Here is a 113,791-nt window from a genome sequence, read left to right as displayed (position 1 = left end):
CAGGTCCGGCTCGGCGGCGGCCAGGGTCTCCAGGTTGGGGGCGGAGCGGGTGCCCGCGTCGGTCATGCCGGCCAGCCGTTCCTTGTGACGCGGGAAGGCGTCGGCCAGGTAGCCGGGCACGAGGCCGGCGTTGTCGGCGCGGGTGGTCGCCGTCGGGACGATCCCCAGCGACAGCAGGTCGTCGAGCTGCCCGGTGCTGAGGACGGCGATCTTCCGCGGCCGGGCCTTGATCGCCGTACTGCCCTCGAAGTGCTTGACGGTGCGCGGGAAGACCCCGTCCTCGTCGGTGTCGGCGCCCATGCCCTTCGCGAGGGCGCTCGGCGCGGCGGAGGGGCCCGCGGAGCCCTCGGCGGCGCCGATGACCTGGCTGCGCGAGTCGTCCCCCCGCTTGCCGTCCCCGCTGCCGCCGCCCGGCGACGAGCAACCGGCCAGCAGCCCTCCGGCGACGGCCAGGGCCAGGGCGGCCCTCAGTCCCACTGCGCGCACCACGTACTCCGATCAATGAAATAAGGTGAGGCTTACCTTAATATGTGCCGGAGTATGGTGGGTCGGGAGGGGAGGCCCACCATGACCGTGCAGCTGAACCACACCATCGTCGTCGCGCACGACAAGCGCGCCTCGGCCCGGTTCCTCGCCGACCTCCTGGGACTCGAAGTGAGCCCGCCCTACGGCCCGTTCCTCCCGGTCGAGATCCCCAACGGCGTGACGCTCGACTACATGGACAGCCCCGGCGCCATCACGCCGCAGCACTACGCCTTCCTCGTCTCGGAGGACGAGTTCGATGTGATCTTCGGCCGGATCCAGGCGGCCGGCCTGACGTACTGGGCGGACCCGTTCCACAGCCGTCCCGGCGAGATCAACCACAACGACGGCGGTCGCGGCACGTACTTCGACGACCCCGACGGCCACCGGCTGGAGATCATCACGAGGCCGTACGGCAGCGGCGGCTGATCTTCCTTTCTTCGCCCCGCGTCTGTCACATCTCCCCGGCGCCCTCCGTCATACCGGCGAAGGCGAAGCGGAAGTCGACATCGGGGAGTGGTCATGACGTCATCCATCCTGGTCACCGGCGGTACGGGCACCCTGGGCGGCCATGTCGTCCCGCTGCTGCGAGAGGCCGGACACGACGTGCGGATCCTCAGCAGGAACGCCCGCCCCGCCGCGGACGGCATCGAGTACGTCACCGGCGATCTGCTCAAGGGCGAGGGCGTCGAGGCCGCCCTCGACGGCGCGGGGACCGTGCTGCACCTGGCGGGCGGCCCCAAGGGCGACGACGAGGCGACCCGCAATCTGGTGCGCGCCGCGTCCCGGGCCGGTGTACGGCACCTGGTCTACATCTCGGTCATCGGTGCGGACCGGGTGCCGCTGGCCTGGATGCGGACGAAGCTGGAGTCGGAGCGGGCCGTCGCCGACTCGGGCATCCCGTGGACGACCCTGCGCGCGGCCCAGTTCCACGACCTCGCGCTGACCATGGTCGAGAAGATGGCGAAGCTGCCGGTGTTCCCGGTCCCCGGCGGCCTGCGGCTCCAGCCGGTCGACTCCCGCGAAGTCGCCGCCCGCCTGGTGGAACTGACCCTCGGCGCCCCGTCCGGCCTCGTCCCGGACCTGACCGGCCCGCACGTCCACGGCCTCGCCGACCTCGCCCGCCCCTACCTCCGCCTCCGGGGACGGCGCCGCCCGATGCTGCCGGTGCGCATCCCCGGCAAGGCGGGGCGGGCGTACCGGGCCGGGGCGAACCTCACCTTGCGGGGCGCGGAGAAGGGGAAGCGGACCTGGGAGGAGTTCCTGGCGGAGCGGCTGGGCCAGGCCGTGTCCTAGCGGGCTTCCGGGGGCCGTCCCTACCGGGAAGCCGGCCGGTCCTGGTCGCCGAAGGCGAGGTCGCGCGCGGTCACCGCGAGCCGGATGCCGGTCACGTCCCGCATCAGGTGGTCGCGGTAGGCGTCGGACAGCTAGCGCTCCCGGCCCAGCTCCAGGTAGGACCTGGAAGTGGGCGAAGTCGCGCAGATAGGCGGAGTGCTCGATGGCGTCGGCGGTCTCCCGGTCCAGGACGCCGTAGGCGTGGTTGTAGAACAGCAACTGCGGGGAGTGGTCAGGGGCTCTTTGACGGGGATTCCTGGCCGCCCAAGTCGAGCCGGAACGGCGGGTACTGGTCGGTCATCAGGGCGGCGTAGGCGGTCACCCGCGCGCACCAGCGGGCGAGGCCCAGCAGGAAGTCGAAGAGGTGCCGTGGGTAGCGGGCGGTGAACAGGAGGATGACCACCGCGACCAGGGAGAGCCAGGGCATCAGCCCGCCGCCCAGCCAACTGTCCTCGCCCCAGCCGCCCCCGACGAACATCGCGACCACGATGTACTGCGGGATCGCCAGCAGCCACCACTTCACCAGGACCAGTCCGCGCGACAGCCGCTCGGGGTAGACGACGTCGAAGTGCGCCGGATAGCCGGGCACGTCGGCGAGGGTGAACGGCGGGTACCGGTCGGTGCCGAGGGCGGTGTGGGCGTAGTAACCGACCCGCCAGTTCCAGCGCAGCACGCCGACGTTGAAGTCGAAGAGGGACCGGGGATAGCGGGCGGTGAACAGGATGGCGAAGAACGCGATGACCGTCACGACCACGAACGCGATCCACAGGAAGAACAGCACGATGTAGTGCGGGATGGCGAGCAGCCACTTCACCAGCCACAGCCATCGGGACAGCCGGACGTCGACAGACGCCTCGATACGCACGGGCGACGCGGTGACAGGAAGCATGTGGCGCGACTCCTTTCGCCTGCAGATTCGCAAGCGAGGAGGAGTCCCGCGACCTGGGAAGGGCCGTTCGCGCGTCCGGAACCGGGGGGAGCGGGCCGTGGGCCGTTACGACGGCACGGGGGCGGCGGTGTCCGGCTCGTCGCTGCCGTCCGGTTCCCGCGGAGGGTCGCTGAGCTGCTCGCGCACGTAGTTCCACACCACCGCGATCAGCGCGGCGATCGGGACGGCGAGCAGACTGCCCACGATGCCGGCCAGACTGCCGCCCAGCGTCACCGCCAGCAGCACCACGGCCGCGTGGAGGCCGAGCCCACGACTCTGGATCATGGGCTGGAAGACGTTCCCCTCGAGCTGCTGCACCACCACGATGATGGCCAGCACCATCAGCGCGTCCGTCACACCGTTGGAGACCAGCGCGATCAGGACCGCGACGAAACCGGCGAACAGGGCGCCGATGATCGGCACGAACGCGGAGACGAAGGTCAGCACCGCCAGCGGGAGCACCAGCGGCACGCCCAGGATCCACAGGCCCAGGCCGATCAGGACCGCGTCGAGCAGCCCGACGGCCGCCTGGGACCGTACGAAGGACCCCAGGGTGGCCCAGCCGCGCGCGAACACGATCGGGACGTCGTCGGCGAACCGGCCCGGGAGCTGCCGGGACAGCCACGGGAGGAACTTCGGCCCGTCCTTGAGGAAGAAGAACATCAGGAACAGCGCGAGGACGGCGGTGACCACTCCGCTCACCACGGTGCTGACGCCGGTGACGACCGTGCCGACCATGCTGCCGACGCCCTCCTGGGCGCGGGCGACCGCCGTGTCGAACGCCTTGTTGATCTGGGCGTCACCGATGTTCAACGGCGGCCCCGCGGCCCACTCGCGCAGCCGCTGGATGCCCTCGACCACGCCGTCGGTCAGCTCACCGGACTGCGACGCCACCGGCACCGCGATCAGCGCCACGACGCCCGCGGCGACCAGCAGGAACAGCACGGTCACGAGCGAGGCGGCGAGCGCGGGCGGCCACCCGCGACAACGCAGGAAGCGGGCAGCGGGCCAGGTCAGCGTGGTCAGCAGCAGCCCGACGACGAGCGGCCACACCACCGACCACATCCGGCCCAGCAGCCACAGAGAAACGGCCAGCATCACGAAGACCAGCAGCAGCTCCGCGGACACCCGCGCGGACAGACGCAGCGCGTCACGGGCTTTCGCCGCACTCATGGTCGAACTCAAGGGGGCAGTCACGGGGGCACCCTATTGCCAGGGAGCCCCCGCGTATTCAGCGGTCCCGTTCCTCGCTCGCTCCGTGCGGCCGGGGTTCAGCCCTCGGCCTTGGCCACACCGATCGGGCAGGACAGGCCCGTGCCGCCGATGCCGCAGTATCCCGCCGGGTTCTTGTCCAGGTACTGCTGGTGGTAGCCCTCGGCCGGATAGAAGGGGCGCCCCTGCGCCGGGGCGATCTCCGTGGTGATCTCGCCGAACCCGGAGGAGGCCAGAACCTTCTGGTACGAGTCGCGGGAGGACTGGGCGGTGGCCGCCTGCCCGGGGGTGTGGGTGTAGACCGCCGAGCGGTACTGCGTGCCCACGTCGTTGCCCTGGCGGAAGCCCTGCGTGGGGTCGTGGGACTCCCAGAACGTCTTGAGCAGGCGCTCGTACGAGATCAGCGTCGGGTCGAAGACCACGCGCACGACCTCCGTGTGGCCGGTCAGGCCCGAGCAGACCTCCTCGTACGTGGGGTTCTCGGTCTGGCCGCCCTGGTAGCCGGCCAGGGTCGTCCACACCCCCGCCGGGAGCTGCCAGAACTTGCGCTCGGCGCCCCAGAAGCAGCCCAGGCCGAAGTCGGCGACCTCGAGGCCCTCCGGGTAGGGGCCGAGCAGCGGGTTGCCGAGGACGGTGTGGCGGTCGGGGACCGTGAAGGCCGGGACCGGGCGGCCGGGCAGCGCCTGCTCGGGGGACGGCAGCTGGGGCTTGCGGCTGTGCAGGAACATGCGGTCTCCAATCGGGGCGACGCCGCGCCGGGCGACGCTCCTTACAACGTGCGGCGGCCGGGGGGAATTCCGGCCGGAGCCCGTGCCTCAGTGCGGCAGGCTCGCCGGGCTGCCGCCGTTCGCCTCGTAGCCCGCCACCGCCAGCGCCCGGTACACCGCGAACTCCGCCGCCGGGTCCTGAGACAGCGTCCACGGCAGGGCGCCGACATGGCCGTCGATGTGTATCAGCTGGCCCATGGCCTCCGCCCAGCGCTCGCTGCGGACCAGGAAGAAGACCAGCAGGTGCCGCGCGTGCGCCAGCATCGGGTCGTCGGGGCGCGCCGAGTGCACCGCGTGCAGCGCGCCGTGCATCGCCTTCGTGACGACCTCGGACTGCCAGAAGCTGCTGACCAGGGTCACCTCGGGGAGGTGCTCGAACACCGCGAAGAGGGGCATCGCCGCCAGCAGGGAGCCCTGGGGCGCGCGGGCCGCCGCGGCCTCGGCGAACGAGTACGCCAGCTCACGCGAGCCGTGCCACTTCTCGCACCAGTAGTGCAGCGCGGCCAGATGCGCTCCCATGTGCGCCGGGTCGCGGTCCAGGATCTTCAGCCAGAGCTGCTCGAAGTCCTTCCGCTCGTAGCCGAGCCCGCGGGCCACCGACAGCTCGACGATGTACGGGACCGGATCGCCGGGGGACAGCAGCGCCGCGTCGGCGCACGCCGACCTGGCCTCCTCCATGATGATCCGGAACTCGTCCGTCCCCGGCGTCGCCGTCCGCCACGCCTGCTGCACCAGGAACTCGGCCTGCACCGCCGCGCCGCCCGCGTCCTTGGGCGCTTCCGTCCGCCACACCCGCAGCCACTGCCCGCCCGGTGCCTCGCCGACCCCGCCGGGCCGCCGCGCGAGCTCCAGCGAGGCGGCACCCGCGAAGGCCTGCACCCGCTGCCAGCGCCGCTCGCCCTCCGTCTCGGTGCCCGCGAGGAGCTGCTGCGCCGCGTGGTAGTCCTGCGAGCGCTGCACCACGTCCAGGACGTCCAGCAGATCCTGGTCGGGGCCGGGCATGCGGATGTCGAGCTCCTCCTCGCGGACGAAGCCGTAGTTCGCCGGGTCCGCGGCGTCCGGGTGGTCGGGCGAGACCAGTCCGATCGCACCCTTCCTGCGCCGCAGGAAGGGGAGCAGCACGAAGCCCAGCATGACCAGTGCGATCAGGACCCAGAGAATCTCCATGCGACAAGCGAACCAGACCGCGCCGACAATTGGCCAACCTGCTCCGTGAACCTGTGGAAAACGCGGCCGAGCAGCCCCCGTGGCCCTGTGGAAAACCCCGCGCCGGGCCCGCTTCGCCTCGTACCCCGGCACTCCGCGCGTCGGCGCACTACCCTCGGTTCTCATGAGCGACAGGCACATCAGTCAGCACTTCGAGACGCTCGCGATCCACGCGGGCAACACCGCCGACCCCCTGACGGGCGCGGTCGTCCCGCCGATCTACCAGGTCTCGACCTACAAGCAGGACGGCGTCGGCGGTCTGCGCGGCGGCTACGAGTACAGCCGCAGCGCCAATCCCACCAGGACCGCGCTGGAGGAGAACCTCGCCGCCCTGGAGGGCGGCCGCCGCGGCCTCGCGTTCGCGTCCGGGCTGGCGGCCGAGGACTGCCTGCTGCGTACGCTGCTCAGCCCCGGCGACCACGTGGTCATCCCCAACGACGCCTACGGCGGCACGTTCCGGCTGTTCGCCAAGGTCGTCGCCCGCTGGGGCGTGGAGTGGTCGGTCGCCGACACGAGCGACCCGGCGGCCGTACGGGCCGCCCTCACCCCGAAGACCAAGGTGGTGTGGGTGGAGACCCCCTCCAACCCGCTGCTCGGCATCACCGACATCGCCGCCGTCGCTCAGATCGCCCGGGAGGCGGGCGCCCGCCTCGTCGTCGACAACACCTTCGCCACGCCCTACCTCCAGCAGCCGCTGGCGCTGGGCGCGGACGTCGTCGTGCACTCGCTGACCAAGTACATGGGCGGCCACTCGGACGTCGTCGGCGGCGCGCTGATCACCAGCGACGCCGACCTGGGCGAGGAACTGGCCTTCCACCAGAACGCGATGGGCGCCGTCGCCGGGCCCTTCGACTCCTGGCTGGTGCTGCGCGGCACCAAGACGCTCTCGGTCCGTATGGACCGGCACAGCGAGAACGCCGTCAAGGTCACCGACATGCTCACCCGGCACGCGCGCGTGACGAGCGTGCTGTACCCGGGCCTGCCGGAGCACCCCGGCCACGAGGTCGCAGCCAAGCAGATGAAGTCGTTCGGCGGCATGGTCTCGTTCCGTGTCGAGGGCGGCGAGGAGGCGGCCGTCGAGGTCTGCAACCGCGCCAAGGTGTTCACGCTGGGCGAGTCCCTGGGCGGCGTCGAGTCGCTCATCGAGCACCCCGGCCGCATGACGCACGCGTCCGTCGCCGGTTCGGCCCTCGAGGTTCCGGCCGACCTGGTGCGTCTGTCCGTCGGCATCGAGAACGCCGACGACCTGGTGGAGGACCTTCAGCAGGCGCTCGGCTAGGAAAGCCCCGGCCCTCCTGGGGTCACCAGCCGGTGAGGGGTGGAGTCGTGTCCGACGGCGGCTCCACCCACGGGCGCGCCGTCAGCGCCCACACCGTGAACGCCACGGCCGTCGCGAGCAGCAGCAGCCACAGCAGCCGGCGGGCCAGCGTCCTGCGCCGCAGCATGCGGGCGCCCCGGCGCACCGCCTCCGTGTGGATCTCGGGCGGCACGGGCCGCGGCGCCCGCTCCATCAGCCGCCGCACGGTCGCCTCCCGGTCGTTCCCTCTCATGACGGTCTCCGGTCGCCGAAAGGGCTCATGCCGGTACCGTCCTCGGCTGCCGTACGGCAGCCTCCGCGTCGTTGCCGTTGTTGTCGGCCTCGGTCGGCGGAGGGGCTCATGCCGGTACCGTCCTTGGGTGCCGCCGGGTCGCCTCCCGGTTGTTGCCGTTGTTGCCGTTGTTGCCGTTGTTGTCGGCCTCGGTCGGCGGAGGGGCTCACGCCGGCACCGCCTTCGGCTGCCGTACAGCAGCCTCCCCGTCGTTGCCGCTCATGGCGGCCCCCGGGCGCCGGAAGGCTCATGACGGCACCGCCTTCGCGGCCGTCACCGCCGGTGCCGGTCCGCGCGGTCGGTGCAGCAGGGTCGACGTCGCCCGGTGGCAGATGGCCCGTACGCGCTCCGCGGACAGGCCGAGCAGGGCCGCCGTCTGCTCCTCGGCGACGCCCTCGTAGAGCCTGAGGACCAGGATCAGCCGTTCCTGCGGGGTGAGCGGCGCAAGGGGGCTGTCGGGGTGCGGGCGGGCGCGGCCGAGGCCGCCGTACTGATGCCAGGTGCCGCGCGCGAAGCGGGTGGCGAGGTACTGCCGGGTGCGGTCGTAGGGATCCTCGCCGCGCAGCCGGTCCCAGCACGCGTACGTGTGTGCCAGGGACAGGGTCAGCAGGCGCCGCGCGCGGGGATTGTCGTCCGGGGCCTCGGCGGTGAGCAGGGTGGCGGCATGCAGCAGCCGCCCGGCCGCGCCCGCGACGAACGCCTCGAACTCCCGGGCCCGAAGGGTCGCCTGGGACGCATGCCGTTGTCGCATCGCGCCTCCCGCCCGCCGGCGACCCCGAGGATGCGGGCCCGGCCGCGTACGGACGCGACGGCCGCGTACGACAGGACCCGGTCTCATATCAGGCCAGGGTCGGCCCCGAGGTCAAGAGCCGCGCACGGTCGGCGCTCAGGACGGCGACTGCGTCTCCGGCCCCGGCACCCCCGGCACCGCCATCCGGGCGGACAGCGCGCTGTTGAAGCGCGTGAGGAGCGTGCAGAACGCCTCGCGCTCCTCCGGATCCCACTCCTCGGTCAGCTCGGCCATCAACTGCCGCCGCGACGAGCGCACTTCCTCCAGCCGGGCCTGCCCGCGCGGGGACAGCTGGAGCACCACCGCGCGTCCGTCCTCGGGGTGCGAGGTGCGCTTGACCAGGCCGGTGTCGACCAGCGGAGCCACCTGCCGGGTGACGGTCGACGAGTCGATCCCCATGCTCGCGGCGAGCGCCTTGACGCCCATCGGGCCTTCCTTGTCGAGACGGTTGAGCAGCAGGTACGCGGCGCGGTCCATGGAGTTGCGCACCTGTCCGACTCCGCCGAGACGGGTCTGTTCGGCACGGCGGGCGAACAGCGCGACCTCGTGCTGCAGCGTGTCGAGAAGACCGGTGTCACCGACGGTCGTCATGTCCATCGACATTTCAGGTGTTGTGGGCATCGCCGGGGGCTCACTTCGTGGAGGGCTGGCTGATTGGGGGACAGGGTACGCGGCCGGGGGGCGGGTCGTACCGGCGCTTCACAAAGCGGGTCTCGGAGGTTGGTCACAACCGTCGTTCCCGCCTGTGAACTGCGATGCTGGTGTCATGAGCTACAGCACGGCTGACTCCTTGCGACCCGTCACCCTCGACGATGTGCGCGGCGCCCAGAAGATGCTCTCGGGTGTGGCGCGGGTGACCGCGATGGAAGGCAGCAGGCACCTCTCCCAGATGGTCGGCGCGCCGGTGCACCTCAAGTGCGAGAACCTCCAGCGGACCGGTTCGTTCAAGCTGCGCGGCGCGTACGTCCGGATCGCCGGTCTGCTGCCCGAGGAGCGCGCCGCCGGTGTCGTCGCCGCGAGCGCCGGAAACCACGCGCAGGGTGTCGCCCTGGCGTCATCGCTGCTCGGTGTGCGCTCCACGGTGTTCATGCCGAACGGCGCCCCGCTGCCCAAGGTCAGCGCCACCCGGGACTACGGGGCCGAGGTGCGGCTGCACGGCCAGGTGGTCGACGAGACGCTGGCCGCCGCGCAGGAGTACGCGGCCGAGACGGGCGCGGTGTTCATCCACCCCTTCGACCACCCCGACATCATCGCGGGCCAGGGCACGGTGGGCCTGGAGATCCTCGAGCAGTGCCCCGAAGCGCGCACGATCGTCGTCGGCATCGGCGGGGGCGGTCTCGCCGCCGGGATCGCGGTGGCGGTGAAGGCCCTGCGGCCCGACCTCAGGATCGTGGGCGTCCAGGCGGAGGGCGCCGCGGCCTACCCGCCCTCACTGGCGGCCGGACGGCCCGTGACCGTCGAGAACCCGGCGACGATGGCCGACGGCATCAAGGTCGGGCGGCCCGGCGACGTGCCGTTCGGACTGGTCGGCGAGCTGGTCGACGAGGTGCGCACGGTCAGCGAGGACGAGCTGTCCGCCGCGCTGCTGCTGTGCCTGGAGCGGGCCAAGCTGGTCGTGGAGCCGGCCGGGGCGAGCCCGGTCGCGGCGCTGCTGAGCGAGCCCGGCTCCTTCGAGGGGCCGGTCGTCGCGGTGCTGTCGGGCGGCAACGTCGACCCGGTGCTGATGGAGCGGGTGCTGCGGCACGGCATGGCCGCGCAGGGCCGCTACCTGGCCGTACGGCTGCGGCTGACGGACCGTCCCGGCGCTCTCGCCACACTTCTGGGCGTGTTGTCAGTGGTGGACGCTAACGTCCTCGATGTGAGTCATGTACGGACCGACCCTCGGCTCGGGCTCACGGAGGCGGAGGTCGAGCTGCACCTGGAGACGAAGGGCCCGGCGCACTGCGCCGAGGTCGGCCAGGCGCTCCGCGAGGCGGGCTACACGGTCATGAGCTGAGCCCGTCCCCGGGGGCCGGTCAAGATCCCTTCTTCTCACGGAACGCGACACCGATCAAACCTATTGTGAGACGCGATACATCGCGTTATGGTGTGTTCGTGCGAAGCATCAGATATCTGTCCGGTGATCCCCGAAGACGTGGAGACTCATATGCCAGGCGCCATCTATGCCGAAGGTCTGGTCAAGACCTTCGGTGACGTCAAAGCCCTGGACGGCGTCGACCTCGATGTACCCGAGGGCACGGTCCTCGGCCTGCTCGGGCCGAACGGCGCGGGCAAGACGACCACCGTCCGCTGCCTGACCACCCTGCTGCGACCCGACAGCGGACGGGCGGTCGTCGCGGGCATCGACGTGCTCAGGCAGCCCGACGCCGTCCGCCGCTCGATCGGCCTGTCCGGCCAGTTCGCGGCCGTCGACGAATACCTGACCGGCCGCGAGAACCTCCAGATGGTCGGCCAGCTCTACCAGATGAGGACGAAGGCGGCGAAGGAGCGCGCGGTCGAGCTGCTGGAGCAGTTCCACCTCACGGACGCCGCCGACCGGCCCACCAAGACCTACTCCGGAGGCATGCGCCGCCGGCTCGACCTCGCGGCGGCCCTGGTCGTCTCGCCGCCCGTGATGTTCATGGACGAGCCGACGACCGGCCTCGACCCCCGCAACCGCCAGCAGCTGTGGGAGGTCATCAAGCAACTGGTCTCCGGCGGTACGACGCTGCTGCTGACCACCCAGTACCTGGAAGAGGCCGACCACCTGGCGCACGACATCGCGGTGGTCGACCAGGGCCGGGTCATTGCCCAGGGGACCTCCGACCAGCTCAAGGCCCGCACCGGCGGTGAGCGCGTCGAGGTCGTGGTGCACGAGCGCGAGCACATCCAGGCCGCCGCCGAGGTCCTCGCCGGCTTCGGCAAGGGCGAGACCACGGTCGAGGAGCACATGCGCAAGCTGACCGCACCCGTCACCGGCGGCGCCAAGCTCCTCGCCGAGGTCATCCGCGAACTGGACACCCGCGGCATCGAGATCGACGACATCGGCCTGCGCCGGCCGACCCTCGACGACGTCTTCCTCTCTCTGACGGGACATGTGGCCGAGGCCAAGGACGAGGAGCTCGACGAAGAGATGGACAAGGCGATCGACAAGGGGATCGACAAGCGGATCGACAAGGAGGCCGCCAAGTGAGCGCCGTCACCGACACCGTGCGGGTCGCACCGGCCGCGAACCCGATCGGCCAGTCGATCCGGGACTCGATGGTCGTTGCGAAACGCAATCTGATCAGAATGTCCCGCATTCCCGAGATGATCATCTATGGGCTGATCCAGCCCATCATGTTCGTGGTGCTGTTCACCTATGTCTTCGGCGGTTCCATGCAGATCGGCAGCAGCACCAGCGCCGTCGACTACACGAACTTCCTGATGGCCGGCATCTTCGCGCAGACCGTCACGTTCGCCACGGCCAGCTCCGGCGCGGGCATCGCCGACGACATGCACAAGGGCCTCATCGACCGCTTCCGCTCCCTGCCCATGGCACGCGGCGCGGTGCTCACCGGACGCACCCTCGCCGACTCGGTGCAGACGGCCCTGACCCTGGTGGTGCTCGCGGTGGTCGCCCTCGTGGTGGGCTGGCGCGTCGGGTCGGACGGCAGCACGAACGCGGGCAAGGTGCTCGGGGCCTTCGGCCTGCTGCTCCTGCTGGGGTACGCGTTCACCTGGATCGGCGCCCTGATCGGCATGTCCGTCAAGACCCCCGAGGCGGCCACGTCCAGCGGGCTCATCTGGCTCTTCCCGGTCACGTTCATCTCGAACGCGTTCGTGGACACCAGCCACATGACCCCATGGCTGCGCCACATCGCCGAGTGGAACCCCTTCAGCGCCACGGTCCAGGCCTGCCGCGTGCTGTTCGCCAACCCGGGCCAGTCGCCGTCGGACGCCTGGCCCATGCAGTACCCCGTCTGGGCCTCGCTGATCTACTCGGTCCTCATCCTGGTCGTCTTCCGGACGCTGGCGGTGCGCAAGTACCGCTCCGCGACGGCATGACAAATGCCCCCGGCGCCGCAGCGACGCCGGGGGCAGGTCAAGGCTCGTTTGGTTCAGCCGTCGTACGGATCGGCCTTGATGATCTTCACCGAGGCCTTCTTGCCGTTCGGCAGCTCGTACTCGGCGTCCTCGCCGACCTTGTGGCCGATCACGCCGGAGCCCAGCGGGGACTGCGGCGAGTACGTCTCGATGTCGGAGCTCGCGTATTCGCGTGAGGCGAGCAGGAACGTCAGCGTGTCGTCCTCGTCGCCGTCGAACGCGATCGTGACCACCATGCCCGGCGCCACCGCACCGTCCGCTGCGGGCGCCTCGCCGACCTTCGCGCTCTCGAGGAGCTGGGTGAGCTGGCGCACACGGAGTTCCTGCTTGCCCTGTTCCTCCTTGGCCGCGTGGTACCCGCCGTTCTCACGCAGGTCGCCCTCCTCGCGCGCGGCGGCGATCTTCGCGGAGATCTCCGCCCGCGCGGGACCAGTAAGGTGCGCAAGCTCAGCCTTGAGCTTGTTGTACGCCTCCTGGGTCAGCCAGGTGACGTTCTCGCTGGTCTGGGTCACAGGTGCTCCTCGTAGGTACTGGGAATACAAAGCATCGCCCTACCCAGAAGAATGTTCCTTCACGGATGGGCGAAACCACGAGCCTAACAATTCAGGGACAGAAGGGGGAGGACATAAGCCATCAGAATCACGTCAACGCAGGTCAGGCGCTACGTATTGCAGGTGACGTCCGTGGGGCCTCAGTCGGCCTGGCAGCCCTGGAGCTCGGCCGTCGTCCCGGGCGCCGTCGTGCGCAGCGTGAAGACCTTGTCGATGACGGTGTCGTCCCCGGTGAAGCGCAATTCGGCCCGGCCCACCACGGAGCCGTCCTCGGCCTGTGAGCGCACGGTGCAGTAGCCGGAGGCACCGGCGTCCTTGCGGACCTCCAGATGCACCTTCACGGATTCCTTGCCGGCCTCGAAGCTGATCACTTCGGCGCTGATCTCGTTCTTGACGACGTAGTGGTAGCCGAACCAGCCGACCAGGCCCAGCAGGGCCACCGCGAGGACACTGCCGATGATCTTGAGCTTGCGGTCGGCGCGCTCGTCCGAGGTACGGCCGTAACGGCCCTCGGGCAGTCGCGTGCTCGCCGTACTCATGATCGTCCTCCAGGCAGGGCCGGGGCGAAGGTCCCGGAAGAGGCCCTGTGGCCCGGCCCCGGAATTATTCGCCCCCCGGTTCGGTCACTATAGAAGCCGCTGATTGCGCCGACGCACCGAGGGCGCCGACTTACTGAGGATTGAGTCTTGACTGACCAGTTGCGACTGATGGCCGTGCACGCCCACCCCGACGACGAGTCGAGCAAGGGCGCGGCGACCATGGCGAAGTACGTGTCCGAGGGGGTGGACGTGCTGGTCGTGACCTGCACGGGCGGGGAGCGCGGCTCCATCCTCAATCCGAAGCTCCAGGGGGACGCGTACATCGAGGAGCACATCCACGAGGTACGCAAGAAGGAGATGGACGAGGCCCGGGAGATCCTCGGGGTCAAGCAGGAGTGGCTCGGCTTCGTCGACTCGGGGCTGCCCGAGGGCGACCCGCTGCCGCCGCTGCCGGAGGGCTGCTTCGCCCTGGAGGACGTGGATGTGGCGGCCGGGGAGCTGGTGCGGAAGATCCGCGCCTTCCGCCCCCAGGTGATCACCACCTACGACGAGAACGGCGGCTATCCGCACCCCGACCACATCATGACCCACAAGATCTCGATGGTCGCGTTCGAGGGGGCGGCGGACACCGAGAAGTACCCGGAGGGCGAGTACGGCCCGGCGTACCAGCCGCTGAAGATGTACTACAACCAGGGCTTCAACCGTCCCCGCACCGAGGCGCTGCACCAGGCGATGCTGGACCGGGGCCTGGAGTCGCCGTACGGGGACTGGCTCAAGCGCTGGGACGAGTTCGGTATGAAGCAGCGCACACTCACCACGCATGTCCCGTGCGCCGACTTCTACGAGATCCGCGACAAGGCGCTGATCGCGCACGCCACGCAGATCGATCCGGACGGGGGCTGGTTCCGGGTGCCGATGGACATCCAGAAGGAGGTCTGGCCGACGGAGGAGTACGAGTTGGCGAAGTCTCTCGCCGATACCTCCCTCCCCGAGGACGACCTCTTCGCGGGCGTCCGCGACAATGCCTGACATGAGCGCAAGCGCAAGCCTGGCAATGACGCACCTCGTCTCCTTCGCCAAGGAGGTCGACGAGGACAAGGTCACCCCCGGCGTCCTCGGCTTCATCGTCTTCGCGGCGATGGCCCTGGCGGTGTGGGCCCTGATGAAGTCCATGAGCCGGCACATGAACCGGGTCGACTTCACCCAGGTCCCGGACCCCGAGGTCGAGCAGGCCGAGCAGGCCGCGCAGTCCGAGGCGGCTGCGGGGCCGGACTCGGAGTCCGAGTCGAAGGAGTCCGCCGAGAGCGCCGCCGGGTCCGCCAAGAAGCCGTCCGCGGACGGCTGACCTCCCGGCTGCCACCCGTCGGCAGCGCGCTGTCACCGGCTGTGGGCGGCCAGTGACAGCAACAGGTGCGCCGTCTCCGGCCGCAGATGGTCGGAGTGGGCGCCCGCCGGGCCGCGCCCCCGGACGAAGACGTCGCTCGCGTCCACGCTCACGAAGCGGTGGTCGAGCGCGCTGAGCGGATAGGGCTCGGCGGGCGGCAGCATCCGGATCGCCGAGACGGGGACGGGCGCGGTCCCGATGCCCGCGTGGCCGACCCCCACCCGCTTCTCGGCCCGCAGATGCCAGAAGCCGGTGGCACGGTCGTGCCGGGAGTACGTCGCGACCACCGGGCCGCGCAGCGGCGCCTCGGAGAGGGCCGGGAATCCGGTCGCGAACACGTCGCGCGGAGCCGCCATCTGCAACAGCAGCATCGAGTCCACGGTGAAGGGCCGGCCGGGCGGCTCCGGTGTGCTCCAGCCCAGGGTGAGCGGCTCGTCGGCGGCCCACTGCACGGCCTCGCACAGGAAGCGGGAGCCGAAGGAGTGGCCGATCAGGTGCAGATACTGGCCCTCGCGGTTGGCGAGGACCGGCGGGGCCGTCGGGTCCCCGCGCAGGCCGTCCAGATAGCCGAGCAGCCGGCCGATGACATGGGCCGCATGACCCTGGGTGCTCATGGCGTGCGCCCGGTCCCGGATACGCCGGTAGCCCCCGAGCGAGGGCCGCGAGCCGGAGGGCCAGCGGACCAGGACCGTCCACGGCTGCCACGGCCGCAGCCCCCGGTACAGGGCCTGGCGGCGCTCGTAGTGGGCCGAGGTGAGGGCCAGCAGGCGGCGGACCGCCACCAGGGCCGAGTCGGGGTCGGTCCGCCAGCCGTGGACGTAGACGAGGAGGTCCGTCGCCCAGGCGGGCGGGCACAGCTCCTCGTGGAAGTGGTCGGCCAGCCGGTCGGCGGGGACCGGGCGCGGACCGCGCCGTGTCTCCTCCAGCAGCCAGCCGTCCGGCCCCAGGTCGACGGTGCGCACCGGCAGGTCCGGAGAGCTCATACGGGCACCTCCCGTCCGGCGTCCGCGTCGGGCGCCGCGGCCCGTTCCAGGCGGGTGTCCATGCCGTGGTGGAGGGCGTAGGCCAGGCCCAGGGGATTGCGCAGTTCGTCGGCGAAGTGCCGGGTCACCGCGAGGGCGATGCTGCCCGCGGTCTGTGTCCCGTCCAGATAGCGGGTCAGGAACTCCAGCGCGTACTCGGCCGCGAAGACCTGGGGTATCTCTATCTGCGGGCCCAGCACACCCCGCGCCCCCGCGTCGACGAACGCCCGGCTCAGGAACTTGGCGTCCGTGCTTCCCTCGGGCAGCCCCGCGTAGCAGGCGTTGAGGACGACGAACGGCTGGAACGGGTGGTCGACGCCGAAGCGGCGCCGGCGTTCGCGGATCGTGTGCGCGTCGATGCTCTTGTGGTCGGTCAGGCTGAGCACCAGCGAGGACGGCTGTGCCCCGTCGGCGGTGAAGCGGCCGTGGCACCAGAAGTACATCAACTGCTCGCACAGATCGGACCGGGCCAGCGCGCTCACCAGTTCCTGCCAGGTGGACCGCTCGACGAACCGGGTGCCCTTGGCGAGGAGGGCCGCCACGTCGGCGGCCCGGGTGCGGCCCGCCCGGTCGACGCGGGTGTCGTGGTTCAGGCTCACGGCCGGCACCTCGGGGGCGTCACGGAGGCCGGCGAGCCAGGGATAGGCACCGCCGGTCTGCTCGATCTGATGGCGGTGGCCGAGGAAACGGCGGAAGAGCGCCGGGAGTGCCTCAGCGGCTGGCTCGGGGGCGGGCGGCAGGTCCTCCGCCGCCAGGCACACCATCGGCCAGGGCAGATGCAGGTCCGAGTCGAAGCGGACCCGCAGGCCCTCGCCCCGGGCCAGTGCCTCCGTCAGATAGCCGCGGAACCGGGCGATCCGCGGGTCGGTGCCGCCCAGCAGGGTGCCGTACAGCAACTCCGAGCCGACCAGGGCGAGTTCCTCCAGGAGGGCGGTCAGTTCGTCCAGGGGGCGGGAGCGCAGGTCCACCAGGGAGGCGTACGGGGTCTCCGGCTCGCCCGCGGCGGGGCGGCCGTCGGCCGTCAGGGGACGGTGGTCGACCAGGACCTCCTTCCACATCCGGCACAGCCGCGCCGCGGCGGACCGCACCTCGGCCGGATGCACCGCCAGATCCACCCGGTGCTCCGTGCCGTAGAGCGACGGCACGGCCGGGCCGTACAGCCGCGCCCTGAGACGGTCCTCGCCCAGGACGTCCAGGGACACGGTGATGTCCGGCCCCTCGGCCAGCGCGTCGGGCAGGGCGGTGAAGCCGCGGCTGGGGTCCTGGATGATGCGTACGTGAAGCTCTCTTGGCATGCGCGGGGCGTTCCTAGCGGCCTCGGTGCGTGACGGCTTCGGGCGAGGACAGCCCGCCGTGCTCGTCGTGATCCAGGATGTCGAGTTCTGTTTCCACTTGCTGCAGGACCGTCCCGGTGCGTTCGAGGGCGATGGTGAAGCGGATGCGGTGGGTGCCGGTGCGGTGCGCGGTGAAGGTGAACTCGACGCCCTGTGTGGCCTGTTCTGAGGGCTGCAGCAGGCCGCTGGCGGGGTCGACGGACGCGGGGGTGAGGGGCATGGCCGTCACCATCAGCCAGGGCCGGTCCGCCCCCGGAGCTCCCCAGGGGTGACCGTCCTCGGGGGAGATCCGAAGCAGGAGACGGGCGGTGGTGTCCTCGGCGGGGGTGTCGTCGAGCAGGGTGACGCGGACGCGGCAGTGGGGGCCGGTCCGGCCGGGCACGTCCAGGAACCAGGGGCCGGTGTGGCGGACGGCGACGGTGTCACGGGCGTGGGAGGGGATGGTCCCGCCTCCCAGCACGCCCCCGGCCACCCAGAACCGCGTGATGTCCCGCACCAGTCGCTCCGGGTCCGGGATCGGGATGTCGCGCGGGAGGGAGGCGACGAGGGCCTCGATCGTGCGCGGACCGTCCCCTTGCACGTGGTTCCGGTGTACGACCCTGACGGTGGCCGTCCACGCCAGGCCGTACGCGTCTCCCAGGGCCCGGAAGCGTGCCTCCGCCGAGTTCAGAAGAGACAGGTTGAGGTCGCCGGGCCTGCGGCGGGCCACCATCTCCAGCGCGGTCCACGCCCTCCCGAGCGGGCATCCGATCTCCCCGAACCGCGCCCAGACGGGCCCCAGCGACACCAGCACGGGTGCCGAGTGAGCGCCGTCGCCGGCGGAGGGCAGAAGGACGGACCGGTGCTCCGTCCAGGCGCTGCCGAGGTCGTCTCCGCACTCCCGGAAGAGCCGCGCGGCTCTCGCCAGCGCCCCACGGGCATGGGAGAGGTCGCCCTGCTCCAGACTCGGGAGGGCCCGGTACAGAGTCGTCCAGGCCACCCCGCGGACGTCCTCGGCGCGCCGGTGCAGCGCATGTGCCTCCCGGCCCAGCTCATCGGCGATCTCCGGCTCCCCGTACCGCAGCGCGAGCCGCAGCCGCTGCGTGATGACCCAGTTCCCGCCGCGGGTGTCCGCTACGGACTGCAGCAGCTCGTCGGCCTCGTCGAGCAGGCGGCCGGCTTCGGTGTCCCGGCCGCTCAGCAGGCACACCCGGGCACTGTGCAGCAGCGTCCAGCCGAGCCCGCGCCGGCACCCCGTGGCCCGGTGCAGGGCGGCCGCCCGCAGGAGCGCCCGCTCGGCCTCCGTGACCTCGCCCCGGTCGCACCGGACGGCCCCGAGGACCAATAGTGCCCAGGCCGTGTGCCGGTCGTCGGGGCGGGCTTCGTCGCCGAGCAGCCCGTCCAGCACGCGCAGCGCGCCGGACAGCTGCCCCGACCGGTGGCACAGGGCGGCGGCGTGATGGATGGCGTCCGGGTTGCTCCACTTGTCGGTGTCGTACAGCGCTCTGGCCTGCGCCGGCAGGCCCAGATCGGCGGCGAGCGAGCTGAGCGCCCGGCGTACGGAGAGGAGGGGCCACAGCCGGTGCAGCGCCACGAGCCGGTGCGCGTCGCCGAGGACGGCCAGCAGCGGGGCCAGGCCGTCCGCGATCGCGTCCTCCCGTCGCCCCCGGTGCGCGCAGTTGGTGAGCAGGGACAGGAACTCGTCGAGGTGGGGGAGGAGTTCCCGAGCGTCGAGTCCTTCGGGTGAAGGGCCGACGTGGTGCTCGGGCAGGGCCCGGCCGTCCAGTGCGGCGGCGGCGGCCTGCAGGGCGCTCTCCGCCCACCGGGCCGTGACCGTCTCCCCCTCTGCCGAGGACACCGGCTCCGCCGCCCGTACGACGTCCGCCACCGGCTGGGGAAGGCAGAAGGTCCCGCCGTCGCTCCACCGCTGCACCAGCCCTTTGGCGTGCAGGCCGCCCAGCACGGAGCGCACGTCGCCCGGGCCGCCGTCCAGCGAGCAGAGCAACTCCGCCGTGCGCTGGGTGAACGGTGCCCCGGAGCTCCGCGCTGCCAGACGTCTCAGCAGCGCCCGCTGGTCGGTCGTACAGTCCTCCAGGGCCAGTCGCACGAGCAGGCCGGGCCCTGATTCGCCCGGCCGCGGCGCCGTCCCGCGAGCGATGAGGAAGCTCGCGATCCGGGCGAGCGCGGGCAGCCCTCGCGCCGCGCTGACCAGCGAGCCCGGCCCGGACGCGAGTGCGTACCAGGTGTCGAGGTCTCCCCAGGGCGCTCCGGCCGCCGTCAGGACGACGAGATCCCTGCTCTCCTTGAGGCCCAGGGGATCGACGGCGAGCGGCCGGGCCCCGATGCGCCGCCAGCCGGCCGCCTTCCGCGAGGTGACGAGCAGCGCCAGGCCGCGGCAGTCACGCAGGAAGGGCAGCAGTGCCCGCACCATCGGGGGCGTGGCTCCGTCCAGGACGACGAGGCGGTCGCGAAGCTGCCGGGTGAGTTCGCCGCGCAGGGCGCGCCGGAAGGCGCGGTCGTCGCCCAGGGCCGCCTCCACGATGGCGGCGCGTGACCCGCCGCTCTCGCCGAGCAGCCGTAACAGCGTGGGTTCCACGTCCGCGGGAGTGGCGTCGTAGAGGGAGATCCAGTGCGTGCGCACGGCGAGCCCGTGGACGGCCTGGGCGGCCAGGGCGGACTTGCCGACGCCTGCCGGTCCGTGCAGCACCATCAGGGTGGGGAGGCTGCGGCCGGACGGCGGTGGCGGGGCTGTGCGCAGCTCCAGCCACGTCCCGATGCGGCGGAGTTCGTCCGCCCGCCCGAAGAACTCCCCGAACGTCGGAGGCGGTGTCGGATCGCGAGGGTCCTGTCCCAATGGCTTCCCCCCGTCGGCCCGCCCCCATCGGCACTGTCCCTCAACCGTTGCAGCCCCGAGGCCGCCGCGCCAGCGAATCGTCCGACAACGACCCGTGCGGGGGCCTCACTCCCTTACTTCCCTGCCGCCGGGACCGCCACCCCCATGACCTCCCGCGCATGCCGGCTCGGCGTCATCCCCAGCCCCCACGCCTGCCACCCCGCCTCCAGGCTCACACCCCGCTCCAGCAACAGCCCCCAGGCGTCGATGTACTCGTCGAGCTTCTCGTCCCGCAGGGGATGGCCCGCGCGGGACAGCTGGGCCAGCTCCTCCTGGGCGACGGCCGTGCCTACCTCCGCGCCGCCCGGGGCCGCGTACGGCAGCAGGGTGCAGCGCAGGAAGCGGGCCCAGTCCTCGCCCCGGCGGTCGTCGTACGACGTGAAGAGGTCCTTCGCTTCCTCGCACAGGGCGAGTGCCTGCTGGGTGCGGGCGTTGCCCGCGTCCACGACGGCCAGTTCCAGGCAGGTCCACGCCTCGCCGTGGGCGACGCCGATGCGCTGGAAGTCGGCGCGGGCGTCGACGAGGAGCTGGCGGGCGAAGCCGGAGTTGCGCAGGGAGCCCGTCTGGGCGGCGCGCTGGTCGCGGGTGACGCGGGCCGAGTGGTGGCGGGCGCAGGCCAGGCCGTACACGTCGCGCATCCGGGAGAACATCGTGCGGGAGCGTTCGAGTTCGCGGACCGCCTGGTCGAGGTTGCCCGTCTCCTCCAGGGCCTGGCCCAGGTAGTAGAGGGTCCAGGCCTCGCCCCGCGCGTCCTCGTTGTCGCGGTGCCGGGCCGCCGCGCCGCGCAGTTCCTCCACGGCCGGGGACGCGTCGCCGGCGACCAGCAGGGCCCGGGCCAGCTGGGTGAGGGCCCAGGCCTCGCCGCGGGCGTCGCGGGTACGGCCGTAGAGGTCGAGGGCCGCGCGCAGTTCGGACTCGGCGCGCGGGACGTCGCCCATGCGCAGGCCCAGTTGGCCGAGCTGGAAGTGGGCCCATGCCTGGCCGTGCACGGACTCGCCGGCGCGGTGCAGCACCAGGGACTCGGTCAGCAGCTCCAGGGCCTCCGCGACCCGGGCCCGGTCCCGCTCCACCGCCGCCAGGGCGTGCATCGTCCACGCCCGGTCCGTCGCCAGCTCGGTGGAGGACTGCAGGGCCAGGGCCTCGCGGAGCTTCGCCGACGCCTCCGTCAGATTGCCCTGGTGGTGCAGGGTGATGCCGAGGGAGCACAGGGCCCGGGCGGCACCCGCGTCGTGGTGCGCCTCCCGGTAGAGGTCGACGACCGAGGCGAGGGTGGTGCGGGCCTTGTCGAGTTCGCCGAGCTGCCGTGCCGCGATGCCGGTGCGCCACTGCACCGAGCGGACCAGCAGTCCCTCGTCCACCGCCTGCGCCAGTTCGCTGATCTCGCCCAGGCGGTAGAGGTCGCCGCGCAGCAGGCAGTAGTCGCACAGGGCGCCCAGGAGGTTCAGCACCGCCGCCTGGTTCACGCCCTCGGCGTGCCGCAGCGCCGCCGTGATGAAGCTCGACTCGTCGTCCAGCCAGCGCAGCGCCTCGTCGAGGGAGGTGAAGCCGTACGGGCTGAAGCGGTTGGTGCGGGTCGACATGTTGCCGTCGACCATGCGCAGCACCGAGTCGGCCAGCTCGGCGTAGTTCACGATCAGCCGCTCCTGCGCCGCCGTGCGCTCGGCGGGTTCCTCCTCGTCGAGGAGGCGGGCCTGGGCGAAGGCGCGGACCAGGTCGTGCAGCCGGTAGCGGTCGCCCCGGACGTGGTCGATCAGGCCCGCGCGGGTCAGGGCCTGCAGATGGCGCTTGGCCTCCGCCTCGTCGGTGGCCAGCAGCGCGGCGGCCGCGGCGGCGCCGAGCGAGGCCCGGCCGGCCAGGGCCAGCCGGCGCAGCAGCCGCCGTACGGTGTCGGACTGGTCGGTGTAGCGCAGCCACAGGGCGCGCTCCACCGGCTCGACCGGGCCGTACGCGCCGAGGTCGGTGGCCAGCGCGCGCGGGGAGCGCGGGCCGAGGCACGACCCCACGATGCGCAGCGCCAGCGGCAGCCCACCGCACAGCTCCCGGACCCGGTCGGCGGACTCGGCGTCGTACGGCCCGGAACGGTCCTGTGCCGCCGCGCCCAGCAGTTCCTCCGCCCCGGCCGCGTCGAGCGGCTCCACCGCCAGCTGATGCACCCGCGCGGGCAGTTCGGCCGGTTCCAGCGGGCCCCGCGCGGTCACCAGCACCAGGCTGTCGGACCGCTCCGGGACCAGGGCGCGGATCTGCTCGGCGTCCGAGGCGTCGTCCAGGACGATGGTGACCGGCAGGCCCGTCAGATGCTGGTGGTACAGCTCGCTCAGCCGCTTGACCTGCTGGTCGGGGGAGGAGCGCTCACGGAACAGCAGTTGCTCACGGGGCGCCCCGAGCCGGTTGAGCAGATGCAGCAGGGCGTCGCGGACGGACAGCGGGGACCCGCCCGGGCCCTCGGAGCGCAGATCGACGACGCAGGCGCCGCGGAAGTAGTCCCGCAACTCGTGCGTGGCCTGCACCGCGAGCGTCGTACGGCCGCTGCCGGGCGTGCCGTGCAGGACGACCACCGTCGGCTGCGTCTCGGTGCTCGCGCGGGCCGCCTGCACCCACTGCCGGATCTGTGCCAGCTCCGGCCGCCGCCCCGCGAACGGCTCCGCCGGATCCGGGAGTTGGGCGAAGGACTGCTCCAGCACATTGCGCCCGCGCGCCGCCGCGCTCTTGTCGGCGCCCCGCAGCCGCGGCCCGGTCTTCTTCGGCCCGGTGGAGGCGGCGAGCACCCGCTGCTGGTCCAGGAACGGCCGGATGCCCCGCACTTCCAGTGCCGTCAGCCACTGCAGCCGCAGCTGTTCAGGACCGCCCGGCTGGCTCACGGCCCCGGCGCGGCGGCTCGCGGCCGGCAGATGGGAGCCGACGACCTTGACGACCGTCGCAGCGGCGCCCACGACCCCGACGGCCACGCCCGCGCCCAGCGCCGTCCCGGTGCTGGTGCCGAGGGACATGTCGGCGACGACGGCCGCGACCGCCGCGACCCCGGCCACCAGCAGCGGAGTCCCGGCGCCGTCACGGGCGTACCGCTGCCCGAAGGTGAGCTGTCCGGCCGCCGCCTCGTCCAGGGCGCGCGTGTAGGCCTCGTACTCCTCGGCCGCGCTCCGCGCCATCCCGTCGAGCCCTCCGCGCGCCCGCGCGAGCAGTGCCTTCCCGTCGCTGCGCCCGCCGGTCCGCCGCACCTCCTCCTCCACGGCCCGCGCCAACAGCCCCTCGGCCTCCGCCCGATGACTGTTCCGCATGTCACGTCCCCCTTCGGCGGCACCGGTGTGCCCCTGCTCATGCCCACGGTCGTTTCTTGGTCAAGTGTGCGGTGGACGGCGCATCGGGGCGAGAGGGCGTGCGTGGCCCGATGGTGTGAAAAGCCGGGCCCGTGGGGGTGCGTGGGCCCGGCGGACGGGTCGGGGCACGGGGGCGTAGATTGGGTACCGGCCTGCTCTGGCTCAACGGTGCGTCGTGTGCGGTCCGTGAGTCGATGTCGTCAGACACAGGGGGTCAGGTGTTCAGCAGGCTGTTCCGGCGTGGGGCGGGGCGTTTCCCGGCGGCTGTCGAGGACCGGCGCAGAGACGCCGAGTTGAGAGCGCACAGCCGTCGGCTGATGCGAGAGCTCGCGCCGCCGCTGCCGCTCGGCGTGACCACGCTGTGCGCCTTACTGGCCGAGCAGCGTGGCACCCCGATCAGGCTTCTGAAGTGGGATCTGCCCGCCGACGGCCCGTTCGGGATCCTGCTCTCCCGTCAGGACGAGGACGTCATCGTCTACCAGGCGAAGACGACCAGGGCGCACCAGCAGCACATCATCCTGCACGAGGTCGGCCACATCGTCGCCTACGACCTCGCCGGTGAACGGCCCGAGCAGCCGCAGTGGCGCACCTGCTACTCCGACCGGGACGAGCGGGACGCCGAGATCGTCGCGTCCACGCTCATGCACCAGGCGATGTCGATGCAGCGGCAGGCACAGCGCTACGGTCTGGACGAGCCGTGGCGGCCCTCCGTCCACGGCAGCCTCGTCTTCGAGAACGGGCTGACGTGAAGGCCCCTGCGGCTTCGAGGGGCCCTGAAGGTCCCTAAGGGACCAGCACCAGCTTGCCGCGGAAGCCGCCGCGTTCCAGGCGGCGGTGGGCCTCGGCCGCTTCCTCGAAGGGGAGCACGGTGATCCCGTGGTCCGGGACGGTTCCCCGGGCCGCGGCCTCGGCCACGCTCACCAGGTCGTCCCGGTCCAGCTCCACGCCGATCAGGGTGTACGCCACGTCAGGACGGCTGTCCGGGTCCGGGGCGCTGAACGGGGTGATGGTGAGGAAGGCACCCCCGGGGCGCACGGCCTCGATCAGGCCCGGTGCGCCGCCGGCGTCGATCACGATGTCGTAGGCCGCGGCCTCGACCTGCGAGGGGTCGGTGAGCACCGCGCCCTCGGCGGGGCGTCCGGCCCGCCGCTCCTGCCAGGCGGCCCGGTCGGCGGGCCGGACGAGCAGGTCGGTGCGGGCCGACGCCTCGTCGAGCAGTCGGGCCGCGATGTGACCGCCGACTCCGCCCTGGGCGCCGATCAGCAGGATCCGCTTGCCGTGGCGCTCCGGGGTCCGGCGCAGCAACTGCACGGCGGTCACACCCGCCAGGGGCAGCGCGGCGGCGTCCGTGAGCGTCATTCCGTCCGGGACGTGTGCGACCCAGCGCGGATCGAAGGCGACGTACTCGGCCATGCTGCCCACGCCCGTGCCCAGCTGGGCGGTCATCGCCAGGACACGGTCGCCGGGGCGGAAGCCGGAGCCCTCGGGGGCGTGCTCGACGGTGCCCGCCAGGTCCCAGCCGAGGACGGCGGGCAGGGAGGTGGGTATCTGGCCCGAACGAGTCGCCAGATCCACGGGGTTGACGGCGGTGGCGGCCGTCCTGATCACGACCAGCCTCTCCGCGGCCTCGGGCTCCGGCACGTCCCGGACCTCCAGCACCTCCGGTCCGCCGGTGCGTGACATGCAGACGGCCCTCATACGTCATCCTCCTCGCTGCCGGACCTCGCGGACTTCGGGTCGTCCAGGACGTCCATGATCGACAAAAGCTGTTCACGCATCTCCGGCGTGAGCCGGCCGGCGCGCATCGCGATCGAGCGCACCTGCCGGTCGGAGAGCGCCTCGGCCCACTCGTCCTTCTCCTCCTGGACGGCGGCGGGCGGCGCGGCCTCGGAGATGAGGGCGCTCACCGACACCGGCAGCGTCATCTCCCGGGACTGGAAGTAGCGCACGATCGCCGAGAGCACACTCACCGTCGGGTTGGTCTGCGAGCCGTTGCGCAACGCCGTCAGATAGCTCCGGGAGATGGTGACGTCGTGGCTCGGGTCCTGCGAGATCGCCTGGGCGACCTCGGAGGTTGTCGGTTCACGCAGGCGGCCCACGGCATTGGCCGTGGCGGCATCCGCGAACCAGGCATTCAGGCGTTCTGCCAGCGTGGCCATGGGGGGCGACCTTCCTAAGGCTCCGGCGACTCAGGGGGCGGAGGCAATGCGTCGGGCGGCTCTGTCCGACGGGTGCGCGCAGCGTGCTCCCCCGTGCGCCGACAACCTCGTCTCCTTGATCACGAGCGTAGCACTGCGGCACCCAGCGGGTCATGCTGCTACTATATTGGACGCAGTGCCGATAAACCTGCTTGTTGTTCAGTGATGTGGCACCAGATCTTCGGAGGGGACACATGCATAGCGGTACTCAGTTCACCCAGGGGCTCCGCCTGGCCATGGACGACGGTCCGGCCTGGACGGTCGAGGCCGTACGCCAGGTGCGGTACCACGTCGTCAGCTCCGAGCACCTCTTCTCGCCGGACAACACCACGCTGCTGACCGGCTGCCCGGACACCCCGCTGCGCGCCGGTGAGCGACGGCTCGTCGTCATCGACGCGAACGTGGACGCGCTGCACGGCGCGCGGATCCGCGAGTTCTTCGCCTTCCACGCCATCGAGACCACGGTGCTCGTCCTGCGTGCCGACGAGACCGTCAAGCAGTGGGACGCCGTCTCCCGGGTCGTCGACGCGATGAACGACTTCGGCATCGACCGCCGCCGCGAGCCCGTCATCGCCATCGGCGGCGGAGTGCTCACCGACATCGTCGGATTCGCGGCGAGCCTCTACCGGCGGGGCACCCCGTACATCCGCATCCCCACGACGCTGATCGGCCTCGTCGACGCGGGAGTCGGCGTCAAGACCGGGGTCAACTACGACACCGGCAAGAACCGGCTGGGCACCTACGCGGCGGCCACGGCCACCTTCCTCGACCGCTCGTTCCTGAGCAGCCTGGACCTGCGGCACATCAGCAACGGCCTGGCCGAGATACTGAAGATGGCGCTGATCCGTTCCGAGGAGCTGTTCGAGCTGCTGGAGACGCGCGGTCCCGAGGTGCGGGCGGACCGCTTCCAGGGCTCCACCGGCGACCTCGCCCAGGCCGCCGACGCCATCGTCGCCGAGTCCATCCACCTCATGCTCGAGGAACTGCAGCCCAACCTGTGGGAGTCCGCGCTGGAGCGCTGCGTGGACTACGGCCACACCTTCAGCCCGACCATCGAGATGCACGCCCTCCCCGAACTGCTGCACGGCGAGGCCGTCGTGATCGACATGGCGCTGACCACCGCGCTGAGCACCCTGCGCGGTGACGTCAGCCGGGCGCAGGCCGACCGGATCTTCTCCGTCATCCAGGCACTCGGGCTGCCGCTGTGGAACGACGTGCTGGACGACCCGAGCCTGCTGGAGGAGGCGCTGCGCGACACGGTGCGCCACCGCGACGGCCACCAGCGGCTGCCGCTGCCGGTCGGCATCGGGCGCCACCGCTTCGTCAACGACGTCGAGCCCGCCGAACTGCGCGCGGCGACGGAGCTGTTGCGCCGCCGGGCCCGGGACGCGGAACAGGGCGCTTCGGTCGAGGCACTGGTGGGCGCGTGAACTCCTCTGCGCGCGTCCCCGAGCGCATCCCCGCGCGCACCCCTGAGCACATCCCCGAGCACACCCCTGTGCGCAGGCCGCCCGAGCGGGCCGTGGTGATCGGCGGATCGACCGGGATCGGGCGGGGCGTCGCCGACGCCTGGGCCGCGTCCGGTATCGAGACCCATGTCTTCAGCCGCAGCCGGCCCGCCGGTGAGGGCGGCGACCGGCTGGTCTGGCACCGGCTCGACTTCCGCGACCCGGAGCAGGCCAAGGAGGCGCTGCGTACGGGGATCCCGGAGCGGGTGGACCTGGCCTGCTACTCCGCCGTCTACTTCACCGCCCGGCGCGAGCCGTTCACGCGGGTGAGCGAGGCCGACTGGCTGGACCAGTTCGCGGTCAACGTGCACGGCCTGTCCTGGGCGCTGCGCGCTGCGCTCCCGGCGTTGCGTGCGGCCGGCCCCGGTCTGTTCCTGCACATCTCGTCCGAGGTCGTCTACAACGCCGGCCCGAACCGCTCGGGCTACGCCGCCACCAAGGCCGCCGCCGACTCGCTGATCCGGTCGGTCGCGCAGGAGATCGACCCCGCCGAGACGACGTTCGTGCAGGCGCTGCCCGCCGGGATGGTGGACAGCCCCGGCATCAGGGCCCGCCGGTCCGCGGACTTCGACTACAGCGGCTACATGTCCCCGGCCACCTTCGCGCCGCTGGCCGCGGAGCTCGCCCGCACCCGGGGCGTGCCGTACGCCGGTGACGCACTCGTCGTGCACCAGGACACCACCTGGTCGTCCGTCGCGAAGGACCTTCCGGTGTCCCAGTCGCGTCCGATCGCCGCCGTCCAGCCGGCTCTCCCGCGTCACCCGCTCGCCCGCTGACCTTTCCCAGGAGCAACTCTTGCCTCAACTGCACGCGGCAGCACTGCTGTTCGACATGGACGGCACCCTCGTGGACTCGACCGCACTGGTCGAGGCCACCTGGGCCGGCTTCTGCGAACGGCACCGGCTCGATCTCACGGAGGTACTGGCCTTCGCCCACGGGCGCCCCACCCGGGAGACCGTGCGCCACTTCCTCCCCGACCCCGCCCTGGCGGCCGAGGAGACCCGGCGCCTCGTCGCGCACGAGGAGTCGGAGACCACCGGCATCACGGAGGTCCCCGGCGCCCGGGCGCTGCTCACCGCGCTGCCGCCACACGCCTGGGCCGTGGTCACGTCCGCCGGCCGCCGCCTCGCGGAGGTGCGGATGGCGGCGGCGGGGCTTCCGCTGCCCCGGCTCCTGGTGAGCGCCGACGACGTGACGCACGGCAAGCCGGACCCCGAGGGCTATCTGCGGGCCGCCGCCGCGCTCGGCTGCCCGCCGGAGGACGCCGTCGTCGTCGAGGACTCCGGCGCCGGAGTGCGGGCCGGACTCGCCGGCTGCGGGCACACGGTGGTCATCGGCGGACTCGACACGTACGACGACGTGGCCCCACGCTGGGCCGACTTCCGCGGATTCCGGGTCGTCGCGCGGGAGCAGGGGCGGGCCGGCGTGACCCTGGCCGTGCCCGAGCCGGTCGCCGCGGGGGCGGTGGTGAGGCTGTGACCCGGGCTCGGGCCGCCACGCCGCTCCGGGATGTCCTCGAGGGGCCGGAGGTCCCTGAGGGTCGGGACGCGTCCGAGGGGCGGGATGCCTTGGAGGGCCGGGACGCCTCTGGGAGTCGGGGCGCCTTTGAGAGGCGGCGTGTCTTCGGGGGTCAGGATGCCTCTGAGGGTCGGGATGTGTCCGAGGGGCGGCGTGTCTTCGAGGGTCAGGATGCCTCTGAGGGTCGGCATGCCTCTGAGGGCCGGGATGTCTTCGAGGGGCAGGACGCCTTCGAGGGTCGCCATGCCTTCGAGGGGCGGGATGTGTCCGAGGGGTGGGATGCCTTCGAGGGTCGAGACACCTCTGGGTGTCGGGACGCCTTCGAGGGTCGGCAGGCCCCCGAGGGGCAGGACGCCTCTGAGGGTCGGCAGGCCTCCGAGGACCAGGATGCCTTCGAGAGCCGGGACGCCCCCGAGGGCCGTGACACCCCTGAAGGCCGTGACGCCCCCGTAGGCCGTGATACCCCCGAAGACCGTGCCATCCCCGTAGGCCGGGACGTACCCAAGGGCCGGCATGTCCCCCAAGGCCGGCGGAGCCCCACGGCATCGGCCGCCGCTTTCGCGGCCGACATCGGCGGCACCTGGGTGCGGATGCGCGTCGGCGGGCCTGACGCGCCCGTGGAACGAGTGCCCTCGCCCAGCCGTCTGCGCCACCCGGACCGCTCCACCGCCCGGCTGCGGGCGGACATGGTCGAGCTGCTCGGCGACCGGGTCCCGGCCGGTGCCCGCGCCGCCCTCTCCTTCGGCGCGGCCATCGACCATCTGACCGGCACCGTCTACGGATCGGCCCCGCTGTGGGGGGACGAGGCCGCCCCGTACGACCTCGCCGCCGACCTGCGAAGGCGCCGGCCCGACGTCACCTGGCACCTCGTCAACGACGTCACCGCCGCGCTGCTGGACTTCGCCGCCGTGCACGCCCGGCCCGGTACCCGCCGGGTCGCCTATCTGACCGTCAGCAGCGGCATCGCGCTGCGCATCGCGGACCTGGAGCGGACCAGGATCCCGGTCGACACCTGGGGACTGCAGGGAGAGGTCGGCCACCTGCCGGTCCCGCTCACCGACCCCGGCGCGGACGTCCTCGCCGGGCTGCCCTGCGAGTGCGGCGCGACGGACCATCTCGCCTCGGTCGCCTCCGGGCCGGGCCTCGTCCGCGCGGCCCGGCGGCTCGGACTCCCCGAGGCCCCGCAGGTCGCCGACTGGCTCCCCGGCGCCCTCGCCGCGGACGACCCCGGCGCACGCCGGCTGCTGGAACTGTGCGCCGCCCCGGTCGCCCAGCTGCTGCGCACCCTGTGGTGCCTCGACCCGCACCTCGACCTGATCGGGATCGGCGGGGGAGTGGCCGAGGGCCTCGGCGCACCCTACGCGGCCGAGATCCGCCGTCGGCTCACCACCGCCACCTCCTACGCCGACCGGGGGCGCGACGACACCTGGCTCGACGACCGGCTCGTGTTCTGCGAACCAGGGCAGGTGGACGCGCTGCGCGGAGTACGACGCGTCGGCGACTGGATTCCGGGGGTCAGCCGATGAGCGCGGGGGGCCAACTGCCCGGAGGCCGGCCGGTGACCGGCGCGACCCACCGCGCCCTGGTCCGCCGGACGGCAGACCGTTCGGGCCGCACCCTGGTCGACGTGGCCGAGGTGCGCACGCCGCGGCTCGACCCGGGCGACATGCTGCTGGCGCCGACGACCGCCGGCATCTGCGGCACCGACTGGCAGATCCTGCGCGGCCTGCGTGACGACCCCAGCCCCGTCCTCGGACACGAGGGCGTCGCGTACGTGGTCGAGCCCGGGGCGTCCGGACTGCCGGCCGGCACGCCGGTCACCGTGAACCCCACGCATCCGCACGACGCGTCCTTCCTGCTCGGCCACAATCTCCCCGGCCTGTGGGCGGAGCGCACCCGGATCCCCGCCACGGCCGTACGCGCCGGACTGGTCGTCCCGGTGCCCGCAGACGCCGCGCAGCCGCGCGTGGCCGCGCTCGCGGAACCGCTCGCCTCCGCTCTGTACGGCGCCCGGATCGCACGCCACACCCTGACCCCGGCGGCCCTGGTCGTCTGGGGAGACGGCATCGTGGGGCGCCTCGCACGCGACCTGTGGCTGACGGAGCGGCCCGGACTGCACACCCTGGTCGTGGGGCACGGCGACGACGCCACCGACCCGCACGCCGCCGGTCTTCCCGGGCTGCTCGCCGGCCTGCCCTCGCCGGTCGTCGCCGTGATCGCCACACCGCGCACCGGCACGCGCGAGGCGCTGACCACCCTGGACCGGTACGTGCCGGGCACACTCCTGGTCGACCTGCACGCCGGGGTGCCCTCGGGGCCGGTCCCGCTGACCGCAGGCGACATCGACGCCGCCACGATCCGCGCGGCCAACTGCGGCGGCGCGCCCTGGCCTCCCAAGGTCGAGGAGTTCACCCGCCCGCACGGCAGGCTCCTGCTCTGCGGCCACCGGGGTGTCTCCGGCGACCATCTGCGGCAGGCGGTCGACCTGCTGCGCACCACCCCGGCCCTCGGCGAGGAGGTGCTCACCCACCAGGTCGGCCTGGAGGAGGCCGCCGACCTCGTCAACACCGTGCTGACCTCGTCCACGCGCAGGGCCGGCGGGCGCCGGGTGCTCAAGACCGCCGTACGTATCGGGAGCAGGCCATGACCGCGTCGGCCATGACCCCGCCGACCGCCGTCGCCGCGCCGCAGTGGCGGATCGGCACCGACCGCCGGGCGGCGGCCCGGGCCGCTGTCGCGGCGGGGGCCGACCAACTGCACCTGGACTACGGCGGCGCCCACCGCGGGCCGCCGCTGAGTGACCCCGTCGCGCTGCGGGCGGCCGAGGCGACCGCCGGGGAGATCCCGGTGCCCGTGCTCGCCGTCAACCACCTCAACGACATCGGCCTGGCGCGGCAGGACGGCACCCCCGAACCGGCGGCCGTCGACCTCCTGCTGCGGGCCCTGGACTGCGCCCGGCGGCTCGGCGTCGCCGTACTGCACGTGCCCGGGTTCCGGCGGAGCCTGCCGGTCACCGCCTCCCTGCGCGCCGGGACGGCCGAGGCGCTGCGCGGCCTGTGCGAGCGGCTCGCCGGGGCCGAGACGCTGGTCGCCTACGAGTCACCGCTCGGCCCGCACGACTCCCTGGAGCTCGCCCGGGCGGTGGACCATCCGGCCCTGCGCCTGGTCCTGGACACCGGCAACCTGCTCGACGCGGGGCACCGGCCGCTCGCCTTCGCCGAACTGGTCGGAGGAGCCGGGCTGCTGCTGCCGGACCTGCACATCAAGGACGGCTCCCGTACGGCCTTCCCCACCGCCGGCCTCCCGGCCCTGCTGCGCGGCTCCGGCGCTCGCTCGGTGCTGGTGGAGAACGACTACCGGGACGCCCCGGACCGTCTGCGCGAGGACATCGCACGGTGCCGCCGCGCGGCCGAAACCCGTCACCCGAAGGACGCACCATGAAAGCCATCCAGCTCATCGCCCCCCGCACCCTGTCGGTCACCGACACCGCACCGCCCGAACCCGGCCCCGGCGAAGTCCTCGTCCGGGTGGGCCTGCTCGGGCTGTGCGGCACCGACCTCGGCTTCTTCGACGGCAGCAGCAACTACCTGCGGGACGGGCTGAAGAGCTACCCCTTCGTCCTCGGCCACGAGTGGATCGGCACCGTCGTAGAGACCGGCCCCGAGACCGACCCGGAACTGCTCGGCCGACGCGTGTCGGGCCACAACTTCCGCGGCTGCGGCACGTGCGCGCACTGCCGCGCCGGGCGCGTCCGCTCCTGCCCGGACCGCAGCGAGATCGGTGTGCTCGGCCCCCGCCCGGGCGCCGGCGCGCAGCTGATCACCGTGCCGGTGGACACCCTCACCCGGATTCCGGACGCCCTGTCCGACGCGGCGGGTGCCCTGCTGGAGCCGACCGCCGCCGCGCTGCACGCCGTGGACCGGCTCGCCGTGACCGCCTCCGACCGCGTCGCGGTGCTGGGCGCGGGCACGCTCGGGCTCGCCGCGGCGCAGACGGCCCGCGCGATCGGCGCGGACACCGTCGTCCTCGACCCGCAGCCCGCCGCCCGGGAGCTGGCCGCCGAGCTGGGCCTGCGCGCCCAGGCCGGCCCGGGCGCGGCGGACGAGGAGGCCTACGACGCCGTGATCGAGGCGTCGGGCAACGAGGCGGCGGTCCGCTCCGCCGTCCGCCTGGTCGCGGCGGGCGGACGCATCGCCCAGTTGGGCACCCCCCACCACGCCGTGGACGGATTCGACGCGGCGGGCCTGGTGATCCGGGACGTGACGCTGCACGGCGTACTGTCCGGCATCGGCTACTGGGACCGGCTCGTCGGCCTCGTCGAGTCGGGCGCGGTGAACCTGGACGCCCTCGTCGACCGGGTCTTCCCGCTGGACGAACTGGACGCCGCCTTCGCCCGCCTCACCGACGGGAACCGGAGCCGCCCCAAGGTCCTCGTCCGGCTCGGCCCGACGCTCGGCGCATCCGACGCCCCGGCGTCCGCCGTATGAGCGGCACGGCAGTGGCCCGGGAACGGGAACGGGAACGGGAACGGATCGACGCGCCGACCGCCGCGCGGCTGGCCGTCCTGGCGAGCGCCACCTTCGTCTACGTCACCTTCGAGGTCTTCCCGGTCGGGCTCATCGCGGACATCGCCCGCAGCCTGGACGTCTCGGCCGGCCGGGTGGGGCTGCTGATCAGCGGGTACGCCGTGGTCGCCGCGATCGTCACCGTGCCGACGGTCGCGCTGGCCTCCCGCGTCTCCCGGGGCACCGCCCTGGTCGTCTCGCTGCTCGTCCTCGTAGCCGCCGAGCTGCTCGCGGCTGCCGCGACCAGCTTCTCGACGATGGTGGTCAGCCGGGTCGCCGCCGCCCTGACGCACGGGGTGCTGTGGTCGCTCATCGCCCCGGCAGCGGCCACGCTGGTGCCGAGGTCGCGGGTGGGCACCGCCACCGCGGCGGTGTTCGGCGGGTCCACGCTCGCCGCGATCGCCGGCAGCCCGGGGACCACGCTCGTCGGCGAGCTGATCGGCTGGCGCGCCACGGCCCTGGTCCTCGCGGCGGCGACCGTGGCCGTGACCGCCGGACTGGTGTGGGCCCTCAGGCCGCGCGGCGACGCGTCGCGGCCGGAGACCGGGGAACCGCGCGGGCCGGCCGCCCCGGAGGCGGTGCTGCCGGCCGTGCACTGGCCGCGCGTACTGACCCTGTGCGCCGTGGCGGTGGTGCTCATCACCGCGCACTTCCTGAGCTACACCTACTTCGCCGTCCTCGTCGCCGACATCACCGGCGCCTCCACCGCCGTGGTCGTGCTGCTCGCGGTCTTCGGGCTCGCCGGGGCCGTGGGCACGTATCTGGCGGGCCGGAACAACGACACCGCTCCGCAGCGGACGGCGGTCGTGACCATCGGGGTGTTCGCCGCGGGCGTCGCCCTGCTGGCGCTGTCACCGGCCCTGGGCTCCGCCGCCGTGCGCGGCGCGGCGGCCGCTGCCGCCGTCGCCCTGTGGGGCGGCGCGTTCGCCGCGGCCGGACCCGTCTTCCAGACAGGCGTGATGCGCCTGGCGGGCAGGCACGCCGACCGGGCTTCCTCGGTCTACGTCACCGGCTTCCAGATCGGGATCGCGGGCGGCTCGGCACTGGGCGCCGCGCTGCTCGGCCACTCCTCGCTCTGGCTGCCCGTCACCTCGACGGCGCTCGTGGCGGCGGTGCTGCCGGCGGTCCTGGTGCTGCGCCCGGTGCCCGCGGCCGAAGCATCGACGCACTCCTGAAAATCAACTTGCTTATATAGTGGCAGCTAAGCTTCTATAGAGTCGCTTCCAGTCCCGATCCCTCTCCCCCCCCACCCAGGAAGGCAATGAGATGCCCCAGACGTCCGTCGACAGCGCGACCGTGCACTACCGCACCGAGGGCCAGGGCCCCGGTCTGCTCCTGGTGCACGGCACCGGCGCCACCGGTGAGACCAACTACGGTCACCTGGTGGAGGAATTCACCGACCGGCGCACCGTGATCCTCCCCGACTACGCCGGCAGCGGCGGGACCGTCGACGACGGCGGCCCGCTGTCGCTGGAGCGCCTCGCCGACCAGGTGCTCGGCGCCGCCGACGAGGCGACCGACGAGCCCGTCGACGTCGTGGGCTTCTCGCTCGGCGCGCTCATCGCCGTGATGGCCGCGGCCCGCCGCCCCGAGCGGGTCCGCCGGCTGGTGCTGGTGGCCGGCTGGGCGCGCAACGACGACCTGCGCAAGCGCCTGGGCTTCACCGTCTGGCGCCGGCTGGCCGACCTCAGCCCGGAGCTGTACTCGCACTACATCAGCCTGCTGCTCTTCACCCCGGGCTTCCTGGCGAACCTGGACGAGGAGGGGTTCGACGCGGCCGTGGGCGGCGCCGAGGTCAACGAGGGCACGCTGCGGCAGATCGAGCTAGGCCTGGACGCCGACATCCGGGAACTGCTGCCGAAGATCGGCGTCCCCACGCTGGTGGTCGGCTGCCGTCACGACCAGCTCGTGCCCGTCGACCACTCCCGCGAGCTGCACGAGTCGATCCCGGGCAGTGACTACCTGGAGATCGAGAGCGGCCACCTGGTGCCGGCCGAGGCGCCGGAAGAACTGGTGAACGCCATCCGCAAGTTCCTGGACTGACCCGGACGCCACGGACCCCCCGGGGCGGCCGGCCGACGCCCTCCGCCCCCACGGCCGCCCCACTCGGTCGGACCCCCCTCGCCCTGCTCCAGCCCGACCGGCGACCTCCCACTCTTGCCTGCCCGTCCCACCCTCGCCTGCCCTCCTGGCCGAACACCCTCCGCCTGCCCCTCCCGGCTGAACCGCCCCGGCTCGCCCCGCCCACCCGGTCTCGACGACGGCAGGCCTCCTCGCGCCCCCGCCCCCTCGGGCCGTGGCCCCGGCGCGCCCTGACCCGCCCTCAGCCGCTCGGGCCGCCCCAGGCCACTGTCACCGTCACCGCTCCAGCTGCGGCCCCCGCCGCAGCCCGAAGCCCTGCCCGTCGAGCCCCTCCAGTCAAAGAAAGCCCGCCCATGGCCACACCCCAGACCGCCCCGACCGAGCTCATACCGCCGTCGCCCGCGGAACTCAGACGCGAGGAACCCACCGACGTAGAACCCACCGACGTAGAACCCACCGACGTAGAACCCATCGACGTAAGCGCCGACGCACCACGGATCGGCGGTCCGGCCGTCCGGCTGCCCTCCCTGACGGGCATGCGGTTCCCGGCGGCGCTGCTCGTCTTCCTGTTCCACCTCTCCCTGCCCGCCCACTGGCTCATGGCCGGCGACGCGAACGACACCCTCTTCGCCCGCCTGGTCGAACAGGCCGGCGGCCTGGGCGTCACGTTCTTCTTCCTCCTCAGCGGCTTCGTCCTCGCCTGGTCCGCCCGCGACGGGGACCCGCGGACCTCGTTCTGGCGCCGGCGGTACGTCAAGATCGTGCCCAACTACGTCGTCGCCTGGGCGCTCGCGATGCTGCTGATAGCGGCCGGTACCGCCCCGTGGCAGTCGGTGGCCACCTTCTTCATGCTCCAGTCCTGGGTACCGGACTACGCCACCAACTTCGCCGTGAACTCCCCGGGCTGGTCGCTGTCCACCGAGGTCTTCTTCTATCTCTGCTTCCCGCCCCTGTTCGCCGGGGTCCGGCGGATCGCCCCGCGGCGGCTGAAGTTCTGGATCGCGGGTGTCATCGCCGCCGTGTGCGCCACGCCCTGGCTGGCCACCACCCTCATTCCGCCCGGCGACGTCTACATGTCGAACGAGCCCGGCGTCTCCGGCCTCCATCTCTGGTTCGCCTACGTCTTCCCGCCCGCCCGGCTGCTCGACTTCCTGCTCGGCATCCTGGTCGCCCGCGCCGTCATGCTGGGCCGCTGGCGCGACATCGGCCTCGTCCCCTCCGGCCTGCTGCTGGCGGCGAGCTACGTGATCGCCGAACTCCCCGGCATGCCGTACCTGTTCGCCCAGCGCGCGGTGTGCCTCGTACCGTGCGCCCTGCTGATCGCTGCCGGAGCGCTGGCGGACGCGGCGGGCCGGCCCACCCCCTTCCGGCATCGCGCGATGGTCTGGCTCGGCGAGGTCTCCTTCGCCTTCTACCTGCTCCACTTCGTCGTGCTCTCCGAGGCGCGCGAACTCCTCGGCGCCCGCCTGGAGTCCGGCTGGGCCGTGACCGCCTTCGTCGTCGCCGAGTGCGCCGTGTCGGTCCTGCTCTCCTGGGCGATGTACGCCTGGGTGGAGAAGCCGCTGGTACGCCGCTGGGCCCGCCCACGGGCCAAGGTCCCCGCCGCCACGGTCGCCTGACCGGTCGACACCCCGGGCCCGGCGGCCGCCCGCCGGCCCTCCCGCACGACTCGAAGGTGCACTTTCATGCCGTTCCGACTCGCCGCCCTGATCCTCGCGATCTTCTGTGTCGGCACCGCGGAGCTGTCACCCAGCGGCATGCTGGACGATCTCTCCGCCGACCTCACCGTGAGCCTGGCCATGGCCGGCCTGCTGGTGACCGCCTACGCGCTGACGATGGTGGTCGGCGGCCCGCTGGTCACCGCGCTCACCACACGCGTACGCCGCAAGACGCTGCTGGTGGGCCTGCTGGCCGTCTTCGTCCTGGGCAACGTCGTCTGCGCCCTGGCGCCGGGCTTCGGCGTGCTGATGGCCGGCCGGGTACTGACCGCGGTCGTGCACGGCACCTTCATGGCGGTGTGCGTCGTCACCGCGGGCGCCATGGTGGGGGAGGGCAAGGGCGGCGCCGCCGTCGCCGCCACCCAGCTCGGGATCAACCTCGCCACCGTCCTCGGCGTCCCCATGGGCTCCTTCCTCGCCCAGCACTACGACTGGCGGGCCCCGTTCGGCATCGTCGCGGCGCTGGCCTCGGTGGCCATCGTCCTCGTCCTCCTCCGGGTGCCCGACACCCCCCGCCCGACCGTGTCGGCGGCTCATGAGGCGCGGGTGTTCCGCCGTCCGGCCGTCTGGGGCACGGTGGGCGCCACCGTGCTGTGCTCCGGCGGCATGTTCACCCTGATCACCTACATGGTGCCGCTGCTGACCGGCGTGGGCCATCTCTCCCGGCGGTGGGTGCCCGCCGTGCTCCTCGCCTACGGAGTGGGCTCCATCGTGGGCAATCTGCTCGGCGGGCGGTACGCGGACCGCGGTGTCGACCGGGCCGTGGGACAGCTGTCCTGCGCGCTGGTGGCCGTCTGCCTGCTCGCCTGGCTCCTCGCCCCGCACCCGGCCGGCGGCGCCCTCGCCCTCGTGCTGTTCTCGCTCGCCACCTTCGCCCTGATCCCCGGCCTCCAGGCCAAGGTGCTGGCCGAGGCGGCCGACGCGCCCACGCTGTCCCTGACCGCCAACATGTCCGCCTTCGGGCTCGGCGCCGCGCTCGGCTCGTGGATCGGCGGTCTCCTCATCGACTCCGGCCTCGGCACCCGTGCCGTGCCCCTCGGCGCCGCCGCGCTCACCGCCGCGGGCGCGCTGCTCGTGCTCGGCCTGGCCCGTGCGGCCCGAAGCGCCCCGGCCGACCGCACGCCGGACCCCCTCCCTCTCGCCGTCCCTACCCCCAAGAGGTGACCCGTGGTGACCCCACCGCACGACACCCCCTCCAGACCCTCCAGACCCTCCGGACGCCCGGCACCCCTGCCCTCGCTGACCGGCCTGCGGTTCATCGCGGCGGTCCTGGTCTTCTTCTTCCACTCCTCCTTCTTCGAGCCCCTGACGAACCCCTTCGCGGACCGCGGCCAGGCCGAGGGATTCCAGTGGCTGTTCAGCAAGGCGGGCTGGATGGGGGTGTCCTTCTTCTTCGTTCTGAGCGGCTTCGTCCTGACCTGGTCGAGCAGGCGGGACGACACGGTCGTGGCGTTCTGGCGCCGCCGGCTGCTCAAGATCTTTCCCAACCATGTCGCCATGTGGGCCCTGGCGATGGTGCTCTTCGCCGGGGCGGCGACCCCGCTCACCGCATGGCTGCCGAACCTCTTCCTGATCCACTCCTGGTTCCCGCAGCACGGCATCTACATCAGCGTCAACGCACCGAGCTGGTCGCTCTGCAGTGAGCTGCTGTTCTACCTGCTCTTCCCCTTCCTCATCCGGCCGGTGCGGCGCATCCGGACGGAGCGGCTGTGGGCCTGGTCCGGTGCCATGGTGGCGGGCATGGTGGCCCTCGAAGCCGCCGTCGACCTGCTGGTCCCGGCGCAGCCGCGCACCCCCGAGGGATTCCCCGTCTCCTCCCTCCAGTTCTGGCTCGGCTACAACTTCCCCCCTGGCCGCCTGTTCGAGTTCGTCCTCGGCATGCTGCTGGCCCGGCTGGTCCTCGCGGGCCGCTTCCCGCGCGTGCCCCTCGCCGGCGCGCTCGCCCTGGCCGTGGCCGGCTACGCGCTCGCGCTGAACGTGCCGTTCCTGTACGGGTTCACCGTGGCCACCGTCGTCCCGGTCGGTGTGCTGGTGTGCGCGGTGGCCCTGGCCGACCTGCGCGGCGAGCGCACGCTGCTGAGCGGCCGCGCGATGCGGTGGCTGGGGGAGGTGTCCTTCGGCTTCTACCTCGCGCAGTACGTGGTGCTCTACTACGGCCGGACCCACGTACTGCACAACGCGACCTACGGCCTGGCCGGCGGCGTGCTCGAACTGCTCGTCCTCCTGCTGGTCACACTCGCCCTGGGCTGGCTGCTGATGGTCTGCGTCGAACGCCCCGTCATGCGCCGGTGGGCCCGGCCCCGAGGGCGCACGCCCCGGACCCCGTCCGAACCGGTCCTCGTGTCGCCCGCGGCGACCCGCACCGGGGCGGCGCGTGACAGCGCCGGGGACAGTGAAGCGGAGCCGGTGCCCGTGGCCTGAGGCTCAACCCGGTCCCGGCGGTGTGTCAGACGCCGACTGCGCCGCGGGAGGCGTTCTGCGCCGGGGCGGTACGCAGTTCCCGCAGCCCCCGGGAGAGCGCGATCAGGCCGGCCAGGTCGCTCTCGTAGTCGGCGTGGTGACCGTCCCCCGGGGCCACGAAGACCGCGGATTCCGGGGCAGCGTCAGCGGCGAGGTCCGCCTCACCGCGCAGCCGCAAGGACCGGTCGACCAGGCGCACCAGGTCCGCCCCGGCCGCCTGCCCAGCGGTCTGCCCGGCCGTCTCCCGCGAGGCGAGGTGCAGATAGGGGCTGAGCCGGGTGAGCCCGTCCCGGCACTCCACGTACCTGCGGTACACGGCCGAGGTGTAGTCCAGGAGCGGCAGCCACCGACGGCCCCGGCGCTGCTCCAGGACCAGCTCCGGATAGAAGTCCACGAGCCGCTGCCACAGCTCTTCCAGCTCACGGAACCGGGCCCGCTGGACCGAGCGCTCCCGCAGGAACTGAGCGGCGCTCGCGAAGCACGGCAGACTCAGCCCGGCGCACACCGCGATCGTGGCCACCTGGCCGAACAGGAAGATGTTGGGGTAGGTCAGGTGATGCCCGAAGCCACGGCAGGCAGGGCAGTTGACCCACAGGATCCTCAGTACGCAGCTGAGGGAGAGCCCGAGAAGACCTGCGGAGACGGTGCCCAGGGCCGCCCGGAGCAGCGGCCGGCGACTGCTCCGGGCGTGCCGCGCGGCGAGCACGGCGCACGTGGTGTAGCCGAAGACCAGATAGGCGCCGCCGATGTCGTAGAAGGCGCGCACCTGCCAGTGGTCCAGGTAGGGCAGCGCGAAGGTGTGGTCGCGCAGGCCCGGCGGCATCAGCGCGGTCACGCCGGTCATCGCGGTCAGACAGAAGAGGCAGAACACCACCTCCCACCTGCGCCACAGCGCCCGGCGCCGCTCGAACAGGAAGCTGACCATGAGGCACAGTCCGGTCAGGATCGCCACGTTGTACGCGAGCTTCGTGAAGCCGGTGAAGGCAAGGCCGTCCAGCGCCGCCGGATCGGACAGCTGGGCCGGCACGTTCCCCGCCCCCAGCAGGAAGAGCGACAGGCACAGCTGCAGCCGCACGGGCGCCCGGAAGCGTTGCCGGATCAGCAGCGGAAGCGTCCACGCCGTCCCGCCGAGCAGCGTCACGATGGCCAGCAGACTCACGAAGTCCTTCACAGCGGCCCGCCCACCGGAGCACCGCCGCCGCATTCCCGCCTCCGGCGACACCGGACGCACGAGGTCCCCGCACGCCCCGTCCTTCGGCCGAACACACGCCCCCCTTGCTGCCGCCCCGCCTCGCGGCCGCACACACCGGACCCCGTTCACCGGCGCCGACCAGATGCCGCCGATCCCCTGCGACCCGATCCGGACGGCAGACCTCAGGCAAGCTACGGCGCCCCGGTAGCGAAGAGCAAACCCACCGTGATCACCACCCCGACCTACCTGCTCCAGCACGCGGACAACCCCGTCGACTGGTGGCCGTGGTCGCCGGAAGCCTTCGAGGAGGCACTGCGGCGGGACGTGCCGGTGATGCTGAGCGTGGGGTACAGCTCGTGTCACTGGTGCCAGTGCACTCGTTAGACCCACAAGACCCGACCAGGCGTGACGCCATAAAATGGTGCCATGAGTACCGACGGTGATGACCTTGACGCCCAGATCGACGCCTGGACGCAGCAGCAGTTAGCCGCCTCATCCTAGAGCCGGGTGACCGAGGGGACCTGCCCTCGTAACAGGCGAGCATGATCTGACCTACCCGCCCGTCAACCCGGTCTCTTTCTGAGCGCAGAGCCGTGGGCATAGAACGGTGATCGCAGGTTCGCCGAGATCAGCCGCACAAGCCTCTTCGTGCCGTGGTGGCCTCGCCCGGACGTGCTGTCCTTTACTTATGGGTCGTTGGTGTCTTGTTGCCTGTTCTAGCCTGGTCCCCGTAGAGCAATGGGGTGGGGACAGGATGCCAAAGGTGCCTGAGAGCCGACGCGTTGGGCGCATGGCCGTGAATGAGGTGCGTGCGCTGTTGGAGCGCCACGGGCACATCGTGCAGGAGGTCGATGGCGGTAACGACCATGGTGAGGACTTGTACGTCACCTTCGTGCAGAACGGCGAGCGAACAGCAGACTCCATATCCGTGCAGGTTAAAGGTGGAGTCTCGACGCGTACCAGAAAGGGTCATCGCGTCCGAGTCGGGGATCACGGGGGTAACTGGCGCGACGGCAGTCCACCGGTGCTCTGCGTAGTACATGACCCTGAGCGGGGAGGCCTCTTCTGGGCCAATGCGACCCGTCAGCTCCGCCGAGCCGACGCGCTGCGCAAAACGCTGAAATCTGTTGCTGTCTCACGGCAGTCCGTGCTGGACGACGACACCATTGAGGCTTTCGTGCAGACCATGCGGAATTCGCTGGTTTGGGAACGTCAAGGGGTCGGCCGATGGGCTGACATGGCGGACGTCATGTTCGCTCCGGACGACATCGTCAAGCCCTTCGAGAACGAGTACGGCGAACCCATGATCTTCTGGCAGCAGCCTGGGGAGCCACTCGCAGTCCTGCTGCATCATGATCTCGGCTGGGAACCTGTACGCGTTCAGGATAAAATGCTCCGATTTGATCCTATCCCGATGATCGGCACTGTCATTCTCAACAGCGCGGAAGCGCACTGGCTCATGGGGTGCTTCAAATCCACAGAGTGGTGGCGCCGACCGGTCGAGCAGACCGATCTTTCCTGACGCTGAGGTTCCTTGGCGCTGCTACATCTGACGTCGCGTCTGTCACTTCAATGTCTCATCAACGTAGGTGAGCGGAAGGGGAGCGCAGGGGCGATCGCGTCGAACTGCGCGTGGGGTGGCTGCCCACGTCGGCAACTGCTCGGGCAAAGGCACGGAAGGTCAAGACCCGCTCGGGGGCGCCGAGGCCGCGCAGCGCGCACAAGAATCCGACCAGAAGGGTCAGGGGGTAGATGGCGCGCTGGAGGGTGAGTGCACCAGCGCAGATCACGGTGGACAGCAGTGTCACGGTCACGATGAGAACCCTTTCGGAGTGACGGCGCACCGCCCGGTGCGCTGACCTCATACAAGGCTGCGCGGTAGCTGAACTCCGAGGCACCTAGCGTGCCAAGGCGCTCGAAGCCCCTGGTCGGGCCGATAGTGTCCGGACTTCCGGTCCGGATCGTCTACCAGGAGTTGCCGTCACGCCTCGCGTCCACATCTGGGTCGAAGGGAGAGTGGCGGCTGCTCGTAGGAATCGGCTCCCTTGTCGAAGCGAGGCGGACGGCCGCCTTTGCCGCCGCGCCGGAGCCGGGTGCGGATCTGGTCAGCCCGCTCGGGAACGTGCGCGGGATGCCTCGGTGTCGCAGCCAGGTTCGGATGGCTCCCGGAGGGTGCAGCCCTTGGCGCTCCAGCCGCGTCCAAGGCCCCCTCGCCTCCATCGCCGCGGTGAACCGCATGCAGTCGTTGGTGTTCCGGCCCGCGACGCCGAGGAAGCCAACGGCCCAGCCCACCGCAAGCCAGGTGCATTCTGGCGGTCGGTCCTCCCAAAAGCGGCCGAGCGCCAGGCCGTAGAGATCCTCTTTCGATTCCCGGAGGTATGCTGGTGAGCATCTAGGATGGTGGAGTTCACCGGACACTAGTCAGACGATGCAGCCGATCGGGTTTTCCCTGAAGCAGATGCTCGGAAGTGCAGTCCTTGGCCTTCTGGCGGAAACGGGTGCGCAGACCGCCCGGGCCCGTCCTGCTAAGCCGTACTGGTGGGAACTTTCAGGCGATTCCATTCGGCGCGTTCCGCTCGTCAAACCGTTGCCGACGCCGTAGGTCCCGGGAAGCTGCTGCTGGGCGAGCGCCCACTTGGTATCGAACGATTCACGTAGCTCATGATGACTTAATGCCCGATCGTGATCCATTAATAAAGATCAGCACGTGGTGACGCGATTTGACGGGATCACGTCAATGTGTGAATCCTCGGGATGGATCGCGAGGTGACACGTTCCCGAACTCCTCGAACCATCCTTCTGGCCGCAGGTCTCCAATGCCCATACGTCGGTTGAGCGGGTTGTCGGGGTGCTCCAGTCCTTGCATCATCGGGTTGTAGAGGAAAAGCACATCGTGGTCCTGGAAGAGCAGGTCCGAACAAACATCCCAGTCGTAGTCGCCCTGCTGTTCGGGGAGCCCTTGTGTGAACTCAGCCACCAGATCCGGTTCATCGCATGTCATCGCCGAAGCGCTCTGTAGAGCAAAGTGGAGCGCCAGTTCCTCCGCCGCGCAGCGTGGTTGGGGAGAGCGGCCGAGAGTGATGTCCTCGTTGAGATCATCCAGGGCTCTTAGCACCCTGCGCCGCCAATGTCGTGGCTGGTTCCATGTGGAGGCCGGCAAGAGTGCAAAGAAGATCCCGAAGCTGTTCGGAGAGATCGGCTCGTCACCCAGTTCGTTCAACTCGTCGTGAGCCATATCGGCGAGGATCTCCAGGTTGCAGCTGAGGATGCGCGATGTGCGGGCCGTCATCTGCCACGGCTCTTCGTCCTCCTCATCCCATTCGACGTTCGGGTCCCAGGTTTCCGAACCCAGCTCGTGTCCCATTTCGGGCCGGTAGATTCCTGGTTCATTGAAGAATGCGGTTGCAACCGCATCTCCGCCTTCTGCAGCCCGGACGTACCACTCATGAGCTTTGTCGTCTTGCCTGTGCCGCTGGGCGATCACACCCCGGAGTCGCATGGCAAGAGCATCTCCCTGACCGGCGGCCCTCTCGTAGCAGGCCGCTGCTTCGTCCCATCGCCCTTCAATTTCGTGGAGGGCGCCAAGGCTGCGGGCCTGCAACGGAGTTCCTGTCTCAGATACGGTCCGGTACCACGAGGACCAGGCGTGTTCCGGCCGTCTTTCGCGCTGTACGAACCCAAGGTCGTGCATTGCGACGTGATTACCTCGGGCCGCCAGCGGAGAGAAGCAGCGCTCGGCGAGCACCAGACGACCGAAGCGGAAGGCAGACCGTCCGACAGGTAGCAGCTCGCTACCGCCATTCGCGTGTGTGACCGCAGCTTCCCAAACCTCGTCGGGGATGGCCGTCGCTTCGACGGCACTGGCAACGGCGTCCACGAGGTAGTCGAATGGCCGCCAAGCCTCGGTGGTATCCGTGGCAACCAGCATTCCTGCCACACCGAACTGGATCTCGGTTGCCCACACTAGAGCCTGCTCGGGGCTCTCGGCTTGGAGGCGTGAGGCATCCCCGGCACTGAGATAGCACGTGGACAATTCCAGCAGGGTCTCGGCGGGCAGAGGGGTGGAGATGCCTGCCCGCGCAAGATCAATCGCTGCCTGAACCAAGGCAGCGCCACGGGGATGGCCTTTCGGCTGGCGTCGAGTCGTCAGGAATTCCTCGAGCAGCTTCGGTCCGGCTGCGAGGTATTCCGCGATGCCGTGAACGCCGTGGTGGTGGGCTGCGTCAGCCAGACGGCTGTCGGAGTTGGGGTTTGCCAGGTGTGCGCGGAGCCTACCCATTTCCGTCTCGGACCACTGCCGGTCCAGCACGAGGGGCTCGATGAGGTTCAGGACCCGGGATCCAAGGCGGCGCACGGATGCCACGTCAGCGTCCATGCCTCGCAACGCGCGCTCACTGTAATTGCCGTACACCTCAGAACGCATGGTGGCCATGACCACAACCCGTTGCTCTAGAAGCGCGGACAACATGCCTTGATCGAGGCCGCCGGGGAGGAGGAAGCGGTCGAGGTCGTCCAGCCAGAGCACCCATTTTCGGCGGCCAGGCCTAGGCAGGGATATATGCGCTAGCACGGGGCTCAGGTCGCTGGCTGCAGGCGGGGCAACGATCCAGTGATCGGACAGTTCGCGTCGTACAGCCTCGAAAGCGCACCGAGACTTTCCGGCTGTGGACTCGCCGACCAACAAGACGAGGCCTCCGGTCTCCCTGGCTTCTACCAGCTGAGCCGAGACTGTGCTGTCCGCGTCCCGTGGTACATAGGTCGGTAGTGGAGGAGCGCCCTCAAGGCGACTCGTTCGGTGTACGCCCAGTTCCAGAGGATCGGACTTAGCCACCGGGCGGATCGGGATCCGGACTGTGCCTACCGCGATTTGGTGCGATGCTTCCTGTGCCGGAGCGGGAGTCTTTGCTCGTGCCGCGCGCAGTAGGCGATCCCAAACTGCCGGGTCGGCGAGTGCGGGAGAGAGGGCGATGTTTCGCTGCCGAGCCAAGATGTCGACCGCCCGGAGAAACTCTCGGAAGAGCTTACTTGTCGGTGTGTGCTTTCCGCTTCGCCAATCGCTGATGCGCTGAACGGACAGGGAACTTCGCCCAAGGCGGTCCCTGCTCGCTGAGCAGATGGCGGCTGGCTTAGGGGAGCCAGCCGCAGCGAAAAGAGCCTCCAGGTGCTCCCGGAATTTTCGCTTTCCCTTGTGCTCAACCATGAGGAAATGATCTTCCAGCTCTGTCAGACGACTCCCAGGTCGACAGTGACGGAGAAGGGTGCAGCAGTCTTGATCGCGCCGGTGAACATTTCGCCGTCCCTGTACGCCTTAGTGGCGGGATCAAGAACATAGGTGTAGATGATCGGGACCCCGGTGGCGGCCTGCTCGACCCGCCAGTAGAAGGGGATGCCGGCCTTGGCGTACTGGTCCACCTTCACGATCCGGTCCGTGGTCTCCGAACCGGGCGACACGACCTCGACGACCAGGAGCACGTGCTCGGGGCGGGTGGGCGTGAGGTCGATCGTCTCCGCCCGGTAGACGATGACGTCCGGACGGCGGTTGGTGAGCGGAACGTCCTGCAGGCGGACGTCGAAGTCGGTGTCGGCGTTCCAGTCCGGGCCTGCGGCGGCGTCCAGGGCATTGGCCAGGATGCGGGCCAGCCGGTTGTGCCGCTTCGAGGCGCTCGGGCTCACGACGACCATCCCGTCCACGACCTCGATGCCGGCGCACTGCTCCTCGGACCAGGAGTCGTACTGTTCCGCGCTGATCTGCGTATGCATCCACGCGGGCGCCACCATCTCGGCGGTCATGGTGTTCCTCCTTCGAGGAGCCTTGGCAGGTCCGGCACTGCTGCGCCCAGCCTACTGTTCCGAGGTGTCGGGCTGCCCGACTCGGAGGGACGCCGGGAGAAGTTCGGCCCCGGCTCTGAGGGCACGGAGCCGCCCACCACGTGCTGGCTCACAAGTGCAGATTGGCCAAGCGAGGAGGGTCCGTGAGGGTTTCGCCGGTCGTGCCAGGCGTTGTGAGAGGCTGGGTCGCATGAACCGGTTGGCTGGCATGACCTCGCCTTATCTGCTCCAGCACGCTGACAATCCGGTCGACTGGTGGCCGTGGGGACCCGAGGCGTTCGAGGAAGCACGGCGGCGGGATGTGCCCGTTCTGCTGTCGGTCGGATACTCCGCGTGTCACTGGTGCCACGTCATGGCCCACGAGTCCTTCGAGGACCAGCAGACCGCCGAGGACCTCAACGCCCACTACGTGAGCATCAAGGTCGACCGCGAAGAGCGCCCCGACGTGGACGCCGTCTACATGGAGGCCGTGCAGGCGGCGACCGGGCAGGGCGGCTGGCCCATGACCGTGTTTCTGACGCCGGACGCCGAGCCGTTCTACTTCGGCACGTACTTCCCGCCCGCACCCCGCCAGGGCATGCCCTCCTTCCGGCAGGTGCTCCAGGGCGTGCACCAGGCGTGGGACGAGCGGCGGGACGAGGTGACCGAGGTCGCCGGGAAGATCGTCCGGGATCTGGCGGGACGGGAGATCTCCTACGGGGATGACCGGACCCCCGGTGAGGAGGAGCTCGCGCAGGCGCTGCTCGGGCTCACCCGGGAGTACGACCCGCAGCGCGGCGGATTCGGCGGGGCGCCGAAGTTCCCGCCGTCCATGGTGCTGGAGTTCCTGCTGCGGCACCACGCGCGGACCGGCGCCGAAGGTGCCCTGCAGATGGCGTCCGACACCTGCGAGCGCATGGCCCGGGGCGGCATCTACGACCAGCTCGGCGGCGGCTTCGCCCGCTACTCCGTCGACCGCGACTGGGTCGTGCCGCACTTCGAGAAGATGCTGTACGACAACGCCCTGCTGTGCCGCGTGTACGCCCACCTCTGGCGTGCCACCGGCTCCGAGCTGGCCCGCCGGGTCGCTCTGGAGACCGCCGACTTCATGGTGCGCGAACTGCGGACGAACGAGGGCGGCTTCGCCTCCGCGCTCGATGCCGACAGCGACGACGGGACCGGCAAGCACGTCGAGGGCGCCTACTACGTGTGGACGCCCGAGCAGCTGCGTGAGGTGCTGGGGGAGCAGGACGCCGAGCTCGCCGCGCAGTACTTCGGCGTGACCGAGGAGGGCACCTTCGAAGAGGGCGCCTCCGTCCTCCAGCTGCCTCAGCAGCAGGAAGGGCTGGTCGACGCCGGGAAGATCGCCTCGGTGCGGGAGCGGCTGCTCGCGGCTCGGGCCGAGCGCTCCGCGCCCGGCCGGGACGACAAGGTCGTGGCCGCGTGGAACGGGCTGGCGATCGCCGCGCTCGCCGAGACCGGCGCCTACTTCGACCGGCCCGACCTCGTCGAGGCCGCCGTCGCCGCCGCCGACCTCCTCGTCCGGCTGCACCTCGACGAGCAGGCCCGGCTCACCCGCACCAGCAAGGACGGCCACGCCGGCGCCAACGCGGGCGTACTGGAGGACTACGCCGACGTGGCGGAGGGCTTCCTCGCGCTCGCGTCCGTCACCGGTGAGGGGGTCTGGCTGGAGTTCGCCGGCTTCCTCGTCGACCACGTCCTGGTCCGCTTCACCGACCCGGAGTCGGGCTCCCTGTACGACACCGCCGCCGACGCCGAGCAGCTCATCCGCCGCCCGCAGGACCCGACCGACAACGCCGCCCCGTCCGGCTGGAGCGCGGCGGCGAACGCCCTGCTCGGCTATGCCGCGCACACCGGCTCCGAGCCCCATCGCACCGCCGCCGAGCGGGCGCTGGGTGTCGTCAAGGCGCTCGGGCCGCGCGTGCCCCGCTTCATCGGCTGGGGGCTCGCCGCGGCGGAGGCCGTGCTGGACGGGCCCCGCGAGGTCGCGATCGTGGGACCGTCGCTCGATCACGAGGGCACGAGGACCCTGCACCGCACGGCACTTCTGGGCACCGCGCCGGGTGCGGTCGTCGCCGTCGGCGCCCCGGAGAGCGACGAGTTCCCGCTGCTCGCGGACCGTCCGCTGGTCGGCGGTGAACCGGCCGCGTACGTCTGCCGCAACTTCACCTGTGACGCCCCGACGACCGAAGCCGAACGGTTGCGTGCGGTGCTGAGTGGCTGAAGCGTCAGCTTTGACCGTGTGACTCCGCCAGGGCCCGCTCCACGATCGCCTCCAACCGGTCGTGATGCGCACCCCGCCAATACGCCCGCCCGCACGCCGTGCACTGCGCGAACACGTCATACGTCGCATGCGTCCCGTGCTTCAGCTGGTCGGCGACCTCATCCTTGGTCGCCTCACGCAGCACCCCGTTACAGGCAGTGCACCGCGTCCAGGGGAGCAGCTCCGGACGGAACCGGTCCAGGACGTCCCGGAGCTGCTCCTCGGGCCGGGTGCTGTACACGAACGCCCCGGCCCACAGCTCCCGCCGCCGCAGCAGCCCCCGGTCGCGGCTCAGCATCACCCGCTGCTCGGCGGCCGACAGCGCGGCCAGCGCCGGGTCGCCGATGTCGGTCGACTCATAGGCCGTGTCCACGCCGAGCAGCCGCAGCCGCCGCGCCAGCGTGCCGAGGTGCACGTCGAGGAGGAAGCGCAGGGGAGCGCCCGGGACCTTCTGGGGGCGCGCGACGGCCCGTACGACCACGGACTCGCCGGCGACCGGGACGTGCGAGAAGGGCACCTCACGGCCGTCCACGACCAGCGCGCCCACCTCGGTCAGCGGCACGCCCAGCGACTCGACGACATGGCCGAGGCCGGCGACGCCGTCGGTGGCGGCCCGTACGGTGCCCGCACTCCGGGCCCGGGGGACGAACACATGCAGCTCGGGGGCGAACTCGACGTGGATCTCGGGACCGTTCACCCGGTCAGGATGACACGGCGACGGGCCGCCGCCTCAGGGTTTTCCGGTCGGCAGGCCGTGTTCCAGGACGTCCAGGGCACGGTCGACGAGGTCCCGGATGTCGTCGCGGTGGCCGGTCTCGGCCCAGTAGTGGGAGACCTCCAGCAGCCCGCCCATCACGGACCTGGCGAACACGCGGAGCTCCAGGCCGTCGGGATCGAGGCCGGAGCGCTCCGCGAGGGCGGTGCGGAGCAGTTCGCAGGTGGCCGCGGTGCTCTCGAGCATGCGGGCCCGGACCGCCGGAACCTCGACCCCGAGCCGTGCCCGCAGCCGGGTCACCTCGGGTTCCTCGGCAAGGCTCAGGTCGAGTGCCTCGCGCATCACGTGCCGCAGGGTGTCGGCCCACGACTCGTCCTTTGGCCGGGCCCGCAGCTCCGCCGTCGTCACCGGCTCCCACTCGTCGGTGACGACGATGTCCTCCTTGGTCGGGAAGTACCGGAAGACGGTCGACGGCGACACCTCGGCGCGGTCGGCGATCTGCTCGATCGTCGTGGCGTCGTAGCCCTGCTCCTCGATCAGCGCGTAGGTCGCGGTGCGGATCGCCTGGCGGGTCTTGATCTTCTTCCGCTCCCGGAGTCCCAGCGGGGGCCGGTCGGCGGGGGTGCTGCGTGGGGCCGTCATGACATGACAGTAACTATCAAAAGGTAGTTACTGTCAATCTGCCACCCGCCCGCCCCGGGCGCAACGAAGACGGCCACGGCTGGAGAGCCGTGGCCGTGCAGGTCGGGTGGGGGAATCACGCGTGCTGGTACGCCACCAGCGAGATCCCCACATAGTGCGTGATGAAGGCCGCCAGGGTGAAGGAGTGGAACACCTCGTGGAAGCCGAACCAGCGCGGTGACGGGTTGGGCTTCTTGATGCCGTAGACCACGCCGCCCGCGCTGTAGAGCAGGCCGCCGACGATGACCAGGACGAGGACGGCGATGCCGCCGGCCCGCATGAAGTCCGGCAGATAGAAGACGGCCGCCCAGCCCATCGCGATGTAGCACGGCGTGTAGAGCCAGCGCGGGGCGCCGACCCAGAAGACCCGGAAGATGATCCCGGCCGCCGCCGCGGCCCAGACGCCCCACAGCAGCCACTGCCCCTTCGCGCCCGGCAGGAGCAGCATGGTCAGCGGCGTGTACGTGCCCGCGATGATCAGGAAGATGTTGGCGTGATCCAGACGGCGCAGAACGCCGTCCATGCGCGGGCTCCAGTTGCCCCGGTGGTACAGCGCGCTCACGCCGAACAGCAGGCAGGCCGTCAGCACGTAGATGCCGCAGGCGACGCGCCCTCTGGACGAGTCGGCGAGGGCGGTCAGCACCAGGCCCGCGACGAGAACGGCCGGAAACATGCCGAGGTGCAGCCAGCCTCGCAGCTTGGGCTTCACCGGGTGCGGCAAGGAGAGCGCCACCGGGCCACGGCCGTCGGCCGGCGGATCCGTGGGCGCGTCGGGGACGAACGCAGTCATGGCCGAATGGTAGCTACGGAACCGTAAGTGACCCATCAGTGCGGTCGATTGGCCGATGAAGAGTGGCCATCCTCTCATCGTCACCGAATCATGGTTACGCAAACGGACGGTCATATGAACCCAACGTGCACGCAAAGCGTCGCGAGAAACCGTGGCGATCCTCACGTTGCTCACCTGTGCGCTCCTCTGGACAGATGGGCGCGGACGTCGGATGATCAAATGAGTGCGGTCGGCACCGGATGAGCGCCAGGTTTCACCGTGAAGCATCCGGGTCGCAGCCCCCACGGGGCCTCCACATCGACAAAAAACCCTCATTTAGGAGCAATCGTGGCGCGCGACATCGCGGCTCCCACCGTCCCCACCACTCACCAGGGGCTGATCTCGTGGGTGAACGAGATCGCCGAGCTGACCCAGCCGGACAACGTGGTCTGGTGTGACGGATCCGAGGCCGAGTACGAGCGCCTGTGCGGGGAGCTCGTCGAGAAGGGCACCTTCAAGAAACTCGACCCGATCAAGCGCCCCCACTCCTACTACGCGGCCTCCGACCCCACCGACGTCGCCCGCGTGGAGGACCGGACGTTCATCTGCTCCGAGAAGGAGGAGGACGCGGGCCCGACCAACCACTGGAAGGCCCCCGCCGAGATGCGGGAGATCTTCCAGGGCGCCGGGGGCCAGGGCGGCCTGTTCCGCGGCTCGATGCGCGGCCGCACCCTGTACGTCGTGCCCTTCTGCATGGGTCCGCTGGGCTCGCCGCTGTCCGCGCTCGGCGTCGAGATCACCGACTCCGCGTACGTCGCCGTGGCCATGCGCACGATGACGCGCATGGGCCAGGCGGTCCTGGACGAGCTCGGCTCCGACGGCTTCTTCGTCAAGGCCGTGCACACCCTGGGCGCCCCGCTGGAGCCCGGCCAGGAGGACGTCCCCTGGCCCTGCAACCAGACCAAGTACATCTCGCACTTCCCCGAGGACCGCGAGATCTGGTCCTACGGCTCCGGCTACGGCGGCAACGCCCTGCTCGGCAAGAAGTGCTACGCCCTGCGCATCGCCTCCGTGATGGCGCGTGACGAGGGCTGGCTGGCCGAGCACATGCTGGTCCTCAAGCTCACCCCGCCGCGCGGCGAGGCCAAGTACGTCGCCGCGGCCTTCCCGAGCGCCTGCGGCAAGACCAACCTCGCCATGCTGGAGCCGACCGTCCCCGGCTGGACGGTCGAGACCATCGGCGACGACATCGCCTGGATGCGCTTCGGCGAGGACGGCCGGCTCTACGCCATCAACCCCGAGGCCGGCTTCTTCGGTGTCGCCCCCGGCACCGGCGAGCACACCAACGCCAACGCGATGAAGACGCTGTGGGGCAACTCCGTCTTCACCAACGTCGCCCTCACCGACGACGGCGACATCTGGTGGGAGGGCATGACGGAGGAGACTCCGGCCCACCTGACGGACTGGAAGGGCAACGACTGGACCCCGGAGTCCGGCGTCCCGGCCGCCCACCCCAACGCCCGCTTCACCGTCCCGGCCTCGCAGTGCCCGATCATCGCGCCCGAGTGGGAGGACCCCAAGGGCGTGCCGATCTCGGCGATCCTCTTCGGCGGCCGCCGCGCCACCGCCGTACCGCTGGTGACGGAGTCCTTCGACTGGAACCACGGCGTCTTCCTCGGCGCCAACGTGGCCTCCGAGAAGACCGCCGCCGCCGAGGGCAAGGTCGGCGAGCTGCGCCGCGACCCCTTCGCGATGCTGCCGTTCTGCGGCTACAACATGGGCGACTACATGGGCCACTGGATCGACGTGGCCAAGGGCAAGGACCAGTCCAAGCTGCCGAAGATCTACTACGTCAACTGGTTCCGCAAGGACGACCAGGGCAAGTTCGTCTGGCCCGGCTTCGGTGAGAACGCCCGGGTCCTGAAGTGGATCGTGGGCCGCCTGGACGGCACGGCCGAGGGCGTCGAGTCGCCGATCGGCGTCCTGCCCGCGAAGGGCGCCCTCGACACGGACGGCCTCGAACTGTCCGAGGCCGACCTGGACTTCCTGCTCACGGTCGACAAGGAGGTCTGGCGCGAGGAGGCCGCCCTGGTCCCCGAGCACCTCAACACCTTCGGCGACCACACGCCGAAGGAACTGTGGGACGAGTACCGCGCGCTGGTGAAGCGCCTGGGCTGAGACCCGCACCCGAGACTCCGCGGTCGGCCCGAACCGACAGTGCCCTGACCAGCAACATCGTCACGGCCGGCCGCGGTGACAGCAGCACCGGAGGCAGGGGTTCGCACAACGGCGTGCGAGCCCCTGCCTTCGTCGTTCCCGTCGCGCCCCCTTGCTCACCGAATCTTCACACCTGTTTCATGCTCTGCAGGCGCCTCACCGGTCCCGGTGGGGCTCTCAAAACAGCCTGTGGGGGGCACAGTTGAATACCGCACACCGTTCCAGACGGCTCGCCGCCACGCTGTCCGCCGCGTTACTCGCGGGGACCGGCCTGACCGTCGCCGCCGCACCCGCGGCGCACGCGGCGGCCTCCGACGCCGTGGCCAAGCTGCCGATCTCGTCGTACTCGGCGCTGGCCGTCGACAACGTCCACCAGCGCGTCTTCGTGGCCGACAGCAACGTCGGCTACCACCTCAACTCCGGCACCATCGCCGTCTACTCCTTCGAGGGCGAGCGCCTCACGACGCTCACCACCAACCAGGCCCATGTCTCCGGCCTCGCGGTCAGCGCCGACGGCAACACGCTGTACGCGGGTCTGCGCGACCGCATCGAGGCCTTCGACACCACCACCTACCAGCGCACCACCGTCGCCTCCGTCAGCACCGACACCTGCGGCCGGGAGGTCGCCCAGTCCGGCGGCCAGCTCTACTTCACGACGCCCTACGCGTCCTCGACCTCCCAGTGCGCCACCGCCGAGACCCACCTCGACGGGATCGTGAACGGCACGCACACCCGCACCGGCTGGAACGACAGCGGCGATCTGCTGCTGGAGGCCGGCGCCGGGGACCGCATGCTCATGGGCCAGCCGCTCAATGCGAAGGCGGCCGATCCCTTCCTCACCGTGTACGACACCAGCGACGGTGCCCTCGTCCGCAAGGCCGCACGGCGCTTCGCCGACGGCCAGGGCAACGGCGCCCTGAACCTCAAGGACCTGGCGTTCTCCGCCGACGGCGGCAAGGTCGCCCTGGCCGACGCCACGGCGGGCACCCGGCTGCTGAACACCGGGGACCTGTCGGACGCGGCGACCGGCTACCGGGCCCTGCCCGAGGGGGCCACCGCCGGCGCGGTCGCCTTCAGCGGCGACGGCAAGTACATCGCGCGCGGAGCCTCCGCCACCGGCGCAGTCCCCGACCTGCTGGTGCAGCCCGCCGACCCGGGCGACTCCACCACCCCGCTGGAGTTCGTCTTCGAGGGCAGCCTCGACGGCGACCGGGTCGTGCCGCGCGGCATGAAGTGGTCGGCGGACGGCTCCCGGCTGTTCGCGGTCACCACCAACGCGGCCGGCGGCCAGTACTGGCTGCACATCATCAAGCCGCCGGCCGTCCAGTACGACGCCCGCTTCACCGGAGGCCTCGCCCACAGCCCCGGCCAGGCCGTGGCGGGCGAGCCGCTGGCCGTGCGCGGCAAGCTGGAGCACGACGGGCCGGCGCCCGCCGAGCCGCTGAAGGTCAAGGCGACCCGCACCGACGCGAGCGGCACCCACGACCTGGGCACCGTCACCGTCAAGGCGGACGGCACCTTCACGGTCCTCGACGAACCCGACCGCCTCGGCGAGGCCACGTACACCGTGTCCTACCTCGGCGACCTGACCCACCGTCCGGCCACGGACATCACCCACACGGTGACGGTCGCCAAGGCCCCCACCACGATCGCCCTCACCGCCCCCGAAGAGGCGAACCTCTCCGACGGCATCGAGATCACCGGCCGATTCGACGCCCGGGGCAAGACTCTCGCGGAGCGAGCCGTGCTCAAGGTCGTACGCGAGGACCGCCTCGGCAGGGGCACACTCTCCTCGGTGACCGCCGCCGCCGACGGCACCTTCACCCTCAACGACATCCCCCGCACCTACGGCGACGTCACCTACACGGTGACGTGGCCGGGCGACGCCCTGCACGAGGGATCGACGGCGTCAGCGGAGATCTACGTCAGACGCTGAGCCCTTGAAGCGCCCCTGAGGGGCATGCCCTGAAGGGGCGCGGGGCTGTATCGATGTGCGGCTCCGCCGCGTGGGCGCGACAAGCCACACTCAACCCGCACCCACCCACAAACTGTGGCTCCCGGCCCGCGCGTCGCTGCGGGTGCGCGCGGACCGGGGCCGTACAAGGGAGCCCGAGACAGGCTCAGTGGGACGCGAGTGCGCGCGGCCCCAGGGCCGCCGTATGGGCGTCCATGCACTCGGCGGCAAGAATGGCCGCAGCCGTATCGGCCCGGGACGCGGCCACGACCAGCGCCCGCCCCGCCAGGGCATGCGCCCGCCGATGGAGCGCCACCGCACTCCGCTCGCGCCGCCCCCTGGACGCGCGGGTCGGCGTACGCCCACCCCTAAGCCGGGCCACCTGCTCCGTGAGCCGTTCCGCCGAGGTGTCCAGGTCGGCCGACGGTGCTGCGGCACGGAGTTCGTCCGTGACGGCGAGCAGCGCGGCGAGATGGCCCGCGAGCTGGATGTCCAGCTCCTCCTCACGCGATCGGTGGGGGAAGTCGGCGGTGGTGCCGGCCATCGTGCTGTGGACCGACTTGGTGCGGATCGGTTCGTACATGGGACGGCCTCCTGAGTGCTTCAGGAAGCCATCCTAGCTTAGATTTCGTCTAAAGTTGAGTTGTTCACAAAACCGGACCACCTGCACACGCAGGGTGAGCGGGGTCCCCGGCGGGGGCCGGTCTCCGGTCAGGGTTGGCTGTAACCGTCCAGGAAGTGCCCGATCCGGCCCATCGCGTCCCGCAGGTCACCGACCGACGGCAGGGTCACCACACGGAAGTGGTCCGGCTCCGGCCAGTTGAAGCCGGTGCCCTGGACGACCATGATCTTCTCGCGCCGGAGCAGGTCCAGGACCATGCGCCGGTCGTCCTTGATCTTGAAGACCTTGGGGTCGAGACGCGGGAAGAGGTACAGCGCGCCCTTCGGCTTCACGCAGCTCACGCCCGGGATCTGGGTCAGCAGTTCGTACGCCACGTCCCGCTGCTCGCGCAGCCGGCCGCCCGGCAGCACCAGGTCGTTGATCGTCTGGCGGCCGCTGAGCGCCGCGACCACGCCGTGCTGTCCCGGCATGTTCGCGCACAGCCGCATGTTCGCGAGGATCGTCAGGCCCTCGATGTAGGAGTCGGCGTGCGCGCGCGGCCCGGAGATCGACATCCAGCCGACCCGGTAGCCGGCGACCCGGTACGCCTTCGACATGCCGTTGAAGGTGAGGGTGAGCAGGTCGGGGGCGACGGAGGCGGTCGGGGTGTGCGTGGCCTCGTCGTAGAGGATCTTGTCGTAGATCTCGTCCGAGCAGACCAGCAGGTTGTGGCGGCGGGCGATGTCGGTGAGCCCCTTGATCATCGCCTCGTCGTAGACGGCCCCGGTCGGGTTGTTCGGGTTGATGATCACGATCGCCTTGGTGCGGTCGGTGACCTTGCGCTCGATGTCGGCCAGGTCCGGCATCCAGTCGGCCTGCTCGTCGCACCGGTAGTGCACGGCGGTGCCGCCGGACAGGGAGACGGCGGCGGTCCACAGCGGGTAGTCGGGCGCCGGGACGAGCACCTCGTCGCCGTCGTCGAGCAGCCCCTGCATCGCCATCACGATGAGCTCGGAGACGCCGTTGCCGATGAAGACGTGCTCGACGTCGGTCTCGATGCCGAGGGTCTGGTTGTGCATGACGACCGCACGGCGCGCGGCCAGCAGTCCCTTGGCGTCTCCGTATCCGTGGGCCGAGGACACGTTCCGGAGGACGTCCTCAAGGATCTCGGGCGGACACTCGAAGCCGAACGCCGCCGGGTTGCCGGTGTTGAGCTTGAGGATGCGGTGACCTGCTGCTTCCAGGCGCATCGCCTCCTCGAGCACCGGGCCCCGGATCTCGTAACAGACGTTGGCGAGCTTGGTCGACTGGATCACCTGCATGACAGGGAGCTTACGGCCCGGTAATGCCCCGTGGCTCGTGTTTTCCGCCACGCGAGACGCGCCGGTTTCGCATGAAAACGCCCTACGCAGCCTCATTGGCCTCCGGGGTACCGGCAGTGCGCGGTGGGGTGGAGTAGGCCAAAGGGGCGACGGGTGCGCGGTTCACCGCACCCCGGGGGGAGGGCGCCGGTACCCGGGCAAAGCCCGACGAAGCTCGGAAGCGGCCATCAAGTCCCCCAACCGTGCCCCCCAAGTTCCCGGCGGGCCAGGGCGGTTGCGTAGGGTCGGCCCGGACGCCGAAGGGCCCGTTGTGAAACAGGTTCTTGTGCCGCCCGCCTTGCGACGATCACAATGTGCATGACAACAGTGCGGGCGGCCGGAGGAATTCCGGCCGCCTCCGTCGCAAGAGGGGACCCCCCATGAGAAAACCTCTCGCCGCCGCGTTCTTCGCCCTGGCGATAGCCGGGGCCGGCGCGGCTCCCGCGACCGCTGCCGAGGCAGGCCCCCAGGGCCTCGGCAAGGCCGCGGACACGGGCAAGGTCACGTCCGCCGTCTCGGGCGTGGTCACGTCCGCCACGGAGACCCTGTCCGGGCTCAGGAGCCCGTCCGCCAAGGCGGTGAACTTCGCCGGCACCGTCGCGCTCAGCAACTGCTCCGGCTCCGTCGTCCGCATGCCGGACTCCGAGGACAACGACCCGGCGCTGGTCATGACCAACGGCCACTGTCTGGACGGCGGCATGCCGGAGCCCGGCGAGGTCCGCGTGAACCAGGCCTCCAGCCGTACCTTCGGCCTGCTCAACGCGTCCGGCTCGCGCGTGGCCACCCTGCGCGCCGCCAAGCTCGCGTACGGCACCATGACCGACACGGACGCCGCGTTCTACCAGCTCACCACCACGTACGGGCAGATCAAGAGCTCGTACGGCATCAACGCGCTGACCCTGAACGACTCCCACCCGGCCGCCGGCACCGCCATCAGTGTCGTCTCGGGCTACTGGAAGCGGATCTACAGCTGCAACATCGACGGGTTCGCGCACACCTTGAAGGAGGGGGACTGGACCTTCAAGGACTCGGTCCGCTACACCTCCTCCTGCAACACCATCGGCGGCACGTCCGGCTCGCCCATCGTCGACCAGGCCACCGGCAAGGTCGTCGCCATCAACAACACCGGCAACGAGGACGGCGAGCGCTGCACGGTGAACAACCCCTGTGAGGTCGACGCGAACGGCAACGTGACCGTCCGCAAGGGCATCAACTACGGCCAGCAGACCTACCAGGTCCCGGCCTGCTTCGGCGTCGACAGCAAGCTCGACCTGAGCGCGAGCGGCTGCACCCTGCCCAAGCCGTAAGGCAGGGTGCCGGGCCGGGTGATCACGCGAGAGCGGTTCCACGGATCGCCCGGCCCGCCAGGACGTCCGTGCGCCGGCCGTCCTCGATCACGAAGCGGCCGTCGACCAGGACGTACGGGATGCCCGTCGGGAGCGTGCGGGGTTCAGAGAAGGTGGACCCCGCCGCCACCGTCGCCGGATCGAAGAGGACCAGGTCCGCGACATACCCCTCGCGTACCAGGCCCCGGTCCGGCAGTCGCAGCCGGGCCGCCGGGCGTGCGGTGAGGTGCGCGACGCACTCCTCCAGCGACAGCACCCCCAACTCCCGCACGTAGTGCCCCAGGTAGTGCGGGAACGTGCCGTAGGCGCGCGGGTGCGGCTTCGCGCCCTGGAGGATGCCGTCCGAGCCGCCGGTGTGCACCCGGTGGCGCATGATCGCCCGGACGTTCTCCTCGTGGCCGACGTGCTGGAGGATCGTCGGGGCCAGCCGGTCCGCCAGCAGCAGCCCGCGCGCGGTCGCCCAGGGGGCCTCGCCCCGCACGTCCGCCGACTCCCGGACCGTCCGGCCGACGAACTCCGCCAGGGCCGGATCGCCCACGCCCGAGATCTCGATGGTGTCCCACTCGATGGGCACGCCGTGACAGCCGTCCGAGCCCGTGACCTCCAGGTCGTGGCGGATCCGCTCGGCCGTCTCCTCGTCCGCCAGCCGCTTCAGGGCCTGCTCGGGGCCGCCCTCGTTCGCCCAGCTCGGCAGCATGGCCGCCAGCGTCGTGCAGCCCGGCGTGTAGGGGTAGGTGTCGAGGCTGATGTCGGCCCCGGCCGCCAGCGCCTCGTCCAGGAGGGACAGCAGCTCCGGTGCCCGGCCCTTGTTCACGCCGAAGTTCATGGTGGCGTGGGCGAGATGCAGCGAGCAGCCCGCCTCCCGTGTCAGGGCGACCATCTCCCGGTACGCCTCCAGGGCGCCCGCGCCGTAGGAGCGGTGGTGCGGGCAGTAGTAGCCGCCGTACGACGCCACCACCCGGCACAGCTCGGTCAGTTCGGCGTCCTTGGCGTACATGCCGGGCGTGTACGTCAGCCCGGACGACATGCCGACCGCGCCCTGCTCCATGCCCTCGGCGACCAGCCGCCGCATCCGGTCCAGCTCTTCGGGGGTCGCCTCGCGGTCCTCCCAGCCGACGGCGAGCGCGCGCACCGTGCCCTGGGGGATCAGATAGGCCGCGTTGACCGCGATCCCCCGGTCCAGCCGGTCCAGATACTCGCCCACAGAGCGCCAGTCGAAGTCGATGTCGTCACCGGAGCCGTTCCACCCGGCGATCGCCCGGCGCACCTCGCCGAGCGTACGGTCGTCGACCGGCGCGTACGACAGTCCGTCCTGGCCGATGACCTCCAGGGTGACGCCCTGCGCGGCCTTGGCGCTGTGGTCGGGGTCGCGCAGCAGGGCCAGGTCGCTGTGGGCGTGCATGTCGACGAAGCCGGGGGAGAGGACGAGACCCTCCGCGTCCAGCTCCCGGCGCGCCCGAGGCCGCTGGCAGCCGGCCGCCGCGGCCTCCTTGACGATCGACACGATCCGGCCGCCGTCGACCACGACATCGGCCCGGTACGAGGGTCCGCCGGAGCCGTCCACGACCTCCGCGTCCCGGATGACGAGCTCTTCCATCGCGCGGGCCTCCTAGAAGAACGTACGGACGTAGTCGACGACCGTGCCGTCCGCCGCCACGACCGGGATCAGCTGCCACTTGTCGAACGACGTGCACGGATGGGACAGCCCGAGACCGACCCAGTCCCCGACCTCCAGATCCGCCTCCGGCGTGGTGCTCAGCCAGGCATGCTGGTCGGACAGGCCGGTCACCGACACCCCGGTGGCCGGGCGCTCGGCGCCGTCCCGTCGGACCACCTGGGCGAAGGGCAGATCGAGGTCGTAGGCCGCGTCCCGCTTGCCCGCGTTGACGAAGGCCTGCTCGGCGGAGGGCCGCGACACCACCTGCGTCCACAGGCGGAACGCCGGCTCCAGGGCGCCCTCCTCGGGGACCCGGTTGAAGGGGGTCAGCTTGCGGTAGTGGCCGTCGTCGTGGGAGACGTAGGCGCCCGAGCGCAGCAACTTCAGCACGGGACGCGAGAGTCCGGGGATCTCCGCGAAGACCTCGGCGACCGCGTCGAACCAGGCGCTGCCGCCCGCGCTGACGACGATCTCGTCCAGGCCCTCGAAGCGCCCCGCCTCGTCGAAGCCGGCGGCCAGCGCGACCAGCCGCCGCAGCCACGCCGTCACCCGCTCCTGGTCGGCCTTCGGCACCTCGCCCTCGTAGCCCGCGACACCGACGAGCCGCAGGGTCCGCGTGCGCGCCACCGCGTCCGCGACCGCCGCGCACTCCGCCTCCGTACGGACCCCGGTCCGGGCGCCCTCCCCGGCGGCGAGTTCGACGACGACGTCCACCGGCCGCACGGAACCGCCGAGGGCCGCGTCCATCAGCTCGACCCCGCGCACGGAGTCGACGTAGCAGACGAAGCGGAACTCCGGGTCGGCGTCCAGCTCGGCGGAGACCCAGCGCAGGGCCGCCGCGTCGACCAGCTCGTTGGCGAGGAAGATCCGCCGGGTCCCGAACGCGCGCGCCACCCGCGCCTGGTGGGGGACCGCCAGGGTGATGCCCCACGCCCCGTGCTCGACCTGCCGCTGGAAGAGCTGCGGCGCCATGGAGGTCTTGCCGTGCGGCGCGAAGGCCAGGCCGTGCCGGGCCGCGTACGTCTCCATGAGCCTCAGGTTGTGCTCCAGCCGCTCGGCGGACAGCGCGAGCACGGGCGTGGCGAAGCCGCCGGTGAAGAGGTTGCGGCGCTGGTCCGCCAGCTCGCGCACCGTCAGTCCGTCGGCGTCCGGCGGGAGGCCCTTGAAGCGGTGGTCGACGCGCTCGGCGGCGAGCCGGGCGAGGGACTCGGCGGCGGTGTCGGCTGGCATGGAGCCTCCTGATCAGCTGTGTTGCATTCTCTGCAATCTGCATTGCGTATGTCGCTGAACGCTGTCTAACATCTCGGCCACCCGCGGTCAATGAAACGGCCATCCACTGAACCGACCAGGAGCTACGAGCATCGTGACCCCCACCGGACCCTGCAACGCCCCCGACGTCGTGGACGTCGTCGCGCTCGGCGAGTCCATGGTCACGTTCCTGCCCTCCCGGCCGGGGCGGCTCGCCGACGTGCCCTCCTTCGAGCGGGGCATCGGCGGGGCGGAGTCCAACGTGGCGTGCGTGCTGGCCGCCGCCGGGCATTCCGTGCGGTGGGTGAGCCGGGTGGGCGACGACCCGTTCGGTGATCACCTGGTCGAGGCGATCGGCGGGCACGGGGTCGACGTGGCACACGTCCGGCGCGATCCCGGCCGGCCCACCGGCATCTACTTCCGCACCGCCGGGGACCGGGCCACCGACGCGCACGAGGTGGCGTACTACCGGGCCGGTTCCGCCGCGTCCGCGATGAGCGTGACGGACCCCGATCCGGCGGCGGTGCGCGCCGGGCGTGTGCTGCACCTCTCCGGGATCACGCCCGCGCTGTCCGCGAGCTGCCTGGAGCTGATGCGCGAGCTGACCGCCCGCCGGCCCGGCCGCCCCCTGGTCTCCTTCGACGTCAACCACCGGCCCGGACTGTGGGGCGACACCGACGCTCCCAAGGTACTGCGGGACCTCGCACGCGGCGCCGACCTCGTCTTCGTGGGACAGGACGAGGCCTGGGGGCTGCACAGCCCCGAGGCCGTCCGTGCCGCCCTCCCCGAACCCGACGTGCTGGTCGTCAAGCAGGGCGCCGCGGGAGCCACCGTCTTCGAGAAGCGGGACGTCACCTTCGTCTCCGCCCCCCGGGTCGACGTCGTCGCCGAGGTCGGCGCCGGCGACGCCTTCGCCGCCGGGTTCCTCTCCGCCACCCTGCGTGCCCTGCCCGTCCGGGACCGCCTGCGGCACGGGCATCTGATGGCCGCCGCCGCGCTCACCGTCCCCGGCGACCACGCCACACCACCTTCCCGGGAGCACGCCGACCGGCTCGCCGCCCTGGACGACGCGGCATGGGGGAGACTGCGACTCGGCCCGGGCTGGACCGCTCAGGCACAGCGGGCCGACGAGGAGGTACGTACGCCATGAGCCAGACCGTCGACCGCGCGCTGAGCATCCTGCCGCTGCTCGCCGAGGGCCCCGCCGACCTGGGGCAGGTCGCCGACCGCCTCGGCGTGCACAAGTCCACGGCCCTGCGCCTGCTGCGCACCCTCCACGAGCACGGCCTCGTCTACCGCCAGTCCGACCAGCGCTACCGCCTCGGCGCCCGCCTCTTCGCGCTCGCCCAGGAGGCGATGGAGAACCTCGACGTCCGCGAGATCGCCCATCCCCACCTGGTCCGCCTCAACGAGAGCTGCGGCCACACCGTGCACCTCGCGGTGTACGAGGAGAACGAGGTCCTCTACATCGACAAGGTCGAGAGCCGCTACCCCGTGCGGATGTACTCCCGGATCGGCAAGCCCGTCGCCATCACCGTCGCCGCGGTCGCGAAGCTGCTGCTCGCCGACCTGCCCGAGCACGAGCGGCGGGCCGTGGCCGAGAAGCTCGACTACCCCACGTACACGGCCCGTTCGACACCCAACGCCGGCGCGTTCCTGCGCGAGCTGGACAAGGTGCGCGAACAGGGCTGGGCCACCGACCTCGGCGGCCACGAGGAGTCCATCAACTGCGTCGCGGCGCCCATCCGCGGCGCCGACGGCCGGGTCGTCGCCGCGATGTCGGTCTCCGCGCCGAACGTCGTCGTCACCGCCGACGAACTCCTCACCCTCCTGCCGCTGGTGCGCCGTACGGCGGACGCCATCAGCGGGGAGTACTCCGGCAGAACACCAGTGAAGGGCACCGCATGACGGACAAGATCGCACTCACCCCCAAGACCCACACCACGCCGCCGGCGAAGTTCTCGCACGGTGTGAAGAAGGGCAACATCCTCCAGGTCGCCGGCCAGGTCGGCTTCCTGCCCGCCGAGGAGGGCAAGGCGCCCACGCCCGCCGGGCCGACCCTGCGCGAGCAGACCCTCCAGACCCTCGCCAACGTCAAGGCGATCCTCGAAGAGGGCGGCTCCGGCTGGGACGACGTGATGATGATCCGCGTCTACCTCACCGACGTCGACCACTTCGCCGAGATGAACGCGATCTACAACGCGTACTTCGAGGAGCAGGGCCTGACCCAGCCGCCCGCCGCGCGCACCACGGTCTACGTCGGCCTGCCCGCGGGTCTCCTCATCGAGATCGACGCGCTGGCCGTCCTCGGCTGACCCACCCCCCTTGTTTGTCTAGGCGCGGCGCCTTCGGTGCGCCGCGCCGCGCTCCCCCCTACCCAGAAGCCGCATGCATTTACGTAGAGGACCCCCGAATGTCCCTTCCGCTCGCCGCGTCCGCCCCTGCCGAGACCCCACCCCACACCGGAGGCCTGCTCCTCCTCGTGGACGGCACGGCCGGACTGCTGCTCACCGCCGCCCTCGGCATCGGGCTCCTGCTGTTCCTCATCATCAAGATGAGACTCCAGCCGTTCGTCGCGCTGCTCGCGGTCTCCATAGCCGTCGGCCTCGCGGCCGGTCTCTCGGTCACCGAACTCTTCGGCACGGTCCAGAAGTCGGACGCCGTCTCCACGATCGAGTCCGGCATGGGAGGCATCCTCGGCCATGTCGCGATCATCATCGGCCTGGGCACCATGCTCGGCGCGATCCTCGAAGTCAGCGGCGGCGCCGAGGTACTGGCGAGTCGCCTCCTCGGCCTGTTCGGCGAGAAGCGTGCCCCGCTCGCCATGGGCCTCACGGGCCTGATCTTCGGTATCCCGGTCTTCTTCGACGTCGGCATCTTCGTCCTGGCACCGATCGTCTACGCCGCCGCCAAGCGCTCGGGCAAGTCGATCCTGCTCTACTGCCTGCCCCTGCTCGCGGGCCTCTCCGTCACCCACGCCTTCCTGCCGCCGCACCCCGGCCCGGTGGCCGCGGCCGGTCTCCTCCACGTCGACCTCGGCTGGGTCATCCTCATGGGCGTCGTCTGCGGACTCCCCGCCGTGCTGGCCGCGTGGGCGTACTCGGCGTGGATCGGCCGCCGCATCTTCGTCGCCGTGCCGCAGGACATGGTCGAGGCGTCGGAGGAAGCCAAGCAGGCCGTCCTCGACGAGCAGCGGGCGACCGGCACCGAGCCGCGCGAGCAGCCGGTCTCCCTCGGCACGGTCCTCGGCATCATCGGCACGCCGCTGGTCCTGATCCTGGCCGCGACCTTCTCCTCGATCGCCCTCGACCCCTCCACGCTCCGCTCGGTGATCGAGTTCTTCGGCAACCCCTTCGTGGCGCTCACGCTCGCCCTGTTCCTCGCGTACTACCTGCTCGGCATCCGGCGCGGCTGGTCCCGCAAGTCCCTGGAGACGGTGTCCACGGCGTCCCTCAAGCCGGTCGGCAACATCCTGCTGGTCGTCGGCGCGGGCGGCGTCTTCGGCGCCGTCCTCAAGGCCAGCGGCGTCGCCCAGGCCCTCTCCGACACGTTCAACGACGTGGGCCTGCCGGTGCTCGTCCTCTCCTACCTGATCTCCGTGGTCCTGCGCGTCGCCCAGGGCTCGGCGACGGTCGCCATCGTCACGACGGCCGGCATCGTCGCCCCGCTGCTCTCCGAGGGCCACCACTCCCAGGCCTTCGTCGCCCTGGTCATCATGTCCATCTCGGCCGGCTCCATCTTCGCCTCGCACGTCAACGACGGCGGCTTCTGGATGGTGGCGAAGTACTTCGGCATCAGCGAGCGGGACACGCTCAAGACCTGGACCGTGCTGGAGAGTGTGCTGTCGGTCGCCGGGTTCGTGGTGGCGGCGGTTTTGAGCCTGTTCGTGTAGGCGTCTCATAACGATGCCGGGGCTGGTTGTGTGCGGCACAGGTTTGTCGACCATACTGCTCCGCTGTGGAGCAGCGCATAGGTTCGAGCAGCCAGCCCCTGGAAGGCGCCGGATTCGACCCGGCCTTCATCCCCGGGCTCACGTCACCCGCGTCCGGACGGACGAAGGACGAGGAGCCGGAGAAGGAGCCCGAGGTCGCGGAAGCCGAAGACGCCGAAGACACCGAAGCCGCCGACGACACGGAGGAGACCGAGGAAGCCGAGGGGGCCGAAGAGGCCGCCCCCGAGCCGGTGGAGGACGCCGCACCGGAAGGCGGTCCCGTCTTCGAGGCGTCCGACCGCCGCGCGAAACTGGTCGCCGACCACAGAGGCGTACGCCTCTTTCTGGACGACCAGGAGTGCGAGTTCCGCTGGGACGAGATCGGCGCGGTCGAGACGGAGACCGCCCGCTTCGGCAAGCGCTACACCGTCACCGTCCACACCCCTGACCGGCGCTGGTACCCGATCGAGATCGAGGCACCGGCCAGGAGCCGTTTCACGGAGTGGGACGCCCAGTTGGACGCGGTACTGGACGCCTACTTCGAGGAAGGCGCCGACTAGGCGCAGTACTGGCTTTCCTTGCCGATCGACCGGTACATGCAGTCCGCGTTCTCCAGCAGTTGCAGCACAGCGTCGCGGTTACGGGAGGTCTCCCGCTCGATCACCTCGTCGGGCGGGTAGAACCCACCTCCACCGGACCTCGGATACATCTCGAACGTGTACCCGAAGATCTTGTGCGTGCCCCAGAGGTAGTCGTCGATCGACCCGTCCGTGATGTACAGATCGCTCGACTGCTCCGCCGTGTAGCCGTTGCTCGCGGCCATCTTCTGACCGACCGTCTTGAAGGCCGCGTGGTCGTCCGCGGTCATCCCGGTCGTCGTGTCCGAGTACGTGTAGCCGAACGGCCACAGCACCAGCTCGCTGTACGTGTGGAAGTCGACACCGGCCCTGATCTGCTGCTTGCCGCCGACGATCCGGCTGCGCACGAAGTCGGCGACGACCTTCACCTCGGGCGCGGACTCCGCCGCCGTGCCCCGGTAGGTGTCGGAGGACGCCGAGCCGGAGGAGCCGCCGCAGCAGCCCCAGCGGTAGTTCCAGTTGCGGTTCAGGTCCGTGCCGACGTACGACGAACCCGAGTTGGGCTGGCGGTTCTTGCGCCACGAGCGGTACGACCCGGTGGCGATGTCGTACTCGCCGCCGTCCGGGTTGAGGTCCGGGACGATCCAGATCTCGCGGTTGTTCACCATGCTGGTGACGCGTGAGTCGGAACCGTAGTCGGAGGTCAGCTCGCGCAGCAGGTAGAGCGCCATCTCGACGGTCAGGTGCTCGCGGGCGTGCTGGTGGTGCGTGAACAGCACCTCCGGCTCGGCCTCGTCGGAGGCGACGTTGTCGCTGATCTTGAGGGCGACGATGTCCCGGCCCTGGTACGACTTGCCGATCACGCGCCGGCTCGCGATCGACGGGTTGGCCGAGACGATCGAGTTGATCTCGGCCGTCATCTCCGCGTAGTTGTGATACTTCGAGTCGGCGGACGGGAAGTCGAGGATCCGGACGTCGCCCTCGCCCCCGGACCGGTCGGGCACCGCGCCGAGCGCGGTGACCTCGTAGCCCAGCGCGCGCAGCTTCCTGATCTGGTCCGCGCGCCCTGAGACGACGACACCGTGGCCGTGGGACTCGTCCACGGTCACGCCCGTGCGCTGAAGTGCCGTGCGGTCCTTGGCCGTCGCGTGCAGATGGACCTCGTACTGCCTGACGTCGTCGGCCGAGGGGGCCGCCTTGGGGGCGCTGTCGGCGGTGGCGTCCGGAGCCGTCGCGGACAGGGGTGCCGCGAGGGCGAGTGCGAGAAGGGCGGCGAGGGCGGCGGTGCGTCTGCCGGTGCCGGGCCCGGAGCCTCGTATGCGAAGTCGCATGAAATCTCCTTGTGGGAGGTGGGGTTGTTCGTGCGACGTACGTAGTGCGGGTGGCGCACATCGTTCTGCCAATGGCATGAGCAGGTCAAGACTGAAAGCGGTCGCGCAGTGTACGCGTGCGGCGGGGCCGTCGAGGTGTCACCGGCGAAGTACACCCACGGGTGTGACTCGCGCGTGCATATATGTATGCGGCGGGGGAGAGTGAGGATCCGCGCAAGAGGAGCCGGACTGCCCGGATCCTCGGACCATACCCCCCAGAGGACTGGCTGATCATGGGCGGATCAGCGCCACGACGGGACAACCAGCTACCGGCCGAGACGACCAGCTTCGTCGACCGGCGTGGCGAACTGACCGAAGGCCGCGAACTGCTGGCCCGCGCACGGCTGGTGACGCTGACCGGACCGGGCGGCGTCGGCAAGACCCGGCTCGCCGCGCGCATCGCGGCCCGTGTGCGGCGCGCCTTCCCGGACGGCGTGCGCTTCGTGCACCTCTCCGGGGTGCACGACCCGGCGCTCGTCCCGCTCGCCGCCGCCGACGCGCTGGGGCTGCACGACCACTCCGCCCAGCCGCCGCTGGACGCCCTCGTCGAGCAGGTACGGGACCGGCGGCTGCTCCTCGTCGTCGACAACTGCGAGCATCTGGCGGACGCGTGCGCCCGGCTGGCCGCGGCCCTGCTGCACGGCACCGCGGGTGTCCGGATCCTCGCCACCAGCCGGCACCGGCTCGGCCTCACCGAGGAGCATCTGCTGGAGGTACGGCCGCTGCAGGTGCCCGACCCGGACGGCGACCTGTCCGCCGCCGAGGGGTATCCGGCCCTCACCCTCTTCGCCGACCGGGCCGCCGCCGTCGTCCCCGGCTTCCGCCTCACCCCCGGCAACCTCGCGTCCGTGGCCCGCCTCTGCCGCCGCCTGGACGGCCTGCCCCTGGCCATCGAACTCGCCGCCGTCCGGATGCGCGTCCTCGACGTCGACCAGCTCCTGGACCGCCTCGACGACCGCTACCGCTTCCTCACCACCGGCAGCCCCGCGGCCCTGCCCCGCCACCAGACCCTGCGGGCGGCGGTCGCCTGGTCCCACGACCTGTGCACCGGCCCCGAGCAGGTGGTCTGGGCCCGACTGTCGGTCCTGCCGGGCAGCTTCGACCTGGAGACGGCGGAGACGGTGTGCGCGGACCCGGACCCCGGGGAGGAAGACGCCGGGTGGGGAACGGCTCCGGCACCGGCCGGGGTTCTCCTGCCGGAGGACGCGACAGCCTTCGCCGACGCGGCCGCGCGGGGACTGGAGTCCGGAGAGCGCCCTCCCCCGACGCAGGCGCTCACGAGGCGCACGACTTTGCCCCCGCTCGACCCCGACCCCGCCGACGGCATCGCGCCACGCCCCGTACAACGCTGCCTGGCCGCTCCCCGCGCCGGTGACGGCCCTGGCGGCGGGACGCCGCGCCCGGCCGCGCCCGGCCCCGTTGGTGTGCCGCTGTCTCGGGGTGTGCCCGGGCCTGGCGGTGCGGTGTTGCCCTCGCCGGTGTCGTGTCCGGGCGGTGTGTCGCTGTCCCTGACCGCGTCCGGCTCTGGCGGTGTGAAGCCGTCCTCGGCGGTGCCCGGTCTCGGCGGTGCGACGTTGTCCTCGCCGGTGTCGTGTCCGGGTGGTGTGACGCTGTTCCTGGGCGTGCCGGGCCCGGTTGGTGTGCCGCTGTCTCTCGGCGGTCCGGGCCCCGGTGGTGTGCCGCCGTCTCTGGGCGTGTCCGGGCCCGGCGGTGCGGTGTTGCCCTCGCCCGTGCCGTGTTCGGGCGGTGTGCCGCTGTCCCCGACCGTGCCCGACTCCGGCGGTGTGTCACCGTCCCTGGCCGTGCCCGGCCCCAGCGGTGCGACGCTGCCCTCGCCCGTGCCGTGCCCGGGCGGTGCGCCGCCGTCCCTGACCGCGTCCGGCGCAGGCGGTGTGTCACAGTCCCCGGCCGTGCCCGGCCCCGGTTGTGTGCCTTTGCCCCTCGGCGTGCCGGGCCCCGTTGGTGTGCCGCTGTCTCGGGGCGTGCCCGACTCCGGTGATGTGACGCCGTCCCCGGCCGTGCCCGGCCCCGGCGGGGTCGCCGGGCACCCTGCCAGGGAAGCCGTGGACGCCGTAGGTGACTGGCATGACGGGGCCGGACCCGTCGTGGTCCGGGCCGATGAAGTTCTGGACGCCGTAGCCGGGCTCGTGGACAAGTCCGTGTTGGGTCGGGAGCCGGGGCCCGGTGGGGTGCGGTACACGATGCTCGACACGCTGCGGCAGTACGGGCTGGAGCGGTTGCGGCGGACGGTGGGGGAGGAGGGGGCCGCGCGGCGGCGGCAGCGGGACCGGATGCTGTGGCAGGCCGAGGAGTGCGAGCGGGGCTGGTTCGGGCCGGGGCAGCCGGAGACCGTCGCACGGCTGCGCGCCGACCGGGACAACCTGCGCGCCGCCCTCGACTTCAGCCTGTCCACCCCGGGCGAGGAACGCGCCGGACTGAGGCTCGCCGGCACCCTCTGGTTCTACTGGCACGCCTGCGGCGCCCCCCGCGAGGGCCTGTACTGGCTCGAACGGGCCCTCGCCGCGAGCCCCGAACCGACCCGGGAACGGGCCCGCGGCCTCTGGGTCGCCGGGCTGCTGGCCGCCACCACCCAGGACTTCCCCCGGGGCCGCCGCCAGGCCCGCGACGCCCTCGCTCTCGCCCGTGCCCTGGGCGACACCGCCGAGGCCGCCCACGCCGAGTACGTCATCGGCGTCATCCGGCTGTTCGGCGACGACCTGCCCGGCGCGCTGACGCACTTCGAAGCCACCGTCGCCCGCGGCCCCGTACCCGGCCAGCACCTGAGCCTCGTAGGCCTCGACCAGGTCGAACTCGCCTGCGCGCTGGGCTTCCTCGGCGAGGCCGACCGGGCCGTCGAGGTCTGCGAGCGGGCCCTGCGGCTGTGCGAGCGGCACGGCGAGCAGTGGGTGCGGTCGTACGTGCTGCGCATCCTCGCCCTCGCGCACACCGTGCGCCGCGACTGGCCCCGGGCCGAGCGGCACGCCCGCGAGGCCCTGCGGCTCAAACACGCCGTCCACGACATCATCGGCATGGCCCTGACCCTCGACCTGCTCGCGTCGATCGCCGCCGAACGCGGCGCCCACCGGCACGCGGCCCTGCTGATGGGCGGCGCCGACCGCGTCTGGGCCGACATCGACACCGGCCGTTGGGGCGCGCACACCCTCAACTCCGTACGCCGGGACAGCGAGGAGCGGGCCTGCCGGGCCCTGGGACGGGACGCGTTCGACCGGGCCCACCGGCGCGGCGGCGGCCTCGGCCTCGCGGAACTCGTCGGCCAGGCCCTCCAGGAGCCGGCCCGCCCGCGCCCCGGAGACACCCCGGCCCCGCACGAGGACACCGCGGTCCGCCTGACCCGCCGCGAGTCGGAGGTCGCCCGGCTGGTCGCCGAGGGCCTCGCCAACCAGCAGATCGCCGACCGCCTGGTGATCGCCCGCCGCACCGCCGAAGGCCATGTGGAACGCATCCTCAGCAAGCTCGGCTTCAGCAACCGCAGCCAGATCGCCGCCTGGGTGACGGCGCGGCGCTGACCCTCCCGCACCGGAACACCCACCCGTCTCCCGAGGGGAACACATGACCGTCCTACAGCCCTCCACACCGGCCCCGTTCGACCACCGCATGGCCGTCTTCGACTCCGACGAGGACTTCGTGGCCGCCGCCCTGCCCTTCCTCGGCGAAGGCCTCGCCGCCCCCGGCGAACCACCGCCCGTGGCCATCGCCGACCCCCGCAACCTGGACCTCCTCCGGGACGCCCTCGGCGGCGACGCCAAGGACGTCACCTGCATCCCGCACACCGACTGGTACACCGGCTCCGCCGCCAACGCCGTCGCCCGCGCCGCCGCCTACCTCGCCGCCCACGCGGGCCCGGGCGGCGGGATCCACCTCCTCATGGAGCCCGTGTGGAGCGGCCGCGCCGGCCGTTCGGCCCGCGAGACCACCGAGTGGATCCGCTACGAGGCCCTCGCCAACCCCCTCTTCGCCCCCATGGCCACCACCGCCCTGTGCGCGTACGACACCCGCACCGCCGGGCCCGCCGTCGTCGCCGCGGCCCGCCGCACCCACCCCGACACGGAGGTCTACGAGGACCCGGTACGGCTCACGGCCGAACTCGACGCCGTACCGCTGCCGCTGCCCCCGGTCGGCGCGCGGCACCTCGCGCAGCCGCACGCCGGGGCCGTCCAGTCCTGGGCGCAGGACCGCGGACTGCCCGCCGCGGACGCCGAGCTGTTCGCCACGGCCGTCGCGGAGACGGCTGCGGCCCTGGCCCCCCTCGACGGCACCGCCCTGCTGTGGGGCGAGGCACCCGCCTGCGTCTGCGAACTCCGCTCGGCCCGCCGTATCGACGACCCGCTCGCCGGCTTCGTCCCGCCACCCGCCACCGGCCCGGAACCCGGACCGGGCCTGTGGTACGCGCGCCAGGTGTGCGCGTACGTCGACATCCGCGACGACACCGAGGGAGCCACGGTCCGGCTCACGTACGCGTGACCTGCACAAGCAGGTAGGGGATCGGGTAGTCCTCCCCCTGCGCCGGACCACCCCCGTGGATCACCCTGGACCCATGCTGCAACTCTCCGGGCCCCACCTCCCGGACCCCGAGGCACGGTACGGTCCGTTCCCCCAGCCACCCCTGGGAGCGGGCCATCTGAGCGTCGAGTACGCGCCCCGGCCCTCCGCCGTCCGCGAGGCACGCGCGGAGGTCCGCAGGCAGTTGGAAGGCTGGGGGCTCGCGGAGCACGGTGAGGTGGCGGAGGTGGCCGAACTGCTCGTCGGCGAACTGGCCACCAACGCCCTGGTGCACGCCGGGAGCCGCTTCCGGCTGACCCTCTTCGCCGCGCACGGCGTCCTGCGCTGCGAGGTCGCCGACGAGGCGCGCCGGGTGCCGTGGGTGCTGGACGCGGGCACCGGGGAGAGCGGCCGTGGGATGTTCCTGGTGAACGCGCTCGCCCAACGCTGGGGCTGCCACCGGGACGGGCCGGGCAAGACCGTGTGGTTCGAGCTCGGTACGTGCGGGGCGGACGGCTGTGGTCGGCGACAGCCGTGACGCTCCGCTGGGTGGGCCATGGCGGCTGGTTGTTGCCGCCTTGGCCTGTTCCCGGGCCGCGGGTTCGTCGTGGTTGTTCGCGCAGTTCCCCGCGCCCCTGAGAGGGCGATTGCGCTCCTGCCCTCTTGTCGGGCCGGGGTCTTTGCGGTTTCTTGATCTGTATGGCCGAGACCACGGATCACACGGGTACGCAGCAGTCCCAGCCGCGTAAGGCGAGCTGGAAGTACATCGGGCCGGGCATCGTCGTCGCGGCGACCGGTGTCGGTGCCGGTGACCTGGTCGCCACGCTCATCGCGGGCAGCAACTTCGGCTACACCCTCCTGTGGGCCGCGATCATCGGCTGTCTGGTGAAGATCTCACTGGCCGAGGCGGCGGGCCGCTGGCATCTGTCCACGGGGCGCACCCTGTTCGACGGCTGGGCGAGCCTCGGCCGCTGGACCACGTGGTTCTTCGCCGTGTACGTCGTCGTCTGGGGCTTCGTCTACGGAGCGGCGGCGATGTCGTCGAGCGCGCTGCCGCTGCAGGCGCTGTTCCCGGACGTGATGGACCTGAAGTGGTGGGGCATCGCCTGCGGTCTGGTCGGTCTGGTCTTCGTCTGGTTCAACAAGTACGCGGTGTTCGAGAAGGTCATGACGGTCCTGGTGGGCGTCATGTTCGTGGTGACGGTGTATCTGGCCGTCCGCGTCACCCCGAACCTCCTCGACGCCTTCGCCGGTCTCCTCCCGGTCCTGCCCGACGAGAAGGACTCGATCCTCAACACCCTGGGCCTGATCGGCGGCGTCGGCGGCACGATCACGCTCGCGGCGTACGGCTACTGGGTCAACGCCAAGGGCTGGACCGACACCGGCTGGATGAAGGTCATGCGCCTGGACAACCGCGTCGCCTACGCCACGACCGGCATCTTCGTGATCGCCATGCTCTTCGTCGGCGCGGAGATGCTCCACTCGGCGAACATCGCGATCGCGAGCGGCGACAAGGGCCTGATCCAGCTCGGCGACATCCTGGAGGCGGAGTACGGAGCGGCTACGGCGAAGTTCTTCCTGGTCGGCTTCTTCGCCACGTCGTTCACCTCGCTGATCGGCGTCTGGCACGGCGTGAGCCTGATGTTCGCCGACTTCGTGGCCCGGCTGTCGGGCACGGGGCGGGCCAAGGGCGAGGAGGTCGCCTCGGGCCGACGCGAACGCTCCTGGCCCTTCCGCGCCTACCTCCTGTGGCTGACCTTCCCGCCGATGATCCTCCTCTTCGAGGGCCAGCCCTTCCGCCTGATCATCATCTACGGCGTCCTCGGCGCGGCCTTCCTGCCCTTCCTCGCCGGGACCCTGATCTGGCTGCTGAACTCCAGCCGTACGCCCAGGGAATGGCGCAACGGGCCGGTGAGCAACGCCATGCTCGCCATCGCGGGCCTGCTGTTCCTGGTCCTGTGCGTGAAGCAGATCTGGGACCAGCCGTGGGGGCAGTTCTTCTAGGCAGGGGGGGCAGGCAGGGAGAATCGACGGATGAGCGAGCAGCCACCTCCACCGCCCGGCCCCGGGTTCGGCCCGCCCCCACCGCAGTACGCGCCGGCGCAGCCCTCCTACGCGCCGCCGCCCTCCCCGTACCCGCCCGCACCACCCCCGTACGCCCAGACCCCGCCCCAGCAACCGGCCCCGGCCGGACCGGACTTCCTCGCCGTCGACAAGCGCAGCGCGGTCGTCGTCGACGCGACCGGCGTCGCCTTCGAGTCGTCCGGCCGGACGATCGAGTTCCGCTGGCCGGAGATCCGCGGCGTCCACTACCGGGCGAGCCCCGACGGCAAGGCCCTGATGGTCTCCGTGGTCCACATGGACGGCCGCTTCTACGAGTGCGTGGTGGAGGCCAAGCCCAGGTCACGGCTTCAGGAGTGGTTCCCGCAGCTGGCCTGGGTCCTTGGCCACTACCGTCCGGCGGGCTAGCGGCGGCTACGGCAGCCCGTGCACATGCGGACCCACCGCGTTGGACCACGCGTTGCCCGCCGTCGCGTCCCAGTTGGTCGACCAGGTCATCGCGCCCCGCAGTCCGGGATACGTCCGCGGGGGCTTGAAGGAACCGCACCCCGTGCCCTTGGCCAGGCAGTCCAGGGCGTTGTTCACGACGGACGGCGACACATAGCCGCTCCCGGCGCCCCGGGTCGAGGCGGGCAGGCCGAGCCCGACCTGGGACGGGGCCAGGCCGCCCTCCAGCTGGATGCAGGCCAGGGCGGTCAGGAAGTCCACCGAGCCCTGGCTGTAGACCTTGCCGTCGCAGCCCAGCATGGAACCGCTGTTGTAGTACTGCATGTTGACGACCGTGAGGATGTCCTTGATGTTCAGCGCGGTCTGGAAGTAGGAGTTGGACGTCGACTGCATGTCGATGGTCTGGGGTGCCATCGTGATGATCAGTGACGAGCCCGCCTTCGCCGAGAGCGACCGCAGGGCCTGGGTCATATAGGTCGCGTTGAGGCCGTTCTCCAGGTCGATGTCGACGCCGTCGAAGCCGTACGTCTGCATCAGGGAGTGCACCGAGTTCGCGAAGTTCGCCGCCGAGGCGGCGTCGTTCACCGCCACCGTGCCGCGCTCACCGCCGACCGAGATGATGACCTTCTTCCCGGCCGCCTGCTTGGCCCTGACGTCGGCCTTGAACTGGTCGACGGTGTAGCCGCCGAGACCGGCCGAGTCCAGGGTGAAGGTCACCGCGCCCGGCGTCGAGGTCGCGTCCGCGAAGGCGACGGCGATGATGTCGTACTGCGACTGGACGTCCGCCAGCTTCTGGACCGTGGCCCCGTTGTTGAAGTTCTGCCAGTAGCCGGTCACCGCGTGCTTGGGCAGGGCGGGACCGGGGCCGGTCGGCGCGTTCGTCCGGCCCGTCACCGCCGCCGACTTCGGGGACTCGCCCGCCGCGTTGGTCGCCGCGACCTGGAAGGAGTACGACGTCGAGGCCGCGAGGCCGGTCACGGTCGCCGAGGTTCCGGAGACGGCCGTCGCCTTCGTCCCGTCGCGGTAGACGGTGTAACCCGTCGCCCCGGAGACGGTGTTCCACGCCAGTGACACCGACGAGGACGACGTCCCGGAGACGTTCAGACCGCTGGGCGTGGCAGGGACCGTGGGACCGGGGTCGGTGCCGCCGCCCCCGTCGGGCCCGAACACCGACACGTCGTCCGCGTAGTACGCGGTCTGCCCGTACCAGCCGTGTGTGTACACCGTCACCGAGGTCGTCGACGAGCCCGTCCTGAAGGTCGTGGACAGCTGTTTCCAGGAGGAGGAGTCCGGCGTCCAGGTGGACACGTCGGTCGTGCCCGTGCCCGTGACGCCGAGATAGGCGTAGCCGCCCCGGACCCAGGCGCCCAGGGTGTACGTCGAGCCGGGCTTCACCCGTACCGTCTGGGCGCACCGGGCGTTGTCCTGCCCCGCCGGGGTCCCCTTCAGCGCGGCCGTGCCGGTGTGCACCGGTGAGGAGACGGCCGTACCGCTGCCCGCGGAGCAGGTCCAGTCGCTCAGGCCCGACTCGAAGCCGGCGTTCCTGGCGTTGTTGACGTCGGCGGCGGAGGCCTGGCCGACGGTCGTGACAGTGAGGGCCAGGGCAGCCGTGACGGCACCCGACCACAGCCGCATGGATCGTCTGTGTCTGAACATGACAAGAAAATGGTCCAGACCAGAGGGGGTGTCAATAGGTTCAGACCAATCACGGGTCGGCCTGCCTCCCGGGGGGTCGATGCCGAGCGGCGAGATGCTCAACCTGCCCCGTTTTGGCGCATCTTGTGCAACGACAGTTGCTCCCCAGCTACACAAACGCTGTTCTCCGGTCACAGAGCCGTGGATACAGTGCTGAGGTAGTCACGCAGTGAAGTCACCGAAGTGGGCCGGAGTCACACCGGCGCGCCGACGGGCATGGGGAAACGGGGAGCTGCGCGTGCCAACTGCCATTGCCGTGACAAGTGCCGACATGGCACTGCCGCCACAGGACGAACGCACCCTGCCCGCCGTCGTGCTGCGGGACATCGACCGGCGCCCCCTGGAACAGACGCTCGCCGAGATGCAGGCCCTGGTCGAGCACCACGGACACGTGATCGTGGTCTGCTCCCAGGCCGCGCCCACCGCCGTACAGCGCCGGCTGCACACCCTGCGCTCCCTCATGGAGAGCGACCGCATCGCCCTCTTCCGCCCGGACCTGCCCCCGCTCGGACTGGCGGTCCTGGCCCGCCAGTTACGACAGCTGGCCTCCTGCGACATCAGCCCCGGCGTGCTGGCGTCGGCAGGCCGGCTGCTCGTCCACTACATCCACGCCGGGGCGCTGCTCAACTCCGTCACCCGGCTCGACCGCGTCCCCGTCGGCCTGAAGTCGCACGCCAAGTCCTGGGTCCCGGGCAGCCAGTTCGGCGTCCTCGCCCACCCCGAGCCGCAGCTCGTCAGAATCACCCCCGAAGCCGCCCTCCCGGGCCCCGAGTTCGGCACCTGGATGCTGGTCGCCAAGGGGCAGCTCCAGTCCGACTGGGTCACCGCCACCCTCGCCCCCTCCTGGAAGGTGCAGGGCCTGCGCGAGATCCCGCTGCCGGCCGAGTCGCCCGGCTGGTGGGGCACCGGCAAGCTCATCGAGTTCTGCAGCTTCCTGCCCGACCTGTCGGTCCTCTACCAGCTGGTCACCTCCGTACGGCGCGGCAGCTGCCACTGGTGCGGCATCGACGTCATCGGAGACCGCTGCGTGTTCTGTTCGGCCCTGCCACCCGTCTACGACAGCCCGCCCCCCAAACAGCTCGAGAGCCGAACGGCCGCCGGAGCGCCGGGCGGACGGCGTCCGGGGTGACACCTGACACCGCTCGCCGGCACCGCTCCGATCCCGACCGACCGCTATCCCCAACGAGGTTGCACGGTTCATGAATTCCCGTCAGCGCCGCGGCGTGCTTCTCCTGCTCCTGTCGGTCGTCTGTGCCCTGGGCGCCTTCACCGGCGTGCTCTCCGTCATAGGCGACGTGAAGTCCAAGGTCGGCCCCGAGGTCACCGCCTACCGCCTGAAATCGGACGTGCCGCCCTACACCACGCTCACCACGGGCCAGTTCGAGAAGATCAAGATGCCCGAACGGTGGCTGTCCGACAACGCCGTCACCGATCTGCGGGAGATCCAGGGCAAGATCGCCGTGACGACGCTCCGTTCGGGCTCCCTGCTCCAGTCCGACATGATCGTCCGCCAGCCCGCACTTCAGCCGGGCCAGCAGGAGGTCGCCATCATGATCGACGCGGCGACCGGCGTGGCCGGCAAGATCACGCCCGGCTCCTCGGTCAACGTGTACGCCACCTTCGAGGGCAAGCGTGAGGGCGACCCCGACCAGTCGAAGATCATCGTGACCAACGCCAAGGTCATCGACGTGGGCGACCTGACCGCGCTGAAGCCGGACGAGAACAACCGCACCCAGCAGCCCACCGACGCCGTCCCGATCACCTTCGCGCTGTCCGCCCTCGACGCCCAGCGCATCACCTACGCCGAGTCGTTCGCCCAGCGGGTCCGGCTCGCCCTCGTCGCGCCCGGCAGCGACACCACGGTCCCGGAGCAGGACCGGACGTACGAACTCGCGAAGGACAAGTGAGAGGCCCGCATGCCCACGAGGATCCTCCCGGCAGTCGGTGAAGCGGACGCCGTCCGGTCCATCACGACGCTGCTCAGCCAGCTCCCGGACGCCGAGCCGGTGGCCCCGGTGGGCGACTCCACCCAGCTCATCGACACCCTCGCGCGGCTCGCCGCCGAGTCCGTCGACGAACTGCCCGAGGTCGTGGTCGTGCACGAGCGGATCGGCCCGGTCCCCGCGCTGGAACTGATCCGCGAAGTGGCCCTGCGTTTCCCGGCCGTCGGCGTCATCCTCGTCACCTCGGACGCGAGCCCCGGCCTCTTCCAGGCCGCCATGGACTACGGCGCCCGCGGCCTCGTCGCCCTGCCCCTGAGCTACGAGGAACTGGCCAGCCGCGTCCAGGCGGTCGCCCAGTGGTCCGTCGGCGTACGGCGGCACCTGGGCGCCGGCGGCGACGTCTTCACCGGCGTCGGAGGCACCGTCGTCACCGTCAGCGGCGCCAAGGGCGGTACCGGAGCCACCCTGACCGCCATCCAGCTGGCCCTGGCCGCCCAGGCCTCCGGCCGCAGCACGGCCCTGGTCGACATGGACCTCCAGACCGGCGACATCGCCTCCTACCTCGACGTCCAGTTCCGCCGCTCCGTCGTCGACCTGGCCGCCATCACGGACATCTCCCCGCGCGTCCTGGCCGACGCCGTCTTCCGCCACGACACGGGCCTCGCCCTGCTGCTCGCCCCGGCCGAAGGGGAACGCGGCGAGGACGTCACCGACCGCGCCGCCCGCCAGATCGTCAGCGCCCTGCGTTCCCGCTACGAGATCGTCGTCATCGACTGCGGCGCCCAGCTGAGCGGCGCGGGCGCGGCGGCCGTGGAGATGGCGGACCGGGCCCTGCTGATCACCACGCCGGACGTGGTCGCCGTGCGGGGCGCCAAGCGGGCGGTACGGATGTGGGACCGGCTGCAGATCCGCAAGGCCGAGGAGACGACCGTCGTCGTCAACCGGCACAGCCGCGGTACGGAGATCCAGCCGCCCCTGATCCAGAAGATCACCGGCACGGCGGTCGCCGCCACCGTCGTCCCCGCCAACTTCAAGGAACTGCAGAGCGTCGTGGACGCGGGCCGCATCCACGAACTGGAGAACAAGAGCGCGGTGAAACAGGCCCTTTGGGGTCTGGCGGGGGAGTTGGGCCTGGTCAAGGTCCCGGACGGTGCGCAGAAGGCCGGCCGGGGGTCGGTGAGCTTTCGGCGGAGGAGGGAGGGCGGATGAGAGGGCGGTCAAGGAGTGGGGACCGGGGCCAGGTCACCATCGAGTTCCTCGGGATGACACCGACGATCATCGTGACGCTGGTGGCGCTGTGGCAGGTCGTCCTCGTGGGTTACACGTTCATTCTCGCGGGCAACGCGGCGGACGAGGCGGTACGACAGGCGACGGCGGCCGAACCGGGGGCGCGGCAGGGCGTGTGCGAGGCGGCCGGGCTCAAGCATCTGTCGGACGCGTGGCGAGCCGGGGCCGAGGTGACCTGCCAGGGCTCCGGCTACGTGACGGCCGACGCGCGCCTTCAGGTCCCGGTCCTCTTCCCCGGCACGCTGACCTTCGGGTTCACGGTCCACGGCCACGCCGGGGCGGTCGAGGAGGCGAAACCGAGATGACCGGAATCCGCAAGGGCCGCGACCGCGGCCAGGTTGCCATCGAGTACATCGGCTTCCTTCCGATCCTGCTGATCGTCGCCCTGGCGGCCGTGCAGCTCGGCCTGATCGCCTACACGGCCCAGCAGGCCGGCACGGCGGCCCGGACCGGGGCGCGCAGCGCGTCGCTGGAGGGGCCCTACCAGGCGGATTGCCTTGCGGCGGTGAGCGACTGGCTGGCCGACGAGACCAGTTGCACCGATGCGCACGGCGCGGACGAGGTCACGGTCACGGCGGAGATCACCATCCCCTCGGTCTTTCCGGGCAAGGACAACTTCGGTACGGCGCGCAAGCGCGCCACGATGCCGCTCGACCACTGAAAGACGAGCTAGGAGCACCGCACTCATGAGCCTGCGAGCACGCATCAACACCCCCGAGGAGAACGGCAACCGGGGCGAGGACGGCCACATGGTCGCCTCCTACCGGGCCAAGCTCCTGGAGGAGATCGACCTCGCGGAGATGAGTTCGCTGGCCGCCGCCGAGCGCAGGGCGCGGCTGGAGCGGGTGCTCGGGCACATCATCAGCCGCGAGGGCCCGGTCCTGTCGACGGTGGAACGCTCGCAGCTGATCCGCAGGGTGGTCGACGAGGCGCTGGGCCTGGGCATCCTGGAGCCGCTCCTGGAGGACGCCTCCATCACGGAGATCATGGTGAACGGCCCGGACGCCATCTTCGTGGAGCGCGGCGGCCGGGTCGAGCAGCTGCCGTTGCGCTTCGCCTCGAACGAGCAGCTCATGCAGACGATCGAGCGGATCGTCTCGACGGTAAACCGCCGCGTCGACGAGTCGAACCCGATGGTCGACGCCCGCCTCCCCTCCGGCGAGCGCGTCAACGTCATCATCCCGCCCCTGTCCCTGACGGGCGCCACCCTCACCATCCGCCGCTTCCCGCGCTCCTTCACACTCCAGGAGCTGATCGGCCTCGGCTCGCTCGACGAGCACATGCTGTACCTGCTGGCGGGCCTGGTGCAGGCGAAGTTCAACGTCATCGTCTCGGGCGCGACCGGCACCGGGAAGACGACCCTGCTGAACGCGCTCTCCGGGCTGATCCCCGGGGGCGAGCGCATCATCACCATCGAGGACTCGGCCGAACTCCAGCTCCAGCAGGCCCACGTCATCCGCCTGGAGTCGCGCCCGCCGAACGTCGAGGGCAAGGGCCAGATCTCGATCCGCGACCTGGTCCGCAACTCCCTGCGCATGCGCCCCGACCGCATCGTGGTCGGTGAGGTCCGAGGCGGCGAGTCCCTAGACATGCTGCAAGCCATGTCCACGGGCCACGACGGCTCACTCGCCACCGTCCACGCCAACAGCGCCGAGGACGCGCTGATGCGGCTGCAGACCCTCGCCTCCATGTCGGACGTGGAGATCCCCTTCGTGGCACTGCACGACCAGATCAACAGCGCGGTGGACGTCATCGTGCAGCTGACCCGGTTCGCGGACGGCGCCCGCCGTATCACCGAGATCGCCCTGATGGACAGCCACGGCAGCGACCCGTACCGGCTGGTCACGGTCGCCCGCTTCAACGCGCGGCCCATGAGCTCCGACGGCCGTATCCACGGCAACTTCGAGTACTTCCCCGTCCCGCGCCGCACCGCCGACCGCCTGTACATGGCGAGCCAGCCCCTCCCACAGGCCTTCGGCATCGCCCGGTCCGCGGACCAGCTAGCCACCCGAGAAGCCAGGTAGGACCGACCGATGGATCTGCAATCGCTCATCACGCTCACCACGGGCGTCACCCTGCTGACGTGCGTCCTCGCGGTCGTCGGCCTGCACTCCTACGCCACGGGCAAGGCACAGCGCCAGGCGCTCGTCGACCGCCTGTCCGCCACCGGCCAGATCCCGGCCGGCGGCCGTCGCCGCCACTTCCGGAACCTGGATCGCCGCCTGCGGCGTACCAAACTCGGCAGGAAACTGGAACTCCGCCTGGCGGCGACGGGCCTGGACATCACCCCGGGTGAGTTCTTCGTCTACATGCTCGCCACGGTCGCCGGCCTGTGGCTGATCGGGCAGGCGGCCCTGGCGCCGTTCTTCGGACCGCTGGCGGGGTTGCTCGGCATGTGGGTGGCATTCCAGTTCCTCAACTGGCAGCGCCAGAAGCGCATCGAGAAGTTCATCAACCAGCTCCCGGAGCTGGCCCGGATTCTGGCCAACGCCACGCAGGCAGGACTCGCCCTGCGCACGGCGATCGGCATGGCCGCGGAGGAACTGGAGGCTCCTGCGGGCGAGGAGCTCGCCAAAGTCTCCGCCCAGTTGGCGGTGGGCGCGTCCCTGGACGACGCACTGGGGGAACTGGCAGACCGCCTCCCGTCCCGCGAACTGGTCGTCCTGGTCACCACGCTGGTGCTGTCGAACAGGGCGGGCGGGCAGGTGGTGAGCGCGTTGCGGAATCTGACGGACACGTTGGAGGAGCGCAAGGAGACGCGGCGGGAGGTACGGACGCAATTGTCGCAAGTGAACATGACATCTTATGCGGTGCCCGTATTGGGCGTGGGTGCATTGTTCATGCTGAACGCCATCAATGACGGTTCGCTGGATCGCATGACCGGGTCGCCGATCGGTCAAGCCTCCGTGATCATCGCTTTCAGCCTCTACGGAATCGGCTTCTTCCTCATCCGCCGTATGTCCCGCATCGACGTCTGAGCCACCGAGCCTTAGGAGGAGGAGAGCACCATGGGACTTCTGCTGGCACTCGTCATGGGGCTCAGCGTGTGGGGAGCCTTCGCTGGCATCCGCATGTACCGAGCAGAAGCCAGGCTCCCTGCCGACCTCGCGGTGGCTCTGGAGATCGGTGGGTCCCGCACCGGCGCCGTAGGCTCGCTGGTCGACCGGCTCGGCATGCGCCACGCGCCTGCCGTACTGCGGCTGATGGGACCCAAGCGGGTCGCGAAGTACCGCCGCAAGATCGATCTCGCGGGAAACCCCGGCGGCCTCACCATCGACCGCTACGCGGCCAGGCGCGCGGTGTACGGGGCGGTCGGTGGCCTGGGCGGCATGATCGCGCTGGCCAGGGGCAGTGTCGTCGCCGCACTCATGATGTTCGCCTTCGCGGTTTTCTGGGCCGACGTCGGGATCTGGTCCGCGATCCGAATCCGCAAGGACGCGATCGAGCGGACGCTGCCGGACTTCCTGGACGTGCTCGCGGTCGTCGTCAGCGCGGGCCTTGGCTTCCGGCAGGCGCTCGACCGGGTGGCGTCCAAGTACGAGGGCCCTTGGGCCGACGAGCTCCGGATCACCCTGCGTCAGATGGACCTCGGCATGAGTCGCCGCCAGGCATTCGACGAACTGCGCCGACGCAACGACTCGGACCAGGTGGCGATGTTCGTGACGGCGCTGCAACAGGGCGAGGAACTGGGCGCGCCGATCGTGGACACGCTCGTCTCGCTGGCCAAGGACATGCGCCGTACGGACGCGCAGAACGCCCGCCGCAAGGCCGCGCGTGCGGTCCCCAAGGCCACCTTGATGATCACGACCTTCATGGTTCCGGCCACGATGATCCTGCTCGGCGCGGGAATGCTGCTCGGCTCCGGCACGGACTTCAGCTCCATCACGGGCGAGTAGAACGGGGGCGATGGCATGTCGACGACAAAGGAACGCACCAGGCTGCTGCGCCGCCGCTCGAAGCCGCCGGAGATCACCACTCCACCGGCGGGCACGGTCCTCCCGGCCCATGTGAGGACGGGTGCGCCGGACATCCCAGTGACGTATGCGACGCCCGCCCTCCCCCCGGGCTGGGTCCGGGCAGACGCCCCGGTGACGACCGGGTCCGCAGCACCGGCCGCCGCAGGGCCGGAGGCAAAAGGCGAGGTCGGCAACGAGCGGACTGTGCGGATCAGGAAGGGGGAGCGACGCGGCAACGGGCAACGACGGAACGTGGATCCTCATGCCGGGCAGCCGACCCGGGTTGCGGCATCCGCACGGGCCAATGGTGCGGCGTCGGCTGAACAGCGACCGACGGCCGTTCGCGGGAACGACCCGGTCAGGGAGGATGGACAGGGCGGGTCGGCCGCCCATGGCTCCCAACCTTCACAAGGGACTTCCGCACTGGCGGCAACGCCCGGCAAAGCCACCATTCCCATCCAGATCAACGCCCTCCAGGCCATGTGCCGTCAGGTCTTCGGCTTCCGTCTGGCGATGATCGCCCTGGCCGCCCCCGCGGCGCTCGTCAACGCCAGCCCAGGCCTGGGAACCCGCTTGGTCGGCAGCGCCGTGGTCGTCACGTTCATGGCCTCGTACGTCCTCTTCAGGGACTGGGAGCGCTTCGGGCCTCTGCTTCTGTGTCATCCCTCCCTCCTGGCCTTGGACACCCTCTTCGGCTCCCTGCTGCTGATCTCCGCGGGCCCGGACACCACCCTGGCCTACGTCAGCGTCTGCACGCCCCTGCTGGCCGGCCTTGTCTACGGCTGGCGAGGGGCAGCCTTCTTCGCGTCGCTCCAGTCACTGATTCTCTTGCTGATCTACGCGACGTCGACGGGCGTGCACGCCGGCATCGCCGAGTCGTCCCTCCTCCCCGGCCTCTGCCTCATCGCCGGAGCCGTCGGCTCCAGCCTGCGCAACCTCATGCTCCGCTTCGGCGCCGCCACCCAGGCCCTGACTACCGTCCAGGCGCGCCTCGCCGTAACAGAAGCGGTCAGCGCTGAACGAGCCCGTCTGGCCCGCGAAATGCACGACTCGGTCGCCAAGACCCTGCACGGAGTGGCCCTGGCCGCCGACGGCCTGACCGACTCAGCCGGCGCCGACCGTATGGACTCGGCACTGATCAGACAACAGGCCGCATTGGTCGCTCGCTCAGCCCGCCGAGCCGCCGCCGAATCCCGCGAACTCCTGGCCGACCTGCGCCGCGAATCAGACCCCGCCCAAGCCACCGACGTCCTCGTCGAACTGGCGGCCCGGACCCGCGACTTCAGCACCCGCACCAGCCTCCCCGCCATCTACCGCCGCACCGGCGCCCACGCGGTGCCTCCCGTCCCACCGGCCGTGGCCCGCCAACTCCTCACCATCGCCTCGGAAGCCATGGAGAACGCCCACCGCCACGCCCACCCCACCCGCGTCGATGTTCGCGCGGGCGTCCACGGCGATCTGCTCCGCATCAGCGTCTACGACGATGGACGCGGTCTCCCACCCGGCACGACCCTCGAACAACTCCGCCGCGCGGGCCACTTCGGTTTGGTCGGAATGGTCGAACGGGCGGCCTCGGTGGGCGCCCGCATTCGCATAGGCCGCGGTGGCCACCCCAAGGGCACGGAAGTCCGCCTGGAACTCCCCCTGGCCGCTTTGACCGCACCCACCGCCTGACCCCCCCACGAGCCGAGAGGAGACCCTGATGCCGGACCACACCACTCCACACCCCGGCGCACCCCAGCCGCCGTCCACGGAGAACCCGTTCGCCGCGCCACCGACCCACCGCCTCCGGATCGTCGTGGCGGACGACAACCCCGTGGTCCGCGCCGGCCTCACCGCCTTGCTCTCCGGGCGCGCGGACATCGAGGTCGTGGCGGAGGCGGCAGACGGCCGCCAGGCCTACGAGGCAGCCCACCAGCACCGCCCGGATGTCATCCTCCTCGATGTCCGCATGCCCGGCGTGGATGGCATCTCGGCACTCCCGTACCTAGTCCAGATCGCCCCGGTCGTGATGCTGACCTACAGCAGGGAGGCGGAGATCGTCCAGGAGGCCCTGCGCCGGGGAGCGGGCGGCTACCTGGTCCACGGCGAGTTCACGGCCGACCAGCTGGTCGATGCCGTACGGGACATCAAGCAGGGCAGGGCCCACTTCACCCCCACGGCAGCGGGGGCCCTGCTGGCCCAACTCCGCCAGGACCAGGCGCCGACGCCGCCGCTCCCCGAGAACCTGGGCCAGTCATCAAATGCGACTGCATACGGAATTTCCCCCTCCGCAAACCCGCATACTCAATCTCAACAACCCACTCCACCAGCAAGTTTGCACCCACCCCACATGCCACCCCCACCCATTTCTCCAGAAAACCTTTCGCAAGTGCAATCGCATGTGGGACAGTCGTCGTCTGCATGGGCGACGAGTGGCCGTCCGGCAGCTCCGGACAGGTCGCGGTTCCAACTGAGCACGAGGGAGGCGGAGATCATGGACCTCATCGCATCCGGCATGAACAACCAGCAGATCGCCGCCACGTGCTTCATCAGCGAGAAGACCGTCAAGAACCACATCAACCGCATCTTCGCCAAACTCCACAGCACCAGCCGCTCCGAGGCCGCCGCGAAATGGATCGGCACCGCACCGGACTCGCATCGAGGACTGGGGTGACCTTCGGTGACTTTCTTGGGGAGGAGTACCCGGTTGGGCCCGTGCGGTTGGGCCCGGAATTGGGCCCTGGGGCCCTCTGGCGGAGAGGGTGTTCCGCCGTACGTTCCTCGTGTCGAAAGCGACACAGCCGAAACCGGAGGGGAACACCATGAGCGACATGATGCTGAAGACCGCTGTTGCGACCAAGGTCCGTGTGAACGGCTGGAAGAACACCACGGTCGAAGCCATGCAGCGCCGCGCCGGCGACAAAGGGCAGACGGCGGTCGAGTACCTGGGCATCATCGCGGTGGTCGTCGCAATCGTGGTTCTGATCGCCGGGACGAACCTTGGTCAGACGATCGTCAACAAGCTGACCACGCAGATCAACAAGGTCGCTCCTTGAGCCAACCTCGCAGGTACGGCGACGCAGGGCAGGCATTCCCCATCTACATCACTGTGGTGGGGGGCCTGCTCTTCCTCGCGTTCGCCTACTTCGCGGTCGGCCAGGCCGCGGCGAATCGGAACGGCGCCCAGACGGCCGCGGACGCGGCAGCTCTCGCGGCGGCCCAGGACAGGCGGGACCTCCTCGCAGGCGCGTGGGTGGACGACGTACTCGACCCGACCAAGTGGAATGACATCCTCAACGGCAACGCCGAAGGGCTCGGCCCGTCGTGCTGGCGTGCACATCAGCTCGCCGCGCCGAACGACGCCCGAGTGGTCGGCTGTGAACCTGAGGGCCTTCTGGGCTTCACGGTCGAGGTCGAGACCAACAAGCCCGTCGGTGACTCGGTCGTCCCCGGCACGGCGGACAACAAATCGAATGCGTCCGCCACCGCCGTGATCGAGCCCCGTTGTACGTTCAAGCTTCCTCCCGCGGACGCGGGTGAGGGCACACTGCCAAGGCTCTCCTGCAAGGGCAGGAACTGGGACCTGAAGCCGGACGATCCTCCCGAGGTTCTCCCGAAACCCGAAGACCTCTTCGACGTCCATCTGGCCGACTGACAGCGAACGACGAGTTGAAGGAAGCAGCAGCGATGAGCATTCGGTTCACTACGAAGGCCCACAGGGGGGTGGTCGCGTTGACCGTTGCGGCCGGATTGGCCCTCGGAGTGGCCGGCTGCGGCGGCGGTGGCGACGACGAGAAGCCGAAGCCGTCGGCATCCGCCTCCAAGGACGGTGGATCCAAGCCGAGTGCTCAGGAGGGGCAGGACAGCGAGCCCTTGGCCGAGGTGAAGGGGCCGAGCGGCCTGCTTCTCCAGATCACTTCTGCTGAGCGTGACTCCGGTGGGTTCGTCACTGTGAACGGCAACCTGAAGAACGATGGCTCAGAGATCGTCACCATTCCTGCAGAGCTGAGTGGTAATGAGACCGAGATCATCAACAAGGGCAGGTCGTTCGGTGGCGCCACGCTCGTCGACTCGAAGGGCAAGAAGCGGTACTACGTGCTGCGCGACACGGACGGGCGTCCGTTGACGACCACTGGCTTCTCGGCCCTCAAAGCCGGGGAATCGATGGCTGTGTTCCTGCAGTTCCCATCCCCCCCGGCAAGCACGACCGAAGTCACCTTCCAACTGCCGCTGTTCTCGAGCGCACTCATCAAGATCTCCGGGTGAGGCCCACCATGACCCCCGCGCGCACCACTAGGGCGACTACCCCACGCCTCGCTCTGGTCCTCACCGCCGCCACCTTCATGGTCGCCACGAACATCTACGGCGCAGTGTCGGCCCATGCCGACGACACCCCCAGCGTTCCCCCGGGCACCGAGGCTTCCGCCTCACCCCCCGTCGAGGTAGACCCCAACGACCCCGACCTCAAGCTCCCCGAGGGCGCCACCCTGGCCTCCGCCAAGGTCCTCGACATCAAACAGGTCGTAGAAGACCAAAGCGGCGACGAACGCCGTGAGGACACCAACGCCGACGTCAAGTTCGCCCTCCAGGCCGAGGTCCTCTTCGACAAGGACAGCGCGAAGCTCAGCGCGGAGGCGAAGTCCCGTATCTCCGCGATCGCCGAGGAGATCAAGACGCAGAACGCCACGAAGATCCGCGTCTTCGGCTTCACGGACAACCTGGGCTCCTCCGCCCACGGCGACGTCCTGTCCCGGAAGCGCGCCGACGCTGTACAGAACGTCCTGGACCAGGAACTGACGAACTCCAACGTCACCTACGAGGTACGCGGCTACGGCGAGCAGTACCCGATCGCGGACAACTCCTCGGAACCGGGCCGTAAGAAGAACCGCCGGGTAGAGGTCTCCTTCCCCCGCGCGGCCTAGAGCAGGTGATCGGCCTCCCTGCCTTGATCTCGAGGATCAGCGCACGGAGGGCCTCCCGGCGCACCTGCCTCACACCCACCGCAGGGGTCTACGGATCGCTGCGCTACAGGGAGGCGGCCCCGCGTGTATTCGCCTGCGTGGTCAGGGCGTGCGGCGGCGACTTGGGCTTCGGTGACACGCGTGAACTCGGTGGCGGTACGCGCATGTGGGCGGTATTGCCACACGGGGGCGCCCGCGACTACCTGTGTGGCGCAGGCGTACTGGAGCGCTAAGGGCTGCTTTTGGGCCCCGATTTGGGGCCAGGGACCCATCCCGCCTCGGTGCCCCCTTCCTACCCTCGGCCGTGTCGTAGAGCGAAGGGGCGGGGGACATGGCTTTGTTCGGGGGAGTGCCGGCGCCCGAGTCGGGATGGCCGTCGGGGCCGGGCAGCCGTCAAACGATGCCCGGCTCGCTCGCGACGGCCCTGGCCCTCACCCACACCCTCTTCGCGATCACCCTGCTCGGCGGCTCGGGCGTCCTGATCACCGCGGCCTCGTACGATGCCGTCGATGGCGGCCTCCTGGCCCTGACCGCCTACGCGGCAGCCCCGGGCACGCTCGGCTGGTGGCTCGCCCGCCGCACCTGGCAGGGCGGAACCAGAACCCGGGCTGCCCTGATCGCCGTACAGGCATGGCTGATCCTCGGCGCTACAGCGAACATCACCGACGGCTCACCCCGCGGCTACACCCAACTCTTCCTCCCCTCCCTGACCCTCTACTTCCTCACCCGCAAGGACAGCGCGGACTGGTACCGCCTCCCCACCCACGACCGTGCCGAACGCCGCCCGTTCTCCCTGCCCCGCATGATCCGCTGGCGCCGCGACGAGGGCCAGACGGCGGTGGAGTACGCCGGTCTCATCGCGGTCGTCGCCGCGATCATCACCGCCCTGGTCGTCAGCGGCCTGGGCACCCAGATCTACGGCGGCCTGCAGTCGGCGGTCTGCAAGATCACAGGAACGGCCTGCCCGTCACAGCCGCCCGGCGACGGCACCGGCATCACGGCCGAGCGCGGCACGCCGAACGGAGAGGGCACGAGGCCGGAGGCCGGCGACGACGATCAGCCCGAGTCCGAAAGCCGGAACACCCCGCAAGGCAAGCCCGAGGACGACGAGGACGACGAGGACGACGACGGATGCTTCTCCGGATTCGGCGCCTTCTTCGGCTGCACGGGCAACCAGCTGAAGCAAGTCGGCGAAGGCCTCTTCGTGGACGGCATCGGCGGCGAACTCAAGGGCATCTGGGACACCGTCACCAACCCCCTCGACACCCTGGACGGCCTCAAGGACTACGGCGGCGTCATCGCCGACCAGTGGTCGCAGGACGCCAAGGGCGCCAGTGACAAATGGGCGAAGGGCGACTACTTCGACGCCCTCACCGACTGGGGCGGCGCGACCCTGAACTCGGGCGGGAAGATCCTCGACGACACGTTCATCGGGGAAGAGGTCCGCGACCAGTGGAACAGCGGCAACAAGACCCGAGCCGTCACCACGGTCGTATGGAACGTCGGCTCCCTCTTCATCCCCGGCTACGGCGAGGCCAAGCTCGTCGGAAAACTCGGCAAGCTGGGCAAACTCGGGAAACTCGGCGACCTGGGCAAACTCACCGACAAGGCCGTCGACGCGGCGGACGACGCGAGGAAGGCGGCCAAGGCCGGCGACGCGGCGGCCGCACGCAAGGCGGCGAAGGAAGCAGACGAAGCGGCGGACGAGGCCGAGAAGAAGGCCCGCGAATCCGGCTGCACCCTTGCCGCCCCACCCCGCAGAACCCCGTTCGGCGGCGCCCCGGGCACGGGTACCACGCTCCTGGCCGCGGCCCGAGCCGATTCCCCCTACGTCATCCTCGCCGAGGACGGCTGCGACGAGGAGGCCAAGGAACAGGCACAGGAGGCCCGCAAACAGGCGAACGAGGCGGACAAGGCCGCCGACGGGGCGGAGCAGAGGAACAGGCCTGCCAACGACTGGCAGGCCAGGGACGACATCCCCGGGCCGGCGCGCGGCAAGGTCCTCAAGTTCCCGAACAAGCGCCACACTGTCAGCGGGGCGTCCAGCGGACAGGTGAAGGAGCGCAACACGGTGATCCTCAGAGGCAACGAGGACCTGGTCCGCTCCGACATCGAGGACATCGCGAACGGCCGCGCCACGCTGTCGCCGGACGGGAACACCTATGAGATCAACGGCCGCGCGTACGAGGTGGAGGGCAACGGAACGGTCTTTCCGAAGTCCGGCCCCGGCCTGGTCGAGATGGACCGCATCGAGTACGCGGCGTTGAAGGAGATCGCGCGGAACAAGGGCGACGCCGGCAAATCGCAGCAACTCCAGCGGGACCCGAAGTTCGTCGACAACCCCGAGAAAGTCGAGAAGGCCAAGGCCGTCTATGAGGGGACGTACAAGTGATCGGAACGTACGAGTGATCGGCAACCTCTTCACTGTCGCGGAGCCGTCCCCGGAGAGCCTGCGAAGAGCCCTGGCGGACCTGATGGCCGTGCCGCAGGAGGCCGTCGACGTGGCCGACGCGGACGGAGAGCAGGAGAACCGGCGCTGGGACGCCCCTGTGCTCTGCACCTACCGCCGGCTGCCCCCCGGGGACTTGGCGCTGGAACTGGACATCACCGTGGAAGACGCCACCGCCGGCCCTCTCACGGAAGAGCGCCTCGCACTCGGCCTGGCCGCCAGGCTGAGGAGTTCGGTCCTCCACCCCTCGGAACTCGACCTGCCGAGCGCCTACTGGGTCGCCGTACCCGACGGACGCGTCGTCAGGTGCCGTCTGGAGGCGATCGACACCGACGATGACACGGCATACCGTGTGGACGCCGTGGAGGGGCAAGTCCCCGACCTGCCCCTCGCCAGGGTCGAGATCCTCCCGGAGATCATCGACAGACAGCCCATCGCCACCCCTGTCTCCGACGCCGTCCTCGCCGCACTCCCCACCGGCACGGCAGCGAGCGTCGAAGGCCGCGTACACCACCACCTGCACGTATGGGAAAGACTGATCCGCCGGCTCCAGTCCGACTGGGCCCCCGCCGGCCGCTACCGAGCGGACCTGTTCCACCGCGACCTGGATGCCAGAGACGCTCTGGAACGACTCATCCCGCAGATGGGCGAGAAGCACAGGGACGCCCTACAGGATGCGGTGACCCAACTCGATCGGACATTCAACGAGTACACGGATCCCAAGCCCACAGCGGACAACGGAGAGGGGGACCCCTGGTGGCGAAACCGGGTTCCTCACCAGGTGCCTTGGTGAGTGCTGCATGGAGCCGCATACCGAGGAGATGTGGGACCCGCAGGTCGTGCGGTGGCACGTTCCGGAGGGCGACTATGTCCTGCCTCACGCTCTGCGATCCCTGCCAGAGCCCTGGGACGAGTGCGACCGGAGCCGGAGCAGGGAACTGCCACGCACCGGCAAGCGCCTGGCGGACGCCCGGCGAGTGGTGACCGTACTCCTGGAAGACCCGAAACTGGCTCCGCGAGTCCCTCAGCCACCGTCGCCCGGTCTGTTGTGGCACGCGTGGGAGGAGTTTCACCAGGCCGTTGGGGAGAGCATGCCCCGCACGAGCCAGGTGACCTGGTCCGGGGTGGACGAGCTTGCCCGCGCGTGGCGGGATCGACCGCAGCTGTACCCGCTGCAACGGCACGTCGTGCGGTACGTCGAGGCAGCGATGCTGGCCATGATCCCGTCACTGCGGGACGACATCACCGACTCGGTGTTCCGCTGGCTGGCTCTCGACCCCGACCCGGGTCGCTTCACCGACTGGGCGGTGGACCTGGCCGAGCGTTGCGTGACCGAGGACATCGGCGCCGACTCGGCCCTCGAACTGCTGGGCGCTATGGGCAGCCCGGAGGCCAGGGCGGCACTGGAGCGGCTGTCGGTCAAGCCGGATGGCCCGGCGAGTTGGGAGAACGCGGAAGCGGCACTGAGCGTGCTCTTCGCCCTGGGAAGCGAAGAAACGAGCCCCTGACAGCACCAGATCGAGCATGCGGTTCGCCTGCGCATCGGCGTCCACCCGGACTCGGAACCGGCGATCGTGGACATGGACCGCAACGAGAAGAGCCGTGCCGGTCTCGCCCGCGTCGCTCGCCGAGGTCCTGGCATAGGCGGTAGGGGCGAACGGGATGACTAACCCTCACCCCACGACGACCTCCACTCGGGAGCCTTCCCGCACCCCCCACCCACTCATCACTCCCGCCCCCGCCTCCACCACATGCCGTGCGCGCAGCCGAGGCATCCCCAGCCGCCCCGGCCGCATCGTGCGCACGGCGATGACACGAAGGTGTCGATCGAGATAGGCGACATCGATCGGCATGCGCATACGAAAGGTGTGCACGCTGTTGGCGGGGGAGAGCAGAATCGCCCCTTCGATCGAATCCCGCCCCAACAGCCCTTTCGTACGGGCCCGATACGAGGCGGCGATCTCCAACGGAACACGGACGGACGGCCCCCCGCCACCCCCGTGCACGACCAACTCCCCACACCCGTCCTGCCAGCGCCGCCCCATACGGGCCCACCTCCGACCGTGCCACCTGTCGCCTACCACCGGCTGTCCGAACCCGAACGTATCCGCAGGGGAGTGGGCCCACATGGGCCCACGGGCCCAACCTCTTTGCCGGGCCCTTTGCTGGTTCCTGACTGAAACGCCCCGCACGGCACACCCAATGGGCCGACAAATCACCGCGTTATGCAACCGATACGGCTCACACCGGTCGGCGAATCGCCACTTTCTCCCCGTACACCCTGCCAGTTGACAACTTTCACCCTGGTGCGGCCCCACCCCGCTGTATAGCTTTGGTTCGCTCAAGAGAAGCCTCGCCTCTTACCGGGAGCTGACCGTGAACCGCCGCCCCACCTTCCTCGCAGCGCTCACGCTGACCGCCGCTGCGGCCTTGACGCTGTCCGCGTGCGGGAGCGATGACAGCCCCAAGAGCAAGGACAACGACAAGATCGCGGGAGCCGACTCGGGAAGCGAAACGTCGGCTTCCCCGACCGCCTCCGCCGCGTCCGTCGCTGAACGACCGAAGATCGATCTTCCGTCCGACCTGTCCTACACCTTCGACTGGCCCAAGACAGGGGACAAGGACAAGGACGCGGTCCTGGCGGACAGCGAGCAGTCCATCAAGGCTGTGGACTTGGCGATCGTCAATCAGGACGCGCTCGACAAGGCGTACCTCCACTATTACGAGGGCGAGGCGGCTGCCTCCACGCAGAAGTTCATCCAGAACTATGTCGAGCACAAGGCGTCCATCACCGGGGTCTACCGCTTCTACGCCCCCGAAGTGGCAGTCGACAAAGACGGCACGGCGTCCCTCAGCTACTGCGAGGACCAGGGCACGGCGTATGTGAAGTACCTCAAGACAGACAAGGTCAAGAAGACCGAGGTAACCGCCAAGAGCTACGTCATCTACCACACGTCGCTCAAGAAGAACGACAAGGGCGTCTGGGCGGTCCAGAAGATGGTTTCGCAGAGTGGGAGTCCCAAGTGCCAGCCTTGAGACGTCCGTCGAAGCGACTGTCTACGGTGGTCATGGCCAGCACGTGCTGGTCTCTCCTCGCACTTCCCGGCATGGCACGCGCTGACGACACCCTGGGTGGCGACACACAGGGTGTCAACCAGGAGGCCAACGCCGGCAAAGACGGCACCGTCTCCGTAACCGTAGGCGGCGTCGTCTTCGACCGCTCCAAGAACGGCACCGGCAACTCCGCCGGCGCCCTGACGTCGTCCACCTCCTGGACGCCACCGCCCTGCTGGTACGCCCCCAAGTACACCCCGGAGCAGCTGCAGAAGACGCTGGAGCCGGTCTGGGAGGCCGGTTCGACGGGGTACGAATGGGACGCCGAGCAGCGCGACCGCTATGTCAACGGGCACCCGTACAAGGACTTCAACAAGGACAAGGCCGGCAAGGGCTACTTCTGGGACTCGTATGTGGACGAGAACTTCCCTCCGGGCTGGGACTCCTGCAAGGAGCCCGCGTTCTGGGTGGACCAGGGCGATGCTCCGCCCGCCAACGTCGAGAACGCCGTCACGCCCGAGATCCTCGCCGAACTCGCCTACGCGGAGATCCGCGTCCCCGGCACCAAGGTCACCCTGGCACCCGCCGCCGCGACCAAGGTCAACCTGCCGACCTGGTCCTGGCTGGACGCCGCCGACTTCAAGCCGGTCTCCGTCACCGCGTCCGTACCGGTCATCGGCATCACGGCGACCGCGACCGCCGTACCGCAGTCGCTCAGGATCGAACCCGGCACCGAGGACGCCGTGACCTACCCGGCCTCCCGCGTCTGCGAGATCAACAACGGCCGCATCGGCGAGCCCTACGCCAAGGGCAAGGCCGACCAGACCCCACCCTGCGGAGTCAGGTACCTGCGCTCCTCGGGCAATGGCACATACCCGCTCCAGGCCACCGTCACCTGGAAAATCGACTGGACCGGCAGCGGCGGCGCAGGCGGCGACCTCCCCTACGGCACGTTCGGAGCCACGCAGGACGTCGTCGTACAGGAGATCCAGGCCGTCAACCGCTGACGATCTGCGGAACCACCTGCGTCGAGTCGTCATTCGTCGGCGCACAGGGCGCAGGATGCCTTGTTGGGGGCGTCACCGCCCGGGTAGGAAGAGCACCATGACCGAACTCGGCGCCGTCTTCCGCCCCCAACTCGCCCCCGAGCGGCTTCGATCCGTCGCCCGTATTGCCGATGAGACAGGCCTCGAACAACTCTGGCTCTGGGAGGACTGCTTCCGGGAAGGCGGTATCTCCACCGCCGCCGCGGCCCTCGCATGGACCGAGAACGTACGGGTCGGCGTCGGACTGTTGCCCGTGCCCTTGCGGAACGTCGCCATCACGGCCATGGAGGTCGCCTCGCTGCACCGGATGTTCCCGGGGCGGGTGATCGTCGGTGTGGGGCATGGGGTGCAGAGCTGGATGGGGCAGGTGGGGGCGCGGGTCGAGTCGCCGGTGACCTTGTTGCGGGAGCATCTCGTCGCCCTTCGGGCGTTGCTGGGCGGGGAGCGGGTGAGCACCGACGGGCGGTACGTCCGGCTCGACGATGTCGGCCTCGACTGGCCGCCGGAAGACACGGGAGGCGGCGTACTGGCCGGAGCCACCGGGCCGCGGTCGCTGCGGCTCACCGGGGAGGCCGCCGACGGGACGATCCTCACCGCCGCCACCAACGCCGAGGGTGTGCGGAAGGCGCGGCAGCTCATCGACGAGGGGCGGGAGGCAGCCGGGCGCGGGGGCGGGCCGCACCCCGTTGTCGTCTATCTGCTCACCGCCACCGGGGCCGGGGCCGCCGACCGGCTCCGTGCGGAGCTGGCCGACGAGGGGCTCGAGGCCGTTCCGGATCTCGGGGTCGCCGGGGACGCCGGTGCCGTGGCCAAGGCCGTCGAGCGGCTGGCCGAGGCCGGGGCCGACACCGTGGTGCTGCAACCGACCGGGGACGAGCCCGACCCGGAGGGGTTCGTGCGGTTCGTCGCGGAGGAAGTGCGCCCGTTGGTTCCCTGAGAAGCCTGGCTGTCAGTGGCGGCTGCCACACTCCGGACATGAGGGATGACGACGTGGACGTGCGGCTGCGGGCTGTGGTGGAAGACGATCTGGAGTTCTTCCTGGAGTACGAGCATGATCCGGAAGCCGTCCGGCGGTCGAGGTTCACGCCTCGGCCGCGCGACGCGTTCCTGCGGCACTGGAAGGCCAAGGTCCTCGGGGACGACACCGTCTTCGTGCGGACCGTGACCGTGGACGGAGACGTCGCCGGCAGCGTCGTCGCCTGGTGGGACGGGGACCGCCGCTTCCTCGGGTACTGGCTCGGACGCCCGTACTGGGGACGCGGCATCGGCAGCCGGGCCCTGGCCCTCTTCCTTGAGCGGGAGCAGAACCGGCCGCTGTACGCCGACCCCTTCAGCGGGAACTCCGGCTCCGTACGTCTCCTGGAGAAGCAGGGCTTCCGCCGTGACGGCGTCGTCCGGCACGGAGACGACGAGCATGTCGTGCTCGTCCTCTCGTGAGACCGCACCGCACCTTCGAGGACCTCGTCGCCGAAGGTGCCTCCGTCCCCACGGAGGGCTGGGACTTCTCCTGGTTCGAGGGGCGGGCCACCGAGGCGCGGCCGTCCTGGGGCTATGCGACGTCGTTGGCCGGACGGCTGGGGCGGGCGAGTGCCGTGCTCGACATCCAGACCGGGGGAGGGGAGGTCCTCGACTTCGCCCTTGCTCGTACGGTCCCCGCACCACCCCGGCTCGCCGTCGCCACCGAGGGCTGGCCGCCCAACGTCGCCAGAGCGACCGCCCTGCTCCGGCCACGCGGAGTCGCGGTCGTCGCCGCCCCCGAGGACGCCCCGCTGCCCTTCGCCGACGGCGCCTTCGACCTGGTCGTGAGCCGGCATCCCGTCCGCCCGCACTGGGACGAGATCGCCCGGGTCCTCCAGCCCGGCGGGACCTATTTCGCCCAGCACGTCGGGCCTGCCAGCGTCTTCGAACTCGTCGAGTTCTTTCTGGGCCCGCAGCCGGACGACGTGCGGGCCGGGCGCCACCCCGACCGTGAGCGTGCCGACGCCGAGGCCGCCGGGCTCGACATCGTCGAGCTGCGGGCGGAGCGGCTGCGGATGGAGTTCCACGACATCGCCGCGGTCGTGCACTTCCTGCGCAAGGTCGTCTGGATGGTGCCCGGCTTCACCGTCGAGGCGTACGAGCCGCAGCTCCGCGCGCTGCACGAGCGGATCCGGGCCGAGGGGCCCTTCGTCGCCCACAGCGCCCGGCACCTCTTCGACGCCCGCAAGCCGGACTCACCCTCGCCCCGCCACCCCTGATCACGCGTGCGGACCCACCGTCACCTTCCCCACCACCAACTCGGCCGTCGCCTCCAGCACCTCGCCCACCCGCTCCGCCTGCTCGCCCAGTTCCCGTTCCTGTTGTGCCGTCAGCCGGCCGAGCGGCTCGACCGTGACGGTCGTACGACGGCCCCGGCGCCGCTGGTGCCACACCCCCGCCGCCACACCGTCGACGAGCAGCACCGGATAGTTGCCCGCCTGGCCGCCCGCGAGGGCACGCCGGTACGCCTCCCCGGGGAACAGCCGCTCGCGGGGCTGTCCGGCGATGACGTACGCGTCGAAGTAGGGGAGCAGCCGCACACCCCGTGCGGGCCCGTCCGGGAAGTCGGTGTCACCCGCCGCCACCCACGCCGGTGTCCCCTCGAAGTCGACCTCCTCGATGCGGTCCGCGGCGGCCAGCTCGCCGAACAGGGCCGTGGCCCAGCCGGGCGGTGCCGCGAGCCACTTCGCGAAGTGCTGCGGAGTGGCCGGTCCGTAGGCGTGCAGATAGCGGCGCACGAAGGTGCCCAGAGCATCAGCCACGGATTCCGTACCCCTCGCGGACCTGGTACCCCCCACGGACTCCGCACCGCCCACCGACTCCGCCCGCGGCGGGCGCGTGTACGTCGCCTTGCGACCGCGGTTCGGGCCGAAGGACAGCGTGCCCGCCCAGCCCGCCCGGTGCATCACCTGCCGCCAGCGCGGCCACAGGTCCTGGAACGCCGGCATCACCCGGTCACCGGCCCACGGGCCCGTACGGGCGACGATCTCCTCGGTCAGCTCGTCGAGGGTCAGACACCTGCCCTCGAGTGCGTCGCCGATCGCCGTCACGACCTGGCCGGTCTGCTCCTCGGTGAGCCGTACGTCGGGCGGGAACGGGCTCGGCCCGGTCGGAACCGCCGTCAGGGCGGCCGACCAGAGGGGGAGTTCACGCGCCGGGAGCAGATGTACCGTGCCGCGCGGGCCGTACGTCTTGATCAGGGACCGGTCGTCCCAGAGTGCCGTCCGTACGTCCGCCCGCGTCAGCCCGGCCGTCCGCACCCCGACCGAGACCTCGGCCGCGGACAGCACCTGCGCGTGCGCGCCCGCCATCGCGCCGACCACCTCGGCGACCGGTGTGCCGCTCCCGGCCGGCCTGGCCAGGAACTGCCGCTCCGCCCGCCGTGCGCTCGCGGCGTCCCATGTGATCCTCACGGTCGTCGTCATGGAGCGACGTTAGGCGTGAACGAGGACAGATTCTGTCCTCTTGGGCCCTCGCCGGTGGGTCACTCCTTTCACTCACTCCACTTGCGCAACTTCCGTCGATGTTTTTCACATCGTTATCGCTCGCGGCTCGCCTTCGGTGCCGCCGTTCGCGTAAGTTCAGACCAAGGTAATTCGCGTCAGCAAAGCTGCGCGGGCGGTACCGCGCAGTGGAGGGGGCTGCGCGGTGCCAGGGCCTCCCTGTTGAGCCGGTGATGAGGTCGCGCCGGGGTCAAGCCGGTGTTCGCAGCCGGGTCACCCGTCGGAGGGACGCCGGGGACGAGTCGCCGATCGGGTCCCAAGGTGCGTCAAATCCCCCGGATCCCACCTGAGAGTGCCCGATTTCGCTGCATATCGGCCGTGCTTCAGTCGAGAACAAGCCATGAACGAGGGCTTCTGCGGGCACCGCCCCGTCGCCGGGTGGCTCCGGAGAGTAGTTGTGGCACGCCGATGCACGCGGCATCACTTACGAAGGGTTATGGTGGAACCCCCCCCCTCGGGCCGGTCCGTCTCCCCCCCACGGACCGGCCCGATTTTTTTCTGTGCGGGGGCTGGCCGGAACACCGGCCGGAATACTTCGTTCCGCACCCATGGGCGGCTCGCGGACGCGGCAGGGGTAGGCTTCGCCTCCGGGGACTGCCGCACGGGCAGGGACCGCCCGCGGCCACGACCCGGCCGCACATCGCGGCCTGTCCGATCCTTACGGAGGGGCTGACAATCACGTGAACCTGCGCGACAAGCTGCGTGGCCTGCTGGTCAGGCTGTACGCACGCCGGGTGGAAGGTCACCTGGACCACGCTCAGGTGCCCAACCACATCGGCGTCATCATGGACGGCAACCGGCGCTGGGCGAAGGCAGCCGGTTCCAGCACGGTCGACGGTCACCGGGCCGGCGCCGGAAAGATCGAGGAGTTCCTCGGCTGGTGCAGTGAGACCGACGTCGAGGTCGTGACCCTCTGGTTGCTGTCGACGGACAACTTCGACCGGCCTCAGGACGAGCTCGGTCCGCTGCTCGGCATCATCGAGGACGTCGTGCGCACCCTGGCCGCCGACGGCCGCTGGCGTGTGCACCACGTGGGCACCCCCGACCTGCTGCCCTCCGGGATGCAGACGGTCCTGAAGGAAGCCGAGGAGACCACCGCGCAGGTCGACGGGATACTGGTCAACGTCGCCATCGGCTACGGCGGCCGCCAGGAGATCGCCTACGCCGTGCGCTCCATGCTGCTCGACGCCCACGAGAAGGGCACCTCGATGGAGGAGCTCGCCGAGGCCGTCGACACCGACATGATCGGGCGTCACCTCTACACGAGCGACCAGCCCGACCCCGACCTGGTGATCCGCACCAGCGGCGAGCAGCGGCTGTCCGGATTCATGCTCTGGCAGACCGCGCACTCCGAGTACTACTTCTGCGACGTGTTCTGGCCGGCCTTCCGCAAGGTGGACTTCCTCCGCGCCATGCGCGACTACGCCGCCCGCCACCGGCGCTTCGGCGGCTGAGCCGTACAACGCTGAACATTTCCGAGGTGCCGTAGGCCGCCCGGCGGAGGCCCGGGCACCACGGTCACCGCACGTCGCAACCCGTCCCGGTACCCCTCCGAAGACGCACGTAACACGGAGTTCACCGGCTCGCCGTCATATGCCGTGGCATGGCGACGCTCGTTCGAGGGCATAAGTCAGTCAGGTCGACGCCCGAACCACGGGTGTCGTATCTCAGCGGACGGCACGGGGCCGTCCGCCCGGGAGGCCCTTTGCACCAGCCCGATCGTGCGGTCACAGCACGGACGAAGAGGCGGAGGGCCGGTTCTCGGCCCGCGCAGGGCGGCCGACGACCGGTCCAGCTCCACTCCGTCGCTCCCCGACCTCTTCCGAGGGGGTACGTCCTTCCGTGGTGACCAGCACAAAGCGCCACAAGCCAGACCGGCGCACCTATGTCCTCGACACCAGCGTTCTGCTGGCCGACCCCAACGCCCTGAGCCGCTTCGACGAGCACGAGGTCGTGCTCCCCATCGTCGTGGTGACGGAACTGGAGGCCAAGAGGCACCATCCCGAACTCGGCTACTTCGCCCGGCAGGCCCTGCGTCTGCTCGACGACTACCGGATTCGTCATGGCCGTCTGGATTCCCCGATTCCGACCGGGGATCTCGGCGGGACCATCCGTGTCGAGCTCAACCACTCGGACCCCAGCGTGCTGCCCAGCGGCTACCGCCTGGGGGACAACGACTCCCGCATCCTCGCGGTCGCCCGCAATCTGCAGGCCGAGGGGTTCGACGTCACCGTCGTGTCCAAGGATCTCCCGCTCAGGATCAAGGCGTCGTCCGTGGGTCTCCTCGCCGAGGAGTACCGCGCGGAACTCGCCATCACGGACTCCTCCGGCTGGACCGGAATGTCCGAACTGACCCTGCCCGGCGAGCAGGTGGACATCCTCTTCGAGGAGGGACACGTCTACGTCCCCGAGGCCGCCGAACTCCCGGTGCACACGGGCCTGACCATCCAGTCGGAGCGCGGCAAGGCGCTCGGCCGGGTCACGCCCGAGGGCAACATCCGTGTCGTACGCGGGGATCGGGAGGCGTTCGGCATCAAGGGCCGCAGCGCCGAGCAGCGCATCGCGCTCGACCTGCTGCTCGATCCGGACGTCGGGATCGTCTCCATGGGCGGCCGGGCCGGCACCGGAAAGTCGGCGCTGGCGCTGTGCGCGGGCCTGGAGGCGGTGCTGGAGCGCCGTCAGCACCAGAAGGTGATGGTCTTCCGTCCGCTGTACGCGGTGGGCGGGCAGGAGCTCGGCTATCTGCCCGGCTCCGAGGCGGAGAAGATGAGCCCCTGGGCTCAGGCCGTCTTCGACACGCTGTCGGCGGTCACCAGCCGGGAGGTCATCGAGGAGGTCACCGCGCGCGGGATGCTGGAGGTCCTGCCGCTCACCCATATCCGCGGCCGCTCGCTGCACGACGCGTTCGTGATCGTGGACGAGGCACAGTCACTGGAAAGGAATGTGCTTCTGACCGTTCTGTCCCGGATCGGGGCCAATTCACGGGTGGTTCTCACCCATGACGTGGCGCAGCGGGACAACCTCAGGGTCGGCCGGTACGACGGTGTCGTCGCCGTCGTCGAGAAGCTGAAGGGGCATCCGCTCTTCGCGCACGTGACCCTGAACCGGTCCGAGAGGTCCCAGATCGCTGCCCTTGTGACCGAAATGCTCGAAGACGGGCAGATCTGACCGCCCCGCCCCAAGCGGTGGTGGTTACGCAGTAGTTGGCGCCGTTCGGAAAGGCGAAGAGCCTAGCCGGGCGGCGCCTTCGCGCGTGACGGTTTCCGTGAATCTCCTGGGTCAAACGGGATGTGAGCTTTCACACCCAACACAGAATTGCCTTGCCCCGTCGTGTTACGGCAGAGTCTCACTCCTGTCAGGCCCCGCATACGACACACCTGTACCCCCAGCGGTACGGCACCACAAAAGCAACAGCATCAACTGCATAGCGATGTCGTATGCCGCCCGCGCACCACGCGGCACTCCCTTCCGAGGGAGTTGCCCACCGGGCCCGTGCCTCCCGTGACCCGTAGTTGGGGAGGCCAGCGTCAAGGGCACGATTGCGTCCGCGAGGGTCACCGAAGCGGGCGATGCTGGAAGGAAACCGTGTGAGCCGGATCTCGGTCCGGGGATTCGCAGTGGCTTCGGCCACGGCGGTCACCGCTGTTGGAAGCGTCGTCGGCGTTGCCTCGGGCAGCACCGCGCAGAACAACGACGCCGAAGCGACGGCAAACGGCACGACGTTGCTCGCGGACATCCCCTCGGGTCAGCAGGCCCAGGTGCAGACCGCGTCGCTGACGCAGCAGGCCGACGTGCAGGCCATCGCCGCCGACGTGAGCGCGAAGAAGGATGCCGAGGAGGCCGCCCGCAAGGCTGCCGCCGACACGGCGATCGCGAAGAAGGCGGCCGCCGAGAAGGCGGCGAAGGAGGCCAAGGAGCGCGCGGAGGCCAAGGAGGCCGCCGCCAGCCGTTCCAAGGACATCTCCGACATCCCCGTCTCGAGTTCCTACTCGATCGCGCAGATCCAGGCGATGGCCCGGGGGATCGTGCCCTCCGGTCAGTTCCAGTGCTTCAGCAACATCGTGGACCACGAGTCCGACTGGAACTACAAGGCCGTCAACCCCTCCTCCGGGGCCTACGGCATGTTCCAGGCGCTGCCCGGCACCAAGATGTCCTCCGCCGGTGCCGACTGGCGGACCAACCCGGCCACCCAGATCAAGTGGGGCCTCGGCTACATGAACGACCGCTACGGCAGTCCGTGTGACGCCTGGTCGTTCTGGCAGGCCAACAACTGGTACTGAGCCACCCGGCCTTCGGGCCGCTGCCATCCTCAGCGTGAGCCCCACACCGTCGTACGGTGTGGGGCTCACGCCATGTACGGTCGGACCATGTCGCGAGTGCCTGGGTGGCTCGGCCGGCTCGGCGCCGGACTGACCGAGATGAGCGAGCAGTGGAACGAGCGCCGCGCCGAGGCCGAACGGGAGCGCGGCGAAGCCGAGTCCCGGACGCCGGCCGACGAGTACGTGCCGCCGCCCCCGGGCTACGCGCCCGACGTTCCCGCCCGGCCCGATCCGGCGCTGGCCGTGCCGTGGGGGGTGCGGGTCGCGGCCGAGGCCGCCTGGCGGCTGCTCATCCTCGCGGGCACCCTGTGGGTGCTGATGCGGATCATCAGCGCCGTCCAGTTGGTGGTGCTGGCGTTCGTGAGCGCGCTGCTGATCACCGCGCTGCTCCACCCGACCGTGGGGAGACTGCGGCGGCTCGGAGTGCCGCGCGGGCCGGCCACCGCGCTGACCGCGATCCTCGGCTTCGTCATCATGGGCCTGATCGGCTGGTTCGTGACCTGGCAGGTCATGGAGAACATCGACGACCTCTCGGGCCAGATCCAGGACGGCATCGACGAGTTGCGGAACTGGCTGCTGAACAGCCCCTTCCACGTCACGGACAAGCAGATCAACGAGATCGCCAAGAACCTGCGTGAGGCGGTCGGCGCGAACACCGACGCGATCACCTCGGCGGGCCTGGAGGGCGTGACGGTCGTCGTCGAGGCGCTCACCGGGATCCTGCTGGCGGTCTTCTCCACCCTGTTCCTGCTGTACGACGGCAAGCGGATCTGGGAGTGGACGCTCAAGCTGGTTCCGGCGGCGGCGCGGCCGGGAGTGGCCGGGGCCGGTCCGGCGGCGTGGCGGACGCTGACGGCGTATGTGCGGGGCACGGTGATCGTCGCGCTGATCGACGCGATCTTCATCGGTCTCGGGATCTACTTCCTCGATGTGCCCATGGCCGTGCCGCTGGCGGTGTTCATCTTCCTGTTCGCGTTCATCCCGCTGGTGGGCGCCGTGGTGTCCGGGGCGCTGGCCGTGGTGGTGGCGCTGGTCACCCAGGGGGTGTTCACGGCGGTCATGACGCTGGTGGTGGTGCTCGCGGTGCAGCAGATCGAGGGCCACATCCTGCAGCCGTTCATCCTCGGGCGGGCGGTGCGGGTGCATCCGCTCGCGGTGGTGCTGTCCGTCGCGTGCGGAGGGATGGTGGCCGGGATCGGCGGTGCGGTGGTCGCCGTGCCGCTGGTCGCGGTGACGAACACGGTGGCCGGCTATCTGCGGTCGTATTCACGGGGGTCGGCGCTACGGCATTCGGTACGGCCGCGGGGCGCCACGGCGGTGAGCGCCGAGCCTCCTGCCCCGGACCCGCCGCCGGAGAGTACGCCCAGGACATGAAACAGGGCCCCGTCCACCATGCCCAGGTGACGGGGCCCTGTAGTTCATCGCCCGCGGTTCATCGCCCGCGGCCGGGCGTCACTCCGCCAGGACCGCCTCGGCGTCCAGCGTCACGCCGACCGCCTGGATCACGGACGCGATCTTGAAGGACTCCTGGATGACGTCACGGTCGATGCCGGCCTTGCGCAGGACCTGCTCGTGCGAGTCGAGGCACATGCCGCAGCCGTTGATGGCGGAGACCGCGAAGGACCAGAGCTCGAAGTCGACCTTGTCGACGCCCGGGTTGCCGATGACGTTCATCCGCAGGCCCGCGCGCAGGGTGCCGTACTCGTGGTCCGAGAGCAGGTGGCGCGTGCGGTAGAAGACGTTGTTCATCGCCATCACCGCGGCCGCGGCCTTCGCCGCCGTGTAGGCCTCCGGCGACAGGTTCGCCTTCGCCTCCGGCTCCAGCTCGCGCAGCACGATCGGGGAGCGCGAGGCGATGGCCGTGGCCAGCACCGTGCCCCACAGCTGCTGGGCCGGCAGGTCGGAGTTGCCGATGACCGAGCCCAGGTTGAGCTTCAGGTCCTTGGCGTAGTCCGGTATCGCGGACTTCAGGTTGTCGAGGGACATCTCAGATCACTCCCCGGACAGCAGCGCGACGGGGTCGAGCGTCTCGTCGCCCTTGCTCCAGTTGCAGGGGCACAGCTCGTCGGTCTGCAGGGCGTCGAGGACCCGCAGGACCTCCTTCGGGTTACGGCCGACCGAACCCGCGGTCACCATCGAGAACTGGATCTCGTTGTTCTGGTCCACGATGAACACCGCGCGCTTGGCGAAGCCGTCCTCGCCCTCGATGCCCAGGTCGCGCATGAGCTCGTGCTTGGAGTCCGCCATCATCGGGAACGGCAGGTCGCGCAGGTCGTCGTGGTCCTTGCGCCAGGCGTGGTGGACGAACTCGGAGTCACCGGAGAAGCCGAGGACCTGCGCGTCGCGGTCGGCGAACTCCTCGTTCAGCTTGCCGAAGGCGGCGATCTCGGTCGGGCACACGAAGGTGAAGTCCTTGGGCCAGGCGAAGATGACCTTCCACTGACCCTCGTAGGTCTTGTGGTTGATCTGCTCGAACTCCGCGCCCTTCTCCAGCGAGACGCAGGCGGTCAGGTCGAACTCGGGGAACTTGTCACCGACGGTGAGCACACACTCTCCTTGCAGCGAAGAAACACCCGGATTGCGGGTGTTTCCCATGGGTTGGACTGTGTTGATGTTGGCACAGCCTCGATTGATTACGGAAATAGCTACACTCGGTCGGGTTGATCGGAGGTAGTTATTAGTGACTTTGGGTAATAAGCGCAGGCAGCCCAGCCTCGCCCAGCTGCGTGCCTTCGCGGCCGTGGCCGAGCATCTGCACTTCCGGGACGCCGCCGGGGCGATCGGCATGAGCCAGCCCGCCCTCTCGGGTGCCGTCTCGGCGCTGGAGGAGACACTCGGAGTGACGCTCCTGGAGCGTACGACGCGCAAGGTGCTGCTCTCACCCGAGGGCGAGCGGATCGCCGTACGGGCCAAAGCGGTGCTGGGCGAGGTGGGCGCCCTCATGGAGGAGGCCGAGGCGGTGCGGGCCCCGTTCACCGGGGTGCTGCGGCTCGGGGTGATTCCGACGGTGGCGCCCTATCTGCTGCCCACGGTCCTCAGGCTCGTCCACGAACGGTATCCGCACCTCGACCTCCAGGTGCACGAGGAGCAGACCACCAGCCTGCTCGACGGTCTCACCAGCGGGCGGCTCGACCTGCTGCTGCTCGCGGTGCCGCTCGGCGTGCCGGGCGTGAGCGAACTGCCGCTCTTCGACGAGGACTTCGTGCTCGTCACCCCGCTCGGCCACCGGCTCGGCGGGCGCGAGGGCATTCCGCGCGGGGCGCTGCGCGAGCTGAACCTGCTGCTGCTGGACGAGGGGCACTGCCTGCGCGACCAGGCCCTCGACATCTGCCGGGAGGCCGGCCGTGACGACGTGCCGGTCACCACGACCGCCGCCGGGCTGTCCACACTGGTGCAGCTCGTCGCCGGCGGGCTCGGTGTCACGCTGCTGCCGCGCACGGCCCTCACGGTCGAGACCTCCCGCAGCGACCAGCTCCTCACCGGCTACTTCGCCGACCCGGCCCCCACCCGCCGGATCGCCCTGGCGATGCGGACGGGGGCGGCCCGCGGCGCCGAGTACGAGGAACTGGCGGCGGCTCTGCGGCAAGCGCTGCGGCCGCTGTCCGTACGGGTCGTCGGCGAGGACGCCTGACGCTCCGTACGGACAGCGCCCGTAAGGGGTCCTGCTCCAGCCGCCGGGCAGCGGGCCGTAGGGGGTCCTGTTGGGTCCGCCGGGCAGCGGCCTGTGCGGAGTCCTGCTCCGGCCGCCGGGCAGCGGGCCGTAGGGGGCCTGTTGGGTCCGCCGGGCAGCGGCCCGGGCGGAGGGCTACTCGGTCCGCAGGCCGTCCGGACGCATCAGCTTCCACAGCGGCGGCAGGCTCAGCAGGGTCACCACCAGGACGACCCCCGCGCCGATGCCGGTCATCGACAGCACGCTCGGCCAGTCCACGCGGACGGAGGTGTCCGTCATCCGCAGCAGGACCGCGCCCAGGGCCATGCCCACCGTCGCGGCGAGCAGCAGGCCGAGACCGATCGGGATCGCCGTCTGCCACAGCACCGACAGGCTGAGCGTACGGCGCCGGGTGCCGACGGCGACCAGCGACGACAGCAGCTTGCGGCGTTCGCGCAACTGCTCCAGCTGCGAGACCAGCAGGCTCGCCCCGATCAGCGCCAGTACACACGCGGCGCCGACGGACAGGCCGGTGCGGATCGTGGCGTAGCGCTCGTTGCTCTCGACGCTCTGCCAGGTCATGGGCTGGGCGACCGGGTCGAGACGCGCGGCCGTGTTGCGCACGTACTCCTCGGCGTCCGGCACGGAGCGGTCGAGACTCAGGTAGAGCTGCCCAGAGGCGAACGACTCGAGGCTCTCCGGCAGCGCGCCGGGCGTGATGAGGATGCCGCTGCGCCGGTACCCGGTGGGGTCCTGGCGGGACTGGGCCTGACGGATGTCCTTCGGCACGGTCCAGGAGGTCCAGCGGTCGCCGGACCCGGTGGTGTCCCCGGGGTTGGCCCACAGGGTCCTGCCGGGCTCGGCCAGCCGGGCGGTGTCCGAGTCGAACTCCCCGCCCCTGAGGGCGAAGACCGCACCGTCGCGGCAGGCCGGCAGTGTGGCCACCTCGCGCAGCGAGGCGCAGTCGGCGACGGTGAACGAGACGTAGGAGTCCCCGTCGTCGCCACGCTCGGCGCCGAGATAGCCCTCGTTCAGCGCGGTGACCTTCCGTACCCCCTGGGTGTCGCGGAACGTGCCGGCCACCGAGGCGAGCTCGGCATCCAGCGGCGCCTGCACCTGCATCTGGGCCCGGGAGACGTCGTACCGCGACTGCTGGGTGTAGCTGCCCTCCACTCCGGCGAACAGCATCTGCAGTGCGATCGCCCCGGCGACCGCCACCGCGATGCCGTTGACCATGCGGGCCGCCGTACCGCTGCTCAACTGGAGCCTGCGTACCGCCAGTTGCCAGGCGACCCCGCCGGAGCCGAGCCGGGCGACGACCGTCTCCACGATCCAGGGCAGCAGGGCCGTGACGCCGACGAGCAGCAGGATGACGCCGCCGACGACCAGGTACTCGTTGAAGGAGCCGCTGTCGCGGCCCTGCCCGACCATGGGCAGGAGCATCGCGAGCCCGCCCACGGGCAGCAGCAGTCGCCACCACAGCCGGCGGCGTGCCGGCTTGGCCGTGCGCACCACGCCCAGCGGCTCGATGACCACCCCGCGCAGGGCGAAGAGGGTCACCAGCACGGCGGCCGTCGGCACCGCCACCGCGACCAGCGCGGCCAGCAGGGGAGAGGGGTTCAGATAACTCGGGAACACGCTGACGTGGAACACCTCCAGGGTGGCCGCCAGCTGACGCCCGAGCAGGAAGAACCCGGTGCCGAGGACGAGTCCCAGCACGGATCCGGCCAGCGCCTCGCCGGCCGCGATCCGCCGTGTCATCCGGCTGTCGGAGCCGACCAGCCGCAGTGCCGCGAGCCTGCGGTCGCGCCGCTCGCCGCCGAACCGCACGGCCGCGGCGATGAAGACGGCGACCGGCATGAGCAGCACCACGAAGACGACCAGGACCAGCAGGAGGAGCACCGGGTCCCAGGGGTCGGACGACGCCAGGTCCGGGTTGCCGAAGTGGTCGATCCGGGCCCCGGAGACGGTGTCGAGGCGGTCCGCGAGCCCTTTGCCGCCCGCGAAATAGGCGAGTTCCTGGGAGCCGACGAGACCCTGCTCGCCGATGGTGCCCGTGACCCGGTAGTCCAGCCGGTCCCGCAGCAGCTTCCCCTCACCGGAGGCGAGCAGCTCCTTCAGCGCGGGGGAGACGACCATCTCGCCCGCCGCGGGAAACTCAGCAACACCCGGCGGCAGCGGGGCCTTCGGACCCTCCGGCTCCAGCAGCCGCCCGCGGACGTCCAGGTCCCGGAAGGTCGTGTCCGCGTCCAGGACGACCAGGGAGTTGTCGGCCTTCGGTATCTTCTCCTGGCTGTAGGTGTGGTCGCTGCGGGCCTCCTCGCGCCGGTCCCGCTCCGCCAGCGCGTTCGGGATGGCGGTGGTGAGCAGCAGCAGCGCCACGCCGAGCCCGACGCCGACGGCCGTGAGCAGCGCCCGGGTCCATCCCTCGCGTCCGCCGGCGAAGGCGTACCGGGTGCCCATCGCCAGGTCCCGGCTCCACTGCCGTGCGCTCATACGACGCGCTCCATGTCCCGGGACTTCCCGTCCCGTACGACGATCTCGCGGTCGGAGTAGGCGGCGACCCGGGCCTCGTGGGTGACGAGCACGACGGCCGCGTTGGTGGACCGGGCGGCTTCGGTGAGCAGTTCCATCACGCGTTCGCCGTTGAGTGAGTCGAGTGCTCCGGTCGGCTCGTCGGCGAAGATCACCCGCGGGTTCGTCACCAGCGAGCGGGCGACGGCGACGCGCTGCCCCTGACCGCCGGACACCTCGCCGGGCCGCTTCTTGCGCAGCTCGTCGACCTCGAGACGCTCCATCCATGCCAGCGCGGTCCGCTCGGCCTCCTTGCGGGGCGACCCGTTCAGGCGCAGCGGGAGCGCGACGTTCTCCACACAGGTGAGTTCCGGCACGAGCTGGCCGAACTGGAAGACGAACCCGAACTCGGAGCGTCGCAGCGCGCTGCGCTCGGCGTCGCTCATCGAGGTCACCTCGCGCTCGTTGTACGTGATCGAGCCCGAGTCGGGCATGACGATTCCGGCGAGGCAGTGCAGCAGTGTCGACTTGCCCGAGCCGGACGGGCCCATGACGGCGACGACCTCGCCCGGGTGGATGGAGAACTCGGCGCCGTCGAGGGCGCTGGTCGGGCCGTACGCCTTGCGCAGGTCCTGCGCGGTGAGCAGGGAACCAGCGGGAATGGTCATCGGGCCACCGCCTCACGGAGCTTGTCCAGACGCGCCGCGGTCAGTTCCAGCCAGCGCAGGTCGGCCTCCAGGTGGAACAGGGCGTGGTCGCAGATGAGCTGGTCGGCCAGGTCGCCCTTGCGCTTGCGGTCGGTGAGGATCCGCATGCTGCGCAGGTGCTCGGAGCGCTGGGTGTCGAGGATGTCGGCGGCGTCGCGGTGGGTGAGCAGCGCGAGGACGACCTTGGTGTAGAGGGTCGACTGGAGGTACGGCTCCGGCTTCTCCGGCGTGGCGAGCCAGCGCTCGACGTCGGTGATGCCGGCCTCGGTGATCGCGTACCGCTTGCGCTCGGGCCCGTCGCCCGCCTCGATGCCGTCGACCTGGACGAGCCCGTTCTTCAGCAGCCGGGACATCGTCGAGTAGACCTGGCCGTAGTGCAGCGGCCGGTCGTGACCGAACTTCTCGTCGAAGGCCCGCTTCAGGTCGTAACCGTGGCGCGGGCCGGACTCAAGGAGCCCCAGGAGAGTGTGACCGATGGACATGTCCCGCACTCTACACACCGTGTATACGTCGCATGTATACGCCGGGTGTGCAGCTCATGGCCGGGGGTGCTGGAACGCAGGTCGGGGCCGGTTGTCACAGTTCTGCGACATCCGGCCCGTCCGGCGCTCGAGGGCGGGGCCGTTCAGGCCGGCGGGGGTCCGGGGGCGGAGTCCCCGGAGGGCCCGGGCGGCCGGCCGCGCCGAGGCAGTGGTCCCGTGTCCCGCGGCAGGCGACCCGCCTCGGCCAGCGCCTTCCGCAGCAGGAACTCGATCTGGGCGTTCGCCGACCGCAGCTCGTCCCCGGCCCAGCGCGCCAGCGCCTCGTACACCGCCGGGTCCAGCCGCAGCAGCACCTGCTTGCGCTGCTGCTGCGGCCGGCGCTGAGGGCCCGGACCCTCGGGCGGCACGGTCACTGGTAGAGGGACCCGGTGTTGAGGACCGGCTGCGCGGCGCGGTCCCCGCACAGCACCACCATGAGGTTGGAGACCATGGCCGCCTTCCGCTCGGAGTCCAGCTCCACGATGTCCCGCTCGGTGATCCGGGCGATCGCGGCCTCGACCATGCCGACCGCTCCGTCCACGATCTGCCGCCGGGCCGCGACGACCGCTCCGGCCTGCTGGCGCTGGAGCATCGCCGAGGCGATCTCGGGGGCGTACGCGAGGTGTGTGAAGCGCGACTCGATGATCTGCACCCCGGCCGCCTCCACGCGCGCGTGCAGTTCGACGGCGAGCTTCTCGGTGATCTCCTCGGCGTTGCCGCGCAGCGAGAGGCCGTCCTCCTCGTGCGCGTCGTAGGGGTACTCGATGGCGATGTGCCGCACGGCCGCCTCGGTCTGGGTGGAGACGAACTCGATGTAGTCGTCCACCTCGAAGGTGGCCTGGGCGGTGTCCTCGACCCGCCACACCACGACCGCGGCGAGCTCGATCGGGTTGCCGTAGGCGTCGTTGACCTTCAGGACGGCGGTCTCGTGGTTGCGGACCCGCGTCGAGATCTTCGTGCGCGAGGTGAGCGGGTTCACCCAGCGCAGGCCGTCCTCCCGGATCGTCCCCCGGTAGCGGCCGAAGAGCTGGACGACCCGGGCCTCGCCGGGCGCCACCATGTTCAGCCCGCACATGGCCAGGAACGCCGCGAGCGCGACCAGGATGCCGCCGATGATCAGGCCGGCCTTCGCGCCGGACCCGTCCACCGCCGTGGCGGTCGCGATCAGCCCGGCACCGGCCAGCAGTCCGAGCAGACCGAGGAGCAGGGCGAGCCCGCCGCCGATGCTGTGCGCGGTGAACTCCCGTACACGTGGGGCCGGCATCTCGGGCACGTCTGCGGTGACCTGCGTGTCGTGTGTGGACATGGGTGAATCCCCCGTTCTTCGCGCGGAGCCATCCTGCATAGCGTCCGTCTATCTAAGTGATATCACTTTTCCCGGTCTTGGCAACCCTTCGGGTGCCTCGAACGTCGGTTCCGTTGGGATGGGTGCTGATTGTCACGCCCGCAAAGGGCCGGATCGGCAGCCCTATCTCTTATCTCCCGGTGTTAGCTTTCTGAGCTGACCTGAGCGGCGAACCTGTGTGACGCGTGAGCACACATGAACGAAGCGGAGCGGATCGGACCCATGGGACGAGCGGAAGAGAGACGCGCCCGACAGCGCGGTGGGCGCCGGGCGGCACCCAAGAGCCACCGTTCGTCGGCCCCGGCCGGGAAGAGCGGCATACGCAGGCTCTTCACCTGGAAGAAGCTCCTCGGCACCTTCTTCGGCCTGTGCCTGCTCGGCATGGGTGCCTTCATCGTGCTGTACATGGTGATCGACATCCCCGAGGGGAACGCCGACGCCAAGCGGCAGAGCAACATCTACAAGTACAGCGACGGCGCGATCATGGCCCGCGACGGCAAGGTCAACCGCGAGGTCGTCGACCTGTCCAGGGTCCCCAAGGAAGTCCGGCAGACCTTCGTCGCGGCCGAGAACAAGACCTTCTACAAGGACGCCGGCGTCGACCTCAAGGGCACGGCCCGCGGCGTGGTCAACACGCTCTCCGGCCGTGGCGCCCAGGGCGGTTCGACGATCACCCAGCAGTACGTCAAGAACTACTACCTGACGCAGGAACAGACCGTCTCGCGCAAGCTGAAGGAACTGGTCATCTCGCTGAAGCTGGACCGGGAGAAGTCCAAGGACTACATCCTCGCCGGCTACATCAACACCAGCTACTACGGCCGCAACGCCTACGGCATCCAGGCCGCAGCCCAGGCCTACTACCGCAAGGACGCCGAGGACCTCTCGGTCGCGCAGGGCGCCTACCTCGCCGCGCTCCTCCAGGCACCGAGCCAGTACGACTGGGCGGTCGCCTCCGAGGGCGGCAAGAAAATGGCCAAGGCGCGCTGGAACTACGTGCTGAAGAACATGGTCGAGGAGGGCTGGCTGAGCCAGTCCGAGCGTGACGGCATGAAGTTCCCGGTGCCGAAGGAGCCCAAGCCCGCCCCCGGCATGGAGGGCCAGAAGGGCTATCTGGTCAACTCGGCCAACGCGACCCTGGAGAAGCAGCTCGTCGCCGACGGCACCGCGAGCAGCCGCAAGGAAGCCGAGGCGATGGTCAACGCCGGCGGCTGGACCATCACGCTCAACATCGACAAGAAGAAGCAGGCCGCGCTGGAGAAGTCCGTCCAGCAGCAGCTGACCAGCAAGCTCGACCCCGACAAGCGCAAGGTCGACGGGGACGTCCAGGCCGGCGCCGCGTCCGTGAACCCGAAGACGGGCGCCGTGGTCGCGATGTACGGCGGCACGGACTACTTCAAGCACTACATGAACAACGCCACCCGCGCCGACTACCAGCCGGCCTCCACCTTCAAGCCGGTCATCCTGGCCGCGGCCCTGGAGGAACAGGCGCAGACGCAGGACGGCAAGCCGATCGCCGCGAACACGGTCTACGACGGCACGAGCAAGCGCCAGGTCGTGGAGGACGGCAGCAAGGTCGGCTTCGCCCCCGAGAACGAGGACGACCAGAACTACGGGCCCATCAGCGTCCAGACGGCGATGAACAAGTCCGTCAACTCCGTCTTCGCGCAGATGGGCGTCGACGTCGGCATGTCCGAGGTGGTGAAGGTCGCCGGCAAGCTCGGCATGGACACCGAGAACATGGAGGCCGTGCCCGCCCAGACCCTCGGCAGCATGGGCGCGAGCCCTCTGCAGATGGCCGGGGTCTACGCGACCCTCGACAACCACGGCAAGAAGGTCACCCCGTCCCTGGTGAAGTCGGCGGAGCACCTGAACCAGAAGGTCACCATGCCCGACCCGGTCGGCGACCAGGTCATCAGCAGGGAGGCCGCCGACTCGGTGACCTCGGTGCTGACCGGCGTGGTCGACGACGGCACCGCCCAGGCCTCCGTACGGAACAACCCCGAGCGCGACGGCCAGCAGGTCGCGGGCAAGACCGGTACGTCCGACAACAACAAGTCGGCCTGGTTCACCGGCTACACGCCGAACCAGGTCACCTCGGTGGGCCTGTTCGGCGAGGACGCCAAGACCCACGCGCAGGTCGCGATGTACAAGGCGGCCGGCAAGCCCCGTGTCGACGGCGGTGGCTTCCCGGCGCGGATCTGGGCGGCCTACACCTTCGGCACGATGGGCGAGGTCGCCAAGTTCGACCTGGACACCCAGCAGGGCGCGGCCGTCCAGCCGACCTGGACGCCGACGCCCACGCAGTCGGAGACCGAGGAGCCCAGCCAGGAGCCGACGACCGAGGAACCGTCGTCGTCCCCGCCGCCGACGACGGAGGAGCCGAGCAGCTCGCCGCCGCCGTCGAACCCGTCGACGTCACCGCCGACCTTCACCCCGCCGACGACCCCGGGGACGGAACCCCCGCCCACCGACGGCGACCCGTTCGACCCGGTCAGGCCGGGCGACGAGGACTAGGAGACGAGGACTAGGAGACGAGAAGGGGGGCCCGGCATCACGCCGGGGGCCCCCTCTACCCGTTTCGTGTCTCCGGGGGGGGTGGGCTCGAAACAAAAAAACTCTCCCCTGCTGAGACAGGTCGCACCC

General features: G+C 70.7%; 101 protein-coding genes and 2 pseudogenes (1 of these 103 cut by a window edge). 65 read left to right on the top strand and 38 right to left on the bottom strand.

Features of this window, described 5'->3' with window-relative positions:
* Window positions 1-486, bottom strand: the start of a protein-coding gene (locus ACZ6I3_RS21815) for an ABC transporter substrate-binding protein (protein WP_469416598.1). 573 nt of this gene lie to the left of the window's left edge; 486 of the gene's 1,059 nt are visible here — the first part of the coding sequence; it begins with the start codon at window positions 484-486; the stop codon falls past the left edge of the window.
* A gap of 81 nt (window positions 487-567) precedes the next feature.
* Here ACZ6I3_RS21815 and ACZ6I3_RS21810 point away from each other — a divergent pair, with 81 nt between their 5' ends.
* Together ACZ6I3_RS21810 and ACZ6I3_RS21805 are read left to right on the top strand one after the other, a co-directional pair.
* Window positions 568-951, top strand: coding sequence for a VOC family protein (locus ACZ6I3_RS21810; RefSeq protein WP_469416596.1), 384 nt, complete (start codon window positions 568-570; stop codon window positions 949-951).
* Window positions 952-1,044: 93 nt separating this feature from the next.
* On the top strand, window positions 1,045-1,818 hold the full coding sequence (locus ACZ6I3_RS21805) for an SDR family oxidoreductase (protein WP_469416595.1): 774 nt from the start codon (window positions 1,045-1,047) through the stop codon (window positions 1,816-1,818).
* Window positions 1,819-2,019: 201 nt separating this feature from the next.
* Here the strand turns inward: ACZ6I3_RS21805 and ACZ6I3_RS21800 are convergent.
* From ACZ6I3_RS21800 to ACZ6I3_RS21780, 5 genes and pseudogenes are all read right to left on the bottom strand, one after another.
* Window positions 2,020-2,076 (bottom strand): annotated as a pseudogene (locus ACZ6I3_RS21800) (hypothetical protein); the annotation flags it as partial.
* Window positions 2,077-2,089: 13 nt separating this feature from the next.
* The gene (locus ACZ6I3_RS21795; protein WP_469416593.1) at window positions 2,090-2,746 is read right to left on the bottom strand and encodes a DUF4389 domain-containing protein; all 657 of its coding nucleotides are present in this window, start codon (window positions 2,744-2,746) and stop codon (window positions 2,090-2,092) included.
* A 105-nt stretch (window positions 2,747-2,851) separates the two neighbouring features.
* Window positions 2,852-3,958: an AI-2E family transporter gene (locus ACZ6I3_RS21790; protein ID WP_469416591.1), complete on the bottom strand. Its 1,107-nt coding sequence runs from the start codon at window positions 3,956-3,958 to the stop codon at window positions 2,852-2,854.
* A gap of 98 nt (window positions 3,959-4,056) precedes the next feature.
* Window positions 4,057-4,725 (bottom strand): peptide-methionine (S)-S-oxide reductase MsrA, encoded by a 669-nt coding sequence (gene msrA, locus ACZ6I3_RS21785; RefSeq protein ID WP_469416590.1) that lies wholly within the window; start codon window positions 4,723-4,725, stop codon window positions 4,057-4,059.
* A gap of 87 nt (window positions 4,726-4,812) precedes the next feature.
* Window positions 4,813-5,931 (bottom strand): hypothetical protein, encoded by a 1,119-nt coding sequence (locus tag ACZ6I3_RS21780; RefSeq protein WP_469416588.1) that lies wholly within the window; start codon window positions 5,929-5,931, stop codon window positions 4,813-4,815.
* A gap of 163 nt (window positions 5,932-6,094) precedes the next feature.
* Here ACZ6I3_RS21780 and ACZ6I3_RS21775 point away from each other — a divergent pair, with 163 nt between their 5' ends.
* Entirely contained in the window at window positions 6,095-7,249 is a 1,155-nt protein-coding gene (locus tag ACZ6I3_RS21775; protein ID WP_469416587.1) for a cystathionine gamma-synthase, read from the top strand.
* Window positions 7,250-7,271: 22 nt separating this feature from the next.
* Here ACZ6I3_RS21775 and ACZ6I3_RS21770 read toward each other — a convergent pair whose 3' ends face one another.
* The 3 genes from ACZ6I3_RS21770 to ACZ6I3_RS21760 form a co-directional block, all read right to left on the bottom strand.
* Window positions 7,272-7,520 carry a hypothetical protein gene (locus tag ACZ6I3_RS21770; protein ID WP_469416586.1) on the bottom strand — a complete coding sequence of 83 codons (249 nt, stop codon included), beginning with the start codon at window positions 7,518-7,520 and terminating at the stop codon, window positions 7,272-7,274.
* A 286-nt stretch (window positions 7,521-7,806) separates the two neighbouring features.
* Window positions 7,807-8,310 (bottom strand): sigma factor-like helix-turn-helix DNA-binding protein, encoded by a 504-nt coding sequence (locus tag ACZ6I3_RS21765; RefSeq protein ID WP_469416584.1) that lies wholly within the window; start codon window positions 8,308-8,310, stop codon window positions 7,807-7,809.
* Between the two features lie 135 nt (window positions 8,311-8,445).
* Window positions 8,446-8,952 carry a MarR family winged helix-turn-helix transcriptional regulator gene (locus tag ACZ6I3_RS21760; RefSeq protein ID WP_469416583.1) on the bottom strand — a complete coding sequence of 169 codons (507 nt, stop codon included), beginning with the start codon at window positions 8,950-8,952 and terminating at the stop codon, window positions 8,446-8,448.
* A 163-nt stretch (window positions 8,953-9,115) separates the two neighbouring features.
* On the opposite strand from ACZ6I3_RS21760, the gene ilvA reads away from it, so the two are divergent.
* From ilvA to ACZ6I3_RS21745, 3 genes are all read left to right on the top strand, one after another.
* Window positions 9,116-10,345: a threonine ammonia-lyase gene (gene ilvA / locus ACZ6I3_RS21755; RefSeq protein ID WP_469416582.1), complete on the top strand. Its 1,230-nt coding sequence runs from the start codon at window positions 9,116-9,118 to the stop codon at window positions 10,343-10,345.
* A 150-nt stretch (window positions 10,346-10,495) separates the two neighbouring features.
* Window positions 10,496-11,521: an ATP-binding cassette domain-containing protein gene (locus ACZ6I3_RS21750; protein ID WP_469416580.1), complete on the top strand. Its 1,026-nt coding sequence runs from the start codon at window positions 10,496-10,498 to the stop codon at window positions 11,519-11,521.
* Window positions 11,518-12,375: an ABC transporter permease gene (locus ACZ6I3_RS21745; RefSeq protein WP_469416578.1), complete on the top strand. Its 858-nt coding sequence runs from the start codon at window positions 11,518-11,520 to the stop codon at window positions 12,373-12,375. Before ACZ6I3_RS21750 ends, ACZ6I3_RS21745 begins: the two co-directional genes overlap by 4 nt.
* A gap of 53 nt (window positions 12,376-12,428) precedes the next feature.
* Here the strand turns inward: ACZ6I3_RS21745 and greA are convergent, their stop codons facing one another.
* On the bottom strand, window positions 12,429-12,926 hold the full coding sequence (greA, locus tag ACZ6I3_RS21740) for a transcription elongation factor GreA (protein ID WP_184591048.1): 498 nt from the start codon (window positions 12,924-12,926) through the stop codon (window positions 12,429-12,431).
* Between the two features lie 179 nt (window positions 12,927-13,105).
* Entirely contained in the window at window positions 13,106-13,504 is a 399-nt protein-coding gene (locus ACZ6I3_RS21735) for a DUF4307 domain-containing protein (RefSeq protein ID WP_469416576.1), read from the bottom strand.
* 147 nt (window positions 13,505-13,651) lie between these two features.
* Here ACZ6I3_RS21735 and mca point away from each other — a divergent pair, with 147 nt between their 5' ends.
* Both mca and ACZ6I3_RS21725 read left to right on the top strand, forming a co-directional pair.
* The gene (mca, locus tag ACZ6I3_RS21730) at window positions 13,652-14,533 is read left to right on the top strand and encodes a mycothiol conjugate amidase Mca (RefSeq protein WP_469416575.1); all 882 of its coding nucleotides are present in this window, start codon (window positions 13,652-13,654) and stop codon (window positions 14,531-14,533) included.
* Complete coding sequence (locus tag ACZ6I3_RS21725; protein ID WP_469416573.1) at window positions 14,526-14,849, top strand: hypothetical protein; 324 nt, start codon at window positions 14,526-14,528, stop codon at window positions 14,847-14,849. The genes mca and ACZ6I3_RS21725 overlap by 8 nt, the downstream gene beginning before the upstream one ends.
* A 32-nt stretch (window positions 14,850-14,881) precedes the next feature.
* Here the strand turns inward: ACZ6I3_RS21725 and ACZ6I3_RS21720 are convergent, their stop codons facing one another.
* The 4 genes from ACZ6I3_RS21720 to ACZ6I3_RS21705 all read right to left on the bottom strand — a co-directional run bounded on the left by ACZ6I3_RS21720 (window position 14,882) and on the right by ACZ6I3_RS21705 (window position 23,391).
* Complete coding sequence (locus tag ACZ6I3_RS21720; RefSeq protein WP_469416571.1) at window positions 14,882-15,871, bottom strand: hypothetical protein; 990 nt, start codon at window positions 15,869-15,871, stop codon at window positions 14,882-14,884.
* On the bottom strand, window positions 15,868-17,205 hold the full coding sequence (locus ACZ6I3_RS21715) for a CHAT domain-containing protein (protein ID WP_469416570.1): 1,338 nt from the start codon (window positions 17,203-17,205) through the stop codon (window positions 15,868-15,870). The genes ACZ6I3_RS21720 and ACZ6I3_RS21715 overlap by 4 nt, the downstream gene beginning before the upstream one ends.
* Before the next feature lie 13 nt (window positions 17,206-17,218).
* A complete protein-coding gene (locus ACZ6I3_RS21710; RefSeq protein WP_469416569.1) occupies window positions 17,219-20,077 on the bottom strand; it encodes a hypothetical protein in 2,859 nt (952 codons plus the stop codon).
* A 113-nt stretch (window positions 20,078-20,190) separates the two neighbouring features.
* Entirely contained in the window at window positions 20,191-23,391 is a 3,201-nt protein-coding gene (locus ACZ6I3_RS21705; protein ID WP_469416568.1) for a tetratricopeptide repeat protein, read from the bottom strand.
* 356 nt (window positions 23,392-23,747) lie between these two features.
* Between ACZ6I3_RS21705 and ACZ6I3_RS21700 the strand changes: the two genes are divergently transcribed.
* Window positions 23,748-24,179 carry a hypothetical protein gene (locus ACZ6I3_RS21700; RefSeq protein WP_469416566.1) on the top strand — a complete coding sequence of 144 codons (432 nt, stop codon included), beginning with the start codon at window positions 23,748-23,750 and terminating at the stop codon, window positions 24,177-24,179.
* A 34-nt stretch (window positions 24,180-24,213) separates the two neighbouring features.
* Here ACZ6I3_RS21700 and ACZ6I3_RS21695 read toward each other — a convergent pair whose 3' ends face one another.
* Window positions 24,214-25,128, bottom strand: a complete 915-nt coding sequence (locus ACZ6I3_RS21695; protein ID WP_469416564.1) for a quinone oxidoreductase family protein — start codon at window positions 25,126-25,128, stop codon at window positions 24,214-24,216.
* Window positions 25,125-25,589: a hypothetical protein gene (locus tag ACZ6I3_RS21690; protein ID WP_468187504.1), complete on the bottom strand. Its 465-nt coding sequence runs from the start codon at window positions 25,587-25,589 to the stop codon at window positions 25,125-25,127. Before ACZ6I3_RS21690 ends, ACZ6I3_RS21695 begins: the two co-directional genes overlap by 4 nt.
* A gap of 233 nt (window positions 25,590-25,822) precedes the next feature.
* On the opposite strand from ACZ6I3_RS21690, the gene ACZ6I3_RS21685 reads away from it, so the two are divergent.
* From ACZ6I3_RS21685 to ACZ6I3_RS21630, 12 genes are all read left to right on the top strand, one after another.
* Window positions 25,823-27,058, top strand: coding sequence for a sedoheptulose 7-phosphate cyclase (locus ACZ6I3_RS21685; protein ID WP_469416561.1), 1,236 nt, complete (start codon window positions 25,823-25,825; stop codon window positions 27,056-27,058).
* Window positions 27,055-27,912, top strand: a complete 858-nt coding sequence (locus ACZ6I3_RS21680; RefSeq protein WP_469416559.1) for an SDR family NAD(P)-dependent oxidoreductase — start codon at window positions 27,055-27,057, stop codon at window positions 27,910-27,912. The genes ACZ6I3_RS21685 and ACZ6I3_RS21680 overlap by 4 nt, the downstream gene beginning before the upstream one ends.
* Before the next feature lie 19 nt (window positions 27,913-27,931).
* Window positions 27,932-28,615 (top strand): HAD-IA family hydrolase, encoded by a 684-nt coding sequence (locus ACZ6I3_RS21675; protein WP_469416558.1) that lies wholly within the window; start codon window positions 27,932-27,934, stop codon window positions 28,613-28,615.
* Window positions 28,616-29,271: 656 nt separating this feature from the next.
* On the top strand, window positions 29,272-30,180 hold the full coding sequence (locus ACZ6I3_RS21670) for an ROK family protein (protein WP_469416557.1): 909 nt from the start codon (window positions 29,272-29,274) through the stop codon (window positions 30,178-30,180).
* 32 nt (window positions 30,181-30,212) lie between these two features.
* A complete protein-coding gene (locus ACZ6I3_RS21665; RefSeq protein WP_469416555.1) occupies window positions 30,213-31,301 on the top strand; it encodes an alcohol dehydrogenase catalytic domain-containing protein in 1,089 nt (362 codons plus the stop codon).
* Window positions 31,298-32,095 carry a sugar phosphate isomerase/epimerase family protein gene (locus ACZ6I3_RS21660; protein ID WP_469416554.1) on the top strand — a complete coding sequence of 266 codons (798 nt, stop codon included), beginning with the start codon at window positions 31,298-31,300 and terminating at the stop codon, window positions 32,093-32,095. The genes ACZ6I3_RS21665 and ACZ6I3_RS21660 overlap by 4 nt, the downstream gene beginning before the upstream one ends.
* Window positions 32,092-33,141: a zinc-dependent alcohol dehydrogenase gene (locus tag ACZ6I3_RS21655; RefSeq protein ID WP_469416552.1), complete on the top strand. Its 1,050-nt coding sequence runs from the start codon at window positions 32,092-32,094 to the stop codon at window positions 33,139-33,141. The genes ACZ6I3_RS21660 and ACZ6I3_RS21655 overlap by 4 nt, the downstream gene beginning before the upstream one ends.
* Window positions 33,138-34,394, top strand: a complete 1,257-nt coding sequence (locus ACZ6I3_RS21650) for an MFS transporter (protein WP_469416551.1) — start codon at window positions 33,138-33,140, stop codon at window positions 34,392-34,394. Before ACZ6I3_RS21655 ends, ACZ6I3_RS21650 begins: the two co-directional genes overlap by 4 nt.
* Before the next feature lie 91 nt (window positions 34,395-34,485).
* Window positions 34,486-35,262: an alpha/beta fold hydrolase gene (locus ACZ6I3_RS21645; RefSeq protein WP_469416549.1), complete on the top strand. Its 777-nt coding sequence runs from the start codon at window positions 34,486-34,488 to the stop codon at window positions 35,260-35,262.
* 392 nt (window positions 35,263-35,654) lie between these two features.
* Window positions 35,655-36,920 (top strand): acyltransferase family protein, encoded by a 1,266-nt coding sequence (locus ACZ6I3_RS21640; RefSeq protein WP_469416547.1) that lies wholly within the window; start codon window positions 35,655-35,657, stop codon window positions 36,918-36,920.
* 66 nt (window positions 36,921-36,986) lie between these two features.
* Window positions 36,987-38,183, top strand: a complete 1,197-nt coding sequence (locus tag ACZ6I3_RS21635) for an MFS transporter (protein ID WP_469416546.1) — start codon at window positions 36,987-36,989, stop codon at window positions 38,181-38,183.
* A gap of 6 nt (window positions 38,184-38,189) precedes the next feature.
* Window positions 38,190-39,440 carry an acyltransferase family protein gene (locus ACZ6I3_RS21630; protein WP_469416544.1) on the top strand — a complete coding sequence of 417 codons (1,251 nt, stop codon included), beginning with the start codon at window positions 38,190-38,192 and terminating at the stop codon, window positions 39,438-39,440.
* Window positions 39,441-39,465: 25 nt separating this feature from the next.
* On the opposite strand, the gene ACZ6I3_RS21625 is transcribed toward ACZ6I3_RS21630, so the two are convergent.
* Window positions 39,466-40,638 carry an MAB_1171c family putative transporter gene (locus ACZ6I3_RS21625; RefSeq protein WP_469416542.1) on the bottom strand — a complete coding sequence of 391 codons (1,173 nt, stop codon included), beginning with the start codon at window positions 40,636-40,638 and terminating at the stop codon, window positions 39,466-39,468.
* Between the two features lie 258 nt (window positions 40,639-40,896).
* Here ACZ6I3_RS21625 and ACZ6I3_RS21620 point away from each other — a divergent pair.
* Both ACZ6I3_RS21620 and ACZ6I3_RS21615 read left to right on the top strand, forming a co-directional pair.
* Window positions 40,897-41,040 (top strand): annotated as a pseudogene (locus tag ACZ6I3_RS21620) (DUF255 domain-containing protein); the annotation flags it as partial.
* Window positions 41,041-41,461: 421 nt separating this feature from the next.
* Window positions 41,462-42,193 (top strand): DUF4365 domain-containing protein, encoded by a 732-nt coding sequence (locus ACZ6I3_RS21615; protein WP_469416540.1) that lies wholly within the window; start codon window positions 41,462-41,464, stop codon window positions 42,191-42,193.
* A 1,212-nt stretch (window positions 42,194-43,405) separates the two neighbouring features.
* On the opposite strand, the gene ACZ6I3_RS21610 is transcribed toward ACZ6I3_RS21615, so the two are convergent.
* Together ACZ6I3_RS21610 and ACZ6I3_RS21605 are read right to left on the bottom strand one after the other, a co-directional pair.
* Window positions 43,406-45,196, bottom strand: a complete 1,791-nt coding sequence (locus ACZ6I3_RS21610) for a tetratricopeptide repeat protein (protein ID WP_469416538.1) — start codon at window positions 45,194-45,196, stop codon at window positions 43,406-43,408.
* Window positions 45,197-45,894: 698 nt separating this feature from the next.
* Complete coding sequence (locus ACZ6I3_RS21605; RefSeq protein WP_469416537.1) at window positions 45,895-46,461, bottom strand: Uma2 family endonuclease; 567 nt, start codon at window positions 46,459-46,461, stop codon at window positions 45,895-45,897.
* A gap of 229 nt (window positions 46,462-46,690) precedes the next feature.
* Between ACZ6I3_RS21605 and ACZ6I3_RS21600 the strand changes: the two genes are divergently transcribed.
* The gene (locus ACZ6I3_RS21600) at window positions 46,691-48,724 is read left to right on the top strand and encodes a thioredoxin domain-containing protein (protein ID WP_469416536.1); all 2,034 of its coding nucleotides are present in this window, start codon (window positions 46,691-46,693) and stop codon (window positions 48,722-48,724) included.
* Between the two features lie 4 nt (window positions 48,725-48,728).
* On the opposite strand, the gene ACZ6I3_RS21595 is transcribed toward ACZ6I3_RS21600, so the two are convergent.
* The 3 genes from ACZ6I3_RS21595 to trhA all read right to left on the bottom strand — a co-directional run bounded on the left by ACZ6I3_RS21595 (window position 48,729) and on the right by trhA (window position 50,949).
* On the bottom strand, window positions 48,729-49,460 hold the full coding sequence (locus tag ACZ6I3_RS21595) for a Mut7-C RNAse domain-containing protein (RefSeq protein ID WP_469416534.1): 732 nt from the start codon (window positions 49,458-49,460) through the stop codon (window positions 48,729-48,731).
* A gap of 33 nt (window positions 49,461-49,493) precedes the next feature.
* Window positions 49,494-50,120 carry a TetR/AcrR family transcriptional regulator gene (locus tag ACZ6I3_RS21590; protein WP_469416533.1) on the bottom strand — a complete coding sequence of 209 codons (627 nt, stop codon included), beginning with the start codon at window positions 50,118-50,120 and terminating at the stop codon, window positions 49,494-49,496.
* 115 nt (window positions 50,121-50,235) lie between these two features.
* Window positions 50,236-50,949, bottom strand: a complete 714-nt coding sequence (trhA, locus tag ACZ6I3_RS21585) for a PAQR family membrane homeostasis protein TrhA (RefSeq protein WP_469416532.1) — start codon at window positions 50,947-50,949, stop codon at window positions 50,236-50,238.
* Between the two features lie 327 nt (window positions 50,950-51,276).
* Between trhA and ACZ6I3_RS21580 the strand changes: the two genes are divergently transcribed.
* Together ACZ6I3_RS21580 and ACZ6I3_RS21575 are read left to right on the top strand one after the other, a co-directional pair.
* Window positions 51,277-53,106: a phosphoenolpyruvate carboxykinase (GTP) gene (locus tag ACZ6I3_RS21580; protein WP_469416531.1), complete on the top strand. Its 1,830-nt coding sequence runs from the start codon at window positions 51,277-51,279 to the stop codon at window positions 53,104-53,106.
* Window positions 53,107-53,347: 241 nt separating this feature from the next.
* The gene (locus tag ACZ6I3_RS21575) at window positions 53,348-55,081 is read left to right on the top strand and encodes a WD40 repeat domain-containing protein (RefSeq protein WP_469416530.1); all 1,734 of its coding nucleotides are present in this window, start codon (window positions 53,348-53,350) and stop codon (window positions 55,079-55,081) included.
* Window positions 55,082-55,265: 184 nt separating this feature from the next.
* Here the strand turns inward: ACZ6I3_RS21575 and ACZ6I3_RS21570 are convergent, their stop codons facing one another.
* Complete coding sequence (locus tag ACZ6I3_RS21570) at window positions 55,266-55,682, bottom strand: SCO4983 family protein (RefSeq protein WP_469416529.1); 417 nt, start codon at window positions 55,680-55,682, stop codon at window positions 55,266-55,268.
* 128 nt (window positions 55,683-55,810) lie between these two features.
* A complete protein-coding gene (locus tag ACZ6I3_RS21565; protein WP_469416527.1) occupies window positions 55,811-57,022 on the bottom strand; it encodes a pyridoxal phosphate-dependent aminotransferase in 1,212 nt (403 codons plus the stop codon).
* 419 nt (window positions 57,023-57,441) lie between these two features.
* Between ACZ6I3_RS21565 and ACZ6I3_RS21560 the strand changes: the two genes are divergently transcribed.
* Window positions 57,442-58,368, top strand: coding sequence for a S1 family peptidase (locus ACZ6I3_RS21560; protein ID WP_469416526.1), 927 nt, complete (start codon window positions 57,442-57,444; stop codon window positions 58,366-58,368).
* Window positions 58,369-58,390: 22 nt separating this feature from the next.
* Here the strand turns inward: ACZ6I3_RS21560 and ACZ6I3_RS21555 are convergent, their stop codons facing one another.
* Together ACZ6I3_RS21555 and ACZ6I3_RS21550 are read right to left on the bottom strand one after the other, a co-directional pair.
* The gene (locus ACZ6I3_RS21555; RefSeq protein ID WP_469416524.1) at window positions 58,391-60,004 is read right to left on the bottom strand and encodes an N-acyl-D-amino-acid deacylase family protein; all 1,614 of its coding nucleotides are present in this window, start codon (window positions 60,002-60,004) and stop codon (window positions 58,391-58,393) included.
* Between the two features lie 12 nt (window positions 60,005-60,016).
* Entirely contained in the window at window positions 60,017-61,294 is a 1,278-nt protein-coding gene (locus tag ACZ6I3_RS21550) for an amino acid deaminase (protein ID WP_469416522.1), read from the bottom strand.
* A gap of 133 nt (window positions 61,295-61,427) precedes the next feature.
* On the opposite strand from ACZ6I3_RS21550, the gene ACZ6I3_RS21545 reads away from it, so the two are divergent.
* The 5 genes from ACZ6I3_RS21545 (at window position 61,428) to ACZ6I3_RS21525 (ending at window position 65,803) form a co-directional block, all read left to right on the top strand.
* Entirely contained in the window at window positions 61,428-62,462 is a 1,035-nt protein-coding gene (locus ACZ6I3_RS21545) for a sugar kinase (RefSeq protein ID WP_469416520.1), read from the top strand.
* A complete protein-coding gene (locus ACZ6I3_RS21540; protein ID WP_469416518.1) occupies window positions 62,459-63,220 on the top strand; it encodes an IclR family transcriptional regulator in 762 nt (253 codons plus the stop codon). The genes ACZ6I3_RS21545 and ACZ6I3_RS21540 overlap by 4 nt, the downstream gene beginning before the upstream one ends.
* A complete protein-coding gene (locus ACZ6I3_RS21535) occupies window positions 63,217-63,627 on the top strand; it encodes a RidA family protein (RefSeq protein WP_184591008.1) in 411 nt (136 codons plus the stop codon). Before ACZ6I3_RS21540 ends, ACZ6I3_RS21535 begins: the two co-directional genes overlap by 4 nt.
* A 98-nt stretch (window positions 63,628-63,725) precedes the next feature.
* Window positions 63,726-65,204 (top strand): GntP family permease, encoded by a 1,479-nt coding sequence (locus ACZ6I3_RS21530; RefSeq protein ID WP_469416516.1) that lies wholly within the window; start codon window positions 63,726-63,728, stop codon window positions 65,202-65,204.
* Window positions 65,205-65,269: 65 nt separating this feature from the next.
* A complete protein-coding gene (locus ACZ6I3_RS21525) occupies window positions 65,270-65,803 on the top strand; it encodes a hypothetical protein (RefSeq protein ID WP_469416515.1) in 534 nt (177 codons plus the stop codon).
* Here ACZ6I3_RS21525 and ACZ6I3_RS21520 read toward each other — a convergent pair.
* Window positions 65,800-67,152 (bottom strand): M14 family metallopeptidase, encoded by a 1,353-nt coding sequence (locus ACZ6I3_RS21520; protein WP_469416513.1) that lies wholly within the window; start codon window positions 67,150-67,152, stop codon window positions 65,800-65,802. The two genes, ACZ6I3_RS21525 and ACZ6I3_RS21520, sit on opposite strands and share 4 nt — an antisense overlap.
* Window positions 67,153-67,424: 272 nt before the next feature.
* Between ACZ6I3_RS21520 and ACZ6I3_RS21515 the strand changes: the two genes are divergently transcribed.
* The 5 genes from ACZ6I3_RS21515 (at window position 67,425) to ACZ6I3_RS21495 (ending at window position 74,160) form a co-directional block, all read left to right on the top strand.
* Window positions 67,425-70,718, top strand: a complete 3,294-nt coding sequence (locus ACZ6I3_RS21515; RefSeq protein ID WP_469416512.1) for an ATP-binding protein — start codon at window positions 67,425-67,427, stop codon at window positions 70,716-70,718.
* A 43-nt stretch (window positions 70,719-70,761) separates the two neighbouring features.
* A complete protein-coding gene (locus tag ACZ6I3_RS21510; RefSeq protein WP_469416510.1) occupies window positions 70,762-71,673 on the top strand; it encodes an anti-sigma factor RsbA family regulatory protein in 912 nt (303 codons plus the stop codon).
* Between the two features lie 73 nt (window positions 71,674-71,746).
* A complete protein-coding gene (locus ACZ6I3_RS21505; protein ID WP_469416509.1) occupies window positions 71,747-72,229 on the top strand; it encodes an ATP-binding protein in 483 nt (160 codons plus the stop codon).
* Window positions 72,230-72,390: 161 nt separating this feature from the next.
* A complete protein-coding gene (locus ACZ6I3_RS21500) occupies window positions 72,391-73,695 on the top strand; it encodes an Nramp family divalent metal transporter (protein WP_469416507.1) in 1,305 nt (434 codons plus the stop codon).
* A gap of 30 nt (window positions 73,696-73,725) precedes the next feature.
* A complete protein-coding gene (locus ACZ6I3_RS21495; RefSeq protein WP_469416505.1) occupies window positions 73,726-74,160 on the top strand; it encodes a hypothetical protein in 435 nt (144 codons plus the stop codon).
* Between the two features lie 6 nt (window positions 74,161-74,166).
* On the opposite strand, the gene ACZ6I3_RS21490 is transcribed toward ACZ6I3_RS21495, so the two are convergent.
* Complete coding sequence (locus ACZ6I3_RS21490) at window positions 74,167-75,855, bottom strand: chitinase (protein ID WP_469416504.1); 1,689 nt, start codon at window positions 75,853-75,855, stop codon at window positions 74,167-74,169.
* A 310-nt stretch (window positions 75,856-76,165) separates the two neighbouring features.
* Between ACZ6I3_RS21490 and ACZ6I3_RS21485 the strand changes: the two genes are divergently transcribed.
* The 17 genes from ACZ6I3_RS21485 to ACZ6I3_RS21405 all read left to right on the top strand — a co-directional run bounded on the left by ACZ6I3_RS21485 (window position 76,166) and on the right by ACZ6I3_RS21405 (window position 91,980).
* On the top strand, window positions 76,166-77,023 hold the full coding sequence (locus tag ACZ6I3_RS21485; protein WP_469416502.1) for a hypothetical protein: 858 nt from the start codon (window positions 76,166-76,168) through the stop codon (window positions 77,021-77,023).
* Window positions 77,024-77,093: 70 nt separating this feature from the next.
* Complete coding sequence (gene cpaB / locus ACZ6I3_RS21480; RefSeq protein ID WP_382831626.1) at window positions 77,094-77,801, top strand: Flp pilus assembly protein CpaB; 708 nt, start codon at window positions 77,094-77,096, stop codon at window positions 77,799-77,801.
* A gap of 9 nt (window positions 77,802-77,810) precedes the next feature.
* Window positions 77,811-79,046 (top strand): AAA family ATPase, encoded by a 1,236-nt coding sequence (locus ACZ6I3_RS21475; RefSeq protein WP_469416500.1) that lies wholly within the window; start codon window positions 77,811-77,813, stop codon window positions 79,044-79,046.
* Window positions 79,043-79,429 (top strand): pilus assembly protein, encoded by a 387-nt coding sequence (locus tag ACZ6I3_RS21470; RefSeq protein ID WP_469416499.1) that lies wholly within the window; start codon window positions 79,043-79,045, stop codon window positions 79,427-79,429. The genes ACZ6I3_RS21475 and ACZ6I3_RS21470 overlap by 4 nt, the downstream gene beginning before the upstream one ends.
* Window positions 79,426-79,785, top strand: coding sequence for a TadE/TadG family type IV pilus assembly protein (locus tag ACZ6I3_RS21465; protein ID WP_469416497.1), 360 nt, complete (start codon window positions 79,426-79,428; stop codon window positions 79,783-79,785). The genes ACZ6I3_RS21470 and ACZ6I3_RS21465 overlap by 4 nt, the downstream gene beginning before the upstream one ends.
* A 25-nt stretch (window positions 79,786-79,810) precedes the next feature.
* Window positions 79,811-81,148 carry a CpaF family protein gene (locus ACZ6I3_RS21460; protein ID WP_469416496.1) on the top strand — a complete coding sequence of 446 codons (1,338 nt, stop codon included), beginning with the start codon at window positions 79,811-79,813 and terminating at the stop codon, window positions 81,146-81,148.
* 9 nt (window positions 81,149-81,157) lie between these two features.
* A complete protein-coding gene (locus ACZ6I3_RS21455) occupies window positions 81,158-82,102 on the top strand; it encodes a type II secretion system F family protein (protein ID WP_469416494.1) in 945 nt (314 codons plus the stop codon).
* A gap of 30 nt (window positions 82,103-82,132) precedes the next feature.
* The gene (locus ACZ6I3_RS21450; RefSeq protein ID WP_469416493.1) at window positions 82,133-83,020 is read left to right on the top strand and encodes a DUF5936 domain-containing protein; all 888 of its coding nucleotides are present in this window, start codon (window positions 82,133-82,135) and stop codon (window positions 83,018-83,020) included.
* 15 nt (window positions 83,021-83,035) lie between these two features.
* The gene (locus tag ACZ6I3_RS21445) at window positions 83,036-84,754 is read left to right on the top strand and encodes a sensor histidine kinase (RefSeq protein WP_469416491.1); all 1,719 of its coding nucleotides are present in this window, start codon (window positions 83,036-83,038) and stop codon (window positions 84,752-84,754) included.
* Window positions 84,755-84,782: 28 nt separating this feature from the next.
* Window positions 84,783-85,736 (top strand): response regulator transcription factor, encoded by a 954-nt coding sequence (locus ACZ6I3_RS21440; protein WP_469416489.1) that lies wholly within the window; start codon window positions 84,783-84,785, stop codon window positions 85,734-85,736.
* 148 nt (window positions 85,737-85,884) lie between these two features.
* Window positions 85,885-86,118, top strand: coding sequence for a hypothetical protein (locus ACZ6I3_RS21435; RefSeq protein WP_469416488.1), 234 nt, complete (start codon window positions 85,885-85,887; stop codon window positions 86,116-86,118).
* Window positions 86,115-86,717: a pilus assembly protein TadG-related protein gene (locus tag ACZ6I3_RS21430; RefSeq protein ID WP_469416487.1), complete on the top strand. Its 603-nt coding sequence runs from the start codon at window positions 86,115-86,117 to the stop codon at window positions 86,715-86,717. Before ACZ6I3_RS21435 ends, ACZ6I3_RS21430 begins: the two co-directional genes overlap by 4 nt.
* Before the next feature lie 32 nt (window positions 86,718-86,749).
* Complete coding sequence (locus ACZ6I3_RS21425; RefSeq protein WP_469416486.1) at window positions 86,750-87,328, top strand: hypothetical protein; 579 nt, start codon at window positions 86,750-86,752, stop codon at window positions 87,326-87,328.
* Window positions 87,329-87,336: 8 nt separating this feature from the next.
* Entirely contained in the window at window positions 87,337-87,984 is a 648-nt protein-coding gene (locus ACZ6I3_RS21420) for an OmpA family protein (protein WP_469416485.1), read from the top strand.
* Between the two features lie 370 nt (window positions 87,985-88,354).
* Complete coding sequence (locus ACZ6I3_RS21415) at window positions 88,355-90,415, top strand: Flp family type IVb pilin (protein WP_469416484.1); 2,061 nt, start codon at window positions 88,355-88,357, stop codon at window positions 90,413-90,415.
* Between the two features lie 109 nt (window positions 90,416-90,524).
* Entirely contained in the window at window positions 90,525-91,265 is a 741-nt protein-coding gene (locus ACZ6I3_RS21410) for a hypothetical protein (RefSeq protein WP_469416483.1), read from the top strand.
* Window positions 91,266-91,563: 298 nt separating this feature from the next.
* Entirely contained in the window at window positions 91,564-91,980 is a 417-nt protein-coding gene (locus ACZ6I3_RS21405; RefSeq protein WP_469416482.1) for a hypothetical protein, read from the top strand.
* 165 nt (window positions 91,981-92,145) lie between these two features.
* Here the strand turns inward: ACZ6I3_RS21405 and ACZ6I3_RS21400 are convergent, their stop codons facing one another.
* On the bottom strand, window positions 92,146-92,517 hold the full coding sequence (locus tag ACZ6I3_RS21400) for a DUF192 domain-containing protein (protein ID WP_469416481.1): 372 nt from the start codon (window positions 92,515-92,517) through the stop codon (window positions 92,146-92,148).
* Window positions 92,518-92,848: 331 nt separating this feature from the next.
* On the opposite strand from ACZ6I3_RS21400, the gene ACZ6I3_RS21395 reads away from it, so the two are divergent.
* The 5 genes from ACZ6I3_RS21395 to ACZ6I3_RS21375 all read left to right on the top strand — a co-directional run bounded on the left by ACZ6I3_RS21395 (window position 92,849) and on the right by ACZ6I3_RS21375 (window position 96,809).
* On the top strand, window positions 92,849-93,508 hold the full coding sequence (locus tag ACZ6I3_RS21395) for a hypothetical protein (protein ID WP_469416480.1): 660 nt from the start codon (window positions 92,849-92,851) through the stop codon (window positions 93,506-93,508).
* Window positions 93,509-93,579: 71 nt separating this feature from the next.
* Window positions 93,580-94,533, top strand: coding sequence for a hypothetical protein (locus tag ACZ6I3_RS21390; protein WP_469416479.1), 954 nt, complete (start codon window positions 93,580-93,582; stop codon window positions 94,531-94,533).
* A 97-nt stretch (window positions 94,534-94,630) separates the two neighbouring features.
* Window positions 94,631-95,509 (top strand): LLM class flavin-dependent oxidoreductase, encoded by an 879-nt coding sequence (locus ACZ6I3_RS21385; RefSeq protein WP_469416478.1) that lies wholly within the window; start codon window positions 94,631-94,633, stop codon window positions 95,507-95,509.
* 38 nt (window positions 95,510-95,547) lie between these two features.
* Window positions 95,548-96,009 (top strand): GNAT family N-acetyltransferase, encoded by a 462-nt coding sequence (locus ACZ6I3_RS21380; protein WP_469416477.1) that lies wholly within the window; start codon window positions 95,548-95,550, stop codon window positions 96,007-96,009.
* Window positions 96,006-96,809 carry a class I SAM-dependent methyltransferase gene (locus ACZ6I3_RS21375; RefSeq protein ID WP_469416476.1) on the top strand — a complete coding sequence of 268 codons (804 nt, stop codon included), beginning with the start codon at window positions 96,006-96,008 and terminating at the stop codon, window positions 96,807-96,809. The genes ACZ6I3_RS21380 and ACZ6I3_RS21375 overlap by 4 nt, the downstream gene beginning before the upstream one ends.
* Here the strand turns inward: ACZ6I3_RS21375 and ACZ6I3_RS21370 are convergent, their stop codons facing one another.
* The gene (locus ACZ6I3_RS21370) at window positions 96,810-98,015 is read right to left on the bottom strand and encodes a winged helix DNA-binding domain-containing protein (RefSeq protein ID WP_469416475.1); all 1,206 of its coding nucleotides are present in this window, start codon (window positions 98,013-98,015) and stop codon (window positions 96,810-96,812) included. It lies immediately after the preceding gene.
* Window positions 98,016-98,773: 758 nt separating this feature from the next.
* Between ACZ6I3_RS21370 and ACZ6I3_RS21365 the strand changes: the two genes are divergently transcribed.
* From ACZ6I3_RS21365 to ACZ6I3_RS21350, 4 genes are all read left to right on the top strand, one after another.
* Complete coding sequence (locus tag ACZ6I3_RS21365; protein WP_469416474.1) at window positions 98,774-99,547, top strand: isoprenyl transferase; 774 nt, start codon at window positions 98,774-98,776, stop codon at window positions 99,545-99,547.
* A gap of 388 nt (window positions 99,548-99,935) precedes the next feature.
* Complete coding sequence (locus ACZ6I3_RS21360; RefSeq protein WP_469416472.1) at window positions 99,936-101,261, top strand: PhoH family protein; 1,326 nt, start codon at window positions 99,936-99,938, stop codon at window positions 101,259-101,261.
* Between the two features lie 419 nt (window positions 101,262-101,680).
* Window positions 101,681-102,373, top strand: coding sequence for an aggregation-promoting factor C-terminal-like domain-containing protein (locus ACZ6I3_RS21355; protein ID WP_469416471.1), 693 nt, complete (start codon window positions 101,681-101,683; stop codon window positions 102,371-102,373).
* An 87-nt stretch (window positions 102,374-102,460) separates the two neighbouring features.
* Window positions 102,461-103,786, top strand: coding sequence for an AI-2E family transporter (locus ACZ6I3_RS21350; RefSeq protein ID WP_469416470.1), 1,326 nt, complete (start codon window positions 102,461-102,463; stop codon window positions 103,784-103,786).
* Window positions 103,787-103,864: 78 nt separating this feature from the next.
* Here the strand turns inward: ACZ6I3_RS21350 and ACZ6I3_RS21345 are convergent, their stop codons facing one another.
* Together ACZ6I3_RS21345 and ACZ6I3_RS21340 are read right to left on the bottom strand one after the other, a co-directional pair.
* Entirely contained in the window at window positions 103,865-104,398 is a 534-nt protein-coding gene (locus ACZ6I3_RS21345; RefSeq protein WP_215118847.1) for an alkyl hydroperoxide reductase, read from the bottom strand.
* Between the two features lie 6 nt (window positions 104,399-104,404).
* Window positions 104,405-104,959 (bottom strand): peroxiredoxin, encoded by a 555-nt coding sequence (locus ACZ6I3_RS21340; protein ID WP_184590931.1) that lies wholly within the window; start codon window positions 104,957-104,959, stop codon window positions 104,405-104,407.
* 133 nt (window positions 104,960-105,092) lie between these two features.
* Here ACZ6I3_RS21340 and ACZ6I3_RS21335 point away from each other — a divergent pair, with 133 nt between their 5' ends.
* A complete protein-coding gene (locus ACZ6I3_RS21335; RefSeq protein WP_469416469.1) occupies window positions 105,093-106,043 on the top strand; it encodes a LysR substrate-binding domain-containing protein in 951 nt (316 codons plus the stop codon).
* 174 nt (window positions 106,044-106,217) lie between these two features.
* On the opposite strand, the gene ACZ6I3_RS21330 is transcribed toward ACZ6I3_RS21335, so the two are convergent.
* The 5 genes from ACZ6I3_RS21330 to ACZ6I3_RS21310 form a co-directional block, all read right to left on the bottom strand.
* Window positions 106,218-108,557 carry an ABC transporter permease gene (locus tag ACZ6I3_RS21330; protein ID WP_469416467.1) on the bottom strand — a complete coding sequence of 780 codons (2,340 nt, stop codon included), beginning with the start codon at window positions 108,555-108,557 and terminating at the stop codon, window positions 106,218-106,220.
* A complete protein-coding gene (locus tag ACZ6I3_RS21325) occupies window positions 108,554-109,243 on the bottom strand; it encodes an ABC transporter ATP-binding protein (RefSeq protein WP_469416466.1) in 690 nt (229 codons plus the stop codon). The genes ACZ6I3_RS21330 and ACZ6I3_RS21325 overlap by 4 nt, the downstream gene beginning before the upstream one ends.
* The gene (locus tag ACZ6I3_RS21320; RefSeq protein WP_469416465.1) at window positions 109,240-109,764 is read right to left on the bottom strand and encodes a PadR family transcriptional regulator; all 525 of its coding nucleotides are present in this window, start codon (window positions 109,762-109,764) and stop codon (window positions 109,240-109,242) included. Before ACZ6I3_RS21320 ends, ACZ6I3_RS21325 begins: the two co-directional genes overlap by 4 nt.
* Before the next feature lie 143 nt (window positions 109,765-109,907).
* Entirely contained in the window at window positions 109,908-110,177 is a 270-nt protein-coding gene (locus ACZ6I3_RS21315; protein WP_469416463.1) for a type II toxin-antitoxin system antitoxin, read from the bottom strand.
* Window positions 110,174-111,109, bottom strand: coding sequence for an SPFH domain-containing protein (locus ACZ6I3_RS21310; RefSeq protein WP_469416462.1), 936 nt, complete (start codon window positions 111,107-111,109; stop codon window positions 110,174-110,176). The genes ACZ6I3_RS21315 and ACZ6I3_RS21310 overlap by 4 nt, the downstream gene beginning before the upstream one ends.
* A gap of 261 nt (window positions 111,110-111,370) precedes the next feature.
* Here ACZ6I3_RS21310 and ACZ6I3_RS21305 point away from each other — a divergent pair, with 261 nt between their 5' ends.
* On the top strand, window positions 111,371-113,662 hold the full coding sequence (locus ACZ6I3_RS21305; protein WP_469416461.1) for a transglycosylase domain-containing protein: 2,292 nt from the start codon (window positions 111,371-111,373) through the stop codon (window positions 113,660-113,662).
* Window positions 113,663-113,791 lie beyond the last annotated feature (129 nt).

The sequence above is a fragment of the Streptomyces sp. NPDC041940 genome, from assembly GCF_055589465.1.
This window is presented reverse-complemented; position numbering and strand designations above follow the sequence as displayed.

Coding starts and splice junctions, on each gene's coding strand:
- ACZ6I3_RS21810 (WP_469416596.1), top strand. CDS start 568: ATGACCGTGCAGCTGAACCACACCATCGTCGTCGCGCACGACAAGCGC.
- ACZ6I3_RS21805 (WP_469416595.1), top strand. CDS start 1,045: ATGACGTCATCCATCCTGGTCACCGGCGGTACGGGCACCCTGGGCGGC.
- ACZ6I3_RS21795 (WP_469416593.1), bottom strand. CDS start 2,746: ATGCTTCCTGTCACCGCGTCGCCCGTGCGTATCGAGGCGTCTGTCGAC.
- ACZ6I3_RS21790 (WP_469416591.1), bottom strand. CDS start 3,958: ATGAGTGCGGCGAAAGCCCGTGACGCGCTGCGTCTGTCCGCGCGGGTG.
- msrA (WP_469416590.1), bottom strand. CDS start 4,725: ATGTTCCTGCACAGCCGCAAGCCCCAGCTGCCGTCCCCCGAGCAGGCG.
- ACZ6I3_RS21780 (WP_469416588.1), bottom strand. CDS start 5,931: ATGGAGATTCTCTGGGTCCTGATCGCACTGGTCATGCTGGGCTTCGTG.
- ACZ6I3_RS21775 (WP_469416587.1), top strand. CDS start 6,095: ATGAGCGACAGGCACATCAGTCAGCACTTCGAGACGCTCGCGATCCAC.
- ACZ6I3_RS21770 (WP_469416586.1), bottom strand. CDS start 7,520: ATGAGAGGGAACGACCGGGAGGCGACCGTGCGGCGGCTGATGGAGCGG.
- ACZ6I3_RS21765 (WP_469416584.1), bottom strand. CDS start 8,310: ATGCGACAACGGCATGCGTCCCAGGCGACCCTTCGGGCCCGGGAGTTC.
- ACZ6I3_RS21760 (WP_469416583.1), bottom strand. CDS start 8,952: ATGTCGATGGACATGACGACCGTCGGTGACACCGGTCTTCTCGACACG.
- ilvA (WP_469416582.1), top strand. CDS start 9,116: ATGAGCTACAGCACGGCTGACTCCTTGCGACCCGTCACCCTCGACGAT.
- ACZ6I3_RS21750 (WP_469416580.1), top strand. CDS start 10,496: ATGCCAGGCGCCATCTATGCCGAAGGTCTGGTCAAGACCTTCGGTGAC.
- ACZ6I3_RS21735 (WP_469416576.1), bottom strand. CDS start 13,504: ATGAGTACGGCGAGCACGCGACTGCCCGAGGGCCGTTACGGCCGTACC.
- ACZ6I3_RS21725 (WP_469416573.1), top strand. CDS start 14,526: ATGCCTGACATGAGCGCAAGCGCAAGCCTGGCAATGACGCACCTCGTC.
- ACZ6I3_RS21720 (WP_469416571.1), bottom strand. CDS start 15,871: ATGAGCTCTCCGGACCTGCCGGTGCGCACCGTCGACCTGGGGCCGGAC.
- ACZ6I3_RS21715 (WP_469416570.1), bottom strand. CDS start 17,205: ATGCCAAGAGAGCTTCACGTACGCATCATCCAGGACCCCAGCCGCGGC.
- ACZ6I3_RS21705 (WP_469416568.1), bottom strand. CDS start 23,391: ATGCGGAACAGTCATCGGGCGGAGGCCGAGGGGCTGTTGGCGCGGGCC.
- ACZ6I3_RS21700 (WP_469416566.1), top strand. CDS start 23,748: ATGCGAGAGCTCGCGCCGCCGCTGCCGCTCGGCGTGACCACGCTGTGC.
- ACZ6I3_RS21695 (WP_469416564.1), bottom strand. CDS start 25,128: ATGAGGGCCGTCTGCATGTCACGCACCGGCGGACCGGAGGTGCTGGAG.
- ACZ6I3_RS21690 (WP_468187504.1), bottom strand. CDS start 25,589: ATGGCCACGCTGGCAGAACGCCTGAATGCCTGGTTCGCGGATGCCGCC.
- ACZ6I3_RS21685 (WP_469416561.1), top strand. CDS start 25,823: ATGCATAGCGGTACTCAGTTCACCCAGGGGCTCCGCCTGGCCATGGAC.
- ACZ6I3_RS21660 (WP_469416554.1), top strand. CDS start 31,298: ATGACCGCGTCGGCCATGACCCCGCCGACCGCCGTCGCCGCGCCGCAG.
- ACZ6I3_RS21655 (WP_469416552.1), top strand. CDS start 32,092: ATGAAAGCCATCCAGCTCATCGCCCCCCGCACCCTGTCGGTCACCGAC.
- ACZ6I3_RS21650 (WP_469416551.1), top strand. CDS start 33,138: ATGAGCGGCACGGCAGTGGCCCGGGAACGGGAACGGGAACGGGAACGG.
- ACZ6I3_RS21645 (WP_469416549.1), top strand. CDS start 34,486: ATGCCCCAGACGTCCGTCGACAGCGCGACCGTGCACTACCGCACCGAG.
- ACZ6I3_RS21640 (WP_469416547.1), top strand. CDS start 35,655: ATGGCCACACCCCAGACCGCCCCGACCGAGCTCATACCGCCGTCGCCC.
- ACZ6I3_RS21635 (WP_469416546.1), top strand. CDS start 36,987: ATGCCGTTCCGACTCGCCGCCCTGATCCTCGCGATCTTCTGTGTCGGC.
- ACZ6I3_RS21615 (WP_469416540.1), top strand. CDS start 41,462: ATGGCCGTGAATGAGGTGCGTGCGCTGTTGGAGCGCCACGGGCACATC.
- ACZ6I3_RS21605 (WP_469416537.1), bottom strand. CDS start 46,461: ATGACCGCCGAGATGGTGGCGCCCGCGTGGATGCATACGCAGATCAGC.
- ACZ6I3_RS21600 (WP_469416536.1), top strand. CDS start 46,691: ATGAACCGGTTGGCTGGCATGACCTCGCCTTATCTGCTCCAGCACGCT.
- ACZ6I3_RS21590 (WP_469416533.1), bottom strand. CDS start 50,120: ATGACGGCCCCACGCAGCACCCCCGCCGACCGGCCCCCGCTGGGACTC.
- trhA (WP_469416532.1), bottom strand. CDS start 50,949: ATGACTGCGTTCGTCCCCGACGCGCCCACGGATCCGCCGGCCGACGGC.
- ACZ6I3_RS21570 (WP_469416529.1), bottom strand. CDS start 55,682: ATGTACGAACCGATCCGCACCAAGTCGGTCCACAGCACGATGGCCGGC.
- ACZ6I3_RS21565 (WP_469416527.1), bottom strand. CDS start 57,022: ATGCAGGTGATCCAGTCGACCAAGCTCGCCAACGTCTGTTACGAGATC.
- ACZ6I3_RS21560 (WP_469416526.1), top strand. CDS start 57,442: ATGAGAAAACCTCTCGCCGCCGCGTTCTTCGCCCTGGCGATAGCCGGG.
- ACZ6I3_RS21555 (WP_469416524.1), bottom strand. CDS start 60,004: ATGGAAGAGCTCGTCATCCGGGACGCGGAGGTCGTGGACGGCTCCGGC.
- ACZ6I3_RS21550 (WP_469416522.1), bottom strand. CDS start 61,294: ATGCCAGCCGACACCGCCGCCGAGTCCCTCGCCCGGCTCGCCGCCGAG.
- ACZ6I3_RS21540 (WP_469416518.1), top strand. CDS start 62,459: ATGAGCCAGACCGTCGACCGCGCGCTGAGCATCCTGCCGCTGCTCGCC.
- ACZ6I3_RS21535 (WP_184591008.1), top strand. CDS start 63,217: ATGACGGACAAGATCGCACTCACCCCCAAGACCCACACCACGCCGCCG.
- ACZ6I3_RS21530 (WP_469416516.1), top strand. CDS start 63,726: ATGTCCCTTCCGCTCGCCGCGTCCGCCCCTGCCGAGACCCCACCCCAC.
- ACZ6I3_RS21520 (WP_469416513.1), bottom strand. CDS start 67,152: ATGCGACTTCGCATACGAGGCTCCGGGCCCGGCACCGGCAGACGCACC.
- ACZ6I3_RS21515 (WP_469416512.1), top strand. CDS start 67,425: ATGGGCGGATCAGCGCCACGACGGGACAACCAGCTACCGGCCGAGACG.
- ACZ6I3_RS21510 (WP_469416510.1), top strand. CDS start 70,762: ATGACCGTCCTACAGCCCTCCACACCGGCCCCGTTCGACCACCGCATG.
- ACZ6I3_RS21505 (WP_469416509.1), top strand. CDS start 71,747: ATGCTGCAACTCTCCGGGCCCCACCTCCCGGACCCCGAGGCACGGTAC.
- ACZ6I3_RS21500 (WP_469416507.1), top strand. CDS start 72,391: ATGGCCGAGACCACGGATCACACGGGTACGCAGCAGTCCCAGCCGCGT.
- ACZ6I3_RS21495 (WP_469416505.1), top strand. CDS start 73,726: ATGAGCGAGCAGCCACCTCCACCGCCCGGCCCCGGGTTCGGCCCGCCC.
- ACZ6I3_RS21490 (WP_469416504.1), bottom strand. CDS start 75,855: ATGTTCAGACACAGACGATCCATGCGGCTGTGGTCGGGTGCCGTCACG.
- ACZ6I3_RS21485 (WP_469416502.1), top strand. CDS start 76,166: ATGGCACTGCCGCCACAGGACGAACGCACCCTGCCCGCCGTCGTGCTG.
- cpaB (WP_382831626.1), top strand. CDS start 77,094: ATGAATTCCCGTCAGCGCCGCGGCGTGCTTCTCCTGCTCCTGTCGGTC.
- ACZ6I3_RS21475 (WP_469416500.1), top strand. CDS start 77,811: ATGCCCACGAGGATCCTCCCGGCAGTCGGTGAAGCGGACGCCGTCCGG.
- ACZ6I3_RS21470 (WP_469416499.1), top strand. CDS start 79,043: ATGAGAGGGCGGTCAAGGAGTGGGGACCGGGGCCAGGTCACCATCGAG.
- ACZ6I3_RS21465 (WP_469416497.1), top strand. CDS start 79,426: ATGACCGGAATCCGCAAGGGCCGCGACCGCGGCCAGGTTGCCATCGAG.
- ACZ6I3_RS21460 (WP_469416496.1), top strand. CDS start 79,811: ATGAGCCTGCGAGCACGCATCAACACCCCCGAGGAGAACGGCAACCGG.
- ACZ6I3_RS21455 (WP_469416494.1), top strand. CDS start 81,158: ATGGATCTGCAATCGCTCATCACGCTCACCACGGGCGTCACCCTGCTG.
- ACZ6I3_RS21450 (WP_469416493.1), top strand. CDS start 82,133: ATGGGACTTCTGCTGGCACTCGTCATGGGGCTCAGCGTGTGGGGAGCC.
- ACZ6I3_RS21445 (WP_469416491.1), top strand. CDS start 83,036: ATGTCGACGACAAAGGAACGCACCAGGCTGCTGCGCCGCCGCTCGAAG.
- ACZ6I3_RS21440 (WP_469416489.1), top strand. CDS start 84,783: ATGCCGGACCACACCACTCCACACCCCGGCGCACCCCAGCCGCCGTCC.
- ACZ6I3_RS21435 (WP_469416488.1), top strand. CDS start 85,885: ATGAGCGACATGATGCTGAAGACCGCTGTTGCGACCAAGGTCCGTGTG.
- ACZ6I3_RS21425 (WP_469416486.1), top strand. CDS start 86,750: ATGAGCATTCGGTTCACTACGAAGGCCCACAGGGGGGTGGTCGCGTTG.
- ACZ6I3_RS21420 (WP_469416485.1), top strand. CDS start 87,337: ATGACCCCCGCGCGCACCACTAGGGCGACTACCCCACGCCTCGCTCTG.
- ACZ6I3_RS21415 (WP_469416484.1), top strand. CDS start 88,355: ATGGCTTTGTTCGGGGGAGTGCCGGCGCCCGAGTCGGGATGGCCGTCG.
- ACZ6I3_RS21405 (WP_469416482.1), top strand. CDS start 91,564: ATGCCCCGCACGAGCCAGGTGACCTGGTCCGGGGTGGACGAGCTTGCC.
- ACZ6I3_RS21400 (WP_469416481.1), bottom strand. CDS start 92,517: ATGGGGCGGCGCTGGCAGGACGGGTGTGGGGAGTTGGTCGTGCACGGG.
- ACZ6I3_RS21390 (WP_469416479.1), top strand. CDS start 93,580: ATGGCACGCGCTGACGACACCCTGGGTGGCGACACACAGGGTGTCAAC.
- ACZ6I3_RS21385 (WP_469416478.1), top strand. CDS start 94,631: ATGACCGAACTCGGCGCCGTCTTCCGCCCCCAACTCGCCCCCGAGCGG.
- ACZ6I3_RS21380 (WP_469416477.1), top strand. CDS start 95,548: ATGAGGGATGACGACGTGGACGTGCGGCTGCGGGCTGTGGTGGAAGAC.
- ACZ6I3_RS21370 (WP_469416475.1), bottom strand. CDS start 98,015: ATGACGACGACCGTGAGGATCACATGGGACGCCGCGAGCGCACGGCGG.
- ACZ6I3_RS21350 (WP_469416470.1), top strand. CDS start 102,461: ATGTCGCGAGTGCCTGGGTGGCTCGGCCGGCTCGGCGCCGGACTGACC.
- ACZ6I3_RS21345 (WP_215118847.1), bottom strand. CDS start 104,398: ATGTCCCTCGACAACCTGAAGTCCGCGATACCGGACTACGCCAAGGAC.
- ACZ6I3_RS21330 (WP_469416467.1), bottom strand. CDS start 108,557: ATGAGCGCACGGCAGTGGAGCCGGGACCTGGCGATGGGCACCCGGTAC.
- ACZ6I3_RS21325 (WP_469416466.1), bottom strand. CDS start 109,243: ATGACCATTCCCGCTGGTTCCCTGCTCACCGCGCAGGACCTGCGCAAG.
- ACZ6I3_RS21320 (WP_469416465.1), bottom strand. CDS start 109,764: ATGTCCATCGGTCACACTCTCCTGGGGCTCCTTGAGTCCGGCCCGCGC.
- ACZ6I3_RS21310 (WP_469416462.1), bottom strand. CDS start 111,109: ATGTCCACACACGACACGCAGGTCACCGCAGACGTGCCCGAGATGCCG.
- ACZ6I3_RS21305 (WP_469416461.1), top strand. CDS start 111,371: ATGGGACGAGCGGAAGAGAGACGCGCCCGACAGCGCGGTGGGCGCCGG.